We start from the raw sequence: 115,343 nt of genomic DNA on the forward strand, positions 1-115,343 counted from the left end.
GGCCTCGCGGTGCTCGTGCGCTCCTACAGAAGAGTATTCCAAATCAGATAGTTGTAATTCGCTCACAAAGATCCTGCTAACCGCCGGAAATGTATATACACGCCAGTAACACCTATCACGTCACACCTGCATTATGCCGTTTCGGCATGGCCCAGTATGTAACAGCATTGGTCAAAAATATGCCAGAGGACCAGTATCACCAGCGTTCCGGCATTGTCCGTGCCTCTCTTGAGACTTTCTCTATCATGTCCTCGCCTGCATCATCGCGCATCGAAAAAGACCTGCTTGGTGTTCTCGAAGTACCCGCTGACGCCTATTACGGTATTCAAACGTTGCGAGCGGTGAACAATTTTCACCTTTCCGGCGTTCCGCTTTCCCATTACCCGAAGCTGGTTGTCGGGCTGGCGATGGTCAAACAGGCGGCCGCTGACGCAAACCACCAGTTGGGCCACCTCAATGCAGCCAAGCATGCGGCTATCAGTGAAGCCTGTGCACGTCTGATTCGCGGCGATTTCCACGAGCACTTCGTGGTGGACATGATTCAAGGTGGCGCTGGCACTTCAACCAACATGAATGCCAACGAAGTCATCGCCAACATCGCTCTGGAAGCCATGGGCTTTGAGAAAGGCGACTACAAACAGCTGCACCCCAATAACGATGTCAACATGGCACAGTCGACTAATGATGCGTACCCGACGGCGATTCGTCTGGGTCTGCTGTTGGGTCACGACGCCCTGCTGGCCAGCCTCGACAGCCTGATTCAGGCATTCGCAGCCAAAGGCCAGGAATTCAACCACGTACTGAAAATGGGCCGTACCCAATTGCAGGACGCCGTGCCGATGACCCTCGGCCAGGAATTCCGCGCCTTTGCTACGACGCTGACCGAAGACCTGAACCGCCTTCGCAGCCTCGCACCAGAACTGCTGACCGAAGTAAACCTGGGCGGCACTGCCATCGGTACCGGTATCAACGCCGACCCTGGCTACCAGAAACTCGCCGTCGATCGTCTGGCGATCATCAGCGGTCAACCGCTGGTTCCGGCTGCTGACCTGATCGAAGCCACCTCCGACATGGGTGCCTTCGTGCTGTTCTCCGGCATGCTCAAGCGTACCGCCGTCAAACTGTCGAAGATCTGCAACGACTTGCGCCTGCTGTCCAGCGGCCCACGCACCGGCATCAATGAAATCAACCTGCCAGCGCGCCAGCCAGGCAGCTCGATCATGCCCGGCAAGGTCAACCCGGTTATCCCGGAAGCGGTCAACATGGTTGCCTTTGAAATCATCGGCAACGACCTGGCGCTGACCATGGCAGCCGAAGGCGGTCAGTTGCAGCTCAACGTGATGGAACCGCTGATCGCTTACAAGATTTTCGATTCGATCCGCCTGCTGCAACGCGCCATGGACATGTTGCGCGAGCACTGCATCGTCGGCATCACCGCCAACGAAACCCGCTGCCGCGAACTGGTCGAGCACTCCATCGGCCTGGTCACCGCGCTGAACCCGTACATCGGTTATGAAAACGCCACCCGTATCGCCCGTATCGCGCTGGAAACCGGCCGTGGCGTACTGGAACTGGTTCGCGAAGAAGGCTTGCTCGACGACGCCATGCTTGACGACATTCTGCGGCCGGAAAACATGATTGCTCCACGTCTGGTCCCGTTGAAGGCCTGATGAATTGCACGACTGCAACACGCTCACCAGGTTGAGGGACTAGACACTCCTCTCCCTTTTGGGGGTCCCGAGATGATTCTCTCCGGACCCTTTTTTTTACCTGCAAAACGCCCACTGCCAAAAACAACAAGGACGTATCGCTGCACTGGAAAGGAAAAGTATTGCAGACGCAAGACGAGCGCACCGGTATAGTGCGCGCCCCCTAAAAACAACAGCGAGGATTCTCCAATGCTTGAAGTCATTAACGACTTCCTTTCGGGCAAAGTGCTGATCGTACTGATCGTAGGGCTCGGCGGTTATTTCACGATTCGTTCGCGTTTCGTCCAGTTTCGCCACTTTTTCCACATGTTCGCTGTTTTCAGGGATAGTTTACGCAACAGCACCGGCCAGCTCAGTTCCTTCCAGGCATTGATGCTCAGCCTTGCAGGCCGGGTCGGCGCAGGCAACATTGCGGGCGTCGGTATCGCCGTAACATTGGGCGGCCCGGGCGCCGTGTTCTGGATGTGGGTCACCGCACTGGTGGGCATGGCCAGCAGCTTCATCGAGTGTTCACTCGCTCAGTTGTACAAACGCAAGGACTCCGAAGGCCAGTTCCGTGGTGGTCCGGCGTATTACATCCAGCATGGTCTGGGTAAGCGCTGGCTCGGTATGGTCATGGCACTGTTGCTGCTGGTGACCTTCGGTTTTGCCTTCAACGGCCTGCAATCCCACGCAGTCACCGACTCCCTCAAAGGCGCGTTCGGCATCGACACCATGACCACCGGCATCTGTCTGGTTGTGCTGCTCGGCCTTGCATTCGTCGGTGGCATCAAGCGTATCGCGGCGATTTCCGACCTTCTGGTACCGGTCAAAACCCTGATCTATATCGCTGTGACCATCTACGTCATCGTCCTGCAGATCGACCACGTTCCAGCCATGCTGGCGACTATCGTCAGAAGCGCATTTGGTCTGGACCCGGTTTTTGGCGGCCTGATCGGCAGCGCAATCGTCATGGGCGTGAAACGCGGCGTGTTCGCTAACGAAGCCGGTCTGGGCAGTGCGCCGAACGTGGCTGCCGTTGCACAGGTCGAGCACCCGATTTCACAAGGTGTGGTTCAGGCATTCAGCGTGTTCCTCGATACTTTTGTGATCTGCACCTGCACCGCGCTGCTGATCCTGCTCTCGGGCATTTACGACGTGGGCTACAGCGGCAACGGTATTGTTCTGGCACAGAACTCGCTGGCAGCCGTGGTCGGTGACTGGGGCCGTATCTTCATCAGCGTTGCCTTGGCACTGTTCGTCTTCACCTCGATTCTCTACAACTACTACCTGGGCGAAAACAGCCTGCGTTTCCTGGTGGGCGAGAGCAAGAAAGCCATCGTCGGCTATCGGGTTTTCGTATTGGTGCTGATCCTCTGGGGTGCCGTCGTTGATCTCAACACCGTGTTCGCCTTCGCCGACATCACCATGACGTTGCTGGCCTTCGTCAACTTGATCGCTTTGGCAATGTTGTTCAAAGTCGCCATGCGCATCCTGCGTGACTACGATGCGCAACGTAAGGCGGGCATCAAGACTCCAGTATTCGATTCAAGCCAGTTCCCGGATCTGGACCTGGACCGCACCGCATGGCCTGCCAACCCTGACCAGACACCGGTCAACCCGGTTGATGCCACGGCAAAGCCCGCTACTCAAGCCTGATAGTTAACGTCATACCGGAGAAGAACCATGACTTATGAACAGCCACAACCCGCTCAGCGAGTCATGGTTCTTTATACCGGCGGCACCATCGGCATGCAGGCCAGCGCCAACGGCCTGGCCCCGGCCTCGGGTTTTGAGGCACGCATTGCCGGGCAACTGGCCGAGCTGCCTGATCTGGTGGTCCCACAGTGGCGCTTTCGTGAGATGGCCCCGCTGATCGACAGCGCCAACATGACGCCTGCCTACTGGCTACGTCTGCGCGAAGCAGTCATCGATGCCGTCGATGTCGAGGGTTGCGACGCGGTGTTGATCCTTCACGGGACTGATACCCTGGCGTACAGCGCCGCAGCCATGAGCTTCCAGTTGCTGGGGCTTGATGCTCCGGTGCTGTTCACCGGCTCAATGCTGCCCGCTGGCGTCCCGGACAGTGATGCCTGGGAAAACGTCAACGGTTCATTGATCGAGCTGGGCAAAGGTCTGAAGCCGGGCGTGCATTTGTACTTCCACGGTGAACTGCTGGCCCCGACCCGTTGTGCAAAAATCCGCAGCTTCGGCCGCCATCCGTTCGCAGCGCTGAACCGCGCCCACAGCGGCGAAACTTCTGTTGCGCACCCCGCGCCACTGGATTATCGCCTGCCTAAAGTCGCGGCCAGCGTTGCCATCCTGCCGTTGTTTCCCGGTATCGGTGCAGCACAGCTGAACGCCGTCATCGACAGCGGCATTCAGGGTCTGGTGCTCGAATGCTTTGGCAGTGGCACCGGTCCCAGCGATGATCCAGCTTTCCTGACCAGTCTGGAACGCGCCCACCAACAAGGCATCTGCGTCGTTGCAATCACGCAGTGCCATGAAGGCGGCGTCGAACTGGACGTCTACGAAGCGGGCAGCCGCCTGCGCGGTGCAGGCGTGTTGTCCGGCGGCGGCATGACCCGTGAAGCAACGCTGGGCAAGCTGCACCTGTTGCTGGGTGCAGGCCTGCCACTTGATGAAGTACGCCGGCTGGTTGAAGTGGATCTGTGCGGGGAGCTGCGTTAAGCGCAGAGCCACAATCTCGCAGCAAACACTGATCCTGCAGGAGCCAACTTGTTGGCGAGGCGATAGTCTGGTTTATGCAGGTACAACGCATCCATCTCGTGGCTGACCTATGCACGTAGCGCAAAATTGCAGACCTTTCAGTCCTTGGAAACGAAAAAACCGGCACTGGGCCGGTTTCTTCACCCCAACGGCCAGCGAACTGAATCGCTGCGTACGGGGTTGAGTAGTGCGCTGATAATGGCATAAATAGTGAACGTGTCAACGCTCACTTTAGCCCTTACAAAACGCTTCCATTGCGTATGACAAAACGCTTTCTGAATACCTACCTGCTGATCAGAAGGGGACTACAACAAACTTTGTCCTTAGAGCTCACGAGCCCCTACAGGTTTTGGGTCAAAAATTACTAAGCCGTGCACTCAACCTTCGCATCGCGAAGCATCGAATCCAGGTTGCGCTCGATGTTTTCGCACAGCTTAGTCATCTGGATTTCGTGTTCGCTGGCTTTGAACGGGCTTTGCAGGTCGGTGCCGATCTTTTCGATGGCCAGCAGCATGAAGCCGACAACGGTCGATGCCAGTGGCGTATACCAGCCCAATGTGTCCACCAGGCCAATCGGCAGGATCACGCAGAACAGGCTGATGAACAAACGCGGGAACGCCACGTAGGGATAAGGCAGCGGCGTGTTGGCGATACGCTCCATCCCGCCCTGGCAGTTGGAGAGTTCCACCATTGTCGACTCGAGACGCGCCAGACGGATGCTGTCCAGACGGCCGGCTTTGTACTCTTTGGCCAACAGTGCAGCGGACGCATTAAGTATGTCGTTGGGGAAGTTGTTGGTTTCGTGCCTGCGTGCGTATTCCTCGCGGGTTATCAACGACTGTACTTCGTCGCCACAGGATTCACCCTTCAGATGCGCAGACAGGCATTTCACGAAGGCCACATGGCGACGCAGCAACACTGCTTTCACGGGATTCAACTCGCCGTCATCCTCAACCAGCGTCAGCACCTGACGGGCGAAGCTGCGGGAGTTATTCACCATCGCGCCCCACAAGGTGCGTGCTTCCCACCAACGGTTATAGGCGCTGGAATTACGGAAGCTGGTGAGCACTACCAGCGCAGACGCCAGCAAGGTCAACGGCAACGAGGGCAGGCTGATCTTGCGGTCCAGGAACAGCATGAAGTCGGCTGTGACCACTATGTCCCAGATCAGGAGCCAGAACAGTGACCAGCCTACATAACCTATGGTTTTCATTAAGAAACGGTATTTATCGACGATGGCTTGCTTCAAAACGATTACCTCATGGGCTACTGCGTAATACACGCCGCTCCCTGCTTCGAATGCAGTTGAGGTATATGGTTCGCCACTGACCGCATAAAAGCTGAACCGTTTAATGTTCAGTTAAGGTTGACCCGTGATGGCCATCGGACAGCCCCAAAATACAATGAACAAACCGCCCTCGGCTGCGCTCCACACTTATCTGGATGTTCAGCAGCACGTCACTGAGGGTTAATTCAATGGGCTCGTCTTTTTCCAGCGAACAACGCACCGCACGCGACCAACTCTGTATCAACACCATTCGCACCCTGGCCATGGACGCCGTGCAGAAGGCCAACTCTGGCCACCCCGGTACGCCCATGGCGTTGGCGCCGGTGGGCTATACCGTCTGGAATCAGTTCCTGCGCTACCACCCTGAACACCCGGACTGGCCGAATCGCGACCGCTTCGTACTGTCGGTCGGTCATGCCTCCATGTTGTTGTACTCGCTGCTGCACCTGGCGGGTGTGGTTGAAATCGATGAGCACGGCAAGCCTTCGGGCAAACCGGCGGTAAGCCTTGAGGACATCAAGCAGTTTCGTCAGATGGACTCCAAGACCCCGGGCCACCCGGAATACCGCATGACCACGGGCGTGGAAACCACCACCGGCCCGCTCGGTCAAGGCTGTGCCAACAGCGTTGGTATGGCGATGGCAGAGCGTTGGCTGGGTGAACGCTTCAATGCACCTGACCGCACGCTATTCGATTACAACGTGTATGTGCTGTGTGGCGACGGCGACATGATGGAGGGCGTAACCGCTGAAGCGGCGTCCATGGCCGGGCATCTGAAGCTCGCCAATCTGTGCTGGATCTACGACAACAACACCATCAGCATCGAAGGCCACACTGAATTGGCCTTCAGTGAAGACGTCCAGACCCGCTTTGAAGGCTACGGCTGGAACACCCTGCATGTGGCCGATGCCAACGATACCGAAGCGTTGGCCCGCGCCATCGAAGTGTTCAAACGCACCGATGATGCGCCAACCCTGATCGTGGTCGACAGCGTGATCGGCTTTGGTTCGCCCAACAAACACAACACCGCAGCGGCCCACGGCGAGCCGTTGGGTGAAGATGAAATCAAGCTGACCAAGAAAGCCTACGGCTGGGACGAAAACGCCAGCTTTCTGGTGCCCGACGAAGCTCGCACCTGGCTGCGAGACGCCCTGATTGAACGCAATGCCGTTGATTATGAAACATGGCAAGGCGCGCTCAATAAGCTGGAGGAAGAACAAGCGGATCTGGCCGATGAGCTACAACGCATGCGCGCCGGAGAAATGCCCGAGCACTGGCAGGAAAACTTGCAAGCCTTCGAGACCGACGCCAAGGGCATCGCATCGCGTGCGTCGGGTGGCAAGGTCCTCAATGCTTTCGCGGCGAAAATCCCTTGGTTGTTGGGCGGATCGGCTGACTTGTCACCGTCGACCAAGACCAACCTGACGTTCGACGGAGCCGGGAGTTTTTCCGCCGACAATTACAGCGGTCGCAACTTGCACTTCGGCATTCGCGAACACGCCATGGGCTCGATCGCCAATGGTATGGCGCTGTCTTACGTACGGCCTTACACCTCGACGTTTCTGGTGTTCAGCGATTACATGAAGCCGCCGATTCGGCTGGCTTCGATCATGGAGTTGCCGGTGATCTTCGTCTTCACCCACGACTCCATCGGCGTTGGCGAAGACGGCCCGACTCACCAGCCTATCGAGCAGTTAACACAGCTTCGCGCTACCCCCGGTTTACTGACGCTGCGCCCCGGCGACGCTAATGAAACCGCACAGGCCTGGAAAGTCGCCTTGGCGCAAACCAGTCGCCCCTCGTGCATCGTGCTTTCGCGACAACCCCTGCCCACGCTGGACCGCACGCAATACAGCTCAGCCGAAGGTCTGGCAAAAGGCGCGTATGTACTGGCCGACGCCAAAGACGGCGAACCTGAGGTGATTCTGATTGCCACCGGCAGCGAGGTTGGGATGACCGTGCAGGCCTTCGAGCAACTGAAAGCCCAGGGCGTTGCTGCACGCGTGGTATCGATGCCGAGTTGGGAGTTGTTTGAGGATCAGGATCAGGCCTATCGCGACAGCGTATTCCCGCCTTCTGTCACTGCTCGGGTTGCAGTGGAACAGGCAGGCCCATTGGGTTGGGATCGATATGTGGGTAACACAGGCGCCAAGGTCACGATGAACACCTTCGGCGCTTCGGCTCCTATCGACAAACTGCAGGCCAAGTTTGGGTTTACGGTGGAAAACATCGTCAAACTGGCGAAGGAGCAGATTGGACGATGACAAACCTTGTAGGAGCCAACGTGTTGGCGAGGCGATTTAGACAGGCAAATTGATCTGCTGTCTGTACTGGCGCTTCGCGAACAAGTTCGCTCCTACAGTTCTTGCTTCGCGAACAACTCAGCAACCGCTCAACGCAACCTGCGGCTTCTCACCCGGGAAGAAGAACGGGCGAAATTTCACGCCTGCCACGTTGCCGACGTAAGCCGCCACCAACCACAACCACCCGTGCAGGCTGCCGGAGGCGATGCCGCTGAAGTACGCACCGATGTTGCAGCCGTAAGCCAAGCGCGAACCGTAGCCCAACAACAGACCACCGATCACTGCCGCGACTATCGAACGCGCCGGGATTTTAAGGTTTGGCGCGAATTTTCCTGCCAACCCTGCCGCCAGCAACGCACCGATCATGATGCCGATGTCCATTACGCTGGTGATGTCTTCCCATACCGGTGCGGCCAGCGCTTTGGCATTGGCTGGCATCTGCCAGAACGCCCAACTGCCAACATCCACACCCAGAGAACCCGCGACCTTTGCGCCCCACAAGGCGAATGCCGAAGTGATGCCCCACGGACGACCGGCCAGGGCCAAGGTTGCGTAGTTGAGCAATGCCAAACCTATCGCACCCCACACCAGTGGCCATGGACCGTGCAGGAAGCGACGCAGACCGACATGTTCGCTGGTCACTGCCAATTCCAGTTGGCCGTGACGGCGTTTTTCCAGACGCACAGTGACGAACGCAATGACCGCGAACACCGCCAGGCTCAGCACCAATGCCGGGACTACACCAAAACTTTTAACAATGGAGGTCGCCGGGAAAGACGGCAGTGCGAACCACCAGTCAACGTGGTGAGTCGCAATCAGCGAGCCGAGGATGAAAAACAGCAGCGTCACCAGCATCCGCGCATTGCCGCCGCCCGCCGTGAACAGCGTACCGGACGCACAACCACCACCCAGTTGCATGCCGATGCCGAAGATAAAGGCACCAAACACCACGGATACACCCGCTGGCGCAACCAGACCATTCACCGGCTGACCGAACAGAGTTCCTGCGCCCAAGGCCGGGAAGAACAGCACGACGGCGATGGCCAGCATGACCATCTGCGCCCGCAAGCCAGCGCCACGACGCTCACGGATGAACACACGCCACGCGGAAGTAAAGCCGAAAGCTGCGTGGTAGAGAGTCAGGCCCAATGCCGCACCGACGATCAGCAGAAGGACCTGACGTACGCCAACGCTGCTCAGCAGAAACATAGCGATGAACAACAGCAGGAAAACAGCAATCAGCGGCGCACCGGGCTTGCGAGCCGGCGCCGCAGCAAGAGAAGTACTCATGGGAAGTCTCGGTTTTAAAGGGGTAATGGCGGCAAGTATATCGCGCACAAGCTTTCATGATCCTGCCGAGGCGCTGTTGCGCGGCAAAGGTTGACCCCTATAAAAACAACTCACTGAATTGAAATGCATTTTCTGTAGGAGCGACCGGGGTGGCGTTCCACCGAGCACCGCGAGGCCGCGATTGTGATCTGTCTGATACACCGCCATCGCGGCCTCGCGGTGCTCGTGCGCTCCTACAGGCCCAGTGTTTGCTTCGTGATAGCGATGCGTCAAGGGCACAGGGCGACCTATCAAAAATCAGGTTTCACTCGCCAAACCTGCTTCAACCTTTCCAAAGCATCCACAATGTCCGCCTCAGGCACCGCGGCAAATCCCAGCACCAGTCCTGTCCTGTTATCCACAGGCTCGCTGGATTCCGGAAGCCAGTACCCGCTCAGCGGGCTGATTTCGACGCCGACACTTTTAGCTTTTTCGATCAGTTCTGTTTCCCGCTCAAGGCTGTCCACTCTCACTGCCACATGCAGCCCGGCAACGACTTTAGGCATCGCTGCGCAGCCTGGTATGCCCTCCGGCCAGTGACGGAGCAAAGTATTGCGACGACTCAATGCCGCACGGCGCATTCGGCGGATGTGACGCTGGAAGTGTCCCGCAGCAATGAATTCGGCCATCACCGCTTGGGTACTCACTTCGGAGTGGCGCATGTCCACAGCACGTCGACGGCTAAACGGTTCAACCAACCCCGCAGGCAGCACCAGATAGCCGAGGCGCAACCCCGGATAAGCAATCTTGCCGAATGTGCCGACATACAAAACCCGTCCGCTTCGATCCAACGCCGCCAACGGTGCCAATGGCGCGCCGCTGTAGCGGTACTCGCCATCGTAGTCATCCTCGACAATCCAGCCCCGCGTCTTCTGCGCCCAATCAAGCAATTCGAGGCGTCGAGCCAGGCTCATCACCACGCCCATCGGGTACTGATGGGACGGCGTGACATAAGCCAGTTTGCAGGCGTGTCGCTGTAACTGCTCGCAGCACATACCGTCTTCATCAACATCTATGCCATGCAACTTTGCCCCGGCGATGGCAAACGCATGACCGGCGGCGCGATAGCCGGGATTCTCTATCGCAACACCGTCACCCTCCTCCAACAGCAGCTGTGCACAAAGACTAATCGCTTGCTGTGCGCCACTGGTGATTACTATTTGCTCACCGCGACACTGGAGACCGCGCGAGGTACGCAGATAAGCAGCGATCAACTCGCGCAGACGTGTGTCGCCTGCCGCCGGACCATAACCTAGCATCGCCAGATCAGGCTTTCGCCAAAAGGCTGCGTAAAGCCTGCCCCAAACGGCAAACGGAAACAGATCAAACGCCGGAACACCGACTCTGAAGGCCCTCGGCGCACTCGGCAGATACGCGCCGAGATGATGACTCTCAAGCTTCTTGATGGCTGAACTGTGGATAACTTCGTCAGGAAGATTTAGCAGTGATTTCTCTGATTTTGTGGATAAGGCTGTGGGTAAGCCTGTAGATAACCCTGTGGACACTTTTGTGGATAATTTTCTGTCGGGGAGTACCTGACTTGATAATTGAGCCACATAGGTTCCGTCGCCCACACGCCCATCGGTGAAACCCTCGGCATAGAGCTGGTCGTAGGCACGCATCACACTATTGCGGGAAATACCCAGGGATTCAGCCAGATCGCGACTTGCCGGCAAACGCGTCCCACCGCTCAAGCGCCCGTCGAGGATACGTGCACGCAGCGTTTGATAGAGCTGGCGGCTCAACCCCTGACGGCGATCAAGCTCAATACCCGCAAGGCTGAACGGGAAAGACGGCAGCAGTCCGGACATGCATTGGCCCTATCAAATTGACAATTAATGGCTCTTACAACCAACCAATAGCCTGCCTAGGATTGAGACTTCGGCCAAGAGATATTTCCATGTACATACCGAGCGCTTTCAAAGACGACGACCTTGACAGCCTGCATGGCCTGATCGAGCAGACCCGGCTGGCGATTCTGGTTACCCATGACGAGCACGGCATGCAGGCCAGTCATTTGCCGCTGTTGTTGCGGACCGATCAAGGCGTAAATGGCACGCTATATGGACATTTGGCCAAGGCCAACCCGCAGTGGCGCGCTTTGGAAAACGGCGCGCAGGCACTGGTGATTTTTCCCGGCGCAGAAGCTTACATCAGCCCGTCGTTTTATCCGGCCAAGGCTGAACACGGCAAAGTAGTACCCACCTGGAATTACGTGGCCGTTCACGCCTACGGCGTCGCGCAGGTTTTCAATGATCCGCAGCGACTGCTGGATGTCGTCAGCGGCCTGACCGACAAACACGAAAGCGAGCGCATCAAACCTTGGGCGGTGGCCGACGCACCTGCCGATTACATCGACAAGATGCTGGGTGCCATTGTTGGCTTTGCATTGCCCATTGAGCGCCTGGAAGGCAAACGCAAACTCAGCCAGAACCGTGCGGCAGCGGACATTGCAGGCGTGCGTGACGGGCTGGCCGCAAGCGCAGATATCAAAGATCAGAAACTGGCTCAGTTGATGAGCTGAAAGTGTTTTTTGACGCAAATCCGGATCTGCACGCTGTCTCGCGGCAAACATAGGGCCTGTAGGAGCTGCCGAAGGCTGCGATCGCGGTGTGTCCGATAAATGCTTCGCAGCCTTCGGCAGCTCCTACAGAAAAAGCATTTATTCAGTTGGTTATTACGATAGGAGACCGCTGTGACCGATATTCAGATTCGCCCGGTTACCGAGCAGGATCACGCCGCGTGGCTACCGTTGTGGCAGGCCTACTTGCGCTTCTACAAAACCGAGCTGTCCGACGCCGTGACCGCCAGCACCTGGCAGCGCTTTCTCGACCCGTCTGAACCGACCAACGCGGCATTGGCCTGGCAGGACGGCACAGCGGTGGGCATGGTCCATTTCATCTACCATCGCTCCAACTGGAGCATCGCTAACGCCTGTTACCTTCAGGATTTGCTGGTCGCTCCCCAGCAACGCGGTACTGGCGTTGGCCGACGGTTGATCGAGTACGTGTATGCAACCGCCAAGGCCAATGATTGCGATAAGGTTCACTGGCTGACTCACGAAACCAACGCCACCGCCATTCAGCTGTATGAACGTATCGCTGAACGCCCGGGCTTAATCCAATTTCGCAAAGCGCTCTAGGAAGCTCATCTATGTCGACCCCTGTACCTGATTGGCAAGCCGTCGCACTGCCAGATGCCCGAACACTGGAAGGACGCTTCATTCGCCTGGAAAAACTCAGCGTTGCGCGCCACGCCGACGGCTTATGGGATGCGCTGCAAGGTCCCGGCTCCGATCCGAAGCTTTGGGATTACTTGCCCTACGGACCATTTCTGAAGCGCAGCGAGTTTGATACCTGGCTGAGCCGCCACGAAGCAGATACCGACCCGTGGTTCTACACGGTGGTGGACCAGGCGACGGGCGCTGTTGATGGTTACCTGAGCCTGATGTCCATCGTGGCGGCTCATGGCCGAATAGAAATCGGCCACGTGACCTTCGGCGCATCGATGCAACGCACGCCGAAAGGTACCGAGGCGATTTATTTGTTGGCAAAGGAATCCTTCACGCTGGGTTACCGCCGCCTGGAATGGAAATGCAACGCCAACAACGCCCGCTCAAAACGCGCGGCGGAGCGGTTCGGCTTCAGCTACGAAGGCACATTCCGCCAGCACATGGTGGTCAAAGGCGTGAACCGTGACACGGCCTGGTATTCGATTATCGACAAGGAGTGGCCTCAACTGCAGCAAGCTTTCGAGAGCTGGCTGGCTGTGGGTAACTTCAAGGATGGGCAGCAGTTGAAGGGGCTGGAGGCTTTTCGCGGAATCTGACCGATTTGGTTCATGTACCGCGCAGGAGAGCAAATGCCTTCGGATATGAAGGACGTATGAGAGAACAGAGGCTCCTGCGCGGTACAGCCATCAACAACCCGTTACACACAAAACCGTTGGCGGCCGAACAAAAAACCTTCGTCGGGCTAAGGTTTAGTTCATGCCAACCAGGCATACGCTCATTAACCCACAATAAAACAACAAGGATGTTGTGACATGAATGTATTAGCTGCAGCAAAGCAAGAAAACCCGTGGCGGGTCCCTGCCCCGGTTTTGCACAACGGTAAATACGGCAGCGTTATCGTCGACCGTGGGGAGTGGAAGAAATCCCTCCCGGTCGCCAGTACCCTTCGACATACTTTTTCGGACAGCGCTGTCGGCGCTCAGTCGCTGATTATTGTCGGTACGTCATTGCAGATCTTCGAGTACCTTCTTTCTCATCAAAAGCATGGGGTCGAAAGCAATATCAAAGACCTGCCGGACATCTACATGGGTATCGCAAGGTTCAAGCCCAAAGAGCGATTCACTGCCGTGTTTCCTATTGGCGACGCGCTGGTCAATGTGGTGAATTATTTTGCCAGCACCATTCCGGTACCGGACTGGGTAACGCTCGTTGCAAGCCCGACCAGTCTGGATGCCATGAAAAAGTCGTTCGATGGCTTGAGTCAGGCACAGATGGCCCAAGGAGAAATCCTTTACGTCAAGTTCGGCTACTTGCCGGAAGAAGGTATGCAGAAGATCGCGACCAAAAGCATCAGCTTCAGGCAGGTGGCTGAGGTAATCCAACAACGCTATAAAAAATCGTAACGAGATTGGACCTGCCCCTCTCAACCTGTGAGGTCATCTATCCATAGAGGCCAAGAGCTGGGCTGGGGCTTGCTCATACGTGGTGAGACGTTATCAATTGATCTGCTTATGACGCCTCACCACGCCCATCTGCAAACCAAACGGCCGGAATACCGCATTCAATGACTTGAGCGTCGGATTACCCTCACCTTGCTCGATCTGAATCAGCGTGCGCACCGAGATTTTGCACATCTTGGCGTACTGGCTTTGATGCAGCCTCGCGCCCTCGACTCGCAGCCGCTTGACCGCTTCGCCCATCTCGAGGCTACCGTCAGCAATGCCCTGCTGAACGCTTTCGATCAGCAGCGCGCGGGCATCGATGGATAAGGTCATTGCAGCCCCCAGGTGGTCAGCCGCTGATCCAGCTTGACCAAGGCAATGGCTGGATGGTTGAACGTCGCGTCAGGCAGACCGCTGTCGCGCAATATATCCGGCAGCGCTCTCAGCTGTTGGGCGTCTTGACGCAAGCGCTCGAAAGCCTGCTGCGGATCAAGAATATCTGCCAGTGCATCACATGCCGCGCGCCAGTTGACGACACCTGCTCGCTCGATGGACTTCGACCATTTGGTTGTACGAGTGATGCCCTCGGAATCCATGACCATGGGTGCAAGATCATAAATCGGTGCAAGTCGATAACCGTCTTGGCTGCGAATAATTGCCGTATTGCGACCGTGATTATCCGAGTTACCAAGGATCTGGTTAATCAAGTCACGGCGAAGGTATTCGGCCACTAGATCAGGTATTTCTGCCTTCTGCCCGGCCTGCGACCATAACCCACTCAGAAGCGTGATCACCTCCTGATGATCCATGCGACTGCCTGGAATCGTTACTCCGGCCAGCGAATAGACAGACTCTACCGCCAGTCGCTCCACACCTTGCTCCGTGATACGACGGTCAAAGCGTTTCATCCACAGGCTTGGCTTGTTCGCCTCCTCCAGTGCCATATCCTCTGTCGCGACAGTGTCGATGCCCAGCGCTTGCAGCGCCCTGTAGTACAAGTACTCACTGCGCAAAATATCCTGATCATTGTTCACAGCCTGATTGCGTGCGAGCTTGATGAACCAGTGCTCTTTGGCTTGTTCATCAGCCAGTACCGCATCCGGGTAAAGCAAGCCGTCCAGGCCTTGCGTCATCAACAGCTTCGGCGCTTCGCCCCCCGCACCGGTAGCCCCACCAATGGCAGCGCCTTGTTCATAGGCATATTCAAGAAAGTGCTGGTCACGGGTGATGACATCCGCACGCGTAAAGCCCATGGCCTCGCCCTCTTCCAGGACGGCTACTGACTCCTTGACCCGCAAGTTGCCAATGGGAGCAGGCGTGCTGCGCCCAAGCAGGTACAAGTCGTCGCTCAAACCTTCCGGCTTTTGTCGACCTAGCTGGGTGATTAGGAAGCGCCTGGCCGCGCCAGAAGGAGCAATGTCATGCAGAAAAGCCGGGGCCTCACGCAATGAGAATGTTTCAAAATCCACCGGCAGGCGGGCGCTCACGCCTTGGGAGAAAGAGTTCGGGTATGCGTCCAGAACGTAAGCCGCCTTGTAGGCGAAGCGACATGGACCGAGAAACCCTTTTGCGGGATCGTCAAACGAAAGGGTCATGGCATCCTTCCAGACGCCACTGCCATAAATCTGAAGAGTGAGGTTATACATGGGACGCCTGCAATTTATTGCACCTGCCAGCCAGTAAAAGTGCGTATATCTGCACTATAGTGCATTTCCTGACTCATGCGCCGGGCAATAGATGCAATTTAATGCAGTTAATAATTTTTGAAGTAAAAAAGGGAGCCATATAGGCCCCCCGAGGAAATCTAACCGTTATTTCTGTAGTAGCTCAAGCACCGCGAGGCAGCAATGGCGGTCTTTCTGATACACCGCTTTCGCGGCCTCGCGGTGCTCGTGCGTTCCTACAAGCTCCCTGTTTCACGCACCACAGCACGGTGTTATGTGCACCGAGGTAGAGCCGGGAGTTCAGAGATCAATGCATTCAACCTTCAATCTCAACCAGTATCTCACCCGGGTTGACCCGATCGCCCTTGGCCACGTGAATGGCGACTACCTTGCCGGCGATTGCAGCCTGGACTTCGGTTTCCATTTTCATCGCTTCGGTGATCAGTACAGCCTGACCGGCCTTGACCATGTCGCCTTCCTTGACCAGCACATCGACGATGTTACCGGGCATGGCCGTGCTGACATGGCCTGGTGCGCTTGCCTGGGTTCGCTTGCTGGCGCCGCCGCTGACAAATTCGTTGAGCGGTTCGAACACCACTTCTTCCGGCATGCCATCGATGGAAAGGTAGAAGTGGCGCTTGCCTTCAGCCTTGACGCCCACCCCGGTGATGTCCACACGGTAGCTCTCGCCATGCACGTCGATGACGAACTCGGTGGGTACGCCCTCGCCTCCCGGCTTGCTCACACCACCCGCTTCAGGGATAGGCAGCAGCTCTTCAGCCTTAAGGGTGCCCGCAGCGCGCTCTTCGAGGAACTTGCGGCCGATGTCCGGGAACATGGCATAAGTCAGTACGTCCTCTTCAGATTGAGCCAAAGCGCCAATTTCGCCGCGCAGTTTGGTCATTTCCGGCTTTAGCAGGTCCGCAGGCCGAACATCGATCAGTTCTTCATTGCCGATGGCCTGACGGCGCAGCTTTTCGTCCACCTGGCCCGGCGCCTTGCCATAACCGCCTTGCAGGTAAAGCTTCACTTCATTGGTGATGGTCTTGTAACGCTCACCGGCCAACACGTTGAAGAACGCTTGAGTACCCACGATCTGCGAGGTCGGCGTGACCAGCGGCGGATATCCCAGGTCCTTGCGTACTCGCGGAATCTCGGCCAGCACTTCGCCCATACGGTTCAGCGCGCCCTGCTCTTTGAGCTGATTGGCAAGGTTGGAAATCATCCCGCCTGGCACTTGGTTAACCTGCACACGGGTGTCGACAGCCGTGAATTCGCTTTCGAACTGGTGATACTTCTTACGAACTGCGTAGAAATACAGACCAATTTCCTGCAGCAGCTCCAGGTTCAAGCCGGTATCGAATTCGCTGCCTTTAAGGGCGGCAACCATGGACTCAGTGCCCGGATGGCTGGTGCCCCAGGCGAAGCTGGAGATGGCGGTGTCGATATGGTCCGCACCGTTCTCGATGGCCTTGAGTTGGCACATAGCGGCCAGACCAGCCGTGTCGTGGGAGTGGATGAACACCGGCAATGACTGCTCGGCTTTGAGCGCCTTGACCAGTTCACCCGTCGCATAAGGTGTCAGTAAACCGGCCATGTCCTTGATCGCCACCGAATCACAGCCCATGGATTCCATCTGTTTGGCCTGGGCAACGAAGGCCTCGATGGTGTGTACCGGGCTGGTGGTATAGGCGATGGTGCCCTGAGCATGTTTGCCAGCGGCTTTCACCGCCTCGATGGCGACACGCAGGTTACGCACGTCGTTCATGGCGTCGAAGCTACGGAACACATCAATGCCGTTGACCGCCGCTTTCGCAACGAAAGCTTTGACCACGTCGTCGCTGTAGTGGCGATACCCCAGCAGGTTCTGGCCGCGCAGCAGCATTTGCAGACGTGTGTTGGGTAATGCCGCGCGCAGTTGGCGCAGACGCTCCCACGGGTCTTCTTTCAGAAAGCGAACGCAGGCATCAAACGTCGCGCCGCCCCAGCACTCCAGCGACCAATAGCCAACCTTGTCGAGCTTGTCGCAGATCGGCAGCATGTCTTCGGTGCGCATCCGGGTGGCCAACAGAGACTGGTGAGCGTCACGCAGGATGGTGTCGGTTACAAAAATCTTCTTGGACATTACGTATTCCTCACAGGCCTGCATGGGCGGCGATGGCAGCAGCGATGGCCAGGGCCAGCTCTTCGGGTTTGCGCTTGATCGAGTAGTTGGTCAGCTCAGGGTGGCTTTCAACGAAACTGGTATTGAACTGACCGCTACGGAATTCCGGATTACGCAGAATCTCCTGGTAATACGCGGCAGTGGTTTTCACCCCTTGCAGACGCATGTCATCCAGTGCGCGCAGGCCACGGTCCATCGCCTCTTCCCACGTGAGCGCCCAGACAATCAACTTCAGGCACATGGAGTCGTAATACGGCGGGATGGTGTAACCGGTATAGATCGCTGTATCGGTCCGCACGCCGGGGCCGCCGGGCGCGTAATACCGGGTGATCTTGCCGAAGCTCGGCAGGAAGTTGTTCTTCGGGTCTTCGGCATTGATCCGGAACTGCAGAGCAAAACCGCGGTGAATAATGTCTTCCTGCTTGACCGACAGCGGCAGGCCGGACGCGATCCGAATCTGTTCGCGGACGATATCGATACCGGTGATTTCCTCGGTGATGGTGTGCTCCACCTGCACCCGGGTGTTCATCTCCATGAAGTACACCTCGCCCTCGGCGAGCAGGAACTCCACAGTACCGGCATTTTCGTAGCCCACTGCCTTGGCCGCGCGTACCGACAGATCACCAATGTAGGCGCGTTGCTCTGGAGTCAGTTGCGGGCTGGGCGCGATCTCGATCAACTTCTGGTTGCGGCGCTGAATCGAGCAATCACGCTCGAACAGGTGCACGACGTTGCCGAAGCTATCGCCAAGGATCTGCGCTTCAATGTGCTTGGGATTGACGATGCACTTTTCGAGGAAAACTTCTGCCGAGCCAAATGCCTTGGTCGCCTCGGAAATCACTCGCGGAAACGCCTGCTCCAGCTCTTCTCGACTGTTGCAACGACGAATACCCCGACCGCCACCGCCCGAGGTAGCCTTGAGCATGACCGGGTAACCGATGCGGTCCCCTTCCTGCAGCGCCTCAGTGATATCGGCAACGTTGCCTTCCGTACCCGGCGTCACGGGTACGCCGGCTTTGATCATGCTGCGGCGCGCTTCAGTCTTGTCCCCCATGCGGCGGATGACTTCAGCAGATGGACCTATGAATTTAATGCCACGTTCGGCGCAGATGTCAGCCAGTTCGGCATTTTCCGAAAGGAAGCCGTAGCCCGGATGCAATGCATCGCAACCAGTCTCTACCGCAAGATTGACCAGCTTGCGCGGGTTCAGATATCCCGCCAGAGGCTCGGCACCAATACTATGGGCTTCGTCCGCCCGCTTTACGTGTAACGCGTGACGGTCGGCATCGGAGAAGATTGCCACCGAACGGATGCCCATCTCGGCGCAAGCGCGCACGATCCGGACAGCGATCTCACCGCGGTTGGCGATCAGGATTTTTGTTATCACGAGTATTCCCTCGACCGTAGAACCGGTTTTGTAGTTGAACCAGTTTTTGTAACAGCGCGTGTGGTTGATTGCCGCAGGAACACCCTATGCCCGATCAGGAATTAATAAAAATGAGTAAAAATTGGGTTGTGTATAAGTAAAGACTTATAGTTGTCGCTTCAGCGACCAGGCGGGGCCGGTAAATATGCGTAAGTCATTGATGCGTATGACATTGCGTCAGCTTCGAATTTTCAACGAGGTGTGTGATCTGCGTTCATACAGCAGAGCAGCGGAAGAAATGTCACTCACTCAACCGGCTGTCAGTCTGCAAATCCGTCAGCTTGAGGAACTGGTAGGCCAGCCGCTGTTTGAGTACGTCGGGAAAAAGCTGTACCTGTCCGAAGCCGCCGAAGCGTTGCAATCGGCCAGTCGCGATATCTTCGGGCGCCTGGAAAACCTGGATATGCAACTCACTGATATGCAGGGCTCACTGCAAGGGCAGTTGAAGCTAGCCGTTGAGTCGAGCTGTAAATACTTCATTCCGCACCTGTTTGCCGCTTTCAAACGCAACTACCCGGACGTGGTTCTGAGCCTGACCGTGGTCAACCGCGCCCAAGTCATCCGGAGGCTGTCGGACAACCGCGATGACCTGGTGGTGATGTCCATGGTCCCGCAGGATATGGGCCTGGAGTTCCTGCCGTTCCTCAATAATCCGATTGTAGCCGTCGCCCCGCCCGATCATCCGTTGTGCGACGCACGCGCACTGGCGCTCAAGGACCTGGAGCCCTATCCGCTACTGATCCGGGAAAATGGTTCGGGGACTCGCAAAGCCTGCGAAGAGTATTTCAAAGACAAGCGTGTGCACTTCACGACAACCATCGAGATGTCGGCCCACGAAGCGCAGCGTGAAAGTGTACTGGCCGGGCTGGGCATCGCGATGCTGACTCGTCACGCGGTCAGTCTGGAACTTGCCACCGGCATGCTCAAAGAGTTACCGGTGGCAGAGTTACCGTTGTATCGCAGTTGGTGCGTGGTGCAGGCCAAGGATCGACGTCTGTCGCCCGTGGCGCACGCCTTCCAGGCGTTCATCCGCACCGAACGTGCGCAGATCAGCCAGCTGATGGAGCGTTTCGACGGGCGCCTTCCAAAGGTTTAGCGGCCTGCCAGAAGCGCTCTGAAACGCTCTCTTCGAAGTCGCACAACTCCTGATTGAGCCGACGCGCTTCGCAATAGCTTTCTATTGCCCGACGAAACCCCATACGTCGCTGATCTTCCTGCTGACGGCGGGTTTTGACGGTGCTGCTCTGTTGCGAGTCATCGTAGTGCCGAGGCATATCCTGTCTCCCAGTGCGTTGCGGGAGTATCAGGGTGCCCAAAGGCTGTGACGGTAACGCGGCGGATGCATTACAAATTGGTGAAAACTGAAGGCCTGACGCTGACGACGCATCGTCGGGCCTGAATCAGCCGTTCAATCTTCGTGGGATTTGATCGACTTGGGCGACAGACGAAGGCTGCGCAGACTGCGCTTCACGCTCTTGAGATGGTTGACCAGGCTAGGCCCACGCGCCATCGCGACACCCATTGCCAACACATCGATGACTACCAGATGCGCGATGCGCGAGGTCAGAGGCGTATAGATTTCGGTGTCCTCATGCACATCAATCGCCAGATTGACTGACGACAGTTCGGCCAACGGCGTCTGGCTTGGGCACAAAGTGATCAACGTCGCGCCTGTCTCGCGGACCAGATTCGCCGTAATCAGCAAATCCTTGGAGCGCCCGGACTGAGAAATGCAGACCGCAACATCGGTCGGCGTCAGGGTAACGGCCGACATGGCCTGCATGTGCGGATCTGAATAAGCCGCCGCGCTGAGCAAAAGCCGGAAGAACTTATGCTGCGCGTCAGCCGCCACTGCCCCCGACGCACCAAAGCCGTAAAACTCGACCCGCTTTGCCGCCGCCATGGCCGTTACAGCCAACTGCAGAGCATGGGGATCAAGGTTTTCGCGAACTTCCATCAGCGTGTGCAGGGTGGTGTCAAAAATCTTCAGGCTGTAGTCCGCGACCGAGTCATCTTCATGGATCGCGAACTGGCCAAAGCTAGCCCCGGCAGCAAGACTCTGTGCCAGCTTGAGCTTCAAATCCTGAAAGCCGGTACAACCAATGGCGCGGCAGAAGCGCACGATGGTCGGCTCACTGATACCAACGCTATGCGCCAGATCGGCCATGGAACTGTGCATCACAGCCGCTGGGTCAAGCAGCACGTGGTCGGCGACTTTCAGCTCCGACTTGCGTAACAGATGGCGTGACTGGGCGATGTGTTGCAGCAGATTCAAAGGGGCAGACTCGGCAAAGGTGCATGGGACGGGATGTAGCTTTCTTGTAGTTATACTACATGACCTGCGGGACGCCCAGTTAAACGAACCAGGTCTGGCAAACACGGACGACTTGAAGAGAAATCCAACAGTAAGAAAGGACAAGTCCTACATCAGGACCAGACGCGGTTGACGTTTTCCTTCAAGACTCCGGCCAGCGCATCAGCCTCAATCGGCCGACTGATCAAATACCCTTGCACCTCATCGCAATCGTTACTGCGCAGGAAATCCAGTTGCGCCTGAGTTTCAACGCCCTCTGCTACGACTTTCAAACCGAGGCTGTGGGCCATGGCGATAATTGCGCGAGTGATTGCGGCGTCTTCAGTGCCTTCGCCCAACCCGCGAATGAACGCTTGATCGATCTTCACGTAATCAACCGGAAAGCGCTTGAGGTAGCTCAGAGACGAATAGCCAGTGCCAAAATCGTCAATGGCCAGCTTCACACCCAGCTCCCGTAACTGTTGGAAGGTCGTGATGATGTGCTCGACGCTGTCGAGCAATTGGCTTTCGGTTAATTCCAGCTCTAGCCAATGAGGGGCAAGGCCGGTTTCCTCGAGCACGTGTCGCACCAGAGTGACCAGCTTGCCTTGACGTAGTTGATGCACCGACAGGTTGACCGACACCCGAATAGGCTCAAGCCCTTGGCTCTGCCATTCGCAAGCTTGGCGACACGCTTCACGCAGGACTATCTCGCCGATGGAGACGATCAGGCCCGTCTCCTCCGCCAGGCTGATGAAGTCTCCCGGCGGCACCATGCCGCGTTCTGGATGACGCCAACGCACCAGAGCTTCCGCCGCATCAAGTCGTCCGGTCGCCAGGGACAGCTTCGGCTGATAGAACACTTCCAACTGTTTATCTTCAATGGCTCTGCGCAGTTGAATCTCCAGTTGCAGACGCTCGAGGGTGCTGGCTTGAAGACTTTCAGTGAAGAACTGGAAGTTATTACCGCCCAGGTGCTTGGCATGCTGCATGGCTATATTGGCCTGACTGACCAGCGCCGAGATTTCCCGCGCCGAATCGGGCAACAAGCTAATGCCTACCGAGGCGCTGACCACTAAATCATGCCCCGCGACGGCGATGGGTGTGCGCAGCTTGGCCAACAGTCGTGTGGTGACACGGGTCAGACTGGACAGATTGCCGTACGAGTCGAACAGCACGGCAAACTCATCGCCCGACAATCTGGCGATGGTATCCGCTTCTGGCAGTGCACTCCCGAGACGCCGCGAGACGTGCTTGAGCAACTGGTCCGCAACCTCGTGGCCCAAGCTGTCGTTGAGTAATTTGAAGCGATCCAGATTGATGTGCAGCAGTGCCAGACTCCTGCCACCTTGGCGCACCCGTTGGTTGGCTTCGCGCAGCCGCTCCTTGAACAGCGACCGGTTAGCAAGTCCGGTCAACTCGTCAAAATGGGTCAGATAACGCATCCGCTCCTCTGACTCTCTCCGGGCGGAGAGATCGGCGAAAAAGCCGACGATATGACTCATATTGCCTGCAAGGTCACGGACGACACTGAGATGCAGCCACTGCGGGTACAACTCTCCATTCTTTCGGGTTTCTACCAGCTCCCCCTGCCAGCAGCCCGTTTGTTCAAGGGCTTGATGAATGGTCTGGAAATTTCGTCGGGCATCTCGGCTGCTGGCGATATCAGTCACTTTGCGTCCGACCATTTCCTCTTGCTCGTAGCCGGTTACCCGGCTGAATGCCTGGTTAACCGCGAGGATGTTGTAGTCCGGATCAAAAATGACGATGCCTTCGCTGGCCGCTTCAAACACTGTAGCGGCCAGTCGAGGTGGGCTTTTACTCAGGGCAAGATTGGCTTCTTCGAGCTCTTGAGTACGCTGAGCAACACGGGTTTCCAACTCGGCATGCGCCTCACGCAAGCTGCGCTCGGCCTTGCGGCGCTGCTCGATTTCCCGGGCCAGTTCGATGTTGAGCTGTTCACTTTGGGTCTGGGCCTGCTGCAGAACTTCGATCAGTGCCTGATTCTGAAAGCGCCTGATCAGACCACGATGAATCAGGCGATTGACCTGCCACGCAACCACGCTCAACGCCAATAACAGGATCAATCCTAACCAGCCCCACCCCCGCAAAGGAACATCACCGCCCCAGAACAGATAGGCAATCGGCGGCAGGAGACACGCCAGGGTAAAGGTCAGGAACGCGGTAATACTCACCGCATAGGCAATACTCGCCGACAGCGTCGCCACGCCGATCAAACCAAATACCCAGGCTTGCTGCTGAAAGTTTTCGACCGGCACCAGCACCAGCGCGGCACTGGCCAGGGTCAAGCCGCTGGCGCAGGCCCCAAGCAAAAACGTCTGCCCCCATACAGGCAGTGCGCGACGCTCGGGCGATGCACCACGGAAAGCGGCGACCTGAAAAACCCGAAGGCTGACCAATGCTATTAGCCAGCCGAGCCAGACGCCGACCAGCAGATAGCGCTCCGGCTCCCATAGCAGCCAGGCGCAAACCAAACCATTGATAAACATGAACAGCGTCGGTAGCAACGACCCCTGATACAGCATACGGGTGCGCTCAACGGCCAATTGGCTGGCGTACTGTTTATGAATAGTGCGCCGATTCAACCTGGCGGTATCTACGGCACTGAAATTCGAAGTCATGGCAAATTCTTATAGTGTTGTGGCCTTGAACGTGCCGGGAGCATACACAAGCGCCGCCGTAGACCAAACGTGTACATTCATAATAAATGGCAGTTCGCCAGTCGACCTGCCGCAATCGCTTAATTCGGACACTCGGTCAATTTGGACGGGTGGTGACAGACCGTTGCCGAGGACAGGTTTTGTCGATTAGGGCAAAGCATGGTTTGCCCGGTTTCGCTCGGCACCCTAGAATGCGTCGATGCGCGATGATCTCTCCCTTCTGCTTAATTCCCTCAACGATGCCCAACGCCAGGCCGTAGCTGCCTCCGTGGGTCGTCAGTTGGTCCTGGCCGGCGCTGGTTCCGGCAAAACCCGTGTGCTGGTGCATCGCATCGCCTGGTTGATCCAGGTCGAGCAAGCCTCGCCACATTCGATCCTGTCGGTGACGTTCACCAACAAGGCGGCCGCAGAAATGCGCCATCGGATCGAACAACTGATGGGCATCAACCCGGCAGGCATGTGGGTAGGCACGTTCCACGGCCTGGCGCACCGTCTGTTGCGGGCACACTGGCAGGAAGCCAATCTGGCGCAGACCTTCCAGATTCTGGACAGTGATGATCAGCAACGTCTGGTCAAACGCGTCATGCGCGAGCTGGGCCTGGATGAACAACGCTGGCCCGTCAAACAAGCCCAGTGGTTTATCAACGGCCAGAAAGACGAGGGCCTGCGGCCCAAGCATATTCAGGCCAGCGGCGATCTGTTCCTGACTACCATGAAGTCGATCTACGAAGCCTATGAAGCTGCCTGTCAGCGCGCCGGGGTGATCGACTTTTCCGAGCTGCTGCTGCGTGCGCTTGACCTGTGGCGCGACAATCCCGGCCTGCTCGCTCATTATCAGCGGCGCTTCCGCCATGTGTTGGTGGACGAATTCCAGGACACCAACGCCGTGCAGTACGCATGGCTGCGCTTGCTGGCGCAAGGTGGCGACAGCTTGATGGTGGTGGGCGACGACGACCAGTCGATTTACGGCTGGCGTGGCGCGAAGATCGAGAACATCCACCAGTATTCGTCGGACTTCCCGGACACCGAAGTCATTCGTCTTGAGCAGAACTATCGCTCGACCGCCAGCATTCTCAAAGCGGCTAACGGACTGATCATCAATAACAGCGGCCGTATGGGCAAAGAGCTGTGGACGGATGTCGGCGATGGCGAACTGATCAATCTGTACGCGGCCTTCAACGAACACGACGAAGCCCGTTACGTGGTCGAAACCATCGAGAGCGCACTCAAGACCGGTCTCTCCCGTAGCGAAATCGCCATTCTGTATCGCTCCAACGCCCAGTCACGGGTGCTTGAAGAAGCGTTGCTGCGCGAACGAATTCCGTACCGCATTTATGGCGGCCAGCGCTTTTTTGAACGTGCTGAAATCAAGAACGCCATGGCTTACCTGCGCTTGCTCGAAGGTCGTGGCAACGATGCGGCACTGGAGCGGATCATCAACGTTCCGGCCCGCGGCATCGGTGAAAAAACCGTCGAAGCGATTCGTCAACATGCTCGCCATGCCGACGTCTCGATGTGGGAAGCCACTCGTCAACTGATCGCCAATAAAGGCCTGACCGGCCGTGCCGCAGGCGCGCTGGGCGGTTTCGTCGAGTTGATCGAAAACCTTGCGGCCAAGGTCATGGAAATGCCGCTGCATTTGATGACGCAAACCGTCATCGAGCAGTCCGGGCTGATCAACTACCACAAGGAAGAGAAAGGCGAAAAAGGCCAGGCTCGGGTAGAAAACCTTGAGGAACTGGTCAGCGCGGCGCGTAACTTCGAAAACAACGAAGAAGACGCCGAACTGACCCCGTTGGCTGCATTCCTCGGCCATGCTTCGCTGGAAGCCGGAGATACCCAGGCCGAAGAGCATGAAGACAGCATTCAACTGATGACCTTGCACAGCGCCAAGGGCCTGGAATTCCCTTACGTGTTCCTCGTGGGCATGGAAGAAGGCCTGTTCCCGCACAAGATGAGCTTGGAAGAGCCGGGCCGGCTGGAAGAGGAACGACGTCTGGCGTATGTCGGCATCACCCGCGCCATGCAACAGTTGGTGATGACCTATGCAGAAACCCGTCGCCTGTACGGCAGCGAGACCTACAACAAGGTGTCGCGTTTCGTACGTGAAATACCGCCGCTGCTGATTCAGGAAGTGCGCTTGTCCAACAGCGTCAGCCGACCTTTCGGCGGTACGCAGAAAGTCAGCACCAGCAACCTGTTCAACGGCACCGGTATCCCGGAAACCGCCTTTACCCTGGGCCAGCGTGTGCAACACGCGGTGTTTGGCGAAGGGGTGATCCTGAACTTCGAAGGCGCTGGCGCTCAGGCAAGGGTGCAGGTCAACTTCGCCGAAGGCAGCAAGTGGCTGATGATGGGCTACGCGAAGCTGGAAGCGATTTAGACTGCTGACTCGTTGTCTGAAGGGAAATACTTCCTGTGGGAGCTGGGCTTGCCCGCGATAAGGTCAACGCGGTTTCATGTGAACCGTATCGAGCCTTATCGCGGGCAAGCCCAGCTCCCACAGACAGCAGTCATGCAGCGGCAGATTGAATCCGTCCCCGGTCACCTCCATATAGATGACACTGTCCGGCGATCCGTCCTACAGAACTTTCACCGAAGCCTTACGGACCAACCTACATAGGGTCTTCGGCAATCACGCAAAAGCCGGAAACATATGGCCGCTAGCCAGACACATATGCCCTATGCAATATGGCGCGCGTGCAATCCACAAAACGGGAATACCCTTATGCAACGTTTTCTAAGCATCGCTATGGCGCTGTGCATCGGGCTCACCATGAGCTTTGAAGCCAACGCTGCGCGTTTCGGTGGCGGCAAGAGCATGGGCTCGGCGCCAAGTCACCAGTCGCGCCAAGCCACTCCGACCACTCCAGCTGCAGCGCCAACCGCTGCTGGTCGCCCTGCTGCTAGCGGTGCTTCCCGCTGGCTCGGCCCATTGGCCGGTATCGCTGCCGGCGGCCTGCTCGCTTCCATGTTCATGGGCGACGGCTTCCAGGGGATGCAAATCTTCGACATCCTGATCATGGCGGTCATTGCCTTCCTGATCTTCCGCTTCATCGCGGCACGTCGTCGTAAGCAACAAGGCGAGCAGATGGCTACCGCCGCTGGCCCGATGACTTACCAGCGTGAAAGCGCTCAACAGCCTGCCCAGAACTCGATCTTCGGTGGTTCGGGTGCAGCCGCAGCCGCTCCGGTGATCAACGCTCCGGCCTGGTTCAACGAGACCCGCTTCCTTGAAGCCGCTCGTAGCCACTTCCAGTCGCTGCAGCAGCACTGGGATGCGAACGAGATGGACAAGATCGAAGAGTTCGTGACTCCACAAATGCTGCAGTTCCTGAAAAAGGAACGTGCGGATCTGGGCGACGCTTTCCAGTCGACCTATATCGACAACCTGAACGTTCAACTGGACGGCCTGGATGATCGCGCTGACAAGACCATCGCCACGCTGACATTCAGCGGTGTGTCCAAGTCTTCGCGCTTCGATCAGGGTGAAGTGTTCAGCGAAAGCTGGAACATGGAGCGTGCTCAGGGCGATAATCAGCCTTGGCTGGTTGCAGGTATTCGCCAGAACGGTTGATTTAGACCGCTCCACGAGTAAGCAGAACCCCGGACTTGTCCGGGGTTTTTGTTTTATCCGTTGGGATAGTTATTTTGAGAAAGCCTTTAAGCTACTGTATAAACCGCGCCATCAAGTCAGAGGAGCCAGGCCGTGGAAGAAGTCATTGAACAATTACGCGAAGCGAATGAACCTGTTCCGGTTCCGCTGGAGCTACCCGACGAGGACCAACTCGTTGAGGTCGAAGAACAGCTGTTCATCAATATCCCCTTCGTCTTCAAGGAATTCCTCCTGACGGTGAGCGACGTGGTGTACGGCAGCCTTGAGCCGGTGACCGTTACCGACCCCGGATCGCACACTTACCTGCCCGAAGTCGCCGCCTCGGCCTGGGATATCGGCGTGCCGCGCGAGCTGATCCCGATCTGCCAGGACGGTGAAGACTACTACTGCGTCGAAGAAGACGGCACCGTGGTGCTGTGGTCTGGCGAAGAAGAGCTGGTTACCGAAGAAAGCTGGGAATCGGTATGGCACTGGGCGCGGGACGTCTGGCTGGAAAGCTGAGTTGCATGCCCCTGTAGGAGCGAACTTGTTCGCGAGACGCGGCACCTGACACAGAGCCTCGCGAACAAGTTCGCTCCTACAGGTGCCAGATTTAGCCGCTAGTGCTCATTCGACTCCTGATTATTCCCCAGCGTCTCCAGCAACGCGATCTGCATACGCGTATGCACTCTGATGAACCAGCGCCATGCCACTGCCGCGACGATGGCTGCGATCACGGCGATCAGAATCAGCAATTCGTTTGTCGGCAGGATGCTCGCGGATAGCGCGGCGAGCATGACGAAGATCACCAGCAAAGACAGCAGCGGGATCACCTCGGCGATCACTTTGCGCACTCTCGCCGTATGCCGGCCGGCCATCTCCGGCTTGACGCCCATCTCAGCCAATAACATCGACAACGCCTTGAGCTTTCGATAGGCCGCGATCAGGAAAGGCAGCGAAAGCAACAAAGCAGCGCCACAGATCCAGGCTTTCTGCTGACCCACGTCACTGACCCAGTCGCTGATGTACACGCCGATGCGCTCGGCAAAATAGCCCCCGCAGAAGAAGATGGCGACGACCAATGCCAGATTGACCCCGACCTGCAACAGAATCCGCCGAATCATTGATGCCAGCAGCGCGCCCTCACCTTGCGGCTGAATGCTGCGTAGCCACTCACCGTACATGCCAAACACCCGCGCTACGCGGCGAGGCATGATGCTCGCCAGTTGGTTCGACAACGGGTCGGCGCCGCGAATCAGATAAGGCGTCAGCAATGTTGTGATTGCGGAGACAGCGACCGCCACCGGGTAGAGGAAGTCGCTGGTGACCTGCAAGGTCATGCCCAGCGCCGCGATGATGAAGGAAAATTCGCCAATCTGTGACAGGCCCATGCCCACGCGTAACGAGGTCTTGCCATCATTACCGGCGAGAAATGCACCCAGCCCGCAGGACAGCATTTTGCCAAGGACAACTGCAACGGTGATGACCGCAATCGGCCAGGCATATTGAACCAGGATCGCGGGATCGATCATCAAGCCAATAGCGACAAAGAAGATTGCGCTGAACATGTCGCGAATTGGTTCGATCAGGCGTTCTATTTTCAGCAACTGGCGCGACTCGGCCATGATTGCGCCAATCAGGAACGCGCCCAGCACCATGCTGTATTCCAGCTTCACGACCAGCAAACAGAAACCGAAGCAAAGGCCCAGCACGGTAATCAGCAGCATCTCATTGCTTTCAAACTTCGCCACGTAAGCCAGCAAGCGCGGCACCAGAAGGATGCCGATCACCAAGGCTACGATCATGAACAGCGAAAGCTTGCCGACCGTGGAGAACACTTCGCCCGAGCTGACCGAACCACTGACGGCGATCCCGGACAGTAAGGCAATGATGCCAATGCCCAGAATGTCCTCGACGATCAACACGCCAAAGATCAATTGCGCAAAGGGCTGGTTTTTCATCTTCAGGTCATTGAGCGCCTTGACGATGATGGTCGTCGAAGAAATCGCCAGGATCGCGCCAAGGAACAACGAATCCATGGTGCTCCAGCCAAAGTACTGACCGATTTCATAGCCGATCCAGATCATCAGGGTGATTTCGAGAAACGCCGCAATGAAGGCCGTTGCGCCAACTTTGAATAACTTGCGCAGGCTGAACTCCAGCCCTAGGCAGAACATCAGGAAAATGACCCCAAGCTCGGCGAGGGTCTTTATGGTGTCTTCGTCATGGATCAGCCCGAACGGCGGCGTGTGCGGGCCAATGATAAAGCCCGCCACGATGTACCCCAGTACAACCGGCTGCTTGAGGCGATGAAAGAGGATGGTCACGACGCCAGCCACCAGCATGATTACTGCCAAATCCTGAATAAAGCTGATGGCATGCATGGGGTCCGGCTCCTTATGAAACGCATTGCTGCCAGCCGAATTCTCGCCAAACGAAGGAGAATTCAGCTACTGCACTGCAGAAATCTGATTAATTTGTAAGAATTTGCCCGCTCCACGGGCTTTTGCAGGTTAACACTGCACATTCGTTGATAAAGCCGGTGCAATATATGGAAACAGATCGGCTGCACGCGTGACGGCTTACAGCCAACAAGCGTCCCGATAACTGTCACACAACGCTTGAATCCGTAAGCACCGCCATAAGGTGCAATTTCTGAACCGCCTTGATCGTGAGTACGCTATGGAACCCGGAAACGCCCAGCTGTCGATGACTGTATTGATGACCCCGGACATGGCCAACTTCTCTGGCAACGTACACGGCGGCACCCTGTTGAAATACCTCGACGAAGTGGCGTATGCCTGTGCGAGCCGCTATGCAGGCCGCTACGTGGTGACGCTGTCGGTGGACCAAGTAATTTTCCGCGAGCCAATCCATGTCGGTGAACTGGTGACCTTCCTGGCGTCGGTGAACTACACGGGCAACACTTCAATGGAAGTCGGCATCAAGGTCGTCACGGAAAACATCCGCGAGCGCTCGGTGCGTCACACCAATAGCTGCTTCTTCACCATGGTTGCCGTGGATGACCAGCGCAAACCGGCCAGCGTGCCGCCGCTGGAGCCAGAAAGCCCGGACGGCAAACGCCGCTACATTCAGGCCCAACAGCGTCGGCAGATCCGCCAGGAACTGGAAAAGCGTTATCAGGAAATCAAGGACGAGACGCTGTAAGGCGAGTCTCAACCCCGGTATATCAGGCAACACAGACTATCAATTGGAATGATATTCCTGTGGGAGCCGGGCTTGCCCGCGATATACGAGGCGCAGATATAAGATGCACCGCGTGATCGTTTATCGCGGGCAAGCCCAGCTCCCACAGAGGACCGTGCTGACCACACGCTACAACCGCACCGCCTCAAACCTCACCCGAGGATGAGCTGTGCGGTCCTGGGCGCGGACCAGCTCCAGTTCGTAGCTGCCGCACGCCTGAGTCTCCAGCAGCACTTCATGCACCGCCGCCGCGGCAAACTCGAACGCCGCGACCAGTTCATCCCCGAGCAGCACGCGGGCCAGGAACAATCCGGACGTCAAGTCGCCGACACCCACTGGCTGGCGCGGAAAGGCCAGTAGCGGGCGACGCAAGTGCCAGCTGCCATCAGCGGTCACCAGCAACATCTCAAAGCCGTCAGCAGGCTTGCCGGGATAATCCACGTGTTTGACCACAATGGCTTTCGGGCCTCGGTCCAACAAGGCGCGCGCCATGGCCACGCAATCGGACAACGACTCAGGTTTACGGCCAGAGAAGCTATCCAGTTCTAGCTGGTTCGGGCACATGAAGTCCGCCACAGCCGCCGCTTCTTCGAGCAGAAAATCACTGACTTCGGCGGGTACGCTGCAGCCTTTCTCGGGATGCCCCATCACCGGATCGCACAGATACAGCGCACTAGGATTGGCGGCTTTGATCCGCTCGACGCCCAGCAGAATCGCTCGGCCCTGGGCGGCGCTGCCCAGGTAGCCGGAAAGCACCGCATCGCAATTGCCCAACTCACCAATCGCCGCAATACCGTCGATCAGCGCGGGGATCTGTTGCGGAGGCAAAACGTCGCCAGCCCACTTCCCGTACTGGGTATGGTTGGAGAACTGCACCGTGTTGAGCGGCCAGACATTCACCCCGATGCGTTGCATCGGAAACACCGCAGCGCTGTTGCCTGCGTGGCCGAAAACCACATGGGACTGAATGGCGAGCAAATGGGGTGTACGTTTCATCTGGGGTTCCTGAACACGATGCAAATGCAGTAGTAAGAAATTTAAGTCGCGCAGTATGGCTGCAAATCCCCAGAGACAGTTAAGCTGGTGGCACTTTGTTGGAGTGCTTCTTCATGCTGACCTTGGGAAACATGTTTGTCCTGATGCTATTGGCCACTGGTGCGGCATGGCTATGGCATGCCCATGGTTTGCGCGAACGCGCGCTGGAGCGCGTCAAGCAGCACTGCGCAAAACTGGATGTGGAGTTGCTGGATGGCAACGTGGCTTTGCGCAAACTGACATTTGCCCGAGATGCCCAGGGCCGCAAACGACTGGCCCGTGTGTATAACTTCGAGTTCACTGTCACCGGCGAGCAGCGCCACCCTGGCACTATCACCATGTTTGGCGCACACAACGCGCAGATTGAACTGGCGCCCTACCCGTTCGAGATGAAAACGCCGCCCCCCAGCGCGGAAATTATCCAGCTGAGCCAATGGCGGCAAGAACACAACAAGTGGAAGCAGTAGATCACGCGCGGCTTGTGGATAAGTTGTTCTAGAGCAAACAAGCAGCCAGTTCAACCTGCAAACGGTCCTCATCCTGTGGCTGCGAGAAGATCAATTCAAGCCGAGAATCCCGTCGCCACTCGCTGGCCTGCCACTGCACAACGTCCCCCGAGACTGCGTTGCCTGACATCCAGCCGCTCTCGCTGTGGATAACCAGTTTGGCGCGGCGCCAGTCCATTCCCTGCAACCACACTTCCAGCCGGCTCAGATCAAAGCGCTGGCTAGGGTGCCAACGCCAGCCGATGCTCCAGCCTTCTTGCTGACTCTGACTGAGGCAAATCGGTTGGACTGGATCTGCCCATATCGCAGGAAGCTGCCCCAGACTCTTGGGCAGCGAGGGGTTATCCACAGCGGATTTATCCACAAGCGGACCGGACGTTGTGGATACGCCAGGCAATTCAGCCAGCAAAAGTCTGCCCTGCTCGGTCCAGATCACTTCTCCCAAGGGCAATTGCTCAATGATCCGCTGGCGTGTTACCGCATCCAGTTTCGCTGACTTATTCAAAACCAGTAGCCCTGCGGTGTTCAGCGCCGATTCCTGACTCGGTGGCAATGGATGACCAGCAGCTAATGCCGCTGCGTCGAGCACCATCACGCTCGGCTGAACCGTGAGCACACCCAGCCAGGGCGCTTGCTGCAACTGCTCAATCAACTGCGCGGGATGACCGAGGCCGGACGGCTCGATCAACAACCTATGCGGCCTGGATTTTCGTAGGAGCCGACCCAGACCGATCTGAAAGGGCGCGCCGTTAACGCAACACAGGCAACCGCCAGCCACTTCGCCAAGTGCGATACCATCGTCGGCCGTGGTCAGAAGCGCGGCATCCAGGCCAATCTGACCGAACTCATTGATGAGGATCGCCCAGCGCTCATCTGCCGGCTTCTGCGCCAACAGATGTTTGATGAGGCTGGTCTTGCCTGCCCCCAAAGGTCCGCCGATGACGTGGGTCGGGATGTTCTGCAGCATGGTGGTCGCTTATGACGAAGGCGTTAAAGGCCAGGATCGAGATGTTTCTGGGGATGATACTGGCAACCAGCGCAGGAAGCGCGTGGGCCGAGGCCTGTCTGGTGCACAGTCAGGCTGAGCGGCTGGACGTCAAAGTCTGTCAGGCCAACCGCAACATTCCGCCTAAATTGTTTCATGACGGCTTTTGCCAGCCGCAACTCGCGGGGCAGAAAACCGATGTGACGTTTCTGGAGCAATGCCCCACCGGAGCCTTTGGGATTTGCAGCAACGCGCAAGTCGCCAATATGCCTTATCGCGAAGACATTCACTATTACGGCGTGGCCAGCGATGCGCAGTATTTGAAGCCGTTTTGTGAGGGGCAGAGTCAGGGGAAGTGGTTGGTGCCTTGAATGGGTGAACCCCTGTATCTGTGGGAGCAGAGCTTGCTCGCGATAAGGCTGAACGCGGTTCGCTTTAGATCGGGTCCAGCCTTATCGCGAGCAAGCTCTGCTCCCACACAATCAGATCCCATGCTCAACATGCTTCTAAGCCAACCAATCCAGGGTCAGCAGCAACCGCCGTTCATCACGCTGCAACGGCGGCGAACGGTGCACAAGGCCTTGGCCTTCGTTGCCGGTCCAGCGCTCGCCCTTGAGTAACGCCACGTCGCCGCAATTGATTTGCCTGATTTTCATTGCATCACGAGGCTCGGCCTGTGGGTCGCCCAACTGTCGACGGTCGATCGCGCCCTCCTTGAGCCACTGGCTGCCGACACCGGCATAGGTGGTAATCAGGCGCGCTGGTACGTGATCGACATGAAAACGCGGGCACATGGCTTTATCCAGCACCCGCAATCTAACCCCGACTCGCTTGGCCCCCAACAGGCAGGCATAAGCGCTGATCAGCCATGATACGTCGGCGATAAAACCCGCATAGCCTTCCAGGTCGGCGTAAGCAGAAGCGAAACTCTGAAGATTCGGCGGCGTATCGTCATCGCTTATCTCCAGCGTGATGGCCTCCGCCAGCGGCTCGTTCAGGGAAAGCAGCAGCGCGCCAAAGTCTTCGATGTGCGCAGGCAACTGACGCTGCCAGACCGCCAGATTCACATCGTCCTCCAATACTTGGCTAAGGATGGCCGGAGTATCACCTTGAACCTGACGGATGCGGGGCTGCCATTTCAATACCGTCGCGAGCATTACGCCGCCTCCACTTCATGCCATGGGCCAAATGGATCGGGGAGCGCCACCCAGCCATCGGTGCCCAAGGCCATTTCCGCATCGGTGAGCAAGCAGTTATCCAGTTCGGCGGTGAGTTGCGCAAAGTCGATGTTCTGACCGATGAACACCAATTCCTGCCGGCAGTCACCGGTTTGTGAGGTCCAGTTGTCCATGATCGCGTTGATGTTTTCTTCATCCTGGGGCCAATGCGCACGTGGCACGAACCTCCACCAGCGACCAGCAAAGCCGTGGCGCATCAAACCTCCGGCCTGAGACCAACTGCCCGCATCCTGATGTTTGCTGGCCAGCCAGAAAAATCCTTTGGAGCGCAGCAGTTTGCCGTTGGTCCATTCCCGATCAATGAAGCTGAAGAAGCGCTCCGGATGAAATGGCCGCCGAGCGCGATAAGCTGTGGACGCGATGCCATATTCCTCGGTTTCCGGCACATGCTCACCGCGCAACTCCTTGAGCCAGCCAGGGGCCAATGACGCCCGTTCGAAGTCAAAGCGACCGGTGTTGAGGATCTTCGCCAACGGCACCTCGCCCATCACCATCGGAATGATTTCGGCATTGGCATTGAGTCGCTGCAGAATCGCGACCAGCTCTTCGCGCTCGCTGGAACTGATCAGGTCGATCTTGCTGAGCAGAATTACATCGGCGAACTCGATCTGTTCGATAAGCAGGTCGGTGATCGAGCGGTCGTCATCGTCACCCAAGGTTTCACCCCGGGTCGCGAGGCTTTCTGCCGCTTGGTAGTCGAGCAGGAAATTCACCCCATCGACGACTGTGACCATGGTGTCCAGCCGCGCCATGTCGGTGAGGCTCTTACCTGCTTCATCACGGAACGTGAAAGTCTCCGCCACTGGCAACGGCTCGGAAATGCCGGTGGACTCGATCAATAAATAATCAAATCGTCCGTCCTGAGCCAGACGGCTGACTTCTTCGAGCAGATCTTCGCGAAGGGTGCAGCAGATACAGCCATTGCTCATCTCGATGAGTTTTTCTTCTGCCCGGTTCAGGCAGACATCACGCTGAACTTCGCCGCCATCGATGTTGATCTCGCTCATATCGTTGACGATCACGGCAACCCGAAGATCTTCGCGATTGCGCAATATGTAGTTCAACAACGTGCTTTTACCGGCACCGAGAAAGCCGGACAGAACGGTTACGGGAAGGCGGTTTGGCATCGGGATTCTCATCAGGTTTCAGGGTTTTGACCCTGTTCGCATGGCGGTGCGAGGCACCGATCAATCACCCGATTGATGTTATAGTATAACAATTCATATAGTAAACAGATCTTTGTAGGAGTGAGCTTGCTCGCGATAGCGGCAGGTCAGGCGATGATTTATCGAAAGAAAATCGAATCGCGAGCAAGCTCACTCCTACAGGGGCCGTGTTTGCTTCATTACAGTGTCTTTTCAGGAATACAGACGTTCCCACAACTTAAATTAAAGCTAAACCTGCCCGGCTCGCTCCTGCTCTTGCTGCCAAGCCATGTACGAATCAACCGGCGGATTGCGCTGAAAATATCGCTGCAACCCGTCGAACAATCCATCCGCCACCGCCTGTTGATGGCGTGCTGTCACAAGCCGCTGGCTGTCTTTGGCGTTGGAGATAAATCCGGTTTCCACCAAAATCGACGGCACATCCGGCGACTTGAGTACCGCAAAGCCGGCCTGTTCGACGCGTTTTTGATGCAGGGTGGTGATGTTCGCCAGGCTACCGAGGATGGTATTGCCCAACTGCAGGCTGGCGGCGATGGTGGCGTTCATCGACATGTCGAGGATGACCCCGGCCAGCATCGGGTCCTTGTCTTTAAGGTTGAGCAAGCTGGTGGCACCCAACAAGTCCGCGCCGTTCTCGCGCTGCGCCATAAAGCGAGCAGTCGCTGATGTAGCGCCGCCTTCGGACAAAGCAAATACCGATGCGCCGGAAGCCGTCAGGCGCGGTGCCGCGTCGGCATGCACCGAGATAAACATGTCAGCGTTGTGCTTGTGAGCAATCTCGACGCGCTTACGCAGCGGCACGAAGAAGTCGTCATTGCGCACCAGTTGCACATCAAAGCCTTTTTCCCGCTTCAGTCGTTTGGCCAACAGTTGAGCGATGGACAGCACCACATCCTTTTCCCGCTCGCCCTTGGCTCCTACTGCGCCTGGGTCTTTACCGCCATGCCCCGGATCGACCACCACCATGATGTTGCGCTTGGGGTGCTGTTTGTCACTGACGACCGGCGCGCGTTGCGCCGGCTGCACCGCCAGTTGTTGCGCAGCAGCGCCCTCTGCGCCCAGGTCCAGAACCAAACGATGCCCCTGATCGCCAGCAGGCCCCAGCAGAAAGCTGTTGAGTTTCACGGGCCCGGTCAGGTCGAGAACGATACGCGTGTCATCGCCCTGCCCGTAGTGCCCGGAGCGAATCGATTTGATCAGCGTGTCTTGCAGCGCGAGCTGACTGAAATCCCCGCTCAGACGTGCGCCGCTGATGTCGATGATCAGTCTGTCCGGCGCGCCGAGGGTAAAGGTTTTGTATTGCACAGGACCACTGAGGTCCAGTACCAGACGTAGTTTGTCGTCAGTACGCCACAGACGGGCATTGCGGATCTGAGCAGCGTTGGCACCTAGCGGCAATGCGAAGGCAGCACTGGCTAGCAACAGGTTAAGCAGAATCTGACGGCGGTGCATGCGATGACCCGTTCAAAGGTGAAGAGCATCCCAGCCCAAAAAAGAAATCGTCGAAATTATAGTTATAGTATAACGTGATGATTTACTCGACTGATGGCCTCTTTCATGAAACTTGCTTCACTTCCGGATATTGCATCGCAAGCCTCCCGCCAGGCACAGCCGCTGGACTGGGTGGGTATGTGTGGAATCGCGTTGCCCGTATGCATTGAAGGACACCATGTCAGCTCGAAAGTCGATGCAGGCGTTAGCCTGGAGGATGGAAACGCGAGGGGCATCCATATGTCGCGCCTGTATCTGGCGCTTGAATTGATGGAGGGCAAGGAGCTAACACCTCGCTCAGTCCAGCAGGTGTTGCTGGGTTTTCTAGAAAGTCACGAAGGCCTTTCTCAACGTGCCTATTTGAATATTCATACCGAATGCCTGCTCAAACGCCCGGCGCTGGTTAGCCCATTGGCAGGCTGGAAAGCCTATCCAATCAGCATCTTGGCGAGTCTTGAAAACGATATGTTCCACGTGGAACTAAAAATTGACGTGGGCTACTCATCCACCTGTCCCTGCTCAGCAGCTCTGGCAAGGCAGCTCATCCAGCAGCAGTTCACTGAAGACTTCGCCAGCGCGGAGCTGGATTATCAAAGTGTTCTGGACTGGCTAGGCACCGCCGAAGGTATCGTTGCAACGCCGCACAGCCAACGCAGCACTGCGCACTTGCACGTGCAACTCAATGAATTAACTAAAGAATTTCCGCTTCAGCACTTGATCGACCAAGCTGAAGCAGCGCTCGGAACCGCCGTACAGACGGCGGTCAAGCGTGCAGACGAGCAGGCTTTCGCTCTGGCGAACGGCCAGAACCTGATGTTCTGTGAAGACGCTGCACGACGCCTGCATCGCTCATTGCAGCGTAACCCGCTGCTGAAGTCCTTCACGGTGAAGGTCGTGCACGCTGAAAGCCTGCACGCCCACGATGCTGTCGCTCAGAGTAGCTGGAGCGCCGAGGGAAGTACGCCCATCAGGTCCGTGGTTTGACCGCACCACACTGCGCACCCTGCCATACCGCGCGGGTGTCCATGCTGCCGTTCTGCTGCTGGCCGGTGGCATTGAACGTGCCGATCACATGAGTGGTGAACTCACGATCGCTCAAGAACTGAGCTTGACCATTACCTTGAGCTTTTGGACAACTGAAGGTGAATTTCCAGTTTTTACCATTCCGCTCGGTGATGCGTTGCGTGCAGCCGGACTTTGGATCAGTCAGCGGGATGTCATCGCCTTTTACCTGCGCATCCGTCAGACAAAAGCGCACGCCTTTACCAGCCAGCGTAACCCCTTGAGTTTCAAGATTGCGCTCAACCATGGCACGCTGTTCTGGCGGCAGGTTTTTCAACTGCCCCAGAATCATTTGCAGGTCTGGCATGGCTTGACCATCCACTTGCATGTTGCTGGACGTCAACTCCCACAGACCGGGTTGTAGCATTTGCGCCTGAGCCAATGGCGCAACCAGACAGCACATCAATGCCAAGGTGGACTTCTTCATTACTGGATCCTTGTTCAACCCTTGAGGGACAGGAGCAACCGCACATGGCCGCCGGACGATGAGGCTTAGACGGCAGATCATGCAGCCAGTTGCACCGTGAATAAAATAGCGACAATCCGCACCCGCTGTGGTCTGTTAAGCAGCAATGGTGCCTAAGGAAAGATCACGAATGGATTACCACAGCCCGTATTTCTTCGGCTATGTCATTGGATTCATTCATCTGCTCGGGATTATCGCCGCGATTCATGCATTGCTGACAGTGCGGACTGCGCAAGGCTCGATTGCCTGGGCAATGCCGCTGCTGTTCATCCCCTATTTCACCCTGATTCCCTACTTGGTGTTCGGTCGCAGTTCATTTGATGCGTATATCAAGGCGCGACGTCAGGCTAACGAAGAAATGCGCACCGCCATCAGTGATATGAACTGGCGCCCCTGGATTGAAGAGGCCGTCGCCGCCAGACGCTCGGAAGCGTATGCGTCACTACGCGCCATGCCAAAACTGGGCAATACCCCGGCACTCGCCAATAACGAGGTGAAGCTGCTGATCAATGGCGATGCGACGTTCAGCGCAATCTTCGACGCCATCCGCGAGGCGAAGCAAACGGTCCTGATTCAGTTCTTCATCATCCATGACGACGCGTTGGGCCGACGCATGCAGGAGCTGCTCTTGGAAAAGGCCGCTGAAGGCGTGGCCGTCTACGTGCTGTACGACGGCATCGGCAGTCACGCACTGCCAGGCAGCTACAGCGAAAAACTGCGCAAAGGTGGCGTGCAGATCAAGGCATTCGCGACCCGCAGCGGCTGGCTCAACAGGTTCCAGATCAACTTTCGTAATCACCGCAAGATCGTCGTCGTTGACGGTACGAAAGGCTTCCTCGGCGGGCACAACGTCGGCGATGAGTACGTCGGCCTCAAACCGCCGCTGGCACCCTGGCGTGATACCCATGTGCAAGTCATCGGGCCAGTGGTTGCTTGCTTGCAGGAGTCATTTGCCGAAGACTGGTTCTGGGCGACACGGGAATTACCGCCCCTGAGCCTGCCGGACAGCTTCCCGGAAGATGGCGTGCTATGCCAGCTGCTAACGAGTGGACCGGCGGACAAGCAGGAAACCTGCTCCTTGTTTTTCGTCGAAGCGATCCACGCCGCAACGGAGCGGGTGTGGATAACCAGTCCGTACTTCGTGCCTGATGAAGCAGTGTCGGCAGCCTTGCACCTTGCGGTGTTGCGCGGCGTGGACGTGCGGCTGCTATTGCCCTCACGTCCGGACCATTACGTGGTGTATGCCGCCTCAACCTTGTTCGCCTTCGAAGCAGTGCGCGCAGGTGTCCGGGTGTTTCGTTACGGGCCCGGCTTCATGCATCAGAAGGTGGTTCTAGTGGATAACGAGATCACCGCGATCGGCAGTGCCAACCTCGACAACCGCTCGTTTCGCCTGAATTTCGAACTGATGTTGCTCACCGTCGACGGTGATTTCGCCAGCGAAGTGGAGCAGATGCTTAACGACGATTTCGCACTGGCGCATGAAGTCTCGGAACAGGAAAGCCGGGAAACGCACCACTTGCAACAATTGGGAATGCGCATCGCGCGGTTGATTTCACCGATCCTCTGAAGTGACAGGGGAAAGGCCCGCTCCTATCAAAAATAACTATCTGATCTGGAATGCTTTTCTGTAGGAGCTGCTCACGAGCACCGCGAGGCCGCGATGGCGGTCCGTCTGGTGCACCGCTATCGCGGCCTCGCGGTGCTCGCGCACTCCTGCGCAGACTGCGTGAAAACCACTGCGCGTTGATCAACTAACGATAGATATCTGCGCGCGTCCATGGCAAATCATGGCTGCCATCGGCGCGAGGTTTGACCGCCAGAATCTGATGCAGATTGATCCAGCCATGGGCAAACCCGTAGGCGCAGCCAGCCAGGTACAAGCGCCATATCCTTAGGGTTTGTTCCGGGACCATGGCAGCGGCCTGCTCCAGATGCGTTTCCAGTCGGGTGCTCCAGTGCTCGAGGGTTTTCGCGTAATGCAGGCGCAGGCTTTCGACATCCACTACTTCCAGCCCCGCCTCGCTGATGTCAGCACTGATTTTCGATACGTGGGGGAGCTCGCCGTTAGGGAACACATAGCGGCCGATGAACTCACCGGCACCGCGCCCCACAGGACGACCGTCGATATGCTTGGCGGTAATGCCATGATTCATCACCAGCCCGCCCTCCTTCACCGCGCCAAACAGGCGCTGGGCATAAAGCGCCAGGTTGGCGTGCCCAACGTGCTCAAACATGCCTACGCTGACCACTTTGTCGAAGCGACCGTCCTGAGGCAGGTCCCGATAGTCGAGCAACTGCAGATCAACCTTGTCCTCCAGGCCTTCAGCTTTGACGCGGGCTCTGGCCAGCTTCAGTTGCTCGCGGCTCAAGGTAATACCGAGCACTTTCACGCCATATTCCCGCGCGGCGAAACGGGCCAGGCCTCCCCAGCCACAGCCGACATCCAGCAAGTACTCGCCCGGCTTCAGCCGCAACTTGCGGCACAGATGGTGGAATTTGTCTTGCTGCGCTTGTTCAAGGCTTTCATTGCCGGTTTTGAAATAGGCGCAGGAATACACCATCTCCTTGTCCAGCCAGAGCTGGTAAAACTCGTTGGAAACATCGTAATGGTAGGAAATCGACGCCGCATCAGTCGCTTTATCATGGTGGGAGCGGACCGGGCTGCTGTCATCCTCATCATCACCCAGTGCTTGGGTCAGCTCATCGCAAACCCGCATGACTTCGCTGATGGAGCCCTCCATATCCAGCCGTCCTTCCACGAATGCACTGCCCAGCAGATCGAGGCTTGGGTGGGAAAAGTCGGAAACCAGTCGGGGGTCTTTGACGACGATCGTGACGCTGGGCATAGGCCCGAGGTCGAGCTCATGACCATCCCAGAGCTTGAGACGTAGCGGGAGGTGAAGATTCTGTAGGGCCGGTGGAAGTTGCGCGAGCATTTGAGTAAACCCCCAATGATCAAGAACTTGAAAAAGCGTAGTCGAGGATCAGTCCTGCAATAGGACTGGCCCGCTATAGGGTCTATAACCAATAACTACGAATCGACTTCCGGGAACAGCCCTGTACCCCACCTGATTCGAGACAGCCATGACGCTGGAAATGCAGCGCTCTACTTGACTGACTATTAATTTGTAACAGAGTTCTTCAAAGCTCAAGCAATTTTTTATACTTAGCAGACCGCTCTAGCCCGCCGTTTGCGCGACCCTTACAGAGTCAATGGCGCGCTGCGGCTGACAATTCGCCCAACGGCTCATGCAATCGCAGCAGTCTGCCAGCGTTACCCAGCACCAGCAGCGTGCTCAGGTTGTGCAGGATGGCGGCGACCATTGCTCCGGCCGCGCCCAGCCAGCCGAAAGCAGCCAGGCCCACAATCGCAAGGGTCCAACCCAGACCGATGATGACGTTGATCTGTAGCGTTCGACGGCATTGTCGGCTCAGTCGAACACAGGTTCCCAGCCTTCGCAGATCACTGCCAATCAACACGATATCTGCTGATGCCAGCGCAATATCGGCGCCACCCGCGCCCATCGCCACCCCCACGACACCTGCTTTGAGGGCGAGGGAATCGTTGATGCCGTCGCCCACCACCATCGGCCGGAAGCCGCGACTGATTTCAGCCCGTACCCGGGTCAACTTATCCTCAGGCAAGGCTTGTGACTGCACGTCGGTAATGCCGACTTCCAGTGCCAGTGTGTTCGCCACGGTTTGCCGGTCACCGGTCAGCAGCAACTGCCTGCCCAGGCCCAGCTCGCGCAATTCAGCCAGCGCGGCACGGGCTTCTGGCTTCAGCGTATCGGCCAGTAACAGCCAACCGAGAAACACACCGTCAAGTGCCAGACCGGCAATCGGACCGTCGTGAATCGGGACCACTGCGGTGGTGATACCCAGTTGCTCGAACAACTCGGGACGGCCCAGTGCAGCAATGCCCAGTTCGCTCGTCGCCACCACACCCAAACCCTGAAGCTCGCGAATATCGCTGAGCGCCAACTGCTGATCCTTGGCAATCAGACTGGCCAGCGCGCGGCTGACCGGGTGACTGCTCGCGCTACCCAGGCTTGCCGCCAATGGCAGAAAGTGCGGCGACTCAGGACCCACGCTTTGCACAGACTCAATGCGCAACGTGCCAAAAGTCAGAGTGCCGGTCTTGTCGACGACCAGAGAAGTCAGGTCGGCCAGCTCTTCCAGAAAGGCCGAGCTGCGAATCAGAATCCCGTGTCGTGCCGCCACGGCGATACCTGCGATGGCCGTCGCCGGAGCCGATAGCACCAGCGCACACGGGCAAGCGGCAACCAGCACGGCGAGCATGGCCTGAGCGTTATTGGTGATGAACCAGGTCACTGCGGCAATCAGCAACACCAGCACCATGTAGCTGCCCGCATAACGCTCCAGCAGCCGGGTGATCGGTGGCTTGGAACGCTCGGCGCTTTGCATCAGCGCGATCACTTTGCCCAGCGTTGAATCCTGCCCCGTGCGCGTCACTTCAATACGCAGCAGACCATCCAGATTGATCGCCCCGCCAAACACTTCGATCCCGACCCTGGCCTCCAGTGGCACTGATTCACCGGTAATCGGCGCGGTGTCCAGACTGGCCTGACCCGAGATCACTCGTCCGTCAGCGGGCACCCGATCACCCGCACGGACTTCAACCTGATCCCCCGCAGCCAGCGTCGAATTATCCACTTCCTCCACGCTGCCATCGGCCTTGATCAGCCGCGCATGGCTGCGGGTCAGGCGGCCCAGCGCCTGAATAGCCCTGAGAACCGATGACGCTGCGCTCTTCCAGCACATGGCCAAAGATCATGATGATCGGCAGCAGTGCGGCCGTCATCAGGTCTCCGGTAGCCCAGGCGCCCAGCATCGCCAGCGCGATCAACTGATCAGTGACACCGTGCAGGCTGGGATAACGCAGGCTGTGCCAACCGGCGCTGACTACCGGGATCGCCACCAGCAGGGAAGCCGCGCCCAACAAAAGCTGGCTGACGCCATACTGATCCGGCGCGACAAAACGCCAGATCAGACCCAACCCCAACAGCCCCAGCGCCAGCATAGCCAAGGTCAACTGTCGTGCAGCGCTGCGTTTTTCCGGGGCGCTGAGCATGCTCTGCCCTGCTGATTCGTGAAGGGCTTCGCCACTCATTGTTCTGCTCCCTGAATAATCAGGCGGGAATCGTCACGGGGATCAACAGCGGTCACGGAACCCGCTTGGCCGAGGATTTTTGGCACGCGTTCGCGATAGAGGCGTTGCAGCAAACCGGGGTCGCTCCCGGAGTGCATCGACTCACTCAGGCTGGCCACCGTGGCCGTATCGGTCTGGGCTTTGGCCAGACGCTCGGATGCCTGGGCATGCGCCACTTGCAAGGTACGATCGGCCTGCTGGTTTGCCGTCTGGATAAGCTTTTCAGCGTCGTTGCGCGCATTCGCCACGGCCTGATCAGCGAGCTGGCTGGCGGTCAGGACCGAGTTGAAAGCGTTGATGGCTGCACCGGGCAAACTCGATTGAACATCGACACGGGTCACCTCGACGCCAATGCCGACGCCCGTCGCACTCAGTTCTGCAAGCCTCTGATTGATGCCGCGAACCAGATCGCCACGCAGGCGTTCACGTCGTTCGGCTGACTGGCTGTCGGCCGAAACCAGCTCAGGCCGGGCGACCAGAATGGTGTCCAGATCCCGCGCTGCCGTCAGCGCCACGGCACTGCGATTGACGAGTCGGTCCAGCGCTGGCGCCACATGATCACCCTGCAGGACGAAGGCGTACGGGTCGCTGACTTTGTAGTAAACCGTAACGTCCAGTTGCACCACCCCGGCGTCCCCGGTCAACAGATAACCCGACCCGGCCAGCGCATCGCTCATGGGTGCCGCAAAGCTTGCAGCTTTGTCGGCCTGCACAGCCGAGAACGAACGCAGCAAGGTCTCCACACGGCGTTCAATCACCCGGTCCGCAGACGGCAATAACACCACTTGCTCGAACGGTTGCGGCCAAGCGGTCAGCAGCCCGGCGTTCTGGACTCGCTCCAGTGCGCCCATGCGTAACACCACGGCACGGTTTTGCGGATCGATCTGCCGCACGTTGGACGCTGCCCAACCCAACGCAGCCAGAATCGTCACACCATACAGAGCCAGGAACGCCAAACGGCTGGCCTGCAACCATGGGTTGTTCGAAGCCGGTCGTTGATTGCCTGAGGCGCCGTGCTCACTCATGGTTGCGACCCGGCTTTGCCATTCGGCGTTGGAGAGACATCCAGCGTGGGCGGGCCATCAACCAGCACTTTGAACGGCGCGGCATCGGTGCGCAGAATCAGTTTGGTGCCGGGGGTAACAATGGTCCCGAGCGTGTCCAGTGAGCGCAGGAGGTTATACAACTGCGGCGAACCGGCATAAGCACGGCCGTAGATTTGCGCGGCTTCGACTCGGGATTGAGCTTCGATATCGGCGGCCTTGACCGTAGCGTCTGCTTCAACGATTCGCGCATCACGCTCGGCTGCCGAACGAATCTGCGCCGCTTCGCGCTTGCCCACGGCGGTCCGTTCGGTAGCGATGGTTTCGCGCTCGGCACGCATCCGGTCCACAGTGGCGTTGAGCGTCACCGACGGCAGGGTCAAACGCTCAACCCCGACCTGCAAGACGCGTACGCCATAGGTGGTGAGCAATTGTTGATCAATCTGCTGACGCAGCTGGTTTTCAAATTCGCTGATCCGCACCTGGCTGGCGTCGGTGTTCACCAGACTCGACAGATCAAAACTGCTGGCCGTGGTTTCCAGCGCAGAACCCACAAACGTGCGGATCTGCCGCGCCGCTTCGTCCGGCTGGTTTTGCACGGCTCGCATGAAGCGTTGCACGTTGTCCGCATCGCCCTGAACCTGCCAGGCGACATAGGCCTGAACGATGATGCGCAACCCGTCACGCGTGCCGACATCCTGCAAGCCGCTGGACGTGGTGCGTAAACGCAGGTCCACAGGTATCGCCGCCTCGAAAGGCGCGGGCCAGCGCCAGTTCAAACCCGGCTCCAGCAACACTCGCGAAGGATTACCGAAACGGGTAATGACCGTCGCCTCGCCCGAGCGTACTTGCACCAGACTGGCCGCTGCCACGGCAAACGCGATCAACAGTGCCGCGAGTATTCCCCGACGCCATGGAAAGGCGGCAGAGCCGGATGATTCGCCATGATGGTGGTGACTGTGATGATGACCGTCATGGCCGTGGCCGCTGTGATCGTGACCGGCGTGATCGTGGTTATGAAACAGACTCAAGGGACGACTCCTTACTGAACGGCTTTACGCGGCGCCGTTGGGTCTGCCGGTAGGGTGAAGGTACGCAGGTCGATAGTCGGCGCGTTGTTCGCTCCGCCCAGACGGTGATCGAGCACCAGCATTTTCGAGTGGGCCAGGCCCTGGCTGAGTTGCGTCAGATACTGCTCAAGCAAGAACGCCTGCCCCGCTCTGGCGTAACCCTGCTGTTCAGCACTGAAACGTAACTGCGCGGCTTGAGCGTTAGCCATGACTTCCCGAGCGCTGGCGGTGGCTTTGTCATGGATTTGGGTCGCGTTGAGTTGCGCCACATTGAACGTGCTGCTGGCCGCGCCCCGCTCCCGGGCAATCAGCGCCTGAGCACCAATCTGCGCGGCCTGAACCGCGTGGTAAGCGTTGGCCGCTCCCGCAGGCGGGTGAATGGCTTCAACCACCGTGGCAAGAATCTCCACACCACTGTCGAGTCGCCGTAAGTCTGCCTGGATCGCATTGCCGGTATCACGCGCAAGGTCGGAGCGCTGCTCGCCCAGCAATTCGTCCAGCGTCCGCGAAGCAAAGTCGTGCACGAGTACCCGGCTGGCGGTGCTGCGAATCAACATCGGCACATCGGCGCTGTTGTAAGTGGCGGCCATGGCGGCTTCGTCGCTCAAGCCGATGCGATAGACCAGACGCACGTCCATGTTGACGATCTGAAAGCCCTGCTTGTCGCCTGCACTGCTGGCGATCACCTGGGACTTTTCATTGATATGGCTGGCGTCCCACAAACGGTTGGTGCTGGCCGGCGCTGGCCCTTCTGCTGAATCGGACACAGGAGCAGAAGTGGCACCGCTCGCATCGGCGACGCTAGTGGCCAGTTCGTGAACCACTCCATTCTCTACGGCCAATACCCGGCCAAAGGGCCAGGGAAGACCACCGTGCAAACCCGGCCCGAGCACCTCTACCGGCTTCCCAAAACGCTCATAGATGCCGCGCCCTTGCATGGGGATTTCATGCACACCGCTGAGCGCCCAACCCAACGCTATGACAGCCGTCAGGACGGGCAGAAACGCCCGCCGCATGTAGGTGAAAGCCCAGATCTGCCGCAGGTCGATACCAAAACGGTTATGTAATTCGTGCTGCAAGGCCTGCAAAGGTTGCGGCGGCCAGCGCAACAGGCCCGACATGAAACTACTGGCCGCCAGACGCGGCTCGACGCGGGGATTACGCGGATTGAATAGCGATAACGCCGCGCGGATCAGCAGTTCGATGGCAACGAGGCCCGGCAACAATCCGCTCAGCACCGCCAACCGGGCCGTCCATGGGCGCTCGACGCCGGAGAAAAACAGACACACCGCACCGATCAGCAGCACCGCAATCGCCACGCGGGTCATCTGCGCCAGTTGCGCAGCTTCCGGCCACTCGGCCTGCTCAGCACTGAACTGGCGCTCAAGGACCAGCAGGCCGAACGCCAACAACACCGCCGCACTGCCCGCGCCGCTGCCCATTCGTGAAAGATCATTACCCGGCAGTGATAGATCCCAAACGGCTTCCAGGCAAATCAGCGCCAGCACTGCCCAACCGGCCAGCCATAGGGTAGGCGCGCCAATTTGCGACAACATCGAACTGCCCAGGTTGCTGATGCGCGCAAGGAGCCGCTCATACCAGCCAGTGTCCTCAAGCTCCTGGATGTATGGCGCAACCTGAGGCTCGCCGCCTTTCAACGCCAAAGCACGCCATTGCGCAACGCCGTGGGCGGACTGCAGAGCAGCGGCTAACAGCAACAACGCTACCGCAGCGTTAACCAGCACCGCAGCCCACAGCGTGTTCGCTGCAAACAAGTCAGCGAACAACGCCAGTATCAATCCAGAAATACCTGCGCCACCCGTTGTCCAGGTCAGGCGTTGCAGCCGCGCCGCATGAACCGCGGCTCTTTGAAACCTGGGCAGACCGTTAAGACTGCCGTGTTCAACATCCAGATCAACCCGCATCGACGCCCCAGAACTCACCGAATGTTGCTGCCATAGCCCGGCAATTGCGTCGGGCTGAACCGACAGGATATGGCGTTACGATATAACAGTAACAGTGAAATTTTTGTCAGGTACGGGGCACATTTCGGGCGAGGCTCTACGCTCACATCTACGACGCGCTTGGCAGCGCATTTCCTGTCGACAGTACTGGCAATCAAGACCTGTGCTTGACGCCCAAAGCAGTAAATATTACAACCATAATTTAAAGACGGTGATCACCTGATTTTTTGGGTACTGCACTCCGTTAAACCCATGCCCTGTCGGAGGCAAACGTCGACCCTGTAGGAGTGAGCTTGCTCGCGATAGCGTCAGACCAGACGGCAACTTCTCAACAGGTCGACCGTTATCGCGAGCAAGCTCACTCCTACAGGATCCGCGTTTGCCACATGACAGCGCGGCGTCCACGACAAAAGGAGAAGGCTATGAGCAGCTATGACGTTGTGATTATCGGTGGCGGCCCGGGCGGCTATAACGCAGCCATTCGTGCCGGTCAGTTGGGCCTGAGCGTGGCTTGCGTTGAGGGCCGTGAAACATTGGGCGGTACTTGCCTGAACGTCGGCTGCATTCCTTCGAAGGCGCTACTGCACGCGTCGGAGCTGTACGAGTCGGCTGCGGGTGAGGAATTCGCCAAGCTCGGCATCGAGGTTACGCCGACGCTTAATCTGGCGCAGATGATGAAACAGAAAGGCGACAGCGTGGCGGCCCTGACCAAGGGCATCGAATTCCTGTTTCGCAAGTACAAGGCAGAATGGATCAAAGGCTGGGGACGCATCGCAGGCCCGGGCAAAGTCATCGTCACCGACGCTCAAGGCGTGGAAACCGAGCTGCAAGCCAAGGACATCATCATCGCTACGGGTTCCGAGCCCACCCCGCTGCCCGGTGTAGAGATCGACAACAAACGCATTCTGGACTCCACCGGCGCGCTGTCTCTGCCAGAAGTGCCCAAGCATCTGGTGGTGATTGGCGCAGGTGTTATCGGTCTGGAACTGGGATCGGTGTGGCGCCGTCTGGGCGCAAAAGTCACGGTGGTGGAATACCTTGATCACGTTGCCCATGGCACGGATCTGGAAGCGGGCAAGACGTTGCAACGTTCGCTATCGCGCCAGGGCATTACCTTTAAACTCAGCTCAAAGGTCACCACCGCGACCACAACCGATCACGGCGTGAATCTCAGTGTCGAGCCTGCCGCGGGTGGCGAAGCCGAGCTGATCGAAGCCGATTACGTGCTGGTCTCCATCGGGCGGCGGCCTTTCACCAAAGGTCTGGGGCTGGAGACGGTCGGCCTTGAAGTCGATAAACGCGGCATGCTCGAGAACAAAGGCCATCGAACGGCGGTAGATAATGTCTGGGTGATTGGCGACGTCACTTCAGGGCCAATGCTGGCGCACAAGGCCGAAGACGAAGCGACGGTATGTCTGGAGCGTATCGTCGGCAAGGCCGGTGAAGTGAATTACAACCTGATCCCCAATGTGATCTACACCCGCCCGGAACTGGCCAGCGTTGGCAAGACTGAAGAGCAGCTCAAGGCAGATGGGCGTGCGTACAAGATCGGCAAATTCCCGTTCAGCGCCAACAGCCGCTCCAAGGTCAACCACGAGACTGACGGCTTCGCGAAGGTCCTGGCGGATGAACGTACGGACGAAATTCTCGGCGTGCATCTTGTAGGCCCCAGCGTTAGTGAAATGATTGCCGAGTTCTGTGTCGCCATGGAGTTCGCCGCATCGTCCGAGGACATCGGCCTGATCAGCCACGCCCACCCTACCCGCTCCGAAGCCTTGCGTCAGGCCGCGATGAGTGTGATCGGGTTGCCGACGCAGTCTTGAAGGCAGCAGTACAAACCCGGTCTTACGGGATTGCGCAGAACCTGTGGGAGCCGGGCTTGCCCGCGATGGGCTTGATGCGACGGGGCAGATATCTGCGGTGCCCTTATCGCGGGCAAGCCCGGCTCCCACAGGATGAACTGACGCGGGACCGGCTTCAGCCAGGAAAGCAGTATTTCTAACGACATTTTCAGTGCCTGTCACGGCCTATTCCCGGCTAAAGCCGGTATCACATCATCGCGCCATTGTCTGGATCACACATCACTCCCACAGAGGGGAATGCGCCATCCAGAAACAATTCCGGCACATCTAAATCGTAATTATTTATGTTTTTTTCGAACCAGATGCTGTGTTTGTTATCTGTTGTCGGTACTTTGGCGTTCAGCAAGGAGTCGTAGCGCGCAATTTTCTTGTGCAGGATGCACAGTACTCGTTAGGGGCTTCACCTTATGAATCGCAGGACTCTCCTGAAAGCATCCATGGCGCTGGCGGCTTATAGCAGCGTGCCAGCCTCGGGGCTTTTTGCTGCACGCGCGATGGCCGCCACGGCCGACGGCGAAATCGAACATTTTGACTTCGATGCACTGAAAGCCCACGCCAAGCAATTGGCTGGTCGGGGTTACGTCAGCAACAAGCAAGTACTGCCTCCTGTACTGGCAAACATGACACCGCAGCAGTTCAACGCCATCAAATACGACGCTGGCCACTCCTTGTGGAACGAGCTTAACGGCCAACTGGACGTGCATTTCTTCCACGTCGGTATGGGCTTCAAAACGCCGGTACGCATGTACAGCGTCAATCCGAAGACCAAAGAATCCCGGGAAGTGCACTTCCGCCACGAACTGTTCAACTACGAGTCCAGCGGCATCGACAAATCGCTGGTCAAAGGTGACTTGGGCTTTGCCGGCTTCAAGCTCTTCAAGGCGCCGGAAATCGCCATCAATGACGTGGTCTCGTTCCTCGGCGCCAGCTATTTCCGCGCAGTGGACAGCAACAAGCAATACGGCTTGTCGGCACGCGGTCTGGCCATCGATACCTACGCCAAGCGTCAGGAAGAATTCCCCGACTTCACCAAGTTCTGGTTTGAAACCCCGGACAAGAACGCCACCCGCTTTGTGGTTTACGCGCTGCTGGATTCGCCAAGCTGCACCGGTGCCTACCGTTTCGATATCGATTGCCAGTCAGGCCAGGTGGTCATGGACATCGACGCAAACATCAACGCGCGTACCGACATCGATCAGATGGGCATCTCGCCGATGACCAGCATGTTCAGCTGCGGTACCCACGAGCGCCGGATGTGCGACACCATTCACCCGCAAATCCACGACTCGGACCGTCTGGCCATGTGGCGCGGTAACGGTGAGTGGATCTGTCGCCCGCTGAACAACCCGCCCAGCCTTCAATTCAATGCCTTCGCCGATAAAGACCCCAAGGGTTTCGGTCTCGTGCAGACCGACCATGAGTTCGCCAGCTATCAAGACACCGTTGACTGGTATCACCGTCGTCCAAGCCTGTGGGTAGAACCGACGACGCCATGGGGTGAAGGCGCGGTCAATCTGGTGGAAATCGTTACCACCGGCGAGACCATGGACAACATCGTGGTGTTCTGGACGCCGAAGGACAAGATCAAGGCCGGTCAGTCGGTCAATTACGGCTACAAGCTGTATTGGGCCCCGCTGCCACCGGTGCGTACGCCTCTGGCACAAGTGCATGCCACTCGCTCGGGTATGGGCGGTTTCACGGAAGGCTGGGCACCGGGCGAGCATTACCCGAAGTTCTGGGCCCGACGCTTTGCCGTGGACTTCAACGGCGGCGGCCTGGAAAGCCTGCCGGAAGGCACCGCTATCGAGCCTATCGTGACCGTCTCGCACGGCAAGCTGCAGGAGTTCAACATCCTCGTGCTGCCGGACATCAAAGGTTATCGGATCATTTTCGACTGGCTGCCAGACAGCGACTCGGTCGAGCCGGTAGAGATGCGTATGTACATCAAGACTCAAGACCGGACGCTCAGCGAAACCTGGCTTTATCAGTACTTCCCGCCTGCGCCTGACAAGCGTAAATATCCGTCGTAACCCGACCCGGTTCAGAGGTGCCTTGCAGCTATGCAAGCACCTCTGAATATTCACGCCTCACACGCCAATTTTTAATTCTTAATAAATTCAAAAGGTTATAAACCTACTGATTTCCTGGCTTCAGTAATATGTTCGAATATTGACGAATTGATTGACAGTTCGGCGAACTCAGGCTGATATAACCCCTGTCCTTTCTGATTCACCCTCCCTGTTTTCCTGCCGCGTTGACCATTCCCCATGGTTGATGAGCGGTAGCGTGGATGATGGTTTTTCTGCATACCCCACCGCCTGTAAGAGTGAACTTGTTCGCGAGACGTCAGGCCTGCGTACACAAACATGCAGCATCGCCAACAAGCTAGCCCCTACAACAGAAGTGCAACTCCCCTCACAGCAATCCCGAGGCAGAACACATGACGTTGAACCCTGCAAACAGCGGCGACGCTCGCTCGTCGATTCTGGCCTTCAACAAATCGACAGTGGTGGTGTGGGTTGCCATCAGCCTGATCCTGATAGAAACCTTTTCCGGTGCGCTGCGCTTTTACTTCGATAAGGCGGGCATCGCACCCTTGTTGTACCTGCCCAAGATTGCCTGTCTGGTGATGTTTGCGTTGGAGCTGCGCGATTACAAAGCCGGTCGCATGGTCTGGATGAGCATGCTGCTATTGATGGTTTCGAGTGTGCTGGCAATGCTGCACGGCGCTAGCCTGAACAACGTCGCCTTCGCGTTGTTTGGCATCAGCCCGTTGCTGTTCGGCCTGGTCTGTAGCGAGCATCTGTTCCATCGTCGCAGGCTGCTCCTCTGGGTGATCGGCCTGTGTCTGGCGGCATCACTGATCGGGATTGCGCTGGATAAATTCACGGCCGTACCGTGGAAGGGCTACAGCTACAGCATTGGCGACGCCGAGCTGAGCGCCAATACATCGTGGACCACGGACACAGAAGACCGCATCGCCGGTTTCGCCCGTGTTTCCAATATCTTGTCGATTCTGATCGCAATCTTCAGCTTGTATCTGTTGGTACTGCTGCGCTCTCGGCTTTTGTGGCTGCTGTTGAGCCCGGTGGCTTTGTACGCCATCGTCCTGACCACCAGCAAAGCCCCTGCCGCCGCTTTCGCAATGACCCTGGCATTATTGCTGATCAGCCGCATGCGCTGGACGACGCGTATTGTCTGCACCCTCGCCGTTTTGACAGGGCTGACGCTCCCTGTGCTGGGCATGGTGTATGACTTTGACCTGCATACCGTGAGCAGCAGCAACTCCGCGCTAGGCACCTTGTATGACCGACTGATCAATACGTGGCCAAACGTCGCCCACGCAATCAGCAAAGAAGGCTGGACCCTGACCGGTGCGGGGTTTGGCATGTTCGGCGGCGCAGCCTCGCTGTTTCCGGTACCTGGCGGTGAGATGCTGGTCGGTTCGGACAGCAGCGCGATGTATCTGTGGGCGATGCTCGGGCTGGGCGGCGTGTTGCTCTATCTCATGCAGATTCCGCTGTTTTTTACCCTGACCGATCAAGACAGCCATGTCGGCAGAGCGATGCTGGCGATTACCTTCTGCTGCTGCATGATCAGTTGGACCACCGATATGTTTGAAGTCACTGTGGCCAATCTTTTCCTTGGCCTGGCGATAGGGCATGCGCTGTCCGACAAACTTCTGGATAGCCGCAAAACTCCACGCCCTCAAGCATTTCATCTGTCGCCCTCACCGACGGCGTACTGAGGATGGCAGGCAAACGATTCGCAACCGGACTGGCCTGCGTTGCCTGGCTGACATGCACGGCGCTCCACGCCGAAGAAGCCTTCATTCTGGGCATCAGCACACATCTGATGAACTTCGATGCGTCGCCAAGACCCGCTTTGCAACTCGCCGCAAAAGCGGGTTTTTCAGCGGTTAAAGACGATGCCTTCTGGTCAACGGCGGAACCCAAGCCCAACCAGTGGCGCATCATCGCGCCATGGCGTGATTACCTGAACACCGCCACCAGCCTGAACTTGAACAGGCTGACCATTCTGGACTACAGCACGTCGTTTCATGACAACGCCAAACCGCGCGCACCAGCGGTCAAAGCGGGGTATCTGAACTACGTTGACTACGTCACCGGGCAATTGGGCAACAAAGTCGACTTTTACGAGATCTGGAACGAGTGGGACCTTGAAGCCCCCCGAGATCCGCAACTAAGCGCCGACTACGCCACACTGGTGCGCGAAGCCGTGCCGTTGATCCGCAAGAACACCACACAGGTCAACGGGACGCCAGCCAAAATCCTTGCAGGCTCGATAACGCCAGAAGGTATGGATGGCGGGTTCGCGGACAGGCTGATCGACGCAGGCATGCTGGATCTGGTTGATGGGCTTTCGATTCATCCCTACGCCCATTGCGCCGCCGACGGGCGCAACAACCCCGAAAGCTGGGTGCAATGGCTGCGCGATTATGAACAGCACATCCGCACCAAGGCCGGGCGCGCGGTGCCGATCTACCTCACGGAGATGGCCTGGCCTAGCCACAAAGGCCCCTGCGGGAATACGCCGCAAACCCAGGCAGCTTATCTGGCGCGGATTCTGCTGTTTGCTCGCACCATTCCCAACATCAAAGGCGTCTGGTGGTACGACCTGGTCAACGACGGGCCAGACAGAGCCGACCAGGAGCACAACTTCGGCCTGCTCAATCAGGACCTGTCACCCAAGCCCGCCTATGGTGCGGTCAATGCCATCACCGACGTTATCAAGCATTTTGCCTGGGACGCTCAGCGCAGTGTCCAGTCCGCCACCGTTTACCAGTTGCATTTCAGTAAGGGCAACGAACATGTCGTCGCGGCATGGGCTACCGATGGACCTCGCCAGCAGTTGATCACCAGTAGCCGGCAGATGAGAGGTCCCGTCATGTTCATCGACACTGCCGACCCCGGCAAAGGACAAATGTCTGGCGAGGCATTCTGGCGCTGTCAGGACGATCAGTGCTCTGCTCCAGTAACGCTCACCCGCTTCCCGAAAATCATCAGCCTGAACTCCGACACAGCCACGCCGCAACGCCCCTGACCTCATTCCCTGCCCCAGCCGTCAACGCCAAGAAGAGCGCCATGGACTTCAGAAAAGACATCAATGGATTGCGCGCTATCGCAGTGATCGCAGTGCTGCTTTATCACTTCAATCCCGGCTGGTTGCCCGGCGGGTTTGCGGGCGTGGATATTTTCTTCGTGATCTCTGGATACCTGATCACCGGCATCATCGTGCGCAATCTGGACGCCGGCCGCTTCAGTTTGCTGGCGTTCTACAAGTCCCGCGCCCGACGCATTGTTCCGGCCCTGGCAGCACTGTGCTTTGTGCTTCTGCTGGCGGGCTGGTTTTACCTGCTGCCGCAGGACTACAGCGAACTGGGCAAACACATCGCCGCCAGCCTGGGGTTCGTATCCAACATTGTTTACTGGTTCGAAGCGGGTTACTTCACCCCTGGCGCGCACGAAAAGTGGTTGCTGCACACATGGTCGTTGTCGGTGGAGTGGCAGTTCTACATGGTGTATCCAGTGGTACTGCTGGCGTTGAGCCGAGTGATTGCCTTGCGAAACCTGCGTTGGTTGATCCTTTGCGCCTGTCTGGCCGGGTTCGGCTTTTGTGTATTCGCCTCATTCAAATGGCCTGAGCCATCGTTCTATCTGTTGCCGACACGGGCCTGGGAACTGTTGGTCGGCGCTGCCGCCTGTGTATTCCCGATCAGGCTTCAACCGTCGCATCAACGAGCCCTGGAACGCGTTGGGCTAGGACTGATTCTGGCAAGTTTCCTTGTACTCTCAGAGAAGGATGTATGGCCTGGCTATCTGGCGCTGCTGCCGGTGCTGGGTACCTTGGCAGTGATCGTCGCCGCGCGACAGGATTCGTTCGTCACCGGCAACCGGTTCTCACAGTGGACAGGGAAACTGTCTTACTCGCTGTACCTCTGGCACTGGCCGGTCGTGGTGTTGATGAGCTACTCAGGTTATCTGGGCGAAACATCCAATTTGTTGATCGGCATGCTGTGCGCCTTTGGCTTGGGCATGGCGTCTTATGAGCTGATCGAAAAGGCCCCCAACACGGCCCTCGGCAAATTCCGCTGGAGATTCGCCCCGGTCAGCGCGTTGATCGGCTCGGTGCTTGTCGCGGCGAGTGCCGTGAATGCGACAGAGGGTGCGGTTTCTCCCCTGCGCTCAGTGAGCATCTCGGACAAGGCGCGCTTCCTTCAGGACTACGCCGACCGGCAGAAAAATCTTTATGAAACGTACTGGCTAAAGTGTGACGCCTTTTCCGCGTTCACCGAGCGCGGCCTCTCCGCCATTGACCCCTCCTGCACAGAGAAACGCGGACGGGGCGGCGTCTTCCTGTGGGGCGACTCCCACGCACAGGCTTTATCCCTGGGTTTACGAACCTTGCTGGCCCATGACACACCGTTCTATCAAGTCGCCTCGGCAGGCTGCAAACCCAGTCTGACTCAAGACAACGGACGCGCCACTGCGCCACGCCTGACCTGCAACTACTCCAACAGAACCGCACTGCAAAGTATTCGCGAGCTACGTCCTGAGTTTGTGGTAATTGCCCAGAAAGATCAGCACGACAAAACCCAATGGAGCGAGATTGCCGCCCGTCTCAAGAGCTACGGCGTCAAACGCATCGTTCTGCTGGGGCCGCTGCCGCAATGGAGCCCTTCCCTGCCAAGCGTCATTGCCAATCGTCATTGGGGTCTGAACGAGTCGCACATCAGCGACCCGGCCCTCGATCAGAGCGTCATGGCGACTGATCGGGCAACACGTCGGCTGATTGATCCTCAGGCCATCGACTTTGTGTCACTGATCGACAAGCTATGCGTGGCCAACTCCTGCCTGGTCCGGTTGCAGGACGATTCGCTGCTGCAAATTGATTCAGGACACCTCAGTGAAAAAGGCTCGCTGTACATCGTGAAAAACTTTGTTCTTCCGGAGCTGAGCAAACAGATCGCTCGATAGCTGCATGCGCAAAACAAGCCCGCCTGACCCTGATCAGTGCGGGCTTTTTTGCGTCCTGAAAAAATCTTCACATCGTCGCCACGTTTGGCTGCTAAGTTGAGCGCAGGCCATTTTGCAAGGAGGCAGAGTTGAGCATGTTTTTACCAAAGATATTTCTTGGCTGGATGCTGACGACGCTAAGCCTGACAGGTTTAGCGCACGCAGAGATTTATCAGGTTGGAGGCAGCCAGTGGCGGCCGTTTAGCTATGAGGATGAACAAGGCGAGCTGCGCGGAATATCCACCGATATCGCCCGACGCGTCCTGCAACTGGCCAATATTGAAGCGCAGTTCGTTTCTTACCCGGTCAATCGGCTGCAAGCCATGCTGGGCAAAGACGAACTTGATATGAACTTCGCCGACTCTGCGCAGTGGAACAGCAAAGATGAACTCGATCATTTTGTTTTTTCCGAACCCTACCTGCGGGTCAAGGAACACCTGTATGTCCTCAAAGGAAGCCCTGCCGCCAAAATCCCTGTGGATAAGTTACAGGGCCTGACCATAGGCACTATCCGGGGCTATACCTATCTGAATATGGACCCGTCTTTCGCAGACAAACGCCTGGTCGAACTGGAAACCTCTGAAGACTCGGCCCTGCTTCAACTGCTGTTGGCCAGACGCGTTGACGCGATCGCAATGGTCGACGACCTGTTCGACTACCTTGTTGCAGAACAACACATGGATCCAGACCTTTTCCAGCGTGGTGCATTACTCAGTGATGCCCATGTCAGCATCAAGCTGCAGCCCGAACTGGCGCCTCACCTGCCCGCCATAAACAAAGCCATCCGATCAATGATCCGCAGCGGCGAAGTAGCCAGGATTCGCACGTCGTATCTCTTGTCTCATAAGCCCGACGGGTGCCAAAAAGCGGACGTAACCTGTTGAAAGTCAAGAACGATCACTAAATCCGAATTAAGTTCATATTTCTAAATTTATCAATGACATAGCCTTAAACAATTCATGAATGGCAAGACTCGTCTTTACGCTTAGGCTCTCGAAACAACCAAAAATAGAGAGAGACCTGAGATGCCCCTACCTCGCTTCCATGTCGCAGTTAGCCTGATTGGAGCAAGCCTGATGGCCACCTCCGCAGCCTACGCCGACACCCTGACCCGTGATAATGGCGCCCCTGTTGGCGACAATCAGAACTCCCAGACCGCCGGTGCAACCGGCCCAGTCCTGCTGCAGGACGTGCAACTGCTGCAAAAACTTCAGCGCTTTGATCGCGAACGCATTCCTGAGCGCGTCGTACACGCGCGCGGTACCGGCGTACACGGGGAGTTCGTTGCCTCGGAAGGTGCTTCGGACCTGAGCAAGGCAAAAGTCTTCAGCAAAGGTGAGCACACCCCGGTATTCGTTCGCTTCTCCTCGGTGGTACACGGTAACCATTCGCCGGAAACCCTGCGTGACCCTCGCGGTTTTGCGACCAAGTTCTACACCGCAGACGGCAACTGGGATCTGGTCGGCAACAACTTTCCGACGTTCTTCATTCGTGATGCCATCAAGTTCCCGGACATGGTGCATGCGTTCAAGCCTGATCCACGTACCAACCTGGATGACGACTCGCGCCGCTTCGATTTCTTCTCCCACGTGCCGGAAGCGACTCGCACCCTGACTCTGCTGTATTCCAACGAAGGCACACCTGCCAGCTATCGCACCATGGATGGCAACGGTGTTCACGCTTACAAACTGGTGAATGCCAAAGGCGAAGTGAACTACGTGAAGTTCCACTGGAAAAGCCTGCAAGGCCTGAAGAACCTTGATCCCAAGCAGGTTGCCGAGGTCCAGTCCAAGGATTACAGCCACCTGACCAACGACTTGGTAGACGCAATCAAAAAAGGTGATTTCCCGAAATGGGACCTCTACGTTCAGGTCATCAAACCTGAAGACCTGGCCAAGTTTGATTTCGACCCGCTGGATGCGACCAAAATCTGGCCGGACGTTCCCGAGCGCAAGATTGGCCAGATGGTCCTGAACAAGAATGTGGATAACTTCTTCCAGGAAACCGAGCAGGTCGCCATGGCTCCGGCCAACGTCGTACCGGGCATCGAGCCTTCGGAAGACCGTCTGCTGCAAGGCCGGGTGTTCTCCTACGCCGATACTCAGCTGTACCGCGTCGGCACCAACGTCTTCAGCCTGCCGATCAACGCGCCAAAGGTTAAGGTCAACAACGGCAATCAGGACGGTTCGCTGAACAGCGGCAACACCACAACCGGCGTCAACTATGAGCCAAGCCGCCTCAACCCGCGCCCTGCTGTTGAAGCCGCTCGCTACAGCCAGCTGCCGCTGTCTGGCAGCACTCAACAAGCGAAGATTCAGCGCGAGCAGAACTTCAAACAGGCGGGCGACTTGTATCGTTCGTACAGCAAAAAAGACCAGCAGGACTTGATTCAAAGCTTTGGCGAGTCGCTGGCCACTACCGACACCGAAAGCAAAAACATCATGCTCTCGTTCCTCTACAAGGCTGATCCGGAATACGGCACAGGCGTGACCAAAGTTGCCAAAGGCGACCTCGAAAAGGTCAAGCAGCTCGCTGCCGCACTGAAGGACTGATCAATAACTCGCGCGCTTCAGCTATCTGGCTGAAGCGTAGCGAGCCGGGTCTTTTAAGAGGGTATGAACATGCGCAGAATTCTATTCGCGTTGCTACTGTGCGCAGCCACAGCCAGCGCTGCCACGAACGAAGCAACCACCACCGACACTCAAGCGCAGTTGAGGGCACTGTATTTCCAGGCAGCGCGTGAAGGCCGACAGGACATGCTCAACGAATTCATCAACGCCAGATTCGATCTGAACGTTCAGGACGAAAAGGGTTATACCGCGCTTATTCTCGCTGCTTATCACGGTCATCAAGACACAGTGACGCAATTACTGAATGCGGGTGCTGATCCATGCGCCAAGGACCTCAGAGGCAACACCGCGCTGATGGGTGCCATCTTCAAGGGTGAGCTGAGCATCGCCCGGCAACTGGTCGCCGCCGACTGCGCGCCAGACCAGCGCAATAATGCAGGCCAGACCGCAGCGATGTACGCCGCCCTTTTCCACCGCAAAGAGATCCTTGATTCCCTCGCCGCCAAAGGCGCCGACCTGAACGCCACGGATGCCATGGGTAATCAGGTGCAGAATCTTGAGCGGGGGGAGTTTAAGACGGTGCAGCCTTCGCAGTGAGGGCGAAGTTCGGGTTGCTGAAAGAAAGCGCAAAACTGTCGCAAAACCCAAAATTAGTGCTCCGACAGCAAGGTCTGCTAATTAAATCTGTCGCAGCCAGTGCTGACGCAGCTCAGCGATCGATTGAGCGTGACCGCTAAGCTGCGTCAGCTTCGCGCTGAATCCAGGCGCGTGACTGAAGAGCGAGACATCTCAAAAGGCCGCCGCATACTCTGCCAAGGAGTAAGGCTGAAGTCGGCCTTCATTAAAAAGCATCTGACTGATTGCCCGGTCCGGCGTCCTTGCCAAACACTCAAGGCACACCCCAGCGGCTACTAAACCTGGCTGCAGTCTTGGCCAATTCCTCCGCCAACGTGTAGGACGAATGGGTGACCACCATCGGCAGCTAACTTTCTAGCCGTAACTGTTCCAAAGCCAGATGCAGCACCTCTCCTAAATCAGTAGAGCTCATACAAAAGCTTTTAAATCAGAAGTTAATTGGGTACTGCGTGATGAAACGCACATCATCAAGATCACTATTAAAGGAGTTTCGATAGTTAGCGTGTTTCAAGCGGAAATTAAGATTCTTCAGGGGACCGCTCTGGACGGTGTATCCGAGTTCAATGTTTCGTTCCCATTCCTTCTGGGCGTCGTCGTAGCCCGCAATTTTGATATTATCGCCCCGGACATATCTGACCATGAAATCGAGACCCGGTACACCGAGCCCAACGAAACTATAGTCGTAACGAGCTTGCCAAGAACGTTCATCCTCACGGGTGAACTCAGCATATTGAATGAAGTTCGGCATGTAGTTAGTGCTTCCACCATCAACGTAGAACGTATAGCCCCCTTTACCTTGGATCCGCTGGCTGGCTAACGTGAACTTATGAGCTCCTATAGCGTACGAACCACGCAGGCTGAACGACTTATTGTCTAGATCGCCGCCGAGCTCTTCGCCTATGCTCTTTTGGTCATAAAAACGAAAGTCCATCGCCACCGCTTGTGACTCATCGATAGCCCTAGTCCAACTCAGACCCACATATTTCTTATCCCAGTAATCTTTAACAGAAGAAGCATATAGGCCTGCGGTGAGGCTTTTGGTTAAGCTATAGGTCGCGCCAACAAGGTCCGCTTCTTTCAAGTTCGAAGCTGCACGGGAGGTGCGCTCTTTCAGCGTCATCGACGTGAAGTGTGCAGCCTCTATGTTAAGCCCCGATATCTCCTTGCTCGAAATATAGAGCCCTTCGACAGTCTCTGGAAGCAGGCGGTTATCACCCGTAGCGAACACAGGTGTATTCACCTGTTGCTCGCCGTATTTCAAGACAGTGTTCGAGTACTTGAACTTTAAAGCTCCCGCGGCCTTTGAATATTCGTTCTGAGCGTGGTCAATCCCTACTTGACCCCTTCCGCTGCTAGGGAGCAAGCCGCTATTGATTCGATCGGGGCTACTGTCTAGCTTCAGCCCAGCCATACCGATAGCATCGACCCCGACACCGATCACACCCGGAGTGAATCCTGAATTAAAGGTAGCAATCAGGCCCTGCGCCCACTCGTCCCTTTTACTCTGAGATGTGCTCGCAGCATTTCGATAATCCCTATTAAAATAGAAATTTCTGTTGAGAATTTGCGTTTTGCTATCCTTGAAAAAGGACAATTCATTAAGATCATTCGCATACCCTGACTGAGCAACAGCCAGACAAACAACGGCCCCACCCAAAAAATAAGCTGCACGCATAATTCAACCCTTTATAGCTGTTATGGCAGATATTTCTATGTCGAGATTGACTAGACTATCGGTCCAGAATTTAGGCGGCAGAAATCTTATAAGTTAAGTAGAAATCCAGGCGGTAACTTTATTCTTATTTTAATATTTTTATTTTTTGCACAGCGCGTAAGTGGATTCAGATCTGTTATTCAGCTTCCACCGAAAAGGACTTGGAAATAAGCAGGGAAACTAGCGTCACGCAGGCCATTCCCATCAAATAAGCTGGAACTGGCCACACGGCGCCGCCGGATTTGAACACCATCCAGGCCGAGACGGCGGGCGCGGGGCCGGCCCCAATGATAGACGCCACCACGTAGCCGATAGAGATGCCGCTGTATCTAACATTGGCCGGAAAAAGCCGCGCCGTCATGGCCGCGCTTACCGCATAGGCACAGCTGGCACCGAGGTAGCAGATGGGCGCGGCGATGAGGAAAAGAATCAGGTTGCCCGAGCCCACCATCCAGAACATAGGGTAGGCAAGCGCCATCGTGTAGAGCGTGCCCGTGAGCGCCACTCGCCGGCGACCGAGACGGTCAGCCAACATGCCCCAGATGGGGAAGGTGATGATCGAGCTCAGGCTGAACACCACGCCTGCCAGCAACGTCTGCGACTGCGTGAAGCCCATCTGCTTGGCATACACCAGCTGCATGTATACCAACACGATGAATACGCCGCTCGCACCCATGAAGTTGATGCCGACGGCCAACATCAGTTCGCGCGGGTGATTCTTGAGCAGCTCGATGATGGGCCGGTCGACCTGCTTGTTCTGACGCTTGACCTCCTGGAAGTCAGGTGTCTCCGAAACGCTCAAGCGCACCCATAGGCCCACCACTATCAGCAACGCAGAAAACAGGAAAGGAATACGCCAGGCCCAGGCCTTGAACTCCTCCGGCGAGAAGCTCATGGTGACGGCCAGGAATGCCAGCGACGCGAAGAGCGAGCCGCAAGGAGAGCCCAACTGCACGAAAGTGCCGAACAGCGTCTTGCGGCCCTTGGGTGCATGCTCGATGGACATGAGCGCCGCGCCTCCCCACTCGCCGGCCGCTGCAATACCCTGCACTGCACGTAGCAGTACCAGTAATGCCGGCGCCCAGAAGCCAATGGTGGCGTACGTCGGCAAGATGCCGACGATCAGCGTGGCAAACCCCATCAAAAGCAGCGTGACCACCAAGCTCTTCTTGCGTCCGATCTTGTCACCGTAGTGACTGAAGATGAGCGTGCCGATGGGCCGGGCGACGTAGCCTACGCCGTAGGTGGCAAGCGCCACCACCGTGGAAATGCCGGGGCTGTCGCTGGGGAAGAAAAGGACGCCGAAGATCAGTGCGGCCGCCGTGTTGTAGATGAAGAAATCGTACCACTCGATGGTGGTGCCGATCATGGATGCGAAGGCGGCCCGCCATGCCTCGCGGGTGGGACGCGCTGGTGGAGCGGTGGACGGGCGGGCCGGGTAGTCCCGGAAAAGCTTCGAGTTTTCCATTGCATTGACTCGCTAGGGTCGGGTTGAGAAAGTTACTGTGGCTCGGGAGATTCATAACCCTGGATGCGCCGCGCGATACGCTGGTGGCGCTCTAGCATCTGCTGCATGCCCGGCGCGGTGAACCGACCGTTTTCCACGAGCGCCTTGCCGGCGATGACGGTGTGGCGGGGGGCATTGGGGCCGGACATGAAGAGCGCACGCACCGGGTCGCCCACGGCGCCGGCATATGAGGGGCCGTCGACCGGCCAGCAGACGACGTCGCCTACTGCGCCAACCGACAACTCGCCCAGTTCGCCGGTGCGGCGCAGGATGGCCGCGCCGCCGCGGGTAGCAATCTCGATGGCCTCGCGATCGTCCATGCCGCCCATGCGTTTGCCGCCCGAGCGCAGGCGCTGCAGTCCTAGCATGGTGCGCGCTTCCAGCCAGAGCGAGGCGCTGTCGCTGGACGAAGAGCCGTCGCAGCCCAGCCCCACCTTTACGCCAGCGTCACGCATCTCGCGCACGGGGGTAACGGTGCCGTGGCGCCCCCCCATCATGAACACGGTGCTGGGACAGTGCGCCACGCCCACACCCCATTGCGCCAACTTGGCCATGTCCTCGTCGCGTGCGTACATGACATGCGCGCCCCAAGCACGGTCCGACGCCAGTCCCAGCCGCTTGAAGTTGTCGATGGGGTGGCAACCGAAGTGCTCCTGGCAGAACTCGTTTTCCAAGTGCGACTCGGCCAGGTGCATATGAAAGCCGACATCGTGCTTTTCCGACAGGTCCGCCAAGCGCTGGAGCAGCTGCGGCGTGACGGTGAAGATGGCCGCGGGGCCGAGCGCAATGCGCACCATCGCACCGTGCGAGCGGTCGTGATACTTGGCGATGAGGCGTTCGCAGTCGGCGATGATGGTCTCGTCGTCCTGCACCACTGATTCGGGTGGCAGGCCGCCGTCTTTTTCCGACAGGTTCATCACCCCGCGCGTTGGGTGGAAGCGGAAACCCAGCTCTTGCGCGGCACGGATTTCCGCGTCGATCAGAAAGGGCTTGGGATGCACGTACAGCATATCCGAGGTGGTGGTAGTGCCGCCCAAGGCCAGTTCGGCCAGACCCACCCAGGCCGAGACGTACACCGCCTCTTCGTCGATGCGGGCGAACATCGGATAGAGCGTGCGCAGCCAGTAGAAGAAGTCGCCCTCATGCGACTGCGGGTTGCTGCGCGTGAGGTTCTGGAACATGTGATGGTGGGTATTGATGAACCCGGGCGTGACGATACAGCCGCTGGCATCGAGCCGGCGCACCGTTTGCGGCTTGGTGCGGTCGGGCCCGCCGATGTCCGTGATCAGGCCGTTGGTGATCGCCAACCAGCCGCCAGCCAGCTCGCGGCGCTGGTCATCCATGGTGACCATCACCCGCGCGTTCTCGATGATCAGATCCGCAGCTACTTGCATTTCCTTGATACCCTGTATTTCCGGCGGCGGGCAAGCACCGCATCGTGATGTAAACAGATTTACACATATCCCATATATATGTAAACGGATAATCATTCGGCTGCGAGAAGCACCGATGAGAAAATGGGCGCGGCCGCCGTCGGCCCGATCAGGGCAAAGTACGTTTTCTCGGGCATTTAGCTTGGAATCGACAAAGGCATTCACAGGAGAGATATGGATACAGCTGCAGCCACCAGCTCCGAATCAGTCAAGGACCGGATCGCCAGGACGTACGCAACACTTTCCGAAGCTCAGCGTCAGTTCGCCGATCTAACGCTGGGCGAGCCTCTGTTCGTAGCGCGCGCTCCAATGCAGGCGGCGGCGTCGCGCATCGGCGTTTCGGTGGCAACCGCCAACCGTTTTGCACGGATGCTGGGCTATGTCGGATACCCGGAATTCCGCTCGGCGCTCATCGAAAGCTTCGAATCGGTGCTCAGTTCAGTTGAGCGAATGGAGTCGTCCCTGCACGACGATCAGGGCGAGGTGCCCAGCATTGTCAGTTCCGCACTCGCCGGCATCGAGCGCAATCTGGAGGCAACGCGCAACTCGCTGGAACCCGCTGTTTTGGAGCAAGCGGTGAAAATGATCGTGGAATCGCGTAGGCGCTTCGTGGTCGGCTTTGAGCGAGCCGCGCACTTGAGTGCCATCCTGGCTTCGGAGCTGAACATGCGCTGCGGCAACACCGAGTCGATGGCGAACGTGGATGGAGCCGTGGGAGCTGCGATGCGGCTTCACGATTTCGACGAGCGTGATCTGATCATCGCAACCGTGTTCCCTCGCTATTTCCGCGAGACGGTGGACATCGTGCGCTTGGCCAAGCGGCACGGGATCAAAGTGCTGGCCATTACCGACAGCCCGCGCTCGCCCATAGCTTCTATGGCCGATGCCTGCATCTACGTGGTGGCCGAGCGCACGCTGGGTTCCAGCTCCGACGCAAGCGTGCTGGCGGTGATGGAGGCGCTGGTGGCCGCCGTGACCGTGAAGGTCCCCAATGCGTCAGAGCGCTATCGCTCACTCACGCAGGCGGCGCTGGATTGGTACGCCATGCCCGAGTGCTGAAGCCCCGAGACAGTTTTCGAGAGTGACCGGCTGACGCTTGCAGCGAGTACGAACAGCGATTATCGCATCTACAACGCGAAAGCCCTTCACACCCTGGCCTTTATCAAACGCTCGCGGGATTTGGGTTTTCGCTGAGGTCGAGAACTGTTGCAGTGTGGCAAGACCGCGCTAGCCCCGACTTCAAGGGACTGGTGGATCACTCTCAGTAGATAAGCGCCCCGATTGTCCGATTCTGAAAGACCTAGAGTCGGGCAGGTCTCGCAAATAAAGTCCAGCGATCATCGACGGGCCTTCGGAACCGGCCGCTTGGGGCGCCTTGGCGGTGCGGTATCTAGCCAGGTCACCGCTTTATTCGCTTGCGCGGCGCTCATAACACTCGATCAGCTTTAGCGCTTGGACAGCCTCCAGCGCGGGTTTGTGACTGCACCGATTGAGTGGTGAAGAAACGTATGAGATTCGAACAAACCTGCGCGTTCAGACCGTTCGAAATCCTCCGAAACCTGCAATTTAAAAAAATCCCCGCAGAAGCTTGACCAGGGAGAACGATCGTTCTACTCTGGCTACATGGAAAAGCAAATGACCGATACACGAGAAAAAATTCTGGCAACTGTCGAGAAGCTGATTTACGAAAATGGTATTCATGGTACTGGCATGGACCTTTTAGTAAAAACCTCCGGCGTGGCGCGTAAAAGTATTTATCGCTATTTTGCGAATAAAGACGATATTGCGGCAGCAGCATTAAATGCACGCGATGTACGCTGGATGGAGTGGTTCAGAAGTGAATGCGAAAAGGCAAAAACTTCGCAAGACCGTATTATCAGCATTTTTGCAGTACTTAAGAGCTGGTTCGAATCGGACGATTTTCGGGGATGCGCATTTATTAATACGGCTGGAGAGGTTGGCGACGTAGATGACCCTATTCGTCACATCGCGAAGCTGCATAAACAAAAGCTACTTGATTATATATTAGAGCTGACCGGCCAATTAGGTATCGAAGATCCGAGGTCATTGGCTAAACAACTTTTTGTGCTGATAGAAGGCACGATAACTGTGGCCCGGGTAATGGGCGACTACTCACTCCTTGATAGTGCAAGAGAAGCTGCCATCGTTCTGCTTAAAGAAGTACAGCACCCAAGCGCTTAATATGTAGATACATCAAATTAAATAAATCAACCAAAGATTGGAGGTACCCCTATGTCCAACGAACCCGCTCGCCCACCACTTCCACCATTCACTCGCGAATCGGCGATTCTAAAGGTCCGACTCGCTGAGGATGGCTGGAACAGCCAAGACCCAGAAAAAGTTTCGCTCGCCTACACGCTGGATACTAAATGGCGTAACCGCGCTGAATTTGCTACCAATCGTGAAGAAGCCAAGGGCTTCCTTACCCGCAAATGGAAAAAAGAGCTGGACTACCGTCTGATTAAAGAACTCTGGGCTTTCACCGACAACCGCATCGCTGTCCGTTACGCCTACGAGTGGCACGACGACTCGGGTAACTGGTTCCGCTCTTATGGGAATGAAAATTGGGAGTTTGAACCCGATGGGTTGATGCACCGCCGTTTCGCCTGCGTCAACGACATGCCAATCAAGGAGAGCGAGCGTAAGTTTTTCTGGCCACTGGGTCGCCGCCCAGATGATCACCCAAGCCTGACCGATCTAGGCCTGTAAGCGCTGCAACTATTCAAGTTCTCAAATGAGCCGTTAGTACGAAGAGTTGATCTCTTACATTAATGATGGCTGTCGGCTGCGTTATTTCAACTCTCGCTAAAATTTTATGAAATATCGCTCCAGCTGGGTCTAACTACAGTGACCTAGTTAAGAATGATTACTCTATTAACATATATCCACTTACTTGGAGGTACCACCATGTCCAATGAACAAGCTCGTCCGCCACTTCCACCGTTCACTCGCAAATCGGCGATTCTAAAGGTCCGACTCGCTGAGGATGGCTGGAACAGCCAAGATCCAGAAAAAGTTTCGCTCGCCTACACGCTGGATACTCGCCTGCGTCAACGACATGCCAATCAAGGAGAGCGAGCGTAAGTTTTTCTGGCCACTGGGTCGTCGCCCAGATGATCACCCAAGCCTGACCGATCTAGGACTGTAAGTAATCCTGAACCTGATCCTTTATGCCGAAAGGATCAGGTTTCTCTTTTTGCAAAAGCCTATCAGCGCAATTCCGGTTCAATAGTACGATCCAGCCCCTGTCGTGAATGGCAGTCACCCCAGGCCATTTGTACGCTCCCTTCTCCCCACGAGAGCCGCGCAGCACATTAATTCTGCGGTGATACCCGCCCCAAAAAACTGCTAGCAGACTTGTACTGAAAGACGCCGTTTGTAAATGCGATACATGCTGTCGTGTAAAGCCTCACTCATCAAGTTCGGCAGAAACTTCTTTAGCCAGCTCAATGAAAGCGCGCACCGCTGCGCTCTCAAAGGCGTCTTTGCGTCGCATAAGGGCGGCGGTCCGCTGCAAGCGCTTCGGCTCCAATGCGATTGCCACTAGATCGTCGTGGGCCAGAGTGATTTTGGCCGGCAATAAGGTCGCCAGATTTGTCCGGCGAACGATTTCGATCACCGCGCCAAGCGCGTTGGCTTCCATCTGCACCTTGGGGCGAATCGCATGCTTGCGACAGTAACGGTCGATCTGTTCGCGAGTGGCAAACTCTTCACTAAGCAGAACCAGAGACTCGGCGCTCAAGCCCTGCAATCCAATGAATTTCTTGTCGGCCAAGCGGTGTTTGCGGCTCACCACTAAAGCCATGGTTTCTTTCAGCAAAGGGATGGCGTCAATATCCGGTGTGTTTATTTCATCGAACGCGATTCCCACGTCCAACTCTCCCACCAAAAGCAGCTCCTCGATGCGCTCTTGGGAAAGCTCCCTCAGGTTGAGAGTAATTTTTGGGTATCGAGAGTGAAATGCCTCGATCACGGGCCCAATCAGATAGGTCGTAAACGTCGGCGTCACGGCCACTCGTAGTGAACCGCGACTGAGGTCGCTCACGTCATGAATGGCGCTTTTAGCTTCGCGCAACTCCTGATACGCACGGCGTGCATACACCAAATAAACGTCTCCCGCGTCGGTCAGGCGCGTCCTGCGACCTGAGCGGTCAAATAATTGAGCTCCGAGGCTTTCTTCCAACTGCCTTACCTGCTGGGAAAGGGCTGGCTGAGATACGTGCAGCGCGGCTGCGGCCTTTGTGAAGCTGAGGTGTTCCGCAACCGCAAGAAAATATTGGATATGTCGAGCCAGCATGCTTTACCCATAAGATAATCTGATAAAACTCATAATAAATGAGACTTTTACCTTATGCCATGCGTTGCTTAATCTCTGTTTCACACCCAGCTAACAATGAGACAGCAAACATGAAAGCGATCATCGACGGTTTTCTAAAATTCCAAAAAAACGCTTTTCCTGAGCGGGTAAAATTGTTCAAGGACTTGGCTAACCAGCAAGCCCCGAAGGCGCTGTTCATTTCCTGCTCCGACAGCCGACTGGTGCCTGAACTGGTCACCCAACGCGAGCCGGGTGATCTGTTTGTAATCCGCAACGCCGGCAACATCGTCCCCTCCTACGGCCCAGAGCCGGGCGGCGTTTCGGCCTCCGTTGAATACGCGGTGGCCGGTCTCAACGTCGCTGACATCGTCATCTGTGGCCACTCCGACTGCGGCGCGATGACCGCCATTGCCACCTGCAAGTGCCTGGATCACATGCCGGCTGTAGCCGGCTGGTTGCGATACGCCGACTCCGCCAAGGTGGTGAACGAAGCCCGCCAGCACCCGGACAAGCCAAGCAAAGTCGCTTCCATGGTGCGCGAAAACGTCATCGCGCAACTGGCCAACATCCAGACCCACCCATCAGTTCGCCTGGCGCTTGAAGAGGGCCGCGTGACCCTGCATGGCTGGATCTACGACATTGAAACCGGACGCATCGATGCCTTTGATGGAAGCACCAGAACTTTCGTGTCCCTCGCAGAGAACCCAGAAGTCCATGCCGTTTCCCAGCAAGCAAGGCGCGTCGCCTGAAACCTTTACCTACACCCTTACCCACCGAGGAGATTCACCATGATCCAGACTCAAGCTACCCGTACCGCTCGTCAGGAACTGACTGAAACCATCATTCTGGCAAAGGCCCGCAGGGACCTCTCCTTCGCACAGATTGTTGAGGGCACCGGCCTGTCCGAGGCGTTCGTCACTGCTGCTCTGCTTGGCCAGCATCCGCTGCCTGCCGACGCCGCGAAAGTCGTGGGCAAAAAGCTCGACCTCGATGCCGATGAAGTCGCTCTGCTGCAAACGATGCCTATTCGCGGCAGCTTTTTTGAAGGTATCCCGAGCGACCCAACCATCTACCGCTTCTACGAAATGATGTCGGTCTACGGCACCACCCTCAAAGCGCTAGTCCACGAGAAGTTCGGCGACGGCATCATCAGCGCCATCAACTTCAAGCTGGACATTAAGAAGGTTGAAGACCCGGACGGTGGCCATCGCGCTGTGATCACTCTGGATGGCAAATACCTGCCTACCAAGCCTTTCTGATGTGAATCAACCCGGCGTCTGACGACGTCGGGTCATACCCAACCCTTTATTACGACTGAGCACCACTTAAGTGCTTCGGCCTTCTCACGCCCTCAATAAGGTGATTGCTATGAAACTGTTACTTGTATTGTTCCTCAGCTGCATCGGATCTGTCGCCATGGCTGATGAAGCTCCGCAGACCGCACAAGCGAAGGTTGAACCCTACCGTTATTCTCAAGACCTGGATATCGCCCACGTGGTGGGGATCACGGACTTACCTAACGCCTGCGCTGTAGTGCCGATGCAGATGACTTACGACGATTCCAAGGGCAACCGGCACATCATGGAATACCACGTGTTGGGTAGTGGTTGTACGAACTAAACCAAAGTCGACACATCTGCGTGATGGCCAGTTTGGTAACAACGCTGACGGCAACATGGCCGCGGCGGCTGCGATCAAGGCCAAAAGTGGGCGGGAGGCCGTAACCCAAACTGTCCGCGGCATCCTCCCGCTGCTGGACAAGGGTTAATGACTAGCCTACCACTGAGTTGCTGACTCAGCGCATGCAGGAGCATGAAGAGCCTGCGCGGATGCTCGAAGGTAAGTGATTGCTTCAGAGGGCAACATGAGTGCCACCCACTTGTTTCCTTCGAGCTTTATACGGCCGCCCTGCGATGCCCCTGTCTGATTCTCTCTCGATAGTAAGTTCCGAGCATCAGCGTCTTGATATATCGGAGCTGTGGATAACTTATTCCACGGTCACTGACTTGGCCAAGTTACGTGGCTGGTCAACGTCCGTCCCCTTCAATACCGCTACGTAATACGAAAGCAGTTGCAACGGGATGGTGTAGAGGATCGGTGCCAAGGCGTCGACGATGTGCGGCATCGCGATGACGTGGGTGCCTTCGCCATTGCTCATACCGGCTTGTTCGTCAGCGAAGACGATCAGCTCACCGCCACGGGCGCGTACTTCCTGCAGGTTGGATTTCAGCTTTTCCAGCAGCTCGTTGTTCGGTGCAACGGTGACCACCGGCATATCGCTGTCGACCAACGCCAAAGGACCGTGCTTAAGCTCGCCTGCCGGGTAGGCTTCGGCGTGGATGTAAGAGATCTCTTTGAGTTTGAGTGCACCTTCCATGGCTACCGGGAACTGAGCGCCACGGCCCAGGAACAGGGTGTGGTTCTTCTCGGCGAACAACTCGGCGACTTTCTCGACCGTGCTGTCCATGGCCAATGCTTCACCAAGACGAGTCGGCAGGCGGCGTAACTCTTCAACCAGCTCGGCTTCAACGCCTTCGGCCAATGTACCTTGAACCTGACCCAGAGACAGGGTCAGCAACAACAGTGCGACCAGTTGGGTGGTAAAGGCTTTGGTCGACGCTACGCCGATTTCAGGACCGGCCTGGGTCAGCAATGTCAGGTCGGACTCGCGAACCAGCGAGCTGATGCTGACGTTACAAATGGCGAGGCTGGCCAGGAAGCCCAGCTCCTTGGCGTTGCGCAGTGCGGCCAGGGTGTCAGCGGTTTCGCCGGACTGGGAAATCGAGACGAACAGGGTATCCGGCTGTACCACTACCTTGCGATAACGGAACTCACTGGCAACTTCCACCTGGCATGGGATGCCTGCCAGCCCTTCCAGCCAGTAACGCGCGACCATGCCTGCGTGGTAGCTGGTACCGCAGGCAACGATTTGCACATTACGCACTTTGGCGAACAGTTCAGCCGCTTGTGGACCAAACGCCTGCACCAACACTTGTTGCTGACCCAGGCGGCCTTCAAGTGTGCGCTGCACGACTTTCGGCTGCTCGTGGATTTCCTTGAGCATGAAGTGGCGGAACTCGCCTTTGTCAGCAGCCTCTGCGCCTTCACGGTATTGCACGATTTCACGCTCAACCGGCAAACCATCCGCAGCCCAGATCTGCACGCTTTCACGACGGATTTCAGCGATATCGCCTTCTTCCAGATACATGAAACGGTCGGTGACCTGACGCAACGCCATTTGGTCGGACGCGAGGAAGTTTTCCCCAAGGCCCAAACCCACCACCAGCGGACTGCCGCTGCGGGCGGCTATCAGCCGGTCAGGCTGTTTGGCACTGATCACTGCCAGACCGTATGCGCCGTGCAGCTCTTTTACAGCCGCTTTCAACGCAACGGTCAGGTCAGGGGTGTCTTTGAGTTTGTGGTGCAACAAGTGGACGATGACTTCGGTGTCAGTGTCGGAAACGAATACATAGCCCAAGCCCTTGAGGCGCTCGCGCAATGGCTCATGGTTCTCGATGATGCCGTTGTGGACAACTGCCAGTTCGTCACCGGAAAAGTGCGGGTGGGCATTGCGTTCACAAGGTGCACCGTGGGTAGCCCAACGGGTGTGGGCGATACCGAGACGGCCCAGCAATGGCTCACCTGCCAGTGCCTGCTCCAGTTCGCTGACCTTGCCAGAACGACGGCGGCGATCAAGCACACCGGCGTTATTGAACACCGCGACGCCCGCGCTATCGTAACCACGATATTCCAGACGCTTGAGTCCTTCTACCAAGATGGCGGTGACGTTGCGTTCAGCGACTGCGCCGACAATTCCACACATAAGTTTCTCCTAGCTGACAGCGGCACAAATCAGGGTTATGCCGCGGGCTTGTATCTGTTCGCGCGCCTCAAGTGGCAGGCGATCATCAGTAATCAGGGTATGGATACTGCTCCAGGGCAGCTCCAGATTGGGTATCTTGCGACCTACTTTGTCCGCCTCGACCATCACCACCACCTCGCGGGCAACTTCAGCCATGACGCGGCTCAGCCCCAGTAACTCGTTGAAAGTGGTGGTACCGCGAGACAGATCGATGCCATCGGCACCAATGAATAACTGATCAAAATCGTAGGAGCGCAGTACTTGTTCTGCGACCTGCCCCTGGAAAGACTCCGAGTGCGGGTCCCAGGTACCACCGGTCATCAACAGAACAGGCTCGTGCTCCAGTTCGCTCAGCGCACTGGCGACATGCAGGGAATTGGTCATGACCACCAAGCCCGGCTGCTGGCCGAGTTCGGGGATCAACGCCGCCGTGGTGCTGCCACTGTCGACGATGATCCGCGCATGCTCCCGAATCCGCTTCACTGCCGCACGGGCGATGGCTTGCTTGTACTTGGAGACGGGCTGCGAGTTCTCGCCAATCAGTTCCTGAGGCAAGGTGATCGCGCCTCCGTAGCGACGCAATAGCAACCCATTGCTTTCGAGTGCCGCCAGATCCTTGCGAACCGTAACTTCGGAAGTTTCGAAGCGCTTGGCCAATTCATCCACGCTCACCTCACCCTGCTCGCTGAGCAACGCAAGGATGTTGTGACGTCGTTGAGGTGTATTGCGTTTCGACATGAGAGACTTAAGTTTCGATTCGGAAGATAACAGCGGCAATCAAAACCTATTCGAAGATAGTCGTCAAGCGTTGATGTGCCGACTCTTGGTAAGGCATCACATCAAATGGTGGATTTGAAATGCATACTCTGTAGGAGCGCACGGAGGTTACGACGGCCGCGACCGCGGTGTGTCAGGCAGAGCGCAATCGCTGCCTCACGTTGCTCATGAGCTCCTACAGAGAGCCAGTTACCGCTCTGTGGATAACTTCAGTCTTTCTTTATTTTAACCGGGCGCTTCCAGCCTTCGATGTTGCGCTGGCGGGCGCGAGCGACGCCTAACTGTTCGGCCGGGATATCCTGATTGATAGTCGAGCCTGCTGCCGTAGTGGCGCCTGACGAGATATCCACAGGGGCAACCAACGAGTTATTGGAGCCGATGAATACGTCTTCACCAAGCACAGTCTTGTGCTTGTTCGCGCCGTCGTAGTTACAGGTGATCGTACCGGCACCGATGTTAGTGCGCGCGCCGATTTCAGCGTCGCCCAGATAGGTCAGATGCCCGGCCTTGGCACCTTCACCCAGACGAGCATTCTTGAGCTCTACAAAGTTACCCACATGGGCTTTAGCTCCCAAGACGCTGCCGGGACGCAAACGAGCGAATGGACCGGCGTCGCTGCCCTCGCCCATGATTGCGCCGTCCAGATGACTATTGGCCTTGACCACCACACCTTTGCGCAAGGTGCTGTCTTTGATGACGCAGTTCGGGCCAATGACCACGTCATCTTCAATGATGACCCGGCCTTCGAGGATGACGTTGATGTCGATAAGCACATCGCGCCCCACTGTCACGTCGCCGCGCACATCAAAACGGGCCGGATCGCGCAGCGTTACGCCCAGCGCCATCAAGCGTCGAGCTTCGCGCAGCTGATAGTGGCGCTCCAGCTCAGCCAGTTGTTTGCGGTCGTTGGCGCCTTGAACTTCCATGGCGTCGTGAGGCTGCTCAGTAGCAACCACCAGACCATCATTAACTGCCATGGCGATCACATCAGTCAGGTAATACTCGCCTTGAGCATTGTTATTCGATAGCCGTCCCAGCCAATCCGCCAGGCGCTTGCCTGGGACGGCGAGAATGCCGGTGTTGCCTTCGGTGATAGCCTTCTGGGCTTCTGTCGCGTCTTTGTGCTCGACGATGGCACGCACACGGTTCTGCTCGTCGCGCACGATGCGGCCGTAGCCGGTCGGATCGTCAAGGTTGACGGTCAGCAGACCCAGCTGTTCGCCATTGACCTGCTTCAACAGGCGCTGCAGCGTTTCAACTTCAATGAGCGGCACATCGCCGTAGAGAATCAGCACGGTTTCGGCGGTCAGCTCCGGCAGTGCCTGAGCCACAGCGTGTCCTGTGCCCAACTGCTTGTCTTGCATGACGAAATTCAGATCGTCGGCGGCCAAACGCTCACGGACGATATCCGCACCATGACCAATCACCACGTGGATACGCTGCGGCGATAATTGCCGAGCGCTGTGGATAACATGGCCAAGCATTGAGTCACCGGCAACAGGATGCAGAACTTTCGGGAGTGCCGAGCGCATGCGAGTGCCTTGGCCTGCCGCGAGAATAACGATATCAAGAGACATGGGATTTCCAACTGAGGCGCGCCGCGTCACTTATCCACAAGCGTCGGCAGATCCTGAAAAAAGAAAAAGGGTAGCCGAGGCTACCCTTTTTCTCAATCGCGCAGAAGACGACGGGGTTAGCCGCCGAACTTCTTGCGAATTTGCTGAACGGTACGCAGCTGGGCTGCGGCCTCGGCCAGACGAGCAGTCGCAGATCCGTAATCGAAATCTGCGCCTTTTTCGTTCAGGGCCTTCTCGGCTGCCTTTACGGCCGCCTGAGCAGAGGCTTCGTCCAAGTCATCAGCACGTTGCACAGTGTCGGCAAGCACCTTGACCATGTTCGGTTGAACCTCGAGGAAACCACCCGAGATGTAAAACACCTCGGCTGCTCCGCCCTGCTTGATCAAGCGGATCGGACCTGGTTTCAGATCAGTGATCAGCGGCGCGTGGCCTGGAGCGATACCGATATCACCCAGGTTACCGTGCGCAATCACCATCTCGACCAGACCGGAGAAAATTTCTCCTTCCGCGCTGACGATATCGCAATGGACTGTTATAGCCATTTGCTTGCCTCGACCTGATTAGCGCCCGTTGCCGGGCGCTGGGATTACAGTTTCTTGGCTTTCTCGATCGCTTCTTCGATGCCGCCGACCATGTAGAACGCTTGTTCTGGCAGGTGGTCGTAGTCACCGTTGAGGATGCCTTTGAAGCCAGCAATGGTGTCTTTCAGGGAAACGTATTTACCCGATGCACCAGTGAAGACTTCAGCCACGAAGAACGGTTGCGACAGGAAGCGCTGGATCTTACGAGCACGGTTAACCAACTGTTTGTCGGTCTCCGACAGCTCGTCCATACCCAGGATCGCAATGATGTCCTTCAGCTCTTTGTAGCGCTGCAACACGTACTGAACGCCGCGAGCGGTGTCGTAGTGTTCCTGGCCGATAACGTTCGGGTCCAGCTGGCGCGAAGTCGAATCCAGTGGATCTACCGCTGGGTAGATACCCAGGGAGGCGATGTCACGGGACAGTACGACGGTTGCGTCCAAGTGGGCAAACGTGGTCGCTGGCGACGGGTCAGTCAAGTCATCCGCTGGTACGTATACGGCCTGGATGGAAGTGATCGAACCGTTTTTGGTGGAAGTGATGCGCTCTTGCAGAGTACCCATCTCTTCAGCCAGGGTCGGCTGGTAACCTACTGCGGAAGGCATACGGCCCAGCAGTGCGGATACTTCAGTACCGGCCAGTGTGTAACGGTAGATGTTGTCGACGAACAGCAGAACGTCGTTACCTTCGTCACGGAACTTCTCGGCCATGGTCAGGCCAGTCAGTGCTACGCGCAGACGGTTACCCGGCGGCTCGTTCATCTGACCGTAAACCAGTGCCACTTTGTCCAGAACGTTGGAATCCTTCATCTCGTGGTAGAAGTCGTTACCCTCACGAGTACGCTCACCCACACCGGCGAACACGGAATAACCGCTGTGCTCGATGGCGATGTTACGGATCAGTTCCATCATGTTTACGGTTTTGCCTACACCGGCACCACCGAACAGACCGACTTTACCACCCTTGGCGAACGGGCAAACCAGGTCGATAACCTTGATGCCTGTTTCCAGCAGATCGTTGCCACCAGCTTGTTCAGCGAAGGACGGCGCAGCACGGTGAATGCCCCAGCGTTCTTCGGTGTCGATCGGGCCAGCTTCGTCGATCGGGTTGCCCAGCACGTCCATGATCCGGCCCAGAGTCGCTTTACCGACTGGTACGGAGATGGCTTTGCCAGAGTCTGAAACTTCCAGACCACGCTTCAAGCCCTCGGTGGAGCCCATCGCAATGGTACGAACCACGCCGTCGCCCAGCTGCTGCTGAACTTCCAGGGTGGTCCCTGCCGCGCTTTTGACTTCCAGCGCGTTGTAGATGCTCGGTACGCTATCGCGTGGGAATTCCACGTCGATCACGGCGCCGATGATTTGAACGATACGTCCGCTACTCATTAGCTGGTTCCTCTAATATTTGAACCGTTAAACCGCGGCAGCGCCGCCGACGATTTCCGAGATCTCTTGGGTGATCGCTGCCTGACGCGCCTTGTTGTAGATCAGCTGCAAATCACTGATCAAATCACCGGCGTTGTCTGTGGCGTTCTTCATCGCGATCATCCGCGCTGCTTGTTCAGCTGCGTTGTTCTCGACCACCGCCTGGTACACCTGCGACTCAACGTAGCGAACCATCAAGCCGTCAAGCAGCTCTTTGGCATCGGGTTCGTAGAGATAGTCCCAGTGGTGCTTGAGTTTCTGATCCGGGGTTGCCACCAGCGGAATCAATTGCTCCACTGTTGGCTGCTGGGTCATGGTGTTGATGAACTTGTTGGATACCACGGACAGGCGATCAATACGGCCATCCAGGTAGGCATCCAGCATCACCTTGACGCTGCCGATCAAATCATTGATCGACGGCTCTTCGCCCAAGTGGCTGATCGCAGCGACGACGTTACCGCCGAAGTTGCGGAAAAATGCCGCACCTTTGCTGCCAACCACGCACAGATCGATCTCTACGCCGTTTTCACGGTTTACCGCCATGTCCTTGACCAGAGCCTTGAACAGGTTGGTATTCAAGCCACCGCACAGACCACGGTCACTGCTCACTACGACATAGCCGACACGCTTTACAGCGCGCTCGACCATGAACGGGTGGCGGTATTCCGGGTTAGCGTTGGCAAGATGACCAATCACCTGGCGGATGCGCTCCGCGTAAGGACGGCTAGCAGCCATGCGCATTTGAGCCTTGCGCATTTTGCTGACCGCCACTTTTTCCATGGCGCTGGTGATCTTTTGCGTGCTTTTGATGCTCGCAATCTTGCTGCGAATCTCTTTTGCGCCTGCCATGTAACACCTATCAGGTTAGCAAGCGGGAGCCTTGCGGCCCCCGCTGCGGCTTACCAGGTTTGGGTGGCCTTGAACTTCTCGATACCGGCTTTCATGCCAGCGTCGATTTCGTCATTGAAGTCACCCTTCACGTTGATCTTCGCCATCAAATCGGCGTGATCGCGGTTGAAGTAAGCAATCAGCGCTTGTTCAAAGCTGCCAATCTTGGCGATTTCGATGTCGGTCAGGAACCCACGCTCAGCGGCATACAGCGACAGCGCCATGTCAGCAATCGACATTGGTGCGTATTGCTTCTGCTTCATCAGCTCGGTAACGCGCTGACCATGCTCAAGTTGCTTACGGGTCGCTTCGTCCAGGTCAGAAGCAAACTGGGCAAATGCTGCCAGTTCACGGTACTGAGCCAGAGCGGTACGGATACCACCGGAGAGCTTCTTGATGATCTTGGTCTGAGCGGCACCACCCACACGGGATACCGAAACACCGGCGTTCACTGCTGGACGGATGCCAGAGTTGAACATGGCCGATTCCAGGAAGATCTGACCGTCGGTGATGGAAATCACGTTGGTCGGAACGAACGCGGAAACGTCGCCAGCCTGAGTTTCGATGATCGGCAATGCGGTCAGGGAACCGGTTTTGCCGGTCACTGCGCCGTTGGTGAACTTCTCTACGTACTCTTCGGAAACACGCGATGCGCGCTCCAGCAGACGGGAGTGGAGATAGAACACGTCGCCTGGGTAAGCTTCACGGCCTGGTGGACGGCGCAGCAGCAGGGAAATCTGGCGGTAAGCCACTGCTTGCTTGGACAGATCGTCATAAACGATCAGCGCGTCTTCACCGCGGTCGCGGAAGAATTCACCCATGGTGCAACCCGAGTACGGTGCAAGGAATTGCAGCGCAGCGGATTCAGAAGCACTTGCAGCCACGACGATGGTGTTAGCCAGTGCGCCGTTTTCTTCAAGCTTGCGAACAACGTTGGCGATGGTCGATTGTTTCTGACCGATTGCTACGTATACGCAGAAGATGCCGCTGTCTTTCTGGTTGATGATCGCGTCGATGGCCAGAGCGGTTTTACCGATCTGACGGTCACCGATGATCAGCTCACGCTGGCCACGGCCGACTGGAATCATGGCATCGACAGCCTTGTAGCCAGTCTGTACAGGCTGGTCTACCGACTTACGCCAGATCACGCCTGGAGCAACTTTCTCGACCGCATCGGTCTCGGTGTTGTTCAGCGGACCTTTGCCGTCAACTGGGTTACCCAGTGCGTCGACTACGCGACCCAGCAGTTCCTTACCAACCGGAACTTCGAGGATGCGGCCAGTGCACTTGGCGCTCATGCCTTCAGCCAGAGTCGTGTATGCGCCCAATACCACAGCACCTACAGAGTCTTGCTCAAGGTTCAGCGCCATACCGTAGACGCCGCCCGGAAACTCGATCATCTCGCCGTACATTACGTCGGCCAGACCGTGAATCCGCACGATGCCGTCAGATACGCTGACGACAGTGCCTTCGTTACGGGCTTGGGAGGTTACATCGAGCTTGTCGATGCGACCCTTGATGATTTCACTTATTTCGGAAGGATTGAGTTGCTGCATTGCTCTGCTGCCCCTTCAAACTCAAGATTTCAATGCTTCGGCTAGTTGCGCGAGTTTGCCGCGAACTGAGCCATCGATAACCAGGTCGCCGGCGCGGATTACGACACCACCGATAAGGGTGGCATCCTCCGCAGCATGCAGGCGCACTTCCCGGCCGAGCCGTGCACTGAGAACCTTGGCGAGTTTGTCTTGCTGTTCTTGGTTCAATGCAAAAGCACTGGTGACATCCACATCGACCGATTTTTCCTGCTCGGCCTTGTACAGGTCGAACAGTTCGGCGATCTCCGGCAGAAGCGGGAGACGGTCGTTTTCAGCAACGACGTGAATGAAATTCTGTGCCTTGGCATCGAACTTGTCGCCACACACTTCAATAAAAGTGGTGGCCTTGTCTGCGCTCGTCAGTCGCGGGGCCTTGAGTACGCGCTGCATGGTGTCGTCTTGCGACACCGCTGCAGCCAGGCCGAGCATGGCTGACCAATTGGCCAGTTGCTGGTGGGCCTGGGCGTGCTCGAAGGCTGCCTTAGCGTAAGGTCGGGCCAACGTGGTCAGTTCTGCCATGATCGCCCTCGCTTAAATTTCAGCAGCCAGTTTATTAACCAGCTCCGCGTGCGCGTTTTGATCGATTGTGGCACCCAGGATCTTCTCCGCACCGCCGACTGCCAGGCTACCCAATTGGGCGCGCAGCGCGTCTTTGACGCCGTTCAGTTCCTGTTCGATCTCGGCCTGAGCCTGAGCCTTCACACGGTCAGCTTCGACGCGAGCCTGTTCACGGGCTTCGTCAACAATCTGAGTACCGCGTTTCTTGGCTTGCTCAATGATCTCGGCTGCCTGAGTTTTAGCTTCGCGCAGTTGATGACCCACTTTCTCTTGGGCCAACTCCAGGTCGCGAGCTGCTCGGCTGGCAGCGTCCAGTCCATCCGCGATCTTCTTCTGACGTTCGTGCAAAGCCGTAATGACCGGAGGCCAAACGTACTTCATGCAGAACAGCACAAAAATGAAGAACGCAACGGACTGGCCAATCAGGGTTGCATTAATGTTCACGCCAACACCTCGCTCGTTCGTTGTCCATCACACCAATCACCTCGAAGAATCGAGAGATTAGCCAGCGAGTTGACCAACGAAGGGGTTCGCAAAGGTGAAGAACAGAGCGATACCAACACCGATCATGGTTACGGCGTCGAGCAGACCGGCAACGATGAACATTTTAACCTGCAGCATTGGAACCATTTCTGGCTGGCGAGCTGCGCCTTCCAGGAATTTGCCGCCCAACAGGCCGAAGCCGATTGCAGTACCCAGTGCGCCCAGGCCGATCAACAGTGCAACAGCGATAGCGGTTAGACCAACTACAGTTTCCATCTTTCCTCCCGACTTTTACGTCGTATTGGTTAGGTTTTCTTAGATTAAAGCGGTAAAACAAATCGTTTTACATCAGCCTTTACGGTTTCCCGCTTGCGGCCTCCTCTCGCCGAAGCGAGAGGTACATCCAGACGCGCCAGGCGAGTCTTAATGGTTATCTTCGTGAGCCATCGACAGATACACGATGGTCAGCATCATGAAGATGAACGCCTGCAAGGTGATGATCAGGATGTGGAATACAGCCCACGCCCATTGCAGAACCACGCCCAGGCCGCTGAGCCAGAGCAGGCCGCTGCCGAACATGACGGCGATCAGGATAAACACCAGCTCGCCAGCGTACATGTTGCCGAACAGACGCAGTGCCAACGAAATCGGTTTGGCAATCAGAGTCACGAATTCAAGCAGGAAGTTCACCGGAATCAACAGCGCCTGAACAAAAATGTTCTTGCTGCCGAACGGGTGCAGGGTCAGTTCGCCGATGAAGCCGCCGATGCCCTTGACCTTGATGCTGTAGAAAATGATCAGCGCGAAGACCGACAGAGCCATGCCAAGCGTGGCGTTAGGGTCAGTAGTCGAAACAGCGCGGAAAGGAATGTGCGAATCGCCCGAGATCAGGATCGCCAACTGAGGAATCCAGTCAACTGGAACCAGGTCGACGGCGTTCATCAGGAACACCCAGACGAAAATGGTCAGCGCCAGCGGTGCAATCACCGGGCTACGACCGTGGAAGCTGTCCTTCACGCTGCCGTCTACGAAGTCGACCAGCACTTCAACGAAGTTCTGCAGCGCGCCCGGTTGACCAGAAGTTGCCTTCTTGGCGGCCATACGGAAAATCAGGACAAAAATCAGACCCAGGGCAACAGACCAGCCGAGAGTATCGACGTGGAAAGCCCAAAAGCCCATTTCCTTCGCTTCTGCAGCGGTGTGGGCAAAACCCCAGCCGCCATCTGGTAACTGACCGAAAGTCAGGTTCTGCAAGTGGTGCTGGATATAGCCCGAAGCTGTTTGCTCTGCCATGTGTGCCTCAAACGCCCTAAGGTCTCGAAAGTCTTGTTCTCATCAGCAGGGGAGCGAACCAATTGACCACCTGGATCAACATGAACACGCCGAATACCGCTATCGGCGCCAATGGCTTCACACCTGCAAAGGTCAATGCAAAAAGCACTGCCGTAAAAATCAGTTTGCCCGCCTCGCCGGCATAAAATGACCGGACTATGGCTTGCGCTGCTCTAGCCCCGGAAAACCGGAAAGCCTTATGAGCAAAGTACAAATTGGGCAGCCAGGCTATCAGGCCTCCGCACAGCCCCGAATATCCGGCTACGACTCCATGCCACTGCCACAGCGCCAGGGCTGCCAGCAGCAGGACAATAAATTGAGCCAGCAGTACCGGGAAAACCGCCAGTCGATGGAACGGCAAGCGGTTTGGCATGCGTGTCTCCATCACTACTGCTCCTCGTGCGTCGGCCGCCAAAATCAATAACTTGGCATAATTTGTGCCGACAAAATGCGCGCAGAGTATAGGGGCGGTTCAGCCCCTATTCAACCTTCAGGTAGTGATTTCCGACTACACGCTACAGTGCAATTGTTTCAGCGGATGTGGGCAAGCACACCCTGGAGCTCATCCAGCGAGTTATACCGGATCACTAACTGACCTTTGCCCTTCTGCCCATGACGAATTTGCACCGCAGAGCCCAGCCGCTCGGCGAGACGCTGTTCGAGTCGACTAATATCCGGATCGGTCTTGGCCGGCTCGGCAGCCGCAGGTTTTCCACTCAACCACTGGCGTACGAACGCTTCCGTCTGGCGAACCGTCAGACCACGTGCGACAACATGTCGCGCCCCTTCAACTTGCTGATCTTCGGGCAAACCGAGCAATGCACGGGCATGCCCCATTTCCAGATCACCATGGGAAAGCATGGTTTTGATCACATCCGGTAACGCAATCAGACGCAGCAGGTTGGCAACGCTAACCCGCGACTTGCCGACCGCGTCGGCAACTTGCTGCTGGGTAAGCTGAAATTCATGCTGCAAACGTTGTAAAGCGACTGCTTCTTCGATGGGGTTGAGATCTTCGCGCTGAATATTCTCGATCAGCGCCATGGCGATAGCGGTTTCATCCGGCACATCGCGGACCATCGCCGGGATGGTTTCCATCGCGGCTTGCTGGCTCGCACGCCAGCGACGCTCACCGGCAATGATCTCAAAACGGTTATCACCGATCGGACGCACCACAATCGGTTGCATGACACCCTGGGCCTTGATCGATTGGGCAAGCTCTTCGAGCGCCTGAGGATCCATGTCCCGACGTGGCTGATACTTGCCGCGCTGAATCAGGTCCAGCGGGATGTGCTGCAGTTCACGCTGATCGGCCTTGACGGCTTGTTCTTCGAGGGAACTGACGGTTGGACTGCTCAGAAGTGCGTCCAGCCCACGTCCGAGACCTCTTTTCTTGACGGCCATGGGGTTTCCTTAAGTTGGCTGAGCTGTGCGCGAACCGCGCCGTTGACGACGAACCATTTCCCCTGCCAGAGCAAGGTAGGCCAATGCACCACGGGAACTCTTGTCGTAAGCCAGAACCGGCATACCGAAACTCGGTGCCTCGGCCAGACGTATGTTGCGCGGGATGACGGTGTCGTACAGCTGTTCGCCGAAATGCTCTTTGAGCTGCGCAGATACGTCGTTGATCAGACTCAAACGCGGGTCGTACATGGTGCGCAGCAAACCCTCTATTTTTAGAGCCGGATTGAGCAATTCACCAATGCGCTTGATGTTATCCACAAGGTCACTGAGACCTTCCAGAGCGAAATATTCGCACTGCATGGGGATAATTACTCCGTCTGCAGCAACCAACGCATTCAACGTCAGCATCGACAATGACGGCGGGCAGTCGATCAGGATGTAATCGTAGTTTTCGCGGATCGGCGCCAGCGCATTGCGCAGACGGCTTTCCTTCATCTTCATTTCGAGCAGGTTAACTTCGGCCGCCGTCAGATCGCGGTTGGCCGGGAGCAGTTGATAACCGCCATGCTCGGAAAACTGGATCGCCTCATTCAGGTCGCATTCGCCAATCAGCAGGTCATACACCGAGTTTTCCAGGGCGTGTTTATCCACACCGCTGCCCATCGTGGCGTTGCCCTGAGGGTCGAGATCGATCAGCAGCACGCGGCGCTTGGTGGCAACCAGCGATGCTGCGAGGTTGATACAGGTGGTGGTTTTACCCACACCACCTTTTTGGTTCGCAATCGCGAATACCTTAGCCATGCTTGCTTGGGTTCCCAGTCATGCCGTGCGGCGCAGTATCAGCAGATGGCGTTGGCCTTGGCAACCGGGTACGGTCAAGGCTTGTGCGCTATCCACTTTAAAATCTGCGGGCAATGCTACCAGTTCATCGGTCGGATGCAGGCCTTTCATCGCCAGCCATCGCGTATTGGTGTCGCCCATGTGGCGAGTCCACCCAGTAAAGTCTTCCAGGCTACTGAACGCACGGGAAACGATCCCGGTAAACGGCAACTCCGGATGAAAGGACTCGGCGCGGCTGTGGATAACTTCGACGTTATCCAGCTTGAGCTCGAGTTTGACCTGAGTCTGAAACCGGGTTTTCTTGCCGTTGCTGTCCAGAAGCGTGATTTTCATCTCCGGAAACATGATGGCCAGCGGAATACCAGGCATTCCCCCGCCACTTCCCACATCCAGCCAGCGCTCGCCTTCGACGAAAGGCACCACGCTCAAACTGTCGAGCAAGTGGCGTGAAACCATTTCGTCTGGATTACGCACAGCGGTCAGGTTGTAGGCCTTGTTCCATTTGATCAAAAGGGCCAGGTAAGCCAGCAGTTGCGAGTGCTGGCTTTCACTGAGTTTTACACCCAGTTCCTGAGCGCCTCGGGATAACTCTTCGGCGTGTTGCGGGGTGACCATAGAACTCAAGCGCTTTGCTCCAACTGACGGCCCGCGCCGCGTTTTTTCAGGTGAATCATCAACAGGGAAATTGCCGCAGGCGTGACGCCCGGGATTCGAGAAGCTTGTCCCAGCGTTTCAGGACGAGTTATCCCCAGCTTGCTCTGAATCTCTTTCGACAGGCCGGAAATGGTCGTGTAATCGATGTCTTCAGGCAATTTTGTATCTTCACTCGCGCGCAGCCTGGTGATTTCATCCAGCTGGCGGTCAATGTAACCCGCGTATTTGGCCTTGATCTCGACCTGTTCAGCCACTTGCGGATCAGAGCTGCCGTGACCCGTAATGGAAACCAGACTTGCATAGTCGATTTCCGGGCGGGTCAACAGGTTGAGCAAGTTGTATTCATGAGTCAACGGTGTGCCGAAATGACTGGAAATGGCTTCGCCCTGCTCAGTACCCGGACGGACCCAGGTACTTTTCAGACGTTGCTCTTCAAGTTCGATGTTTTCGCGCTTGGTGCAGAACGCAGCCCAACGTTGATCGTCGACCAGACCCAGTTCGCGGCCCTTTTCGGTCAGGCGCAAATCGGCGTTGTCTTCGCGCAGAATCAGGCGGTATTCGGCACGGGAAGTGAACATCCGGTACGGCTCTTGGGTACCCAGGGTAATCAAGTCATCCACGAGCACACCGATGTACGCCTCATCACGTCGCGGGCACCAGCTTTCCTTGCCCTGCGCACGCAAGGCCGCGTTGGTTCCGGCCAGCAAGCCTTGCGCACCGGCTTCTTCGTAACCGGTGGTGCCGTTGATTTGTCCTGCGAAAAACAAGCCGCCGATGACCTTGGTTTCCAGGCTGTACTTCAGATCGCGAGGATCGAAGTAGTCATATTCGATCGCATAGCCAGGACGCACGATGTGGGCATTTTCCATACCGCGTATCGAACGGACGATCTGTAATTGCACGTCAAATGGCAGCGAAGTTGAGATGCCGTTCGGATACAGCTCATGCGTCGTCAAGCCTTCAGGCTCGATGAAGACCTGATGGCTTTCCTTGTCGGCAAATCGATGAATCTTGTCTTCGATCGATGGGCAGTAACGTGGACCCACACCTTCGATAACACCGGAATACATGGGCGAACGATCGAGGTTGGCCGCAATGATTTCGTGAGTCCGGGCGTTGGTGTGAGTGATCCAGCAACTGACCTGCGCTGGATGTTGTTCCTTGGAGCCCATGAACGACATGACAGGAATCGGTGTGTCACCCGGTTGCTCTGTCATCACCGAGAAATCGACCGAGCGGCCATCGATGCGCGGGGGGGTACCGGTTTTCAGACGACCCACTCGTAACGGCAATTCACGTAGACGATGAGCCAGCGCGATTGATGGCGGATCACCTGCGCGACCGCCCGAATAATTCTGCATACCGATGTGGATAAGTCCACCCAGGAACGTACCCGTTGTCAGGACCACAGCATCAGCCATGAACCGCAGGCCCATTTGGGTCACAACACCACGTACTTCGTCCTGCTCAACGATCAAGTCATCACAGGCCTGCTGAAATACCCACAGGTTCGGTTGGTTTTCGATTGTTTCGCGAATAGCTGCTTTGTACAGAACACGATCAGCCTGGGCACGAGTTGCCCGTACCGCCGGGCCCTTGCGACTGTTCAACACACGGAACTGGATACCACCTTTGTCCGTGGCCATAGCCATAGCGCCGCCCAAGGCGTCGATTTCCTTGACCAGGTGGCTTTTACCAATGCCACCAATAGCCGGGTTACAGCTCATCTGACCCAGTGTTTCCACGTTGTGGGTCAGCAAAAGGGTTTTTACACCCATACGTGCCGACGCCAGTGCGGCCTCGGTACCGGCATGACCGCCACCGATGACGATCACTTCAAAACGGGAAGGGAAATCCACCACGCACCTCGTGCCTGTTCTAGATGGGAAATTGGGATAGCTGACAAGTATAGGGACTTCACCCCCCTTAAAGGAACCCGTTGCACAAAATTTAACCAGCTGTGGAAAAGTCTTAGATATAGAAATTAAAAAGAAAGAAGATTTATAAAACCTTATTTTAAATGCTATTTATACTGAGCATCATTTCTGTGGATAGATTGCTGTAGGCCATATATTTCAATATGTACAGAGAATCAAAACACTGTGATCATCTGGTCCGGAGGGGTTGGGATAACCGGCATAAGCCTGTGGATTAAATGGGTACTTGTCCACAGAGGGGGTTATGCGCAGATTTCAGGCCCACTTATCAACGGGGCTAAGGCGGCCTTATCCACAGAGCTTAGGTCACTGGTTTTTGTTTATTAGACGGTAAATAGAGGTAGACCCGCGAGGAAATGGATGTGGCTTTGATGAATCCGACCTGATGGGGACGCTATTGTGGGATGTCGAAACAAAAGCTAATAATAGCCATTATCATTAACTCCCGATTGCTCTTATGCCCTCTCACTCCCATACGACAGCTGTCCAGCGTATCTATGAGCAGCATCACTCGTGGTTGCATGGTTGGCTCAGAACACGGCTATCCAATGCCTGCGATGCTGCCGATGTGGCTCATGACACGTTTGTGCGGATTCTCGGCGCAGCTAATGCCACGCAGATTCGCGAGCCTCGCGACTATCTCGCTACCGTTGCCCGGGGTCTTGTCATCGATCGATACCGACGAAGATCAATCGAGCTGGCTTATCAGCAGGCAATGGCTGAGCGGCCGCAGCACACAGTAATCAGTGAGGAAGACAAGGCTCTGATTATCGAAACTCTGGTGGCTGTGGATAAAGCATTGGATGATCTGGGCTCACGCACGAAGCGAATCTTCATGCTTTCGCAGACAGAGGGGCTGACTTATCAACAGATCGCCCTTGAGTTGAAGGTTTCACTGACCACTGTGAAGAAACACATGATTCGGGCTTTCACTGAGTGTTCGTTACTCATGGCCCAAATGTCATGAGCGTGTCCCCAGACCGCAAAGTCTTTGAAGCGGCCGCGAGTTGGTTTGTGCAGTTTCAAAGCGAGCCCCCTACTCAGATAGAAGAGGCTGCCTGGCGGCAGTGGCTGGAAAGCAATCCAGCTCATCGGATTGCCTGGCAGCAAATGGAGCAATTGCAGCGCAACCTCGGCAACATGCCTGCGCAGCTCACGCGTAGAGCCCTTTCCAAACCGCAGCAACGCCGTCAGGTTCTCAAATTACTGCTTGCAGTGGCGGGCACCGGATATCTTGGGTGGAATATCCAGCAACATACGGCCCTCAAAAATGTAATGGCTGACTACCGAACCCCGGTTGGTCGGCGCCAGCATGTCGAATTGGCCGATGGCAGCCAGATAGAACTCAATACGGATTCGGCCATAGATGTGGTGTTCGACAGCCATCAGCGACTCGTCCGATTGCGTGCCGGGGAAATCCTGGTTCGTACCGGAAAGCAGGGAGATACGCGGCCCTTTTATGTCGAGACTCAACAAGGACGAGTTCAGGCTCTTGGCACTCGGTTTTCGGTTCGACAGCTGGAAAACACTACCCGCGTGGGTGTTCTGGAAGATCAAGTGCGCATTGTTCCCGCTGTTTCTGACGGTACTCCGCGGCTTCTCAGCGCTGGTCAAGGCGCTGACTTTAATAACAGTAGAATAAGTCCAAGCCGTATTTATCCACAGACTGCCGCAGCCTGGGCAGACGGGCAGTTGATTGTGCTCAACGAACCCTTGGGCAATGTCATCAATGAGCTCGCACGCTATCGTTCCGGTGTCATGCAATGTGATGAGCAGGCTGCAAAATTGCGTGTATCCGGTGCTTTCCGGCTTGATGCAACTGACGCTGCCCTGGCCAATCTTCAGGCAAGCCTGCCCATCCAGGTTCGTTATTTCACCCGCTATTGGGTTTCGATCAAACGAACAGGCTGATGCCTGCTCACGAAAAAAAGTTAAGTAAGGGTTATCTTTTTTGATTCAGGCGCGGCCCTACAGGTAAACGCACATTCCACCACCTTAGGGTCTACAACAAAATGCGCTTGCCGCCCCTTTCGCTTCAAACCCGACGACACTTATCCCGCCGATGCGTGAGTTATGGCCTATTGCTGACCAGTGGTTTTAGTATCGCAATGTTGCCCGGCAGTGTTCTCGCGGCAGCGGCTTCCCAGAGCTACAGTATTGCTGCGGGCCCTTTGGACAGTGCTTTGAACCAGTTCGCTTCGGCCTCCAACGTGACTCTGTCGTTCTCCCCTGCTCAAACCGCTAGCTTGCGAAGTGCCGGACTTCAGGGGATGTACTCGGTTGAAGAGGGTTTTGCCATACTCTTGCAGGGCTCGAAACTGCAGGTCGCGACCCAAGCCCCCGGAAGTTACATCCTCGAGCCGATCCCGGATAACGGCTCTGTACTGTTAGCTCCAACGGCGATCAACAGCATGTTATCCACAGGCATCGAATCCCCCTTGCCCGATCGCGGTTACAAGGCGCAGACGAGTCGTGCCGGGACCAAGACCAGTACGCCGCTTTCCGAAACGCCGCGTTCTGTTTCAGTCGTTACGGCCCAGCGCCTGAAAGACCAGAAGACCCAGACTCTGACGGAAGCGTTGGGTTATGTGCCGGGTATCTTCGCGCCGCCTTTTGCCGCTGGGGATAACCTGGCGGGGGATCTTTTCTTTATCCGTGGGTTTAACGCCACCGACTACGGTTACGGCTTGATGCGCGATGGTTTGCGTGTACAAGGAAATCGTTACGACACCACCACAGAGCCTTATGGACTCGAGCGGGTCGAGATATTCCGTGGGCCTTCGTCGATTCTTTACGGTGAAAACGCGCCGGGCGGGCTGGTCAATGTGGTGAGCAAGCGGCCTACCGCCGACTCTCAAGGCGAGGTCCAGCTCAGCTATGGTTCAAACAACCGTCGGCAATTGGGTGTGGATATATCCGGGCCGTTGGATGAGACCGGCAATATTCTTGGTCGCGTCGTCATGCTTGGCCGCAATGCAGATACACAAACTGATCATGTTCCTGATGACCGGATGTACATCGCGCCTTCACTGACCTTGAATTTCGATGACTACAACAGCTTGACCCTTCTGGGCAGCTACCAGAAGGACCACACCAACATGGAGCTGGGCCTTCCTGCTGCAGGGACGTTGCTGCGCAACCCGAATGGCAAGCTGGACAAGGACGCCATGCTTGGCGTGCCGGACTGGAACACTTTCGAGCGCGAGATGTGGAGCGCCGGCTATGAATTCAGTCACAGCTTCAACGACGATTGGCAGTTCAGGCAGAACTCACGCTACATGCAGTCGCGGATTACTCGTCATGAAACCTGGCCGGGTAACCTCAATAACGGCGGTTACGGCACGTTGTTGAACGTCACGGCCTACGATCGCTATAACAAATCGATGGTCTACTCACTGGATAATCAGCTGGAAGGAAAATTCAGTACTGGCGGGCTGGAAAACACGGTGCTGTTCGGTGCCAGCTTTGACCGTACCTCGTTCAGTCAGGACTGGAACGCCGGTGCTGCGGGTCGTATCAATATATTCGAACCGATTTATACACAGGATCCTGTGACTTCAATTGCAGTGCAAAACACTCTGCTGGAACAACAGATGCAAGGCCTCTATGGGCAGATCCAGAGCAAGTACGACAATTGGATAGTCTTGCTGGGAGGCCGGCAGGACTGGGTAGACAGTGATTTCCGCAACAAGCTGGCGCCCGGCGGCGACATCAGCTCCAGCGACAAGAAATTCACCTGGCAGGGCGGCGTCATGTACCAGTTCGACAACGATTTTACGCCGTATGTCAGCTACTCAACTGCGTTCGTACCCGTGCAGCAGATATCCAACGGTGGAACACCGCTCGACCCGATCACCAGTAGCCAGTACGAAGTAGGCTTCAAATACGAACCTGTCGGCTGGAACACCGCTATTACGGCCTCGATCTATGACCTGCGCAAACAAGACGACACCTACTTTGATTCGGTAACGTCCAGCTATCGCCAAGTCGGTGAAAGTCGCTCCAAGGGCGTTGAGCTTGAGGTCAACAGTGACGTCAATGAGAACCTTAACCTAACGGCATCGTATTCCTACACCAATGCCCGTGTAACCAAGGACGCCGCGGGATCATTGATCGAAGGCCATCAGATAACTGGTGTGCCGCGTAATCAGGCGTCCGCCTGGGCCAAGTATCGTTTCCTTGATGGATACCTCAATGGCTTCCACGTGGGGGCGGGCATACGTTATTTCGACAGCGCTTTCTCATACACACCTGCGGCGCTGTACGGCAAGCTAGATGCTGGCGACGTTACTCTGGTGGACGCAAATGTTGGATACCAGATCGACAAGCATTGGTCGGTGGACGTAAACGCCAAGAATCTGTTCGATAAGGAATACGTCTCAGGTTGCAACGATGCGGGCCGCTGCTATTGGGGCGACAGCCGTACGTTGCTAGGTACGGTCAGCTACAACTGGTAAGTCTGTGGATATCCTGGCCATTGAAGTTATCCCCAATGGCCTGCTTCCCAGACTATTTACCGATGCAGAAGCTGGAAAAAATCCGTCCTAACAGATCATCGGAGCTAAATGCGCCAGTGATCTCGGCCAGAGATTGCTGGGCCTGACGCAGATCTTCAGCCAGTAACTCCCCTGCTCCCGCCATGGTTAGCTGTGCCCGGCCATGTTCAAGTGAGCCGCTTGCATGACGCAGCGCTTCGAGATGACGCCTGCGGGCACTGAAACTGCTTTCCGAGGTTTGCTCATAGCCCATGCAGGCTTTGAGATGCTCGCGCAGCAGATCCAGGCCTTCGCCTGCTGATTTGGCGCTCAGGCTTATGGTGACGTGGCCATCCTTACTGGTCTGCAGCTCAATGGCTTCGCCGCTGAGATCAGCCTTGTTGCGGATCAAGGTCACCTTTGCAGGATCCGGCCGCTGCTGCAAAAACTCTGGCCATAGCGCGAACGGATCAAGTGCTTCTGGCGCTGTTGCATCCACAACCAGCAACACACGGTCAGCTTCACCAATTGCCTTGAGGGCCCGCTGTACACCAATCTTCTCGACCTGGTCTTCCGTGTCGCGTAGCCCGGCTGTGTCCACCACATGCAGAGGCATACCATCAATGTGGATATGTTCTCGCAGAATGTCCCGGGTAGTGCCGGCAATTTCGGTCACGATGGCGGCTTCTTTACCGGCCAGAGCATTCAACAGACTGGACTTTCCTGCGTTCGGCCGGCCTGCGATTACTACTGTCATCCCGTCGCGTAGCAGAGCACCTTGGCCAGCTTCCCGCATGACTGTGGATAACTCGTCGCGCACACTGTCCAGCATACTCAACACATGGCCATCGGCGAGAAAATCAATTTCCTCCTCCGGGAAGTCGATCGCAGCTTCAACATAGATACGCAGACCAATCAGCTTTTCGGTCAAGTTATCCACACGGCGCGAAAACGCGCCTTGTAATGAACGCAACGCGTTGCGTGCAGCCTGTGCAGAACTTGCTTCAATCAGGTCGGCTATCGCCTCGGCCTGCGCCAGATCCAGCTTGTCATTGAGGAAAGCCCGTTCGCTAAACTCTCCCGGCCGGGCCAGCCGACTTCCTAACTCCAGGCATCGCTGCAGCAGCATATCCAGAACAACCGGGCCGCCGTGCCCCTGAAGCTCAAGAACGTCTTCACCTGTGAATGAGTTAGGGCCGGGAAAATACAGGGCGATACCTTCATCGATGACTTGCCCGGCCCCATCTTCAAACGGGCCGTAATGTGCAAATCGCGGTTTCAGAGTCCGCCCTGTGATAGCTGATGCAGCCTTGGCGGCAAGCGGTCCGGAAATACGCACGATGCCTACCCCGCCGCGGCCTTGTGCGGTGGCGATGGCTGCAATGGTTTCACGTGGGGCATTCATAGCGCGGCTCCGGGACAAATAGCAGATAGCAAAACGCCCCACTAGGGGGCGCCTTGTACAACTTATTCACAGGCTAGATCAAGCTTCGGCTTTTTTGGTGGCCGCTTCGATCTTGCGAGTGATGTAAGCCTGTTGAGCGATCGACAGGGTGTTGTTCACAACCCAGTACAGAACTAGACCAGCAGGGAACCACAGGAAGAAGAACGTGAAGATGATTGGCATCATTTTCATGACCTTGGCCTGCATCGGATCCGGCGGAGTCGGGTTCAAACGCTGCTGGATGAACATGGTCGCGCCCATGATGATCGGCAGAATAAAGAACGGGTCTTTGATCGACAGGTCGGTTATCCACAGAATCCAAGGTGCCTGACGCATCTCGACGCTTTCAAGCAGAACCCAGTACAGCGACAGGAACACCGGCATTTGTACAAGAATTGGCAAGCATCCACCCAGCGGGTTGATCTTCTCTTTCTTGTACAGCTCCATCATCGCCTGCGACATTTTCTGACGATCGTCGCCATGCTGCTCTTTCAGGATCGCGAGTTTAGGAGCAACTGCGCGCATGCGAGCCATGGATTTGTAGCTGGCTGCCGACAATGGGAAGAACAGACCCTTGATCAGCATGGTCAGGAAGATAATCGACCAGCCCCAGTTACCCACAATGGCGTGGATATGTTGCAGCAACCAGAAGATCGGTTGGGCAATGAACCACAGGATGCCGTAGTCGACGGTCAATTCCAGACCTGGGGACAACTCTTTCAGTACCGCCTGGCTTTTCGGACCGGCATACAACGTGGCACTCAACTCACCTTTGCTACCCGGTGCAATTGTTACAGCCGGGCCAGTAAAACCGATGATGTAGTTGCCCTGGCTGTCTTTACGAGTCTGAACTGCGTTGGCAGTGTCCTTGCTCGGGATCCAGGCCGTTACGAAGTAGTGCTGCAACCAGGCAACCCAACCACCTTGAACGGTTTCCTTGAGCTGAGCCTTGTCGATATCTTTCATCGACACTTTTTTGTATGGCTCGGCAGCTGTCCACAGTGCGGCGCCCAGGTAGGTCGCAGTACCCGTGGCAGTTGTGGAAGATGGATCATCGCTGCCGTCACGTTTCAGCTGAGCAAACAGGTTACCCGACCAAGGCTGGGCACTCTGGTTGTCGATCTCGTAGCTGACAACCAGATCGTACAGGCCGCGCTTGAACGTAAAGCGTTTGATGTAGTTAACACCGTTGTCGGTGAACTTCAGTTCGACTACCAGATTCTCCTGGCCATCGGCCAGTTGGTAGCTTTTCTGTGCAGACGAGTAAACCGGACGACCTGCTGGACGAGCATCGAGACCATTGCTACCGGTCAGGCCGCTTTGTGCCAGAAAAGTACGTTCGCCACCGTTATCAAACAGCTGGAACGGGACTTCAGGATGATCCTGACGACGTGGATACAGTGGCAGTCGCAGTTGAACGACGTCGCCGCCGACCGGGTCGATTGCCAGGTTGAGCACATCGGTTTTGACCTGAATGAGGTCTTTGCTGGCGACTGTCGGAGCTTCCAGAGGAGCAGCAGCTTCGCCATTAGCGCTAGGAACATCTGCACTTGCAGACGTTTGAGCACCAGTAGCCGTGTCCGGAATGCCCGGTGCAGGTGTGCTGGCAGCAACATTCTGAGTCGGCAAGGCGGCTTGGCCGTAGTCTTGGTTCCATTTCAGAACCCCGACATAGGTCACGATTGCCAGGGCGACGATCAGGATCGTGCGTTTAATATCCATGATTACTCGGCCATCGAAGAAGAACGGGAGGTAGGGACAGGCGGAACCGGGTCATAACCACCGGGATTCCACGGATGACAGCGACCTAATCGACGAAAGGTCAGCCAGCCACCGCGCAGAAGGCCATGATTTTCAATGGCTTCATACGCGTAGCAGGAGCAACTGGGGTAGAAACGACAGTGACTGGCCATCAGCGGGCTAATGGCATAGCGATAGAACTGGATCGGAACGAGTGCCAGTTTACGCATCGGTACTATCTACCCCTGCAGTTTCGGTTTTTGCCTCTGGAGTCGGCCGGCTGCGTGCCAGACGTTTCCATAACTTGCCGAAATGCTGAATCAATTCGGGGCTTTCTACGTCACCCAAGCCTTTACGCGCGACAATCACGATATCCCAGCCGACCAAGTTGTCTTGGTGGTGGCGAAATGATTCGCGCATCAGGCGTTTCAAGCGGTTGCGCTCAACGGAGAGTTTGACGCTCTTTTTACCGATAACCAGCCCCAGACGGGGGTGATCGAGGTCGTTGTTGCGCGCAAGGAGCAGGAGATTTTTCCCCGGAACCTTGCCGGTAGGGGAGTCAAAGACTGCCTTGAAATGCCGGGGAGTAAGCAAACGCTTTTCCCGACTGAAGTCCTGACTCACCTCCAGTGCCGGATTATCAAACTGCCAGACGCGCACGACCTTTGGCGCGGCGACGCGACAGGACGGCACGGCCGTTCTTGGTGGCCATGCGAGCACGGAAGCCGTGAGTGCGAGCGCGTTTGATAGTGCTTGGTTGGAAAGTACGTTTCATGGCGTGTTACCTGGTTCGTCCACAACGGGCCGGAATGGCCCCCGTTTTAAGAGACCGGGGATTCTAGAGAAAGCAAGCCTCTAGGTCAATTTCCAACCAACGTTTCCTTCATTTAGTTATGTAACTGCTCTCGGATCACTTTTCACCGCTTCCCGAGGTTTTACGTCTTGCCCAGATATAGAAATAAAGAAGAGAAGTATTTAAAGCTTCTTTATAGAGCTTATTAAAGCAAGGCAGGACATCTTCTGTGGATAACTACTCTAAAGCCTCTAGAATCAAGCTGTACAGAGAATGACAACACTGTCGAGAAACAGTGCTCTGCCTGTGCTGCGCTGTCGGAAAACCTGTGTGTGGAATGGCATTTTATCCACAGAGCGTTTATCCACAGATTTCAGGGTCTGGTTATGCAAAGAGCTGAGGCTGGGTTATCCACAGGGCTTATGCACATGCCGTTGGTCGGCTTGATTGCATATAAACGCTGGATTTATCCCGGACTCCAAGCCACCTACATGTGGATAAGTACCGCGGCGGTCGGTACAATGGCGGCTGTTTTTGCCTCACCGGCTTTTAACCTAGGGGATGTCCGTGTCATTGGAACTTTGGCAGCAATGCGTAGAGCTTTTGCGCGATGAGCTGCCTGCCCAGCAATTCAACACCTGGATCCGTCCGCTACAGGTTGAAGCCGAAGGCGACGAGTTGCGTGTCTATGCACCGAACCGTTTTGTTCTCGATTGGGTCAACGAAAAGTACCTGAGTCGTTTGCTTGAACTGTTGGGGGAGCATGGCCAAGGTTTGGCCCCCGCGCTTTCTCTATTAATAGGTAGCAAGCGCAGTTCCGCCCCTCGTGCAGCACCGAATGCGCCATTGGCTGCGGCTGCTTCGCAAGCCATAGCGGCAAGCCAGCCTGTGAGTCAGGCGCCCGCACCTGCTCAAGTGGCCACTCCTGCACCCGTACAGCCACAGGTAAACGACGAGCCCTCTCGCGATAGCTTCGACCCGATGGCTGGTGCCAGTTCTCAGCAAGCGCCTGCTCGAGCCGAGCAGCGTACTGTTCAGGTTGAAGGTGCCCTCAAACACACCAGCTATCTGAACCGCACGTTCACCTTCGAGAATTTTGTCGAGGGTAAGTCCAACCAGCTGGCCCGCGCTGCTGCCTGGCAGGTGGCGGATAATCCCAAGCATGGTTACAACCCGCTCTTCCTTTATGGTGGTGTGGGCTTGGGTAAAACGCACTTGATGCACGCTGTGGGTAACCACCTGCTCAAGAAGAATCCGAATGCCAAAGTGGTATACCTGCATTCGGAGCGTTTTGTGGCCGACATGGTCAAAGCACTTCAGTTGAACGCAATCAATGAGTTCAAACGTTTTTACCGTTCGGTGGATGCGTTGCTGATCGATGACATTCAGTTTTTCGCCCGAAAGGAGCGCTCTCAGGAAGAGTTTTTCCATACCTTCAACGCTCTGCTCGAAGGCGGTCAGCAGGTCATTCTGACCAGCGATCGTTATCCGAAAGAGATTGAGGGGCTGGAAGAGCGTCTGAAGTCTCGGTTCGGCTGGGGCCTGACAGTTGCTGTCGAGCCGCCAGAACTTGAGACCCGGGTCGCGATCCTGATGAAAAAAGCGGATCAGGCGAAGGTGGATCTGCCTCACGATGCTGCATTCTTTATTGCGCAACGTATCCGATCGAACGTTCGCGAACTTGAAGGTGCGCTCAAGCGTGTTATTGCTCACTCGCACTTCATGGGCCGTGAGATCACAATCGAGCTGATTCGCGAGTCGTTGAAAGACCTGTTGGCATTGCAGGACAAGCTGGTAAGTGTGGATAACATTCAGCGCACTGTAGCCGAGTACTACAAGATCAAGATTTCCGACCTGCTGTCCAAGCGTCGTTCCCGATCTGTAGCCCGGCCGCGTCAGGTGGCGATGGCGTTGTCCAAGGAACTGACTAACCACAGTCTGCCGGAAATTGGGGATGTGTTTGGCGGTCGCGATCACACCACGGTGCTGCACGCTTGCCGCAAGATCAATGAATTGAAGGAATCCGACGCGGATATTCGCGAGGACTACAAGAACCTGCTGCGTACACTGACCACTTGATGACATCAGCGCAGCTTATTAAGGCAAGGGACTAGACCATGCATTTCACCATTCAACGCGAAGCCCTGTTGAAACCCCTGCAATTGGTCGCCGGCGTTGTTGAACGCCGCCAGACCCTGCCGGTGCTCTCCAACGTTCTTCTGGTTGTCGAAGGGCAGCAGCTATCGTTGACCGGCACTGATCTTGAAGTCGAACTGGTTGGCCGTGTTCAGCTGGAAGAACCTGCTGAGCCGGGCGAGATCACTGTCCCTGCACGCAAGCTGATGGACATTTGCAAAAGCCTGCCGAACGACGTGCTGATCGACATCAAGGTTGATGATGCAAAGCTGATCGTCAAGGCTGGCCGTAGCCGCTTCACGTTGTCGACATTGCCTGCCAATGACTTCCCTACCGTTGAAGAAGGGCCTGGCTCGCTGACCTTTAACCTGGTTCAAAGCAAGCTGCGTCGTTTGATCGAGCGCACCAGTTTTGCGATGGCTCAGCAGGACGTTCGTTACTACCTCAATGGTATGTTGCTGGAAGTGAGCGCCGGTGTTCTTCGTGCTGTTGCCACCGACGGTCACCGTTTGGCAATGTGCTCGATGACTGCCGAGATCGAACAGGCTGATCGTCACCAGGTAATCGTTCCACGCAAAGGTATTCTGGAGATGGCGCGGCTGCTGACAGAACAGGACGGTATCGTCAGTATTGTTCTGGGCCAGCATCACATCCGCGCGACCACCGGCGAGTTTACTTTCACGTCCAAGCTGGTTGACGGTAAATTCCCGGACTACGAGCGTGTCCTGCCTAAGGGTGGCGATAAACTTGTACTGGGCGATCGCCAGGCATTGCGTGAAGCGTTCAGCCGCACAGCAATTTTGTCCAACGAGAAGTACCGCGGCATCCGTCTGCAACTGGCCAGTGGTCAGCTGAAAATCCAGGCGAACAACCCCGAGCAGGAAGAAGCGGAAGAAGAAATCAGCGTCGACTACAACGGCGCTTCTCTGGAGATCGGTTTCAACGTCAGCTACTTGCTCGACGTGCTGGGCGTAATGACTACCGAGCAAGTTCGTTTGATCCTGTCTGACTCCAACAGCAGTGCGCTGGTGCAGGAATCTGATAATGACGACTCTGCTTATGTAGTTATGCCGATGCGTCTGTAACCATGTTCAGCAGAAGCTAGATGTCTCTTAGTCGCGTCTCGGTCACCGGGGTGCGCAATCTGCACCCGGTGACCTTCTCCCCCTCCCCCCGTATCAACATCCTTCACGGCGCTAATGGCAGTGGCAAAACCAGCGTGCTGGAAGCTATCCATTTGCTCGGCCTTGCCCGCTCGTTTCGTAGCGCTCGACTGCTACCGGTAATCCAATACGAACAACCGGCTTGTACGGTCTTTGGCCAGGTAGATCTGGTTGAAGGTGGGCACAGCAATCTAGGTGTTTCCCGAGATCGTCAGGGTGACTTTCAAATCCGCATAGATGGGCAGAATGCTCGTAGCGCTGCGCAGCTCGCGGAGACATTACCTCTTCAACTCATCAATCCCGACAGCTTCCGTTTGCTCGAAGGTGCTCCCAAGATCCGCAGGCAGTTTCTGGATTGGGGAGTGTTCCACGTGGAACCTAGATTTATGGCTACTTGGCAGCGCCTCCAGAAGGCCCTCAAGCAGCGTAACTCGTGGCTTCGGCATGGTACACTTGACGGCGCTTCGCAAGCGGCTTGGGACCGGGAACTGTGCCTCGCCAGCGATGAAATTGATGAGTATCGCCGGTCGTACATCAAGGCGTTAAAACCTGTATTCGAACAGACTCTGAGCGAGCTGGTTGAACTCGAAGGTTTGACCCTGAGTTACTACCGTGGATGGGACAAGGAAAAAGACTTGAGCACAGTGCTCGCTTCTTCCCTCCAGCGCGATCAACAAATGGGCCATACGCAAGCGGGACCACAGAGAGCTGATTTGCGGCTTAGATTAGGTGCCCATAATGCGGCAGATATCTTGTCGCGGGGTCAGCAGAAACTGGTGGTGTGCGCGCTGCGTATTGCCCAAGGTCATCTCGTTAGTCAGGCTCGTCGTGGTCAGTGCATTTACCTGGTCGACGACTTGCCGTCTGAACTGGATGACCACCATCGCCGCGCGCTTTGCCGCTTGCTTGAGGACTTACGCTGCCAGGTTTTTATCACCTGTGTAGACCACGAATTACTGAGGGACGGCTGGCAGACGGAAACGCCAGTCGCTTTGTTCCACGTGGAACAAGGCCGTATCACCCAGACCCACGATCATCGGGAGTGATTGCATGAGCGAAAACCAAACGTACGACTCCTCCAGTATCAAGGTACTGAAAGGGCTAGATGCCGTACGCAAGCGTCCCGGAATGTACATCGGTGACACTGACGATGGCAGCGGTCTCCACCATATGGTGTTTGAGGTTGTTGATAACTCGATCGACGAAGCATTGGCTGGCCATTGCGACGACATCACTATCACCATCCACCCTGACGAATCGATCACCGTCCGTGACAACGGCCGTGGCATTCCGGTAGACGTGCATAAAGAAGAAGGCGTGTCGGCGGCAGAGGTCATCATGACCGTGCTCCACGCTGGTGGTAAGTTCGACGACAACTCCTACAAAGTATCTGGCGGTCTGCACGGTGTAGGTGTTTCTGTAGTTAATGCTTTGTCCGAACTGTTGTTGCTGACCGTGCGTCGTAGCGGCAAGATTTGGGAACAGACTTATGTGCACGGTGTTCCACAGGAGCCAATGCGCATAGTCGGTGATAGCGATACCACCGGCACCGAGATCCACTTCAAGCCTTCCGCTGAAACCTTCAAGAACATCCACTTCAGCTGGGACATCCTCGCCAAGCGGATTCGTGAACTCTCCTTCCTGAACTCTGGCGTAGGTATCGTTCTTCGTGACGAGCGCAGTGGTAAGGAAGAGCTGTTCAAGTACGAAGGTGGTTTGCGTGCTTTCGTTGAATATCTGAATACCAACAAGACTGCGGTCAACCAGGTATTCCACTTCAATATTCAACGTGACGATGGCATTGGCGTCGAGATCGCTCTGCAGTGGAACGACAGCTTCAACGAGAATCTGCTGTGCTTCACCAACAACATTCCGCAACGCGATGGCGGCACGCACTTGGTGGGCTTCCGCTCGGCGTTGACGCGTAACCTTAACGCTTACATCGAGCAGGAAGGTCTGGCCAAGAAGCACAAGGTCGCGACCACCGGTGACGATGCCCGTGAAGGTCTGACCGCGATTATTTCGGTGAAAGTACCAGACCCGAAATTCAGCTCGCAGACCAAAGACAAGCTGGTCTCTTCCGAGGTTAAAACCGCAGTTGAACAAGAGATGGGTAAATACTTCTCTGACTTCCTGCTGGAAAACCCGAACGAAGCCAAAGCCGTTGTTGGCAAGATGATCGACGCTGCGCGCGCTCGTGAAGCGGCTCGTAAAGCTCGCGAGATGACCCGTCGCAAAGGCGCTCTGGACATTGCCGGTCTACCGGGCAAGCTTGCTGACTGCCAGGAAAAAGACCCTGCCCTCTCCGAACTGTACCTCGTGGAAGGTGACTCTGCTGGCGGTTCAGCCAAGCAGGGACGTAACCGTAAAACCCAAGCGATCCTGCCACTCAAAGGTAAGATCCTTAACGTCGAGAAAGCGCGTTTCGACAAGATGATCTCGTCGCAAGAAGTAGGTACTTTGATCACGGCCTTGGGCTGCGGCATTGGCCGCGATGAGTACAACATCGACAAGCTGCGCTATCACAACATCATCATCATGACCGATGCTGACGTCGACGGTTCTCACATTCGTACCCTGCTGCTGACCTTCTTCTTCCGTCAGTTGCCTGAGTTGATCGAGCGCGGCTATATCTACATCGCTCAACCACCGTTGTACAAGGTCAAGAAAGGCAAGCAAGAGCAGTACATCAAAGACGACGACGCCATGGAAGAGTACATGACCCAGTCGGCTCTTGAAGATGCGAGCCTGCACCTGAATGAGTCCGCACCTGGCATCTCCGGCGAGTCGCTTGAGCGTCTGGTTAACGATTTCCGCATGGTCATGAAGACCCTCAAGCGTCTGTCGCGCTTGTATCCTCAGGAACTGACCGAGCACTTCGTTTACCTGCCTCCTGTCACTCTCGAGCAGCTGTCTGACCACGCAGGCATGCAAGCCTGGTTAGCGCTGTTTGACGCTCGCCTGCGTGTAGGTGAGAAGTCGGGTCTGGTTTACAAAGCCAGCCTGCGTGAAGATCGCGAACGTAATGTCTGGCTGCCAGAGGTCGAACTGATCTCCCACGGCCTGTCCAACTACGTGACCTTCAACCGTGACTTCTTCGGCAGTAACGACTACAAGACGGTTACCGCCCTGGGTCTGCAGATCAGCACATTGCTGGAAGAAGGCGCTTACGTTCAACGTGGCGAGCGCAAGAAGCAGGTCACCGAGTTCAAGGAAGCCTTGGCCTGGTTGATGGCTGAAAGCACCAAGCGTCACACCATCCAGCGATACAAAGGTCTGGGTGAAATGAACCCTGATCAGTTGTGGGAAACCACGATGGACCCTTCGGTTCGCCGGATGCTCAAGGTCACTATTGAAGACGCTATCGGTGCAGACCAGATCTTCAATACCTTGATGGGTGACGCGGTAGAACCTCGCCGTGACTTCATCGAAAGCAACGCTTTGGCAGTGTCTAACCTGGACTTCTAAATAAAGTTGTGGCCGGAAACGGCCATCCTCACTACGCCATGAAAAAGCCAACCTCTGGGTTGGCTTTTTTTATGGCGTTGAATTGCTTGGGTGCTCAGGCGTGTTCAGGCCCTCACTGTAGGTGCGGATCGTGCCTGGAGACACACCCACCGAGCGTTTGAATGCACGGCCAAACGCGGCCAATGAACCGTAACCTAACTGGCTTGCAATGGTTTCCATGGGTTGTCGCTCGCGACTCAGGCTAAGCAGAGCCAGTCGCATCCTTAAATCCGTGAGGTATCGAAGCGGGGAAACGCCAGTAGCCTGAAGGAAACGCTGGGCAAAAACAGAGCGCGACTGCCCTGCTTCGCTTGCCAGAGACGCTACTGTCCAGCTTCTACCGGGGTGTTTGTGCATCATTACAAGGGCTTTACTCAGCCGAGGATCATGTAACGCTCCTAACCATCCTGCTGCACCGCGCTCATCTGCCACCCAATCCCTTATAACAAGTGCAGCGACCACCTCTGCGAGGCGCGCCAGAATCCCTAGGTGGCCGGCTTTTAACATCAATGACTCACGCTCCATAGCGTCCAGCATGGGGCAGATCTCGGGTGACGCCTGCGACAGTGTACTCGCCAGTAATACCTCTGGCATGGCAGCAACCAGCGGTTGCATGCCGCCGAGTTCCAACTCCATACAGCAGCTGAAAATAACCGGACCTTGGCAAGCACTCCCTTCCTCTTCGCTAAAAAAATCAAAGGCGAATGGCTTTGCGCTGGATGAAGGCGTTCTCTCGGAAGACAAAATCGCATGAGGTCCGCCACGAGGTATCAGGACTGCGGTCCCTGTATCCATTCGATACAGGTTGTTGCCTGGGCTGCGGAGCCAGAGAGGCCCGCGCCCTACGAAGTGAAACTGCGCGCGACCCGCTGCATTACTGAAACCCACCCCCGGAAAGTCCCGGATTTCTATTCTGCGAAACTGTACGCCCATAAGACGCATGCCTGATAACAATTCGCTGATCAGCTCACTTGGATCAGTTTGAATAGGCAAAGCCATTATCACTCCAGGACGATCAATCAATATCTACAGAGCTCAGATCATAGACCGTCCTTTGCCGCCTACCTAGACTCCAATGCTCAACTTTGGGCACTGGAGTCATCTCATGAGTCATCGTTTTGGTTATCGATTGCTAGGCCGCGCTTGGGTGATAGCGTTATTGACGGCTCTTTCATCTCTATCTATCGCAGCCGAGAAGAGCTACACGGTAACTGCTCCGGACGGCGTCAGAATCGCCGTTCAGGAGGCTGGTAATCCAGACGGCCCGGCTATTATCTTCATTCATGGCTTACTCGGTAGCCGCTTGAATTGGGAAAAGCAGACGGGTAGTCCGGAGCTGCAGCGCTATCGTATGGTCACCTATGACCTGCGAGGCCATGGCCTTTCCGACAAGCCTGAAGACTCCAGCGCTTATCTCGACGGGCGTCGATCCGCAGATGATCTGGCTGCTGTTATGAAGGCGACGGGCAGCCCGCGCCCGGTGCTGGTTGGTTGGTCTTTGGGTGGAGTAGTTATATCCAATTACCTGGCCGCTTATGGTGACGCTGATCTCGGTGGGATCATGTATGTCGATGGCGTGATCGAGCTTAACGCTGCGTTGATTACCTCACACCCGGAGGTGTACACGGGGCTGGCATCTGATGATCTCAAAACACACCTGGAGGCCATAAGTAAATTCCTCGCTCTTTGCTTCTACACCCAGCCGGATGTGCCGACTTTCGAACTGCTGTTGGCGAATGCTGCGATGGCGTCTTGGACAATGACACGTGCAACTCCGTCAATGACGGTGGCCGCCGCAGAGGGTATACCCAAGGCGAAGGTGCCCGTCTTGATGCTGTATGGCGCGAAGGATCAGCTCGTCAATGTTCAGCCCTCTATGGCGCGCGCAAAGCAGTTGAATCCTCGCGTTCAGACAAAGGTATATGAGAACTCAGGCCACGCTCCATTCTTGGAGGAATCGGCGCGTTTCAATCACGATTTATCGACGTTCATGGCATCACCAACAGGCGCCACGCCGTCGAGTAAGTGACGGCTTCCAATCGTGATAACGGATCCATGTGCGACTGGTGCGATCCTCAGGCCAGGACTTGGATTAGGGTATGTTCCACGTGGAACGTGTATTTGGTACCAGAAGTGATTTCGCCATGAGGGATAGTTTGAAAGGGGGTGGCCACCAGAGCCGCTTTAAAAGTCTCTATGGTAAATGCCCAAAATCAGACATAAAAAAACCGACCCTAAAAGGTCGGTTTTAGAAGCTCATAAAAACTTATGCACGTTTTTGGCTCTTTAATGAGCATCGGAAATAAGCAGTAAATCCAAGGCTTTGCCGCCGATTTTTTCGAAAAATTCAAAAACAGTGCACAGGTTATCCACAAAACTCAGATTACAGCTCGCTCGCTGCTCGACACCGGTGCGGCGATCGAGCCCAAGGCTTTCTGAGTGTCTTCGTTCCATGTTTGAACGCGGTCGTTCAGTGCAGCAATGGCACGTGGGCCTTCGCCCTCTGCGTACATCGGTTCGCCAATCACGACCTGAATAGTCCCTGGCTTTTTCGCCCAGCCTTCCTTCGGCCAGAACTTGCCAGCGTTGTGCGCGATTGGCAGCACGGGCAGGTTTGCGTTGACCGCCAATGCAGTGCCGCCACGAGAGAATTTACCAACCTGGCCAAACGGGACGCGAGTGCCTTCCGGAAAGATCAGTACCCAGACGCCGTCTTTGAGCAGCTCGTCGCCCTTCTTAGCGATTTGCTTGAGTGCTGCTTTGGGGTTCTCGCGATCAATTGCGATAGGACGCAGCATCGCCATCGCCCAGCCAAAGAACGGGACATACAGCAGCTCACGCTTGAGCACCTGACTCAGTGGCGAGAAGTACTGCGACAGGAAGAAGGTTTCCCAAGTGCTCTGGTGGTTGGAGATGATCACGCAGGGCGTCTTGGGGACATTTTCCGCACCGGTCACTTCAACCCGGATATTCAGGAACACGCGAGTCAACCAGATTGCACAGCGGCACCAGTAGACGTTGATGAAGCGATAGCGAGCCTTGAATGGCAGAAACGGAGCGATGAAGAAGCTTAATGTGCACCACAGCAGAGAGCTGGTGCCTAGCAACAGGTAGAAGAGAAAAGTCCTGATTGCCTGGATGATCGACATAGTTGCTTTTACCGTACGGGCGAATGCCCGTTCATCAAGCGTACCGCTAGTTTTTTTGCGGAGCGCTATTGTGGATAAGTTCTGCGGCAACCGCCGCAAGATCGTCAAAAACCAACGTGCTGGCGGGCAGCGAACCGGCCAGTGTTTTCTCACCTTTACCGGTTTTTACCAAAACCGGTTGTGAGTCGACGGCCAGTGCGGCCTTCAGGTCACTGCTGCTGTCGCCCACAAACCATATTCCTGCCAGCTCCACTTGGTAGTGTCGGGCTATGGTTTGCAGCATGCCCGGTTTCGGTTTGCGGCATTCGCAACCCTCGTCGGGCCCGTGCGGACAGTAAACGATTAAACCGACCTCGCCACCCTGCTCCGCCACCAGCTCACGTAAGCGCGCGTGCATGGCGTCCAGAGTCGCCAGGTCGTAATAACCCCGGGCGATGCCGGACTGGTTGGTTGCGACTGCAACCGTCCAGCCGGCCTTGCTCAGTTGCGCGATGGCCTCGATCGAACCTGGAATCGGAATCCACTCCGCCACCGACTTTATGTAAGCGTCGGAGTCATGATTGATAACTCCATCCCGATCAAGGATCAGCAACTTCACAATACGTCCCTTCTTCAGCCTAGCAACGAGATGTCAGCGACGCCCAGGAACAGGCCACGTAGACGCGCCAGCAGTGCATAGCGGTTGGCGCGTACGCTGGCGTCCTCGGCATTGACCATCACGGCTTCGAAGAAGGCATCCACCGGCTCACGCAGGGCTGCCAGACGCGCGAGGGTTTCGCTGTACTGACGCGCTTCTGCCATTGGCTGCACATCTTGATCCGCTTGCTTGATAGCCGAATACAGCGAGAACTCGTTAGCGTTATCGAAGTATTTGGGCTCGACGGTCTGGGCAATGTTGCCTTCAGCCTTGCTCAACAGATTCGAAACGCGCTTGTTCACCGCAGCGAGTGCTGCAGCTTCCGGCAGTTTGCGGAACGCCTGAACGGCTTGAACACGCTGATCGAAGTCCAGCGCCGAGCCGGGCTGCAGTGCACGAACCGACAGATAAACCGCCACCTCGACACCTTCGTCTTCATAACGCGCACGCAGGCGATCGAAGATGAATTCCAGTACTTGTTCCTGCAAGCCTGCGGCTTTGACCTTGGCACCGAATTGACCCACTGCAAACTTCACAGTCTCGATCAGATCCAGGTCCAGTTGCTTCTCGATCAGAATACGCAGGATGCCCAATGCAGCACGACGCAATGCGTACGGGTCTTTACTGCCGGTAGGCAGCATGCCGATGCCGAAGATACCGACCAGGGTGTCCAGCTTGTCAGCGATGGCCACTGCCGAACCGGTCAACGTCGTTGGCAGTTCGCCGCCTGCACCGCGCGGCATGTATTGCTCGTTCAGCGCCAGGGCTACATCGTCAGCTTCGCCGTCAGCCTTGGCGTAGTAGTAACCGGCGATACCCTGCATTTCAGGGAATTCGCCGACCATCTCGGTGGCCAGGTCGCACTTGGACAGCAGACCTGCGCGCGCTGCGCGTTGAGCGTCGCCACCGATACGTGGCGCGATGAATGCGGCCAGTTTCGAAACGCGTTCAGCCTTGTCGAAGACGCTGCCCAACTGAGCCTGGAACACGACGTTTTGTAGACGCTCGTTGAAGGTTTCCAGCTTCTGCTTCTTGTCCTGCTTGAAGAAGAACTCGGCGTCAGTCAGACGTGGACGAACGACTTTCTCGTTGCCCAGCACGATCTGCTTCGGATCTTTGCTTTCGATGTTCGCAACGGTGATGAAGCGTGGCAGCAACTTGCCGTCAGCATCCAGCAGGCAGAAGTACTTCTGGTTGTCCTGCATGGTGGTGATCAGGGCTTCTTGCGGCACTTCCAGGAAGCGCTCTTCAAACGAGCACACCAGCGGGACCGGCCACTCGACCAGCGAAGTCACTTCGTCAAGCAAGCTTGGCGGCACGATGGCAGTGCCTTCGTGTTGGGTCGCCAGTTCGTCGACTCGCTTGGTGATCAGTTGACGACGCTCGTTGAAATCAGCCAATACATACGCGCTGCGCAGATCGCTCAGGTAGCTGGCTGGCGAGGTGATGCGAACGCTTTCCGGGTGGTGGAAGCGATGGCCGCGGGATTCACGGCCAGCCGTCTGAGCCAGAATCGTGCAATCGATGACTTGATCACCAAACAGCATGACCAGCCATTGGGTCGGACGCACGAACTCTTCCTTGCGGGCACCCCAGCGCATGCGCTTGGGAATCGGCAGGTCATTCAGGGAGTCTTCAACGATAGTCGGCAGCAGGCTGGCGGTTGGCTTGCCAGCGATGTTCTGGCTGTAACGCAGCTTGGGTCCGCTCTGATCGATTTCGCTCAGGTCAACGCCGCACTTTTTGGCAAAACCCAGGGCTGCCTGAGTCGGGTTGCCTTCTGCGTCGAAAGCCGCCTGACGTGGCGGGCCGTCAAGGTTGATGCTGCGATCAGGCTGTTGCGTGGACAGGTCGGTGATCAACACGGCCAGACGACGCGGTGCGCCATAAACCTGCTTGGCGCTGTAAGTCAGCCCCGCAGACTGCAGGCCTTTTTCGATACCAGCCAGAAATGCATCGGCCAATGTGTTGAGCGCTTTGGGTGGCAGCTCTTCGGTACCCAGTTCAACCAGGAAATCTTGAGCACTCATTGTTGCGCCTCCAGCTTGGCCAGCACTTCGTCACGTAAATCAGGTGGAGCCATCGGGAAGCCCAGCTTGGCGCGAGCCATCAGATACGCCTGAGCGACCGAGCGAGCCAGAGTACGAACGCGCAGGATGTACTGCTGACGAGCAGTTACCGAAATAGCGCGACGGGCGTCCAGCAGGTTGAAGGTATGGGAGGCCTTCAGAACCATTTCGTAGCTTGGCAGCGGCAGTGGCTGATCCAGTTCGATCAGACGTTTGGCTTCGCTTTCGTAGAAATCGAACAGCTCAAACAGTTTGTCGACGTTGGCGTGTTCGAAGTTATAAGTCGATTGCTCCACTTCGTTCTGGTGGAACACATCGCCGTAGGTCACGCGGCCGAACGGGCCGTCAGCCCAGACCAGGTCATAAACCGAGTCAACGTTCTGTAGGTACATCGCCAGACGTTCCAGGCCGTAGGTGATCTCACCGGTCACCGGGTAGCATTCGATGCCGCCCGCTTGCTGGAAGTAAGTGAACTGCGACACTTCCATGCCGTTGAGCCAGATTTCCCAGCCCAGACCCCAGGCGCCGAGTGTTGGCGATTCCCAGTTGTCTTCAACGAAGCGCACGTCGTGAACCAGTGGGTCCAGACCGACATGCTTCAACGAGCCCAGATACAACTCCTGAAAGTTGTCCGGGTTTGGCTTGAGAACTACTTGAAACTGATAGTAGTGCTGCAGGCGGTTCGGGTTTTCACCATAACGGCCGTCAGTCGGACGGCGGCTTGGTTGTACGTAGGCTGCGTTCCAGGTTTCCGGGCCTACGGCGCGCAGAAACGTGGCGGTGTGGAAAGTGCCGGCGCCTACTTCCATATCGTAGGGCTGAAGTACCACGCAACCTTGCTCGGCCCAGTATTGCTGGAGGGCGAGGATCAAGTCTTGGAAGGTACGCACGGCTGGCGTAGGCTGGCTCACGAAATTCACCTGTACTGGGGCTGCGATTTAAAGAGCGGGAGTATACCCGATTCGGCCGCACCTCCACCCTTGGAAGCCCTATGCCACGCTGCTATTGGTGCAACGAAGAGCCGATTTACATCGATTATCACGATCAGGAGTGGGGCGTGCCGTTGCGCGACGCGCAGAAGCTCTTCGAGTTGCTTTTGCTCGAAGGGTTCCAGGCCGGTCTTTCATGGATCACGGTTTTGAAGAAACGCGCGCGTTATCGCGAGGTGATGTTCGGTTTTGATGTACATCGAATCGCCGCCATGACCGACGATGACATTGAGGTCCTGATGCAGGAGCCGGGCATCATCCGCAACCGCCTCAAGCTCAATGCCGCGCGACGCAATGCGCAGGCGTGGTTGAAGCTGGACAACCCGGTTGAATTCCTCTGGTCGTTTGTTGGCGGTGAAAGGAAGATCAACCACCGCAAGGACCGCAGCGAAGTCCCGGCCATCACGCCAGAGGCCGAGGCCATGAGCAAAGCATTGAAGAAAGCAGGGTTTACCTTTGTGGGCCCGACCATCTGTTATGCCTACATGCAGTCGAGCGGCATGGTCATGGACCATACCGTGGATTGTGATCGATACGCGGTTTTGGTCCGCTGACGGTTACAATGGCCGCCTTGAGTTTTGGGGAGTGATCTGTGGAAAAGTTTAAAGGTGCCCTCATGGTGGGCGCATTGCGACTGTTTGCCTTGTTGCCCTGGCGCGTTGTGCAGTGGGTCGGTGCAGGCATCGGCTGGTTGATGTGGAAACTGCCGAACCGTTCGCGTGAGGTTGCGCGCATCAATCTGGCTAAATGCTTTCCGGAAATGGACCCTGCCGAGCGCGAGCGTCTCGTCGGTCGTAGTTTGATGGACATCGGCAAGACCCTCACCGAAAGCGCCTGTGCCTGGATCTGGCCTGCTCAGAAATCCATCGATCTGGTACGTGAAGTTGAAGGCCTCGACGTCCTCAAGGATGCCTTGGCGTCCGGTAAAGGCGTCGTTGGCATCACCAGTCACCTGGGCAACTGGGAAGTGCTCAATCACTTCTACTGCAGCCAGTGCAAACCGATCATTTTCTATCGTCCGCCCAAGCTCAAGGCGGTCGATGACCTGCTACGCAAACAACGCGTGCAATTGGGCAACCGCGTGGCGGCGTCCACCAAGGAAGGCATTCTCAGCGTCATCAAAGAAGTGCGCAAAGGCGGCTCGGTAGGTATTCCGGCCGATCCTGAGCCGGCGGAATCAGCGGGGATCTTCGTACCGTTTTTCGCCACTACAGCCCTGACCAGCAAGTTTGTGCCTAACATGCTGGCGGGCGGCAAAGCCGTCGGCGTGTTCCTGCATGCCATGCGCTTGCCGGATGGTTCAGGTTACAAAGTGGTTCTGGAAGCTGCGCCCGAGGCCATGTACAGCACCGACACTGCGACATCGGCGGCGGCCATGAGTCAGGTGGTGGAGAAATATGTGCGGGCTTATCCGAGCCAGTACATGTGGACCATGAAGCGCTTCAAGAAACGCCCTGCCGGAGAGGCCCGCTGGTATTGATGAGGTCATGACTTGAAATGATGAACCCTGTGGGAGCGGTGCTTGCCCGCGATAAGGCAGGGCACGATCTAAAGTGAACCGCGTCCAGCCTTATCGCGGGCAAGCCCAGCTCCCACAGAAATAACATTTCAATTGAGAGGGACTAGTTGGCTGCTTAAAAAAAGCTCAACCCCACCTGAAACAGCCTCTCCACATCGCGGATGTACTTTTTATCCACAAGGAACATGATCACGTGATCGCCGGTTTCGATCACGGTGGCGTCGTGGGCGATGAGCACTTCGTCAGCGCGAATGATGGCGCCAATTGTGGTGCCCGACGGCAGTGCGATGTCTTTGATGGCCTTGCCGATGACCTTGCTGGACTTGGTATCGCCATGAGCAACCACCTCGATAGCCTCGGCTGCACCGCGACGCAGTGAGTGCACGCTGACGATATCACCACGTCGAACGTGGGCCAGCAAGGTGCCGATGGTTGCCAGTTGCGGGCTGACCGCGATATCGATTTCGCCGCCCTGCACCAGATCGACATACGCCGGGTTGTTGATGATGGTCATCACCTTGCGCGCACCCATGCGTTTGGCCAACAGCGACGACATGATGTTGGCTTCGTCGTCGTTGGTCAGGGCCAGGAACAGGTCGGTGTTGGCGATGTTTTCTTCCAGCAGCAGATCACGGTCTGACGCGCTGCCTTGCAGCACGACTGTGCTGTTCAGCGATTCCGACAGCTGTCGGCAGCGCGCTGGATTCATCTCGATGATTTTGACCTGATAGCGGCTCTCGATGGCTTCCGCCAGACGCTCGCCGATATGCCCGCCGCCTGCAATGACGATGCGTTTGTAGTTCTCGTCCAGACGGCGCATTTCGCTCATGACTGCACGAATGTCCGCCTTGGCCGCAATAAAGAACACTTCATCGTCTGCTTCAATGACCGTGTCACCTTGCGGCAAGATCGGCCGGTCGCGGCGGAAGATGGCGGCCACGCGCATGTCGACATTGGGCATGTGTTCACGTAACTGGCGCAGTTGCTGACCCACTAACGGTCCGCCGTAATAGGCCTTGACCGCCACCAGTTGCGCTTTGCCGCCGGCGAAGTCGATCACCTGCAGCGAGCCGGGGTATTCGATCAGGCGCTTGATGTAGTTGGTGACGACTTGCTCAGGGCTGATCAGCACGTCGACCGGAATCGCGTCATTGTCGAACAGGCCTGCGCGAGTCAGATAAGCCGCTTCCCGCACCCGGGCGATTTTGGTCGGCGTGTGGAACAGCGTGTAGGCGACCTGACAAGCCACCATGTTGGTTTCGTCGCTGTTGGTCACTGCTACCAGCATGTCAGCGTCATCTGCGCCTGCCTGGCGCAGTACGGTCGGAAACGAGCCACGGCCCTGCACCGTGCGGATATCCAGGCGGTCGCCCAGATCACGCAACCGGTCGCCATCGGTGTCGACCACAGTGATGTCGTTGGCTTCGCTGGCCAAGTGTTCAGCCAGCGTACCGCCAACCTGCCCTGCGCCGAGGATGATGATTTTCAATCAATTGCTCCTTGAAGCGGCATAAGCAAACCTATGGAATTGCATGAAGCCTGTGGAAGCAGGCTGATGACGTGGGACCGGCTTCAGCCGGGAAAGCGGCCTGGCAGATACCACACACTCAGCGGCTGTTCCGGCCCCTTCCCGGCTAAAGCCGGTCCCACGTCGTCACATTGACTTGCGGGCAAAAATAGAATCTTCCACAAGAGATTGCATTGAATTTGAGTAGTGCGCATCAAGCAGCGATCTTGATCAGTTTGGCGTAATAGAACCCGTCATGCCCGCCTTCCTGCGCGAGCAACTGGCGACCGTGCGGCTGTTTGATGCCCGGTGATTGCTGGCCGAGCTGACCGGCAATGTCCAGCTCACGTGCGCCGGAGGTGCGGGCCAGGAACGCCTCAATGACTTCGGTGTTTTCCATCGGCAGTGTCGAGCAAGTGGCGTAAAGCAGAATGCCGCCGACTTGCAGGGTTGGCCAAAGGGCATCGAGCAACTCGCCTTGCAGCGTTGCCAGGGCCGGGATGTCATCGGCCTGACGGGTCAGCTTGATGTCGGGATGGCGGCGGATCACACCGGTTGCCGAGCACGGCGCATCAAGCAGGATTCTCTGGAATGGCTTGCCGTCCCACCATTGCGCGGTTTCCCGGGCATCGGCAGCGATCAGTTCGGCGCTCAGGCCAAGGCGCTCAAGGTTTTCCCGCACACGCACCAGACGCTTGGCTTCCAGGTCCACCGCCACGACGCCTGCCAGCGCAGGCTGGACTTCCAGCAAGTGGCAGGTTTTACCGCCTGGGGCGCAACAGGCATCCAGCACCCGTTGGCCCGGGGCCAGTTCGAGCAGATCGGCAGCCAGTTGCGCGGCCTCGTCCTGCACGCTGATCCAGCCTTCGGTAAAACCTGGCAGGCTGCGCACATCGCAAGGCTCGGTCAGCAGAATACCGTCCTGACTGAACGTGCAGCCGACTGCTTCAATGTCTGCCTTAGCCAGCAGTTCGAGGTATTGGTCACGGCTGTTGTGCCGACGATTGACCCGCAGAATCATTGGCGGATGCGCATTGTTAGCGGCGCAGATGGCTTCCCACTGTTCTGGCCAAGCCGCTTTCAGCGCTTTTTGCAGCCAGCGCGGGTGCGATGTGCGCACCACCGGATCGTGTTCCAGCTCAGCCAACAACGCTTCGCTTTCACGCTGGGCGCGACGCAGCACGGCGTTTAGCAGCGCTTTGGCCCAAGGCTTTTTCAATTTGTCGGCGCAACCAACGGTTTCGCCGATGGCAGCGTGGGCCGGAATGCGCGAATACAGAAGTTGATACAAACCCACCAGCAGCAACGCCTCGACGTCCGCATCGGCGGCTTTGAAAGGCTTTTGCAACAATTTTGCGGCCAACGCAGAAAGCCGTGGCTGCCAGCGAGCTGTGCCGAACGCCAGATCCTGAGTCAGGCCGCGATCGCGGACTTCAACCTTGTCCATCTGCGTCGGCAGCGAACTGTTGAGCGAAGCTTTACCGCTGAGTACAGCGGCCAATGCCTTGGCGGCGGCCAGACGCGGGTTCATTGCGCAGTCACCTGTTGGCCCAGCACGGTGCCAATGGCGAACTTCTCGCGGCGGCTGTTGAACAGGTCAGTGAAATTCAGTGGCTTGCCGCCCGGCAGTTGCAGGCGCGTCAGACGCAGCGCGCCCTGACCACAAGCGACAATCAAACCGTCCTTGTTGGCTTCGAGGATGACGCCTGGTTCGCCCTGCCCTTCAGCGAGGCTCGCGGCGAGGACTTTCAGGGCTTCGCCGTTCAGCGTGCTGTGGCAGATCGGCCATGGATTGAATGCGCGAACCAGACGCTCAAGCTCGATAGCGGGACGGCTCCAGTCGATGCGCGCTTCGTCCTTGTTGAGTTTGTGAGCGTAAGTGGCGAGGCTGTCATCCTGGACTTCGCCGACGAGTGTGCCATCGGCCAGACCGGCAATGGCTTGCAACACAGCAGGCGGGCCCAGTTCAGCCAGGCGATCATGCAAGGTGCCGCCGGTGTCTTCAGCGGTGATGGGCGTGATGGCCTTGAGCAGCATTGGCCCGGTGTCCAGACCCAGTTCCATGCGCATGACCGTGACACCGCTCTCGGCATCGCCTGCCTCTACAGCGCGCTGAATCGGCGCCGCACCGCGCCAGCGTGGCAGCAGAGATGCATGGCTGTTGATGCAACCCAAACGCGGAATATCCAGCACCACTTGCGGCAGGATCAAACCGTAAGCGACCACGACCAGCAGATCGGGCTTGAGCGCTGCCAGTTCTTCTTGAGCCGCAGCATCGCGCAGGGTCGGCGGTTGCAGCACTGGAATATCGTGTTGCACAGCCAGTTGCTTGACCGGGCTTGGCATCAGCTTTTGTCCACGACCGGCCGGGCGATCAGGCTGGGTGTAGACCGCGACGATCTGGTGAGGGCTGTCGAGCAAGGCCTTGAGGTGTTCAGCGGCAAACTCTGGGGTGCCGGCGAAGACGATGCGCAGTGGCTCAGTCATGGGCTTCTCGTTGGGAAAGGACATTTTGAACTGTAGGAGCTGCCGAAGGCTGCGATAAGGTTGGAACAACCTTCAGCCACAATAGCCATGGCGACCGGTTCCCGGTCATTCGCAGCCTGCGGCAGCTCCTACGGTCAGGTAGGAATCAAGCGTTCTGCTTGTGCAGTTTTTCGAGCTTTTTCTTGATCCGGTCGCGCTTGAGGTTGGACAGGTAATCGACGAACAGCTTGCCGTTCAGGTGATCGCACTCATGCTGGATACATACCGCCAGCAGGCCTTCGGCGATTTCTTCGTAAGCGTTGCCGTCGCGGTCCAGTGCTTTGATGCGCACCTTCTGCGGGCGGTCTACGTTTTCGTAGAAACCCGGCACTGATAGGCAACCTTCCTGATACTGATCCATTTCGTCGGTCAGCATTTCGATCTCGGGGTTGATGAAAACCCGAGGCTCGCTGCGGTCTTCGCTGAGGTCCATGA

At 56.7% G+C, this 115,343-nt stretch carries 96 protein-coding genes and 4 pseudogenes (1 of these 100 running past the window's edge); 44 read left to right on the top strand and 56 right to left on the bottom strand.

Going from position 1 to position 115,343, the window contains the following annotated elements:
* Nucleotides 1–245: 245 nt before the first annotated feature.
* The 3 genes from AUC60_RS15755 (at nucleotide 246) to AUC60_RS15765 (ending at nucleotide 4,379) form a co-directional block, all read left to right on the top strand.
* Nucleotides 246–1,670, top strand: a complete 1,425-nt coding sequence (locus tag AUC60_RS15755) for an aspartate ammonia-lyase (RefSeq protein ID WP_087269243.1) — start codon at nucleotides 246–248, stop codon at nucleotides 1,668–1,670.
* 228 nt (nucleotides 1,671–1,898) lie between these two features.
* On the top strand, nucleotides 1,899–3,347 hold the full coding sequence (locus AUC60_RS15760) for an alanine/glycine:cation symporter family protein (protein WP_087269245.1): 1,449 nt from the start codon (nucleotides 1,899–1,901) through the stop codon (nucleotides 3,345–3,347).
* A gap of 27 nt (nucleotides 3,348–3,374) precedes the next feature.
* The gene (locus tag AUC60_RS15765) at nucleotides 3,375–4,379 is read left to right on the top strand and encodes an asparaginase (RefSeq protein WP_087269248.1); all 1,005 of its coding nucleotides are present in this window, start codon (nucleotides 3,375–3,377) and stop codon (nucleotides 4,377–4,379) included.
* A gap of 403 nt (nucleotides 4,380–4,782) precedes the next feature.
* Here AUC60_RS15765 and AUC60_RS15770 read toward each other — a convergent pair whose 3' ends face one another.
* Nucleotides 4,783–5,631: a bestrophin family protein gene (locus AUC60_RS15770; RefSeq protein WP_167384363.1), complete on the bottom strand. Its 849-nt coding sequence runs from the start codon at nucleotides 5,629–5,631 to the stop codon at nucleotides 4,783–4,785.
* 263 nt (nucleotides 5,632–5,894) lie between these two features.
* On the opposite strand from AUC60_RS15770, the gene tkt reads away from it, so the two are divergent.
* Nucleotides 5,895–7,970 carry a transketolase gene (tkt, locus tag AUC60_RS15775; RefSeq protein ID WP_087269256.1) on the top strand — a complete coding sequence of 692 codons (2,076 nt, stop codon included), beginning with the start codon at nucleotides 5,895–5,897 and terminating at the stop codon, nucleotides 7,968–7,970.
* Between the two features lie 117 nt (nucleotides 7,971–8,087).
* Here tkt and AUC60_RS15780 read toward each other — a convergent pair whose 3' ends face one another.
* Both AUC60_RS15780 and pdxR read right to left on the bottom strand, forming a co-directional pair.
* Complete coding sequence (locus AUC60_RS15780) at nucleotides 8,088–9,299, bottom strand: YeeE/YedE family protein (RefSeq protein ID WP_087269259.1); 1,212 nt, start codon at nucleotides 9,297–9,299, stop codon at nucleotides 8,088–8,090.
* A 290-nt stretch (nucleotides 9,300–9,589) separates the two neighbouring features.
* On the bottom strand, nucleotides 9,590–11,149 hold the full coding sequence (pdxR, locus tag AUC60_RS15785; protein ID WP_087269262.1) for a MocR-like pyridoxine biosynthesis transcription factor PdxR: 1,560 nt from the start codon (nucleotides 11,147–11,149) through the stop codon (nucleotides 9,590–9,592).
* An 89-nt stretch (nucleotides 11,150–11,238) separates the two neighbouring features.
* On the opposite strand from pdxR, the gene AUC60_RS15790 reads away from it, so the two are divergent.
* The 4 genes from AUC60_RS15790 to AUC60_RS15805 all read left to right on the top strand — a co-directional run bounded on the left by AUC60_RS15790 (nucleotide 11,239) and on the right by AUC60_RS15805 (nucleotide 13,973).
* Nucleotides 11,239–11,862 carry an FMN-binding negative transcriptional regulator gene (locus AUC60_RS15790; RefSeq protein WP_087269265.1) on the top strand — a complete coding sequence of 208 codons (624 nt, stop codon included), beginning with the start codon at nucleotides 11,239–11,241 and terminating at the stop codon, nucleotides 11,860–11,862.
* A 171-nt stretch (nucleotides 11,863–12,033) separates the two neighbouring features.
* Complete coding sequence (locus tag AUC60_RS15795; protein ID WP_087269267.1) at nucleotides 12,034–12,480, top strand: GNAT family N-acetyltransferase; 447 nt, start codon at nucleotides 12,034–12,036, stop codon at nucleotides 12,478–12,480.
* 11 nt (nucleotides 12,481–12,491) lie between these two features.
* Complete coding sequence (locus tag AUC60_RS15800) at nucleotides 12,492–13,166, top strand: GNAT family N-acetyltransferase (protein ID WP_087269270.1); 675 nt, start codon at nucleotides 12,492–12,494, stop codon at nucleotides 13,164–13,166.
* A 216-nt stretch (nucleotides 13,167–13,382) separates the two neighbouring features.
* Entirely contained in the window at nucleotides 13,383–13,973 is a 591-nt protein-coding gene (locus AUC60_RS15805; protein ID WP_087269273.1) for a hypothetical protein, read from the top strand.
* 93 nt (nucleotides 13,974–14,066) lie between these two features.
* On the opposite strand, the gene AUC60_RS15810 is transcribed toward AUC60_RS15805, so the two are convergent.
* The 4 genes from AUC60_RS15810 to AUC60_RS15825 form a co-directional block, all read right to left on the bottom strand.
* Nucleotides 14,067–14,345: a helix-turn-helix transcriptional regulator gene (locus AUC60_RS15810; RefSeq protein WP_087269276.1), complete on the bottom strand. Its 279-nt coding sequence runs from the start codon at nucleotides 14,343–14,345 to the stop codon at nucleotides 14,067–14,069.
* Nucleotides 14,342–15,658 (bottom strand): type II toxin-antitoxin system HipA family toxin, encoded by a 1,317-nt coding sequence (locus tag AUC60_RS15815; protein ID WP_087269280.1) that lies wholly within the window; start codon nucleotides 15,656–15,658, stop codon nucleotides 14,342–14,344. The genes AUC60_RS15810 and AUC60_RS15815 overlap by 4 nt, the downstream gene beginning before the upstream one ends.
* A 334-nt stretch (nucleotides 15,659–15,992) precedes the next feature.
* Nucleotides 15,993–17,801, bottom strand: coding sequence for a sodium-extruding oxaloacetate decarboxylase subunit alpha (oadA, locus tag AUC60_RS15820; protein WP_087269283.1), 1,809 nt, complete (start codon nucleotides 17,799–17,801; stop codon nucleotides 15,993–15,995).
* A 10-nt stretch (nucleotides 17,802–17,811) separates the two neighbouring features.
* Nucleotides 17,812–19,227, bottom strand: coding sequence for an acetyl-CoA carboxylase biotin carboxylase subunit (locus AUC60_RS15825; RefSeq protein WP_087269286.1), 1,416 nt, complete (start codon nucleotides 19,225–19,227; stop codon nucleotides 17,812–17,814).
* Between the two features lie 184 nt (nucleotides 19,228–19,411).
* On the opposite strand from AUC60_RS15825, the gene AUC60_RS15830 reads away from it, so the two are divergent.
* On the top strand, nucleotides 19,412–20,362 hold the full coding sequence (locus AUC60_RS15830) for a LysR family transcriptional regulator (protein WP_087269289.1): 951 nt from the start codon (nucleotides 19,412–19,414) through the stop codon (nucleotides 20,360–20,362).
* Here AUC60_RS15830 and AUC60_RS15835 read toward each other — a convergent pair.
* From AUC60_RS15835 to AUC60_RS15845, 3 genes are all read right to left on the bottom strand, one after another.
* Complete coding sequence (locus tag AUC60_RS15835; RefSeq protein WP_087269292.1) at nucleotides 20,316–20,540, bottom strand: PA3496 family putative envelope integrity protein; 225 nt, start codon at nucleotides 20,538–20,540, stop codon at nucleotides 20,316–20,318. The two genes, AUC60_RS15830 and AUC60_RS15835, sit on opposite strands and share 47 nt — an antisense overlap.
* A 134-nt stretch (nucleotides 20,541–20,674) precedes the next feature.
* A complete protein-coding gene (hexR, locus tag AUC60_RS15840; RefSeq protein ID WP_087269295.1) occupies nucleotides 20,675–21,541 on the bottom strand; it encodes a transcriptional regulator HexR in 867 nt (288 codons plus the stop codon).
* Nucleotides 21,542–21,693: 152 nt separating this feature from the next.
* A complete protein-coding gene (locus AUC60_RS15845; RefSeq protein WP_087269298.1) occupies nucleotides 21,694–24,201 on the bottom strand; it encodes a putative bifunctional diguanylate cyclase/phosphodiesterase in 2,508 nt (835 codons plus the stop codon).
* A gap of 238 nt (nucleotides 24,202–24,439) precedes the next feature.
* Here AUC60_RS15845 and uvrD point away from each other — a divergent pair, with 238 nt between their 5' ends.
* The 3 genes from uvrD (at nucleotide 24,440) to AUC60_RS15860 (ending at nucleotide 28,357) form a co-directional block, all read left to right on the top strand.
* Nucleotides 24,440–26,623: a DNA helicase II gene (gene uvrD, locus AUC60_RS15850; RefSeq protein WP_087269301.1), complete on the top strand. Its 2,184-nt coding sequence runs from the start codon at nucleotides 24,440–24,442 to the stop codon at nucleotides 26,621–26,623.
* A gap of 345 nt (nucleotides 26,624–26,968) precedes the next feature.
* The gene (locus AUC60_RS15855) at nucleotides 26,969–27,817 is read left to right on the top strand and encodes a Tim44 domain-containing protein (protein WP_087269304.1); all 849 of its coding nucleotides are present in this window, start codon (nucleotides 26,969–26,971) and stop codon (nucleotides 27,815–27,817) included.
* A 132-nt stretch (nucleotides 27,818–27,949) separates the two neighbouring features.
* Nucleotides 27,950–28,357 (top strand): SMI1/KNR4 family protein, encoded by a 408-nt coding sequence (locus AUC60_RS15860; RefSeq protein WP_027901704.1) that lies wholly within the window; start codon nucleotides 27,950–27,952, stop codon nucleotides 28,355–28,357.
* 98 nt (nucleotides 28,358–28,455) lie between these two features.
* On the opposite strand, the gene AUC60_RS15865 is transcribed toward AUC60_RS15860, so the two are convergent.
* Nucleotides 28,456–30,219, bottom strand: coding sequence for a cation:proton antiporter (locus tag AUC60_RS15865; protein ID WP_087269307.1), 1,764 nt, complete (start codon nucleotides 30,217–30,219; stop codon nucleotides 28,456–28,458).
* A 298-nt stretch (nucleotides 30,220–30,517) separates the two neighbouring features.
* On the opposite strand from AUC60_RS15865, the gene AUC60_RS15870 reads away from it, so the two are divergent.
* Nucleotides 30,518–31,003 (top strand): acyl-CoA thioesterase, encoded by a 486-nt coding sequence (locus tag AUC60_RS15870; protein WP_027901706.1) that lies wholly within the window; start codon nucleotides 30,518–30,520, stop codon nucleotides 31,001–31,003.
* 168 nt (nucleotides 31,004–31,171) lie between these two features.
* Here the strand turns inward: AUC60_RS15870 and pdxY are convergent, their stop codons facing one another.
* Nucleotides 31,172–32,038: a pyridoxal kinase PdxY gene (pdxY, locus tag AUC60_RS15875; protein WP_087269309.1), complete on the bottom strand. Its 867-nt coding sequence runs from the start codon at nucleotides 32,036–32,038 to the stop codon at nucleotides 31,172–31,174.
* Between the two features lie 113 nt (nucleotides 32,039–32,151).
* Here pdxY and AUC60_RS15880 point away from each other — a divergent pair, with 113 nt between their 5' ends.
* On the top strand, nucleotides 32,152–32,544 hold the full coding sequence (locus AUC60_RS15880; protein WP_087269312.1) for a DUF3301 domain-containing protein: 393 nt from the start codon (nucleotides 32,152–32,154) through the stop codon (nucleotides 32,542–32,544).
* 28 nt (nucleotides 32,545–32,572) lie between these two features.
* Here AUC60_RS15880 and AUC60_RS15885 read toward each other — a convergent pair whose 3' ends face one another.
* Entirely contained in the window at nucleotides 32,573–33,550 is a 978-nt protein-coding gene (locus tag AUC60_RS15885; protein WP_087269315.1) for a CobW family GTP-binding protein, read from the bottom strand.
* Nucleotides 33,551–33,591: 41 nt separating this feature from the next.
* Here AUC60_RS15885 and AUC60_RS15890 point away from each other — a divergent pair, with 41 nt between their 5' ends.
* Complete coding sequence (locus tag AUC60_RS15890) at nucleotides 33,592–33,939, top strand: NADH:ubiquinone oxidoreductase (protein ID WP_372489485.1); 348 nt, start codon at nucleotides 33,592–33,594, stop codon at nucleotides 33,937–33,939.
* 135 nt (nucleotides 33,940–34,074) lie between these two features.
* On the opposite strand, the gene AUC60_RS15895 is transcribed toward AUC60_RS15890, so the two are convergent.
* The 3 genes from AUC60_RS15895 to AUC60_RS15905 form a co-directional block, all read right to left on the bottom strand.
* Nucleotides 34,075–34,725, bottom strand: coding sequence for a DUF1826 domain-containing protein (locus tag AUC60_RS15895; protein ID WP_087269321.1), 651 nt, complete (start codon nucleotides 34,723–34,725; stop codon nucleotides 34,075–34,077).
* Nucleotides 34,725–35,933, bottom strand: coding sequence for a zinc metallochaperone GTPase ZigA (gene zigA / locus AUC60_RS15900; protein ID WP_087269324.1), 1,209 nt, complete (start codon nucleotides 35,931–35,933; stop codon nucleotides 34,725–34,727). The genes AUC60_RS15895 and zigA overlap by 1 nt, the downstream gene beginning before the upstream one ends.
* A 267-nt stretch (nucleotides 35,934–36,200) precedes the next feature.
* Entirely contained in the window at nucleotides 36,201–37,424 is a 1,224-nt protein-coding gene (locus AUC60_RS15905; RefSeq protein ID WP_087269327.1) for an N-acetylmuramoyl-L-alanine amidase, read from the bottom strand.
* A gap of 105 nt (nucleotides 37,425–37,529) precedes the next feature.
* Between AUC60_RS15905 and folE2 the strand changes: the two genes are divergently transcribed.
* Nucleotides 37,530–38,447: a GTP cyclohydrolase FolE2 gene (folE2, locus tag AUC60_RS15910; protein WP_087269635.1), complete on the top strand. Its 918-nt coding sequence runs from the start codon at nucleotides 37,530–37,532 to the stop codon at nucleotides 38,445–38,447.
* Here folE2 and AUC60_RS15915 read toward each other — a convergent pair.
* Nucleotides 38,431–38,952, bottom strand: coding sequence for a DUF3617 domain-containing protein (locus tag AUC60_RS15915; RefSeq protein ID WP_087269329.1), 522 nt, complete (start codon nucleotides 38,950–38,952; stop codon nucleotides 38,431–38,433). The two genes, folE2 and AUC60_RS15915, sit on opposite strands and share 17 nt — an antisense overlap.
* 169 nt (nucleotides 38,953–39,121) lie before the next feature.
* On the opposite strand from AUC60_RS15915, the gene cls reads away from it, so the two are divergent.
* Nucleotides 39,122–40,561 (top strand): cardiolipin synthase, encoded by a 1,440-nt coding sequence (cls, locus tag AUC60_RS15920; protein WP_087269332.1) that lies wholly within the window; start codon nucleotides 39,122–39,124, stop codon nucleotides 40,559–40,561.
* 184 nt (nucleotides 40,562–40,745) lie between these two features.
* Here cls and cfaB read toward each other — a convergent pair whose 3' ends face one another.
* The 5 genes and pseudogenes from cfaB to hflK (AUC60_RS15945) form a co-directional block, all read right to left on the bottom strand.
* Nucleotides 40,746–41,930: a C17 cyclopropane fatty acid synthase CfaB gene (gene cfaB, locus AUC60_RS15925; RefSeq protein ID WP_087269334.1), complete on the bottom strand. Its 1,185-nt coding sequence runs from the start codon at nucleotides 41,928–41,930 to the stop codon at nucleotides 40,746–40,748.
* Between the two features lie 274 nt (nucleotides 41,931–42,204).
* Nucleotides 42,205–44,128 (bottom strand): annotated as a pseudogene (locus AUC60_RS15930) (heavy metal translocating P-type ATPase).
* Entirely contained in the window at nucleotides 44,125–45,192 is a 1,068-nt protein-coding gene (hflK, locus tag AUC60_RS15935; protein ID WP_087269337.1) for a protease modulator HflK, read from the bottom strand. The pseudogene AUC60_RS15930 and the gene hflK (AUC60_RS15935) overlap by 4 nt, the downstream one beginning before the upstream one ends.
* A complete protein-coding gene (gene hflC / locus AUC60_RS15940) occupies nucleotides 45,189–46,241 on the bottom strand; it encodes a protease modulator HflC (RefSeq protein WP_087269340.1) in 1,053 nt (350 codons plus the stop codon). Before hflC ends, hflK (AUC60_RS15935) begins: the two co-directional genes overlap by 4 nt.
* Nucleotides 46,242–46,252: 11 nt before the next feature.
* Nucleotides 46,253–48,205, bottom strand: a complete 1,953-nt coding sequence (hflK, locus tag AUC60_RS15945) for a protease modulator HflK (protein WP_087269343.1) — start codon at nucleotides 48,203–48,205, stop codon at nucleotides 46,253–46,255.
* 461 nt (nucleotides 48,206–48,666) lie between these two features.
* On the opposite strand from hflK (AUC60_RS15945), the gene lpdA reads away from it, so the two are divergent.
* The 9 genes and pseudogenes from lpdA to AUC60_RS15990 all read left to right on the top strand — a co-directional run.
* Nucleotides 48,667–50,067, top strand: coding sequence for a dihydrolipoyl dehydrogenase (gene lpdA / locus AUC60_RS15950; protein WP_087269347.1), 1,401 nt, complete (start codon nucleotides 48,667–48,669; stop codon nucleotides 50,065–50,067).
* Nucleotides 50,068–50,513: 446 nt separating this feature from the next.
* Nucleotides 50,514–52,136 carry a glucan biosynthesis protein D gene (locus AUC60_RS15955; protein WP_087269350.1) on the top strand — a complete coding sequence of 541 codons (1,623 nt, stop codon included), beginning with the start codon at nucleotides 50,514–50,516 and terminating at the stop codon, nucleotides 52,134–52,136.
* Between the two features lie 410 nt (nucleotides 52,137–52,546).
* Entirely contained in the window at nucleotides 52,547–53,854 is a 1,308-nt protein-coding gene (locus AUC60_RS15960; RefSeq protein ID WP_087269353.1) for a hypothetical protein, read from the top strand.
* Between the two features lie 2 nt (nucleotides 53,855–53,856).
* A complete protein-coding gene (locus tag AUC60_RS15965; RefSeq protein ID WP_087269355.1) occupies nucleotides 53,857–55,170 on the top strand; it encodes a hypothetical protein in 1,314 nt (437 codons plus the stop codon).
* A gap of 41 nt (nucleotides 55,171–55,211) precedes the next feature.
* Complete coding sequence (locus tag AUC60_RS15970) at nucleotides 55,212–57,104, top strand: acyltransferase family protein (protein ID WP_087269358.1); 1,893 nt, start codon at nucleotides 55,212–55,214, stop codon at nucleotides 57,102–57,104.
* 134 nt (nucleotides 57,105–57,238) lie between these two features.
* Nucleotides 57,239–58,027, top strand: coding sequence for a substrate-binding periplasmic protein (locus tag AUC60_RS15975; RefSeq protein WP_087269361.1), 789 nt, complete (start codon nucleotides 57,239–57,241; stop codon nucleotides 58,025–58,027).
* Nucleotides 58,028–58,168: 141 nt separating this feature from the next.
* A complete protein-coding gene (gene katB / locus AUC60_RS15980) occupies nucleotides 58,169–59,695 on the top strand; it encodes a catalase KatB (RefSeq protein ID WP_087269364.1) in 1,527 nt (508 codons plus the stop codon).
* A 69-nt stretch (nucleotides 59,696–59,764) separates the two neighbouring features.
* Nucleotides 59,765–60,310, top strand: coding sequence for an ankyrin repeat domain-containing protein (locus AUC60_RS15985; RefSeq protein ID WP_087269367.1), 546 nt, complete (start codon nucleotides 59,765–59,767; stop codon nucleotides 60,308–60,310).
* A 135-nt stretch (nucleotides 60,311–60,445) separates the two neighbouring features.
* Nucleotides 60,446–60,625 (top strand): annotated as a pseudogene (locus AUC60_RS15990) (IS3 family transposase); the annotation flags it as partial.
* A gap of 151 nt (nucleotides 60,626–60,776) precedes the next feature.
* Here AUC60_RS15990 and AUC60_RS15995 read toward each other — a convergent pair.
* From AUC60_RS15995 to AUC60_RS16005, 3 genes are all read right to left on the bottom strand, one after another.
* Nucleotides 60,777–62,024, bottom strand: a complete 1,248-nt coding sequence (locus AUC60_RS15995) for an OprD family porin (RefSeq protein WP_087269370.1) — start codon at nucleotides 62,022–62,024, stop codon at nucleotides 60,777–60,779.
* Nucleotides 62,025–62,199: 175 nt separating this feature from the next.
* Entirely contained in the window at nucleotides 62,200–63,531 is a 1,332-nt protein-coding gene (locus AUC60_RS16000) for an MFS transporter (protein ID WP_087269373.1), read from the bottom strand.
* Between the two features lie 32 nt (nucleotides 63,532–63,563).
* Nucleotides 63,564–64,964, bottom strand: a complete 1,401-nt coding sequence (locus AUC60_RS16005) for an amidohydrolase family protein (protein ID WP_087269376.1) — start codon at nucleotides 64,962–64,964, stop codon at nucleotides 63,564–63,566.
* A 213-nt stretch (nucleotides 64,965–65,177) separates the two neighbouring features.
* Between AUC60_RS16005 and AUC60_RS16010 the strand changes: the two genes are divergently transcribed.
* From AUC60_RS16010 to AUC60_RS16025, 5 genes and pseudogenes are all read left to right on the top strand, one after another.
* Nucleotides 65,178–66,062, top strand: coding sequence for a MurR/RpiR family transcriptional regulator (locus AUC60_RS16010; RefSeq protein ID WP_087269379.1), 885 nt, complete (start codon nucleotides 65,178–65,180; stop codon nucleotides 66,060–66,062).
* 30 nt (nucleotides 66,063–66,092) lie between these two features.
* A pseudogene (locus tag AUC60_RS28570) lies at nucleotides 66,093–66,330 on the top strand (MerR family transcriptional regulator); the annotation flags it as partial.
* A 296-nt stretch (nucleotides 66,331–66,626) separates the two neighbouring features.
* Nucleotides 66,627–67,205, top strand: a complete 579-nt coding sequence (locus AUC60_RS16015; RefSeq protein WP_087269382.1) for a TetR/AcrR family transcriptional regulator — start codon at nucleotides 66,627–66,629, stop codon at nucleotides 67,203–67,205.
* A 51-nt stretch (nucleotides 67,206–67,256) separates the two neighbouring features.
* The gene (locus AUC60_RS16020; RefSeq protein WP_087269385.1) at nucleotides 67,257–67,733 is read left to right on the top strand and encodes a nuclear transport factor 2 family protein; all 477 of its coding nucleotides are present in this window, start codon (nucleotides 67,257–67,259) and stop codon (nucleotides 67,731–67,733) included.
* 198 nt (nucleotides 67,734–67,931) lie between these two features.
* Nucleotides 67,932–68,172, top strand: a pseudogene (locus tag AUC60_RS16025) (DUF1348 family protein).
* A 261-nt stretch (nucleotides 68,173–68,433) separates the two neighbouring features.
* Here AUC60_RS16025 and cynR read toward each other — a convergent pair.
* Nucleotides 68,434–69,321, bottom strand: a complete 888-nt coding sequence (gene cynR, locus AUC60_RS16030) for a transcriptional regulator CynR (RefSeq protein WP_087269388.1) — start codon at nucleotides 69,319–69,321, stop codon at nucleotides 68,434–68,436.
* Nucleotides 69,322–69,431: 110 nt separating this feature from the next.
* Between cynR and AUC60_RS16035 the strand changes: the two genes are divergently transcribed.
* The 3 genes from AUC60_RS16035 (at nucleotide 69,432) to AUC60_RS16045 (ending at nucleotide 70,962) form a co-directional block, all read left to right on the top strand.
* Nucleotides 69,432–70,091, top strand: coding sequence for a carbonic anhydrase (locus AUC60_RS16035; protein ID WP_087269391.1), 660 nt, complete (start codon nucleotides 69,432–69,434; stop codon nucleotides 70,089–70,091).
* Between the two features lie 39 nt (nucleotides 70,092–70,130).
* Complete coding sequence (gene cynS / locus AUC60_RS16040; RefSeq protein ID WP_087269395.1) at nucleotides 70,131–70,601, top strand: cyanase; 471 nt, start codon at nucleotides 70,131–70,133, stop codon at nucleotides 70,599–70,601.
* A gap of 109 nt (nucleotides 70,602–70,710) precedes the next feature.
* The gene (locus AUC60_RS16045) at nucleotides 70,711–70,962 is read left to right on the top strand and encodes a DUF2790 domain-containing protein (RefSeq protein WP_087269398.1); all 252 of its coding nucleotides are present in this window, start codon (nucleotides 70,711–70,713) and stop codon (nucleotides 70,960–70,962) included.
* Between the two features lie 367 nt (nucleotides 70,963–71,329).
* On the opposite strand, the gene glmS is transcribed toward AUC60_RS16045, so the two are convergent.
* The 16 genes from glmS to mnmG form a co-directional block, all read right to left on the bottom strand.
* Nucleotides 71,330–73,165: a glutamine--fructose-6-phosphate transaminase (isomerizing) gene (glmS, locus tag AUC60_RS16050; protein WP_087269402.1), complete on the bottom strand. Its 1,836-nt coding sequence runs from the start codon at nucleotides 73,163–73,165 to the stop codon at nucleotides 71,330–71,332.
* A 9-nt stretch (nucleotides 73,166–73,174) separates the two neighbouring features.
* Complete coding sequence (locus tag AUC60_RS16055) at nucleotides 73,175–73,942, bottom strand: DeoR/GlpR family DNA-binding transcription regulator (RefSeq protein WP_087269405.1); 768 nt, start codon at nucleotides 73,940–73,942, stop codon at nucleotides 73,175–73,177.
* Between the two features lie 248 nt (nucleotides 73,943–74,190).
* Nucleotides 74,191–75,558: a bifunctional UDP-N-acetylglucosamine diphosphorylase/glucosamine-1-phosphate N-acetyltransferase GlmU gene (gene glmU / locus AUC60_RS16060; RefSeq protein ID WP_087269409.1), complete on the bottom strand. Its 1,368-nt coding sequence runs from the start codon at nucleotides 75,556–75,558 to the stop codon at nucleotides 74,191–74,193.
* 116 nt (nucleotides 75,559–75,674) lie between these two features.
* Nucleotides 75,675–76,100: a F0F1 ATP synthase subunit epsilon gene (locus AUC60_RS16065; protein WP_027901597.1), complete on the bottom strand. Its 426-nt coding sequence runs from the start codon at nucleotides 76,098–76,100 to the stop codon at nucleotides 75,675–75,677.
* Between the two features lie 44 nt (nucleotides 76,101–76,144).
* The gene (gene atpD / locus AUC60_RS16070; protein WP_087269412.1) at nucleotides 76,145–77,524 is read right to left on the bottom strand and encodes a F0F1 ATP synthase subunit beta; all 1,380 of its coding nucleotides are present in this window, start codon (nucleotides 77,522–77,524) and stop codon (nucleotides 76,145–76,147) included.
* 27 nt (nucleotides 77,525–77,551) lie between these two features.
* On the bottom strand, nucleotides 77,552–78,412 hold the full coding sequence (atpG, locus tag AUC60_RS16075; protein ID WP_087269415.1) for a F0F1 ATP synthase subunit gamma: 861 nt from the start codon (nucleotides 78,410–78,412) through the stop codon (nucleotides 77,552–77,554).
* Between the two features lie 50 nt (nucleotides 78,413–78,462).
* On the bottom strand, nucleotides 78,463–80,007 hold the full coding sequence (atpA, locus tag AUC60_RS16080; RefSeq protein ID WP_032628510.1) for a F0F1 ATP synthase subunit alpha: 1,545 nt from the start codon (nucleotides 80,005–80,007) through the stop codon (nucleotides 78,463–78,465).
* Between the two features lie 21 nt (nucleotides 80,008–80,028).
* Complete coding sequence (locus AUC60_RS16085) at nucleotides 80,029–80,565, bottom strand: F0F1 ATP synthase subunit delta (protein ID WP_027901593.1); 537 nt, start codon at nucleotides 80,563–80,565, stop codon at nucleotides 80,029–80,031.
* Between the two features lie 12 nt (nucleotides 80,566–80,577).
* Entirely contained in the window at nucleotides 80,578–81,048 is a 471-nt protein-coding gene (locus tag AUC60_RS16090) for a F0F1 ATP synthase subunit B (RefSeq protein ID WP_087269418.1), read from the bottom strand.
* Nucleotides 81,049–81,105: 57 nt separating this feature from the next.
* Complete coding sequence (gene atpE / locus AUC60_RS16095) at nucleotides 81,106–81,363, bottom strand: F0F1 ATP synthase subunit C (RefSeq protein WP_002555987.1); 258 nt, start codon at nucleotides 81,361–81,363, stop codon at nucleotides 81,106–81,108.
* A 147-nt stretch (nucleotides 81,364–81,510) separates the two neighbouring features.
* Complete coding sequence (gene atpB, locus AUC60_RS16100; protein WP_027901591.1) at nucleotides 81,511–82,380, bottom strand: F0F1 ATP synthase subunit A; 870 nt, start codon at nucleotides 82,378–82,380, stop codon at nucleotides 81,511–81,513.
* Between the two features lie 16 nt (nucleotides 82,381–82,396).
* Complete coding sequence (locus AUC60_RS16105) at nucleotides 82,397–82,804, bottom strand: F0F1 ATP synthase subunit I (RefSeq protein WP_087269420.1); 408 nt, start codon at nucleotides 82,802–82,804, stop codon at nucleotides 82,397–82,399.
* A 146-nt stretch (nucleotides 82,805–82,950) separates the two neighbouring features.
* Nucleotides 82,951–83,823, bottom strand: coding sequence for a ParB/RepB/Spo0J family partition protein (locus tag AUC60_RS16110; RefSeq protein WP_087269423.1), 873 nt, complete (start codon nucleotides 83,821–83,823; stop codon nucleotides 82,951–82,953).
* Nucleotides 83,824–83,832: 9 nt separating this feature from the next.
* Complete coding sequence (locus tag AUC60_RS16115) at nucleotides 83,833–84,624, bottom strand: ParA family protein (RefSeq protein ID WP_087269426.1); 792 nt, start codon at nucleotides 84,622–84,624, stop codon at nucleotides 83,833–83,835.
* An 18-nt stretch (nucleotides 84,625–84,642) separates the two neighbouring features.
* Nucleotides 84,643–85,278: a 16S rRNA (guanine(527)-N(7))-methyltransferase RsmG gene (gene rsmG, locus AUC60_RS16120; RefSeq protein ID WP_087269429.1), complete on the bottom strand. Its 636-nt coding sequence runs from the start codon at nucleotides 85,276–85,278 to the stop codon at nucleotides 84,643–84,645.
* 5 nt (nucleotides 85,279–85,283) lie between these two features.
* On the bottom strand, nucleotides 85,284–87,176 hold the full coding sequence (mnmG, locus tag AUC60_RS16125; protein ID WP_087269638.1) for a tRNA uridine-5-carboxymethylaminomethyl(34) synthesis enzyme MnmG: 1,893 nt from the start codon (nucleotides 87,174–87,176) through the stop codon (nucleotides 85,284–85,286).
* 535 nt (nucleotides 87,177–87,711) lie between these two features.
* Here mnmG and AUC60_RS16130 point away from each other — a divergent pair.
* The 3 genes from AUC60_RS16130 (at nucleotide 87,712) to AUC60_RS16140 (ending at nucleotide 91,711) form a co-directional block, all read left to right on the top strand.
* Complete coding sequence (locus AUC60_RS16130; RefSeq protein ID WP_087269432.1) at nucleotides 87,712–88,221, top strand: sigma-70 family RNA polymerase sigma factor; 510 nt, start codon at nucleotides 87,712–87,714, stop codon at nucleotides 88,219–88,221.
* Nucleotides 88,218–89,165 (top strand): FecR domain-containing protein, encoded by a 948-nt coding sequence (locus AUC60_RS16135; RefSeq protein ID WP_087269435.1) that lies wholly within the window; start codon nucleotides 88,218–88,220, stop codon nucleotides 89,163–89,165. Before AUC60_RS16130 ends, AUC60_RS16135 begins: the two co-directional genes overlap by 4 nt.
* A gap of 197 nt (nucleotides 89,166–89,362) precedes the next feature.
* Complete coding sequence (locus tag AUC60_RS16140; RefSeq protein WP_405624139.1) at nucleotides 89,363–91,711, top strand: TonB-dependent siderophore receptor; 2,349 nt, start codon at nucleotides 89,363–89,365, stop codon at nucleotides 91,709–91,711.
* Between the two features lie 52 nt (nucleotides 91,712–91,763).
* On the opposite strand, the gene mnmE is transcribed toward AUC60_RS16140, so the two are convergent.
* The 5 genes from mnmE to rpmH all read right to left on the bottom strand — a co-directional run bounded on the left by mnmE (nucleotide 91,764) and on the right by rpmH (nucleotide 95,688).
* Entirely contained in the window at nucleotides 91,764–93,134 is a 1,371-nt protein-coding gene (gene mnmE, locus AUC60_RS16145) for a tRNA uridine-5-carboxymethylaminomethyl(34) synthesis GTPase MnmE (RefSeq protein ID WP_087269441.1), read from the bottom strand.
* A gap of 78 nt (nucleotides 93,135–93,212) precedes the next feature.
* Nucleotides 93,213–94,895 (bottom strand): membrane protein insertase YidC, encoded by a 1,683-nt coding sequence (gene yidC / locus AUC60_RS16150; protein ID WP_087269444.1) that lies wholly within the window; start codon nucleotides 94,893–94,895, stop codon nucleotides 93,213–93,215.
* A 2-nt stretch (nucleotides 94,896–94,897) separates the two neighbouring features.
* Nucleotides 94,898–95,143 (bottom strand): membrane protein insertion efficiency factor YidD, encoded by a 246-nt coding sequence (yidD, locus tag AUC60_RS16155; protein WP_027901580.1) that lies wholly within the window; start codon nucleotides 95,141–95,143, stop codon nucleotides 94,898–94,900.
* Nucleotides 95,136–95,537 (bottom strand): ribonuclease P protein component, encoded by a 402-nt coding sequence (gene rnpA, locus AUC60_RS16160; protein ID WP_087269447.1) that lies wholly within the window; start codon nucleotides 95,535–95,537, stop codon nucleotides 95,136–95,138. Before rnpA ends, yidD begins: the two co-directional genes overlap by 8 nt.
* A gap of 16 nt (nucleotides 95,538–95,553) precedes the next feature.
* Entirely contained in the window at nucleotides 95,554–95,688 is a 135-nt protein-coding gene (gene rpmH, locus AUC60_RS16165; RefSeq protein ID WP_003213577.1) for a 50S ribosomal protein L34, read from the bottom strand.
* Between the two features lie 585 nt (nucleotides 95,689–96,273).
* On the opposite strand from rpmH, the gene dnaA reads away from it, so the two are divergent.
* The 4 genes from dnaA to gyrB are packed head-to-tail and all read left to right on the top strand — an operon-like array spanning nucleotide 96,274 to nucleotide 102,473.
* A complete protein-coding gene (gene dnaA / locus AUC60_RS16170; RefSeq protein ID WP_087269641.1) occupies nucleotides 96,274–97,785 on the top strand; it encodes a chromosomal replication initiator protein DnaA in 1,512 nt (503 codons plus the stop codon).
* 38 nt (nucleotides 97,786–97,823) lie between these two features.
* Nucleotides 97,824–98,927, top strand: a complete 1,104-nt coding sequence (dnaN, locus tag AUC60_RS16175) for a DNA polymerase III subunit beta (RefSeq protein ID WP_087269449.1) — start codon at nucleotides 97,824–97,826, stop codon at nucleotides 98,925–98,927.
* A gap of 20 nt (nucleotides 98,928–98,947) precedes the next feature.
* Nucleotides 98,948–100,051 carry a DNA replication/repair protein RecF gene (gene recF / locus AUC60_RS16180; RefSeq protein ID WP_087269452.1) on the top strand — a complete coding sequence of 368 codons (1,104 nt, stop codon included), beginning with the start codon at nucleotides 98,948–98,950 and terminating at the stop codon, nucleotides 100,049–100,051.
* Between the two features lie 4 nt (nucleotides 100,052–100,055).
* The gene (gene gyrB, locus AUC60_RS16185) at nucleotides 100,056–102,473 is read left to right on the top strand and encodes a DNA topoisomerase (ATP-hydrolyzing) subunit B (protein ID WP_087269455.1); all 2,418 of its coding nucleotides are present in this window, start codon (nucleotides 100,056–100,058) and stop codon (nucleotides 102,471–102,473) included.
* A gap of 69 nt (nucleotides 102,474–102,542) precedes the next feature.
* Here the strand turns inward: gyrB and AUC60_RS16190 are convergent, their stop codons facing one another.
* The gene (locus tag AUC60_RS16190) at nucleotides 102,543–103,511 is read right to left on the bottom strand and encodes a cupin domain-containing protein (RefSeq protein ID WP_405624097.1); all 969 of its coding nucleotides are present in this window, start codon (nucleotides 103,509–103,511) and stop codon (nucleotides 102,543–102,545) included.
* 106 nt (nucleotides 103,512–103,617) lie between these two features.
* Between AUC60_RS16190 and AUC60_RS16195 the strand changes: the two genes are divergently transcribed.
* Nucleotides 103,618–104,541, top strand: coding sequence for an alpha/beta fold hydrolase (locus AUC60_RS16195; RefSeq protein WP_087269458.1), 924 nt, complete (start codon nucleotides 103,618–103,620; stop codon nucleotides 104,539–104,541).
* A gap of 349 nt (nucleotides 104,542–104,890) precedes the next feature.
* Here the strand turns inward: AUC60_RS16195 and AUC60_RS16200 are convergent, their stop codons facing one another.
* The 4 genes from AUC60_RS16200 to glyQ are packed head-to-tail and all read right to left on the bottom strand — an operon-like array spanning nucleotide 104,891 to nucleotide 109,278.
* The gene (locus AUC60_RS16200; protein WP_087269461.1) at nucleotides 104,891–105,661 is read right to left on the bottom strand and encodes a lysophospholipid acyltransferase family protein; all 771 of its coding nucleotides are present in this window, start codon (nucleotides 105,659–105,661) and stop codon (nucleotides 104,891–104,893) included.
* 46 nt (nucleotides 105,662–105,707) lie between these two features.
* Nucleotides 105,708–106,259 carry a D-glycero-beta-D-manno-heptose 1,7-bisphosphate 7-phosphatase gene (gene gmhB / locus AUC60_RS16205; protein ID WP_087269464.1) on the bottom strand — a complete coding sequence of 184 codons (552 nt, stop codon included), beginning with the start codon at nucleotides 106,257–106,259 and terminating at the stop codon, nucleotides 105,708–105,710.
* A gap of 14 nt (nucleotides 106,260–106,273) precedes the next feature.
* Nucleotides 106,274–108,328, bottom strand: coding sequence for a glycine--tRNA ligase subunit beta (gene glyS, locus AUC60_RS16210; RefSeq protein WP_087269467.1), 2,055 nt, complete (start codon nucleotides 108,326–108,328; stop codon nucleotides 106,274–106,276).
* Complete coding sequence (gene glyQ, locus AUC60_RS16215; RefSeq protein WP_020292021.1) at nucleotides 108,325–109,278, bottom strand: glycine--tRNA ligase subunit alpha; 954 nt, start codon at nucleotides 109,276–109,278, stop codon at nucleotides 108,325–108,327. Before glyQ ends, glyS begins: the two co-directional genes overlap by 4 nt.
* Nucleotides 109,279–109,358: 80 nt before the next feature.
* Between glyQ and AUC60_RS16220 the strand changes: the two genes are divergently transcribed.
* Together AUC60_RS16220 and AUC60_RS16225 are read left to right on the top strand one after the other, a co-directional pair.
* A complete protein-coding gene (locus tag AUC60_RS16220) occupies nucleotides 109,359–109,910 on the top strand; it encodes a DNA-3-methyladenine glycosylase I (protein ID WP_087269470.1) in 552 nt (183 codons plus the stop codon).
* A gap of 38 nt (nucleotides 109,911–109,948) precedes the next feature.
* Complete coding sequence (locus AUC60_RS16225; protein ID WP_087269473.1) at nucleotides 109,949–110,836, top strand: lysophospholipid acyltransferase; 888 nt, start codon at nucleotides 109,949–109,951, stop codon at nucleotides 110,834–110,836.
* Nucleotides 110,837–110,990: 154 nt separating this feature from the next.
* Here AUC60_RS16225 and trkA read toward each other — a convergent pair whose 3' ends face one another.
* The 4 genes from trkA to def form a co-directional block, all read right to left on the bottom strand.
* On the bottom strand, nucleotides 110,991–112,364 hold the full coding sequence (trkA, locus tag AUC60_RS16230; protein ID WP_087269476.1) for a Trk system potassium transporter TrkA: 1,374 nt from the start codon (nucleotides 112,362–112,364) through the stop codon (nucleotides 110,991–110,993).
* Between the two features lie 232 nt (nucleotides 112,365–112,596).
* Nucleotides 112,597–113,913: a 16S rRNA (cytosine(967)-C(5))-methyltransferase RsmB gene (gene rsmB, locus AUC60_RS16235; RefSeq protein WP_087269479.1), complete on the bottom strand. Its 1,317-nt coding sequence runs from the start codon at nucleotides 113,911–113,913 to the stop codon at nucleotides 112,597–112,599.
* Complete coding sequence (fmt, locus tag AUC60_RS16240; RefSeq protein WP_087269482.1) at nucleotides 113,910–114,869, bottom strand: methionyl-tRNA formyltransferase; 960 nt, start codon at nucleotides 114,867–114,869, stop codon at nucleotides 113,910–113,912. The genes rsmB and fmt overlap by 4 nt, the downstream gene beginning before the upstream one ends.
* 145 nt (nucleotides 114,870–115,014) lie before the next feature.
* Nucleotides 115,015–115,343 carry the 3' portion of a peptide deformylase gene (gene def, locus AUC60_RS16245; RefSeq protein WP_087269485.1) on the bottom strand. It continues 178 nt past the right edge of the window, so the window shows 329 of its 507 coding nt (coding positions 179–507); its start codon lies off the right edge, out of view; its stop codon occupies nucleotides 115,015–115,017.

Origin of the sequence: Pseudomonas caspiana, from assembly GCF_002158995.1 — a bacterium.
Taxonomy (GTDB): Bacteria; Pseudomonadota; Gammaproteobacteria; order Pseudomonadales; family Pseudomonadaceae; genus Aquipseudomonas; species Aquipseudomonas caspiana.

What these genes read in the sequence shown, in the direction of transcription:
- AUC60_RS15755 (WP_087269243.1), top strand. Translation starts at nt 246, where the DNA reads ATGTCCTCGCCTGCATCATCGCGCATCGAAAAAGACCTGCTTGGTGTT.
- AUC60_RS15760 (WP_087269245.1), top strand. Translation starts at nt 1,899, where the DNA reads ATGCTTGAAGTCATTAACGACTTCCTTTCGGGCAAAGTGCTGATCGTA.
- AUC60_RS15765 (WP_087269248.1), top strand. Translation starts at nt 3,375, where the DNA reads ATGACTTATGAACAGCCACAACCCGCTCAGCGAGTCATGGTTCTTTAT.
- AUC60_RS15770 (WP_167384363.1), bottom strand. Translation starts at nt 5,631, where the DNA reads ATGAAAACCATAGGTTATGTAGGCTGGTCACTGTTCTGGCTCCTGATC.
- tkt (WP_087269256.1), top strand. Translation starts at nt 5,895, where the DNA reads ATGGGCTCGTCTTTTTCCAGCGAACAACGCACCGCACGCGACCAACTC.
- AUC60_RS15780 (WP_087269259.1), bottom strand. Translation starts at nt 9,299, where the DNA reads ATGAGTACTTCTCTTGCTGCGGCGCCGGCTCGCAAGCCCGGTGCGCCG.
- pdxR (WP_087269262.1), bottom strand. Translation starts at nt 11,149, where the DNA reads ATGTCCGGACTGCTGCCGTCTTTCCCGTTCAGCCTTGCGGGTATTGAG.
- AUC60_RS15790 (WP_087269265.1), top strand. Translation starts at nt 11,239, where the DNA reads ATGTACATACCGAGCGCTTTCAAAGACGACGACCTTGACAGCCTGCAT.
- AUC60_RS15800 (WP_087269270.1), top strand. Translation starts at nt 12,492, where the DNA reads ATGTCGACCCCTGTACCTGATTGGCAAGCCGTCGCACTGCCAGATGCC.
- AUC60_RS15805 (WP_087269273.1), top strand. Translation starts at nt 13,383, where the DNA reads ATGAATGTATTAGCTGCAGCAAAGCAAGAAAACCCGTGGCGGGTCCCT.
- AUC60_RS15810 (WP_087269276.1), bottom strand. Translation starts at nt 14,345, where the DNA reads ATGACCTTATCCATCGATGCCCGCGCGCTGCTGATCGAAAGCGTTCAG.
- AUC60_RS15815 (WP_087269280.1), bottom strand. Translation starts at nt 15,658, where the DNA reads ATGTATAACCTCACTCTTCAGATTTATGGCAGTGGCGTCTGGAAGGAT.
- oadA (WP_087269283.1), bottom strand. Translation starts at nt 17,801, where the DNA reads ATGTCCAAGAAGATTTTTGTAACCGACACCATCCTGCGTGACGCTCAC.
- AUC60_RS15830 (WP_087269289.1), top strand. Translation starts at nt 19,412, where the DNA reads ATGCGTAAGTCATTGATGCGTATGACATTGCGTCAGCTTCGAATTTTC.
- AUC60_RS15835 (WP_087269292.1), bottom strand. Translation starts at nt 20,540, where the DNA reads ATGCCTCGGCACTACGATGACTCGCAACAGAGCAGCACCGTCAAAACC.
- AUC60_RS15845 (WP_087269298.1), bottom strand. Translation starts at nt 24,201, where the DNA reads ATGACTTCGAATTTCAGTGCCGTAGATACCGCCAGGTTGAATCGGCGC.
- uvrD (WP_087269301.1), top strand. Translation starts at nt 24,440, where the DNA reads ATGCGCGATGATCTCTCCCTTCTGCTTAATTCCCTCAACGATGCCCAA.
- AUC60_RS15855 (WP_087269304.1), top strand. Translation starts at nt 26,969, where the DNA reads ATGCAACGTTTTCTAAGCATCGCTATGGCGCTGTGCATCGGGCTCACC.
- AUC60_RS15865 (WP_087269307.1), bottom strand. Translation starts at nt 30,219, where the DNA reads ATGCATGCCATCAGCTTTATTCAGGATTTGGCAGTAATCATGCTGGTG.
- AUC60_RS15870 (WP_027901706.1), top strand. Translation starts at nt 30,518, where the DNA reads ATGGAACCCGGAAACGCCCAGCTGTCGATGACTGTATTGATGACCCCG.
- pdxY (WP_087269309.1), bottom strand. Translation starts at nt 32,038, where the DNA reads ATGAAACGTACACCCCATTTGCTCGCCATTCAGTCCCATGTGGTTTTC.
- AUC60_RS15880 (WP_087269312.1), top strand. Translation starts at nt 32,152, where the DNA reads ATGCTGACCTTGGGAAACATGTTTGTCCTGATGCTATTGGCCACTGGT.
- AUC60_RS15885 (WP_087269315.1), bottom strand. Translation starts at nt 33,550, where the DNA reads ATGCTGCAGAACATCCCGACCCACGTCATCGGCGGACCTTTGGGGGCA.
- AUC60_RS15890 (WP_372489485.1), top strand. Translation starts at nt 33,592, where the DNA reads ATGTTTCTGGGGATGATACTGGCAACCAGCGCAGGAAGCGCGTGGGCC.
- AUC60_RS15895 (WP_087269321.1), bottom strand. Translation starts at nt 34,725, where the DNA reads ATGCTCGCGACGGTATTGAAATGGCAGCCCCGCATCCGTCAGGTTCAA.
- zigA (WP_087269324.1), bottom strand. Translation starts at nt 35,933, where the DNA reads ATGCCAAACCGCCTTCCCGTAACCGTTCTGTCCGGCTTTCTCGGTGCC.
- AUC60_RS15905 (WP_087269327.1), bottom strand. Translation starts at nt 37,424, where the DNA reads ATGCACCGCCGTCAGATTCTGCTTAACCTGTTGCTAGCCAGTGCTGCC.
- folE2 (WP_087269635.1), top strand. Translation starts at nt 37,530, where the DNA reads ATGAAACTTGCTTCACTTCCGGATATTGCATCGCAAGCCTCCCGCCAG.
- AUC60_RS15915 (WP_087269329.1), bottom strand. Translation starts at nt 38,952, where the DNA reads ATGAAGAAGTCCACCTTGGCATTGATGTGCTGTCTGGTTGCGCCATTG.
- cls (WP_087269332.1), top strand. Translation starts at nt 39,122, where the DNA reads ATGGATTACCACAGCCCGTATTTCTTCGGCTATGTCATTGGATTCATT.
- cfaB (WP_087269334.1), bottom strand. Translation starts at nt 41,930, where the DNA reads ATGCTCGCGCAACTTCCACCGGCCCTACAGAATCTTCACCTCCCGCTA.
- hflK (WP_087269337.1), bottom strand. Translation starts at nt 45,192, where the DNA reads ATGAGTGAGCACGGCGCCTCAGGCAATCAACGACCGGCTTCGAACAAC.
- hflK (WP_087269343.1), bottom strand. Translation starts at nt 48,205, where the DNA reads ATGCGGGTTGATCTGGATGTTGAACACGGCAGTCTTAACGGTCTGCCC.
- lpdA (WP_087269347.1), top strand. Translation starts at nt 48,667, where the DNA reads ATGAGCAGCTATGACGTTGTGATTATCGGTGGCGGCCCGGGCGGCTAT.
- AUC60_RS15955 (WP_087269350.1), top strand. Translation starts at nt 50,514, where the DNA reads ATGAATCGCAGGACTCTCCTGAAAGCATCCATGGCGCTGGCGGCTTAT.
- AUC60_RS15960 (WP_087269353.1), top strand. Translation starts at nt 52,547, where the DNA reads ATGACGTTGAACCCTGCAAACAGCGGCGACGCTCGCTCGTCGATTCTG.
- AUC60_RS15965 (WP_087269355.1), top strand. Translation starts at nt 53,857, where the DNA reads ATGGCAGGCAAACGATTCGCAACCGGACTGGCCTGCGTTGCCTGGCTG.
- AUC60_RS15970 (WP_087269358.1), top strand. Translation starts at nt 55,212, where the DNA reads ATGGACTTCAGAAAAGACATCAATGGATTGCGCGCTATCGCAGTGATC.
- AUC60_RS15975 (WP_087269361.1), top strand. Translation starts at nt 57,239, where the DNA reads ATGTTTTTACCAAAGATATTTCTTGGCTGGATGCTGACGACGCTAAGC.
- katB (WP_087269364.1), top strand. Translation starts at nt 58,169, where the DNA reads ATGCCCCTACCTCGCTTCCATGTCGCAGTTAGCCTGATTGGAGCAAGC.
- AUC60_RS15985 (WP_087269367.1), top strand. Translation starts at nt 59,765, where the DNA reads ATGCGCAGAATTCTATTCGCGTTGCTACTGTGCGCAGCCACAGCCAGC.
- AUC60_RS15995 (WP_087269370.1), bottom strand. Translation starts at nt 62,024, where the DNA reads ATGCGTGCAGCTTATTTTTTGGGTGGGGCCGTTGTTTGTCTGGCTGTT.
- AUC60_RS16000 (WP_087269373.1), bottom strand. Translation starts at nt 63,531, where the DNA reads ATGGAAAACTCGAAGCTTTTCCGGGACTACCCGGCCCGCCCGTCCACC.
- AUC60_RS16005 (WP_087269376.1), bottom strand. Translation starts at nt 64,964, where the DNA reads ATGCAAGTAGCTGCGGATCTGATCATCGAGAACGCGCGGGTGATGGTC.
- AUC60_RS16010 (WP_087269379.1), top strand. Translation starts at nt 65,178, where the DNA reads ATGGATACAGCTGCAGCCACCAGCTCCGAATCAGTCAAGGACCGGATC.
- AUC60_RS16015 (WP_087269382.1), top strand. Translation starts at nt 66,627, where the DNA reads ATGGAAAAGCAAATGACCGATACACGAGAAAAAATTCTGGCAACTGTC.
- AUC60_RS16020 (WP_087269385.1), top strand. Translation starts at nt 67,257, where the DNA reads ATGTCCAACGAACCCGCTCGCCCACCACTTCCACCATTCACTCGCGAA.
- cynR (WP_087269388.1), bottom strand. Translation starts at nt 69,321, where the DNA reads ATGCTGGCTCGACATATCCAATATTTTCTTGCGGTTGCGGAACACCTC.
- AUC60_RS16035 (WP_087269391.1), top strand. Translation starts at nt 69,432, where the DNA reads ATGAAAGCGATCATCGACGGTTTTCTAAAATTCCAAAAAAACGCTTTT.
- cynS (WP_087269395.1), top strand. Translation starts at nt 70,131, where the DNA reads ATGATCCAGACTCAAGCTACCCGTACCGCTCGTCAGGAACTGACTGAA.
- AUC60_RS16045 (WP_087269398.1), top strand. Translation starts at nt 70,711, where the DNA reads ATGAAACTGTTACTTGTATTGTTCCTCAGCTGCATCGGATCTGTCGCC.
- glmS (WP_087269402.1), bottom strand. Translation starts at nt 73,165, where the DNA reads ATGTGTGGAATTGTCGGCGCAGTCGCTGAACGCAACGTCACCGCCATC.
- AUC60_RS16055 (WP_087269405.1), bottom strand. Translation starts at nt 73,942, where the DNA reads ATGTCGAAACGCAATACACCTCAACGACGTCACAACATCCTTGCGTTG.
- glmU (WP_087269409.1), bottom strand. Translation starts at nt 75,558, where the DNA reads ATGTCTCTTGATATCGTTATTCTCGCGGCAGGCCAAGGCACTCGCATG.
- AUC60_RS16065 (WP_027901597.1), bottom strand. Translation starts at nt 76,100, where the DNA reads ATGGCTATAACAGTCCATTGCGATATCGTCAGCGCGGAAGGAGAAATT.
- atpD (WP_087269412.1), bottom strand. Translation starts at nt 77,524, where the DNA reads ATGAGTAGCGGACGTATCGTTCAAATCATCGGCGCCGTGATCGACGTG.
- atpG (WP_087269415.1), bottom strand. Translation starts at nt 78,412, where the DNA reads ATGGCAGGCGCAAAAGAGATTCGCAGCAAGATTGCGAGCATCAAAAGC.
- atpA (WP_032628510.1), bottom strand. Translation starts at nt 80,007, where the DNA reads ATGCAGCAACTCAATCCTTCCGAAATAAGTGAAATCATCAAGGGTCGC.
- AUC60_RS16085 (WP_027901593.1), bottom strand. Translation starts at nt 80,565, where the DNA reads ATGGCAGAACTGACCACGTTGGCCCGACCTTACGCTAAGGCAGCCTTC.
- atpE (WP_002555987.1), bottom strand. Translation starts at nt 81,363, where the DNA reads ATGGAAACTGTAGTTGGTCTAACCGCTATCGCTGTTGCACTGTTGATC.
- atpB (WP_027901591.1), bottom strand. Translation starts at nt 82,380, where the DNA reads ATGGCAGAGCAAACAGCTTCGGGCTATATCCAGCACCACTTGCAGAAC.
- AUC60_RS16105 (WP_087269420.1), bottom strand. Translation starts at nt 82,804, where the DNA reads ATGGAGACACGCATGCCAAACCGCTTGCCGTTCCATCGACTGGCGGTT.
- AUC60_RS16110 (WP_087269423.1), bottom strand. Translation starts at nt 83,823, where the DNA reads ATGGCCGTCAAGAAAAGAGGTCTCGGACGTGGGCTGGACGCACTTCTG.
- AUC60_RS16115 (WP_087269426.1), bottom strand. Translation starts at nt 84,624, where the DNA reads ATGGCTAAGGTATTCGCGATTGCGAACCAAAAAGGTGGTGTGGGTAAA.
- rsmG (WP_087269429.1), bottom strand. Translation starts at nt 85,278, where the DNA reads ATGGTCACCCCGCAACACGCCGAAGAGTTATCCCGAGGCGCTCAGGAA.
- AUC60_RS16130 (WP_087269432.1), top strand. Translation starts at nt 87,712, where the DNA reads ATGCCCTCTCACTCCCATACGACAGCTGTCCAGCGTATCTATGAGCAG.
- AUC60_RS16135 (WP_087269435.1), top strand. Translation starts at nt 88,218, where the DNA reads ATGAGCGTGTCCCCAGACCGCAAAGTCTTTGAAGCGGCCGCGAGTTGG.
- AUC60_RS16140 (WP_405624139.1), top strand. Translation starts at nt 89,363, where the DNA reads ATGTTGCCCGGCAGTGTTCTCGCGGCAGCGGCTTCCCAGAGCTACAGT.
- mnmE (WP_087269441.1), bottom strand. Translation starts at nt 93,134, where the DNA reads ATGAATGCCCCACGTGAAACCATTGCAGCCATCGCCACCGCACAAGGC.
- yidC (WP_087269444.1), bottom strand. Translation starts at nt 94,895, where the DNA reads ATGGATATTAAACGCACGATCCTGATCGTCGCCCTGGCAATCGTGACC.
- yidD (WP_027901580.1), bottom strand. Translation starts at nt 95,143, where the DNA reads ATGCGTAAACTGGCACTCGTTCCGATCCAGTTCTATCGCTATGCCATT.
- rpmH (WP_003213577.1), bottom strand. Translation starts at nt 95,688, where the DNA reads ATGAAACGTACTTTCCAACCAAGCACTATCAAACGCGCTCGCACTCAC.
- dnaN (WP_087269449.1), top strand. Translation starts at nt 97,824, where the DNA reads ATGCATTTCACCATTCAACGCGAAGCCCTGTTGAAACCCCTGCAATTG.
- recF (WP_087269452.1), top strand. Translation starts at nt 98,948, where the DNA reads ATGTCTCTTAGTCGCGTCTCGGTCACCGGGGTGCGCAATCTGCACCCG.
- gyrB (WP_087269455.1), top strand. Translation starts at nt 100,056, where the DNA reads ATGAGCGAAAACCAAACGTACGACTCCTCCAGTATCAAGGTACTGAAA.
- AUC60_RS16190 (WP_405624097.1), bottom strand. Translation starts at nt 103,511, where the DNA reads ATGGCTTTGCCTATTCAAACTGATCCAAGTGAGCTGATCAGCGAATTG.
- AUC60_RS16195 (WP_087269458.1), top strand. Translation starts at nt 103,618, where the DNA reads ATGAGTCATCGTTTTGGTTATCGATTGCTAGGCCGCGCTTGGGTGATA.
- AUC60_RS16200 (WP_087269461.1), bottom strand. Translation starts at nt 105,661, where the DNA reads ATGTCGATCATCCAGGCAATCAGGACTTTTCTCTTCTACCTGTTGCTA.
- glyS (WP_087269467.1), bottom strand. Translation starts at nt 108,328, where the DNA reads ATGAGTGCTCAAGATTTCCTGGTTGAACTGGGTACCGAAGAGCTGCCA.
- AUC60_RS16220 (WP_087269470.1), top strand. Translation starts at nt 109,359, where the DNA reads ATGCCACGCTGCTATTGGTGCAACGAAGAGCCGATTTACATCGATTAT.
- rsmB (WP_087269479.1), bottom strand. Translation starts at nt 113,913, where the DNA reads ATGAACCCGCGTCTGGCCGCCGCCAAGGCATTGGCCGCTGTACTCAGC.
- fmt (WP_087269482.1), bottom strand. Translation starts at nt 114,869, where the DNA reads ATGACTGAGCCACTGCGCATCGTCTTCGCCGGCACCCCAGAGTTTGCC.